This window comes from Clostridium manihotivorum, assembly GCF_004015185.1.
Classification (GTDB): domain Bacteria; phylum Bacillota; class Clostridia; order Clostridiales; family Clostridiaceae; genus Clostridium_AR; species Clostridium_AR manihotivorum.
Genome location: NZ_CP025746.1, coordinates 4036590 through 4151932, shown reverse-complemented (window position 1 = coordinate 4151932; position 115343 = coordinate 4036590). Strand labels below are relative to the sequence as shown.

General features: G+C 31.3%; 98 protein-coding genes, 2 pseudogenes, 3 CRISPR repeat arrays and 1 riboswitch (1 of these 104 only partly in view). Of the genes and pseudogenes, 72 read left to right on the top strand and 28 right to left on the bottom strand.

The window, feature by feature from the left end:
* From C1I91_RS29830 to C1I91_RS18675, 18 genes and pseudogenes are all read left to right on the top strand, one after another.
* A pseudogene (locus C1I91_RS29830) lies at window positions 1-705 on the top strand (IS1182 family transposase); it begins 823 nt to the left of the window's first position.
* Window positions 706-1233: 528 nt separating this feature from the next.
* On the top strand, window positions 1234-2727 hold the full coding sequence (locus C1I91_RS18755; protein WP_128214249.1) for a pre-toxin TG domain-containing protein: 1494 nt from the start codon (window positions 1234-1236) through the stop codon (window positions 2725-2727).
* On the top strand, window positions 2714-3061 hold the full coding sequence (locus tag C1I91_RS18750) for a hypothetical protein (RefSeq protein ID WP_128214248.1): 348 nt from the start codon (window positions 2714-2716) through the stop codon (window positions 3059-3061). Before C1I91_RS18755 ends, C1I91_RS18750 begins: the two co-directional genes overlap by 14 nt.
* Before the next feature lie 188 nt (window positions 3062-3249).
* A pseudogene (locus C1I91_RS29935) lies at window positions 3250-3464 on the top strand (IS110 family transposase); the annotation flags it as partial.
* A 319-nt stretch (window positions 3465-3783) separates the two neighbouring features.
* Window positions 3784-4338 (top strand): hypothetical protein, encoded by a 555-nt coding sequence (locus C1I91_RS18740; RefSeq protein WP_128214247.1) that lies wholly within the window; start codon window positions 3784-3786, stop codon window positions 4336-4338.
* A 343-nt stretch (window positions 4339-4681) separates the two neighbouring features.
* On the top strand, window positions 4682-5242 hold the full coding sequence (locus C1I91_RS18735; protein ID WP_128214246.1) for a 3-ketoacyl-CoA thiolase: 561 nt from the start codon (window positions 4682-4684) through the stop codon (window positions 5240-5242).
* Between the two features lie 147 nt (window positions 5243-5389).
* Window positions 5390-5731 carry a hypothetical protein gene (locus tag C1I91_RS18730; RefSeq protein ID WP_205694234.1) on the top strand — a complete coding sequence of 114 codons (342 nt, stop codon included), beginning with the start codon at window positions 5390-5392 and terminating at the stop codon, window positions 5729-5731.
* Between the two features lie 431 nt (window positions 5732-6162).
* A complete protein-coding gene (locus tag C1I91_RS18725) occupies window positions 6163-6816 on the top strand; it encodes a TetR/AcrR family transcriptional regulator (RefSeq protein ID WP_128214245.1) in 654 nt (217 codons plus the stop codon).
* Entirely contained in the window at window positions 6774-7505 is a 732-nt protein-coding gene (locus tag C1I91_RS18720) for an alpha/beta fold hydrolase (protein WP_128214244.1), read from the top strand. The genes C1I91_RS18725 and C1I91_RS18720 overlap by 43 nt, the downstream gene beginning before the upstream one ends.
* 1223 nt (window positions 7506-8728) lie before the next feature.
* Complete coding sequence (locus C1I91_RS18715; RefSeq protein ID WP_128214243.1) at window positions 8729-9532, top strand: AraC family transcriptional regulator; 804 nt, start codon at window positions 8729-8731, stop codon at window positions 9530-9532.
* A gap of 56 nt (window positions 9533-9588) precedes the next feature.
* Window positions 9589-10710: a glycoside hydrolase family 88 protein gene (locus C1I91_RS18710; protein WP_128214242.1), complete on the top strand. Its 1122-nt coding sequence runs from the start codon at window positions 9589-9591 to the stop codon at window positions 10708-10710.
* A 15-nt stretch (window positions 10711-10725) separates the two neighbouring features.
* Window positions 10726-12780, top strand: a complete 2055-nt coding sequence (locus tag C1I91_RS18705) for a DUF2264 domain-containing protein (protein WP_128214241.1) — start codon at window positions 10726-10728, stop codon at window positions 12778-12780.
* Between the two features lie 116 nt (window positions 12781-12896).
* Window positions 12897-13229 carry a divalent cation tolerance protein CutA gene (cutA, locus tag C1I91_RS18700; protein ID WP_128214240.1) on the top strand — a complete coding sequence of 111 codons (333 nt, stop codon included), beginning with the start codon at window positions 12897-12899 and terminating at the stop codon, window positions 13227-13229.
* Window positions 13230-13392: 163 nt separating this feature from the next.
* On the top strand, window positions 13393-14049 hold the full coding sequence (locus C1I91_RS18695) for a hypothetical protein (RefSeq protein ID WP_164880584.1): 657 nt from the start codon (window positions 13393-13395) through the stop codon (window positions 14047-14049).
* Window positions 14049-14912 (top strand): hypothetical protein, encoded by an 864-nt coding sequence (locus tag C1I91_RS18690; protein WP_128214238.1) that lies wholly within the window; start codon window positions 14049-14051, stop codon window positions 14910-14912. Before C1I91_RS18695 ends, C1I91_RS18690 begins: the two co-directional genes overlap by 1 nt.
* 10 nt (window positions 14913-14922) lie before the next feature.
* Window positions 14923-15978, top strand: coding sequence for a mechanosensitive ion channel family protein (locus tag C1I91_RS18685; protein ID WP_128214237.1), 1056 nt, complete (start codon window positions 14923-14925; stop codon window positions 15976-15978).
* 26 nt (window positions 15979-16004) lie between these two features.
* A complete protein-coding gene (locus C1I91_RS18680) occupies window positions 16005-16868 on the top strand; it encodes a mechanosensitive ion channel family protein (protein WP_128214236.1) in 864 nt (287 codons plus the stop codon).
* A 348-nt stretch (window positions 16869-17216) separates the two neighbouring features.
* Window positions 17217-18794 carry an AAA-like domain-containing protein gene (locus tag C1I91_RS18675; RefSeq protein ID WP_128214235.1) on the top strand — a complete coding sequence of 526 codons (1578 nt, stop codon included), beginning with the start codon at window positions 17217-17219 and terminating at the stop codon, window positions 18792-18794.
* Between the two features lie 91 nt (window positions 18795-18885).
* Here C1I91_RS18675 and C1I91_RS18670 read toward each other — a convergent pair whose 3' ends face one another.
* A complete protein-coding gene (locus C1I91_RS18670; RefSeq protein WP_238475831.1) occupies window positions 18886-19368 on the bottom strand; it encodes a hypothetical protein in 483 nt (160 codons plus the stop codon).
* 344 nt (window positions 19369-19712) lie between these two features.
* Window positions 19713-19904 carry a hypothetical protein gene (locus tag C1I91_RS18665; RefSeq protein WP_128214234.1) on the bottom strand — a complete coding sequence of 64 codons (192 nt, stop codon included), beginning with the start codon at window positions 19902-19904 and terminating at the stop codon, window positions 19713-19715.
* A 281-nt stretch (window positions 19905-20185) separates the two neighbouring features.
* On the opposite strand from C1I91_RS18665, the gene C1I91_RS18660 reads away from it, so the two are divergent.
* On the top strand, window positions 20186-21079 hold the full coding sequence (locus C1I91_RS18660) for a GNAT family N-acetyltransferase (protein ID WP_128214233.1): 894 nt from the start codon (window positions 20186-20188) through the stop codon (window positions 21077-21079).
* Between the two features lie 550 nt (window positions 21080-21629).
* On the opposite strand, the gene C1I91_RS18655 is transcribed toward C1I91_RS18660, so the two are convergent.
* The gene (locus tag C1I91_RS18655; RefSeq protein WP_128214232.1) at window positions 21630-22166 is read right to left on the bottom strand and encodes a Uma2 family endonuclease; all 537 of its coding nucleotides are present in this window, start codon (window positions 22164-22166) and stop codon (window positions 21630-21632) included.
* 982 nt (window positions 22167-23148) lie between these two features.
* Here C1I91_RS18655 and C1I91_RS18650 point away from each other — a divergent pair.
* The 4 genes from C1I91_RS18650 (at window position 23149) to C1I91_RS18635 (ending at window position 26454) form a co-directional block, all read left to right on the top strand.
* Window positions 23149-23685: a DUF4256 domain-containing protein gene (locus C1I91_RS18650; RefSeq protein ID WP_128214231.1), complete on the top strand. Its 537-nt coding sequence runs from the start codon at window positions 23149-23151 to the stop codon at window positions 23683-23685.
* Window positions 23686-24084: 399 nt separating this feature from the next.
* Window positions 24085-24408 carry a thioredoxin family protein gene (locus tag C1I91_RS18645; protein WP_128214230.1) on the top strand — a complete coding sequence of 108 codons (324 nt, stop codon included), beginning with the start codon at window positions 24085-24087 and terminating at the stop codon, window positions 24406-24408.
* A 268-nt stretch (window positions 24409-24676) separates the two neighbouring features.
* Window positions 24677-25111: a type VII toxin-antitoxin system MntA family adenylyltransferase antitoxin gene (gene mntA / locus C1I91_RS18640; RefSeq protein WP_128214229.1), complete on the top strand. Its 435-nt coding sequence runs from the start codon at window positions 24677-24679 to the stop codon at window positions 25109-25111.
* A gap of 461 nt (window positions 25112-25572) precedes the next feature.
* Complete coding sequence (locus tag C1I91_RS18635) at window positions 25573-26454, top strand: helix-turn-helix transcriptional regulator (RefSeq protein ID WP_128214228.1); 882 nt, start codon at window positions 25573-25575, stop codon at window positions 26452-26454.
* Between the two features lie 320 nt (window positions 26455-26774).
* A CRISPR array of direct repeats spans window positions 26775-30315; the repeat unit is 30 nt; unit sequence GATTAACCTTAACATGGGATGTATTTAAAT.
* An 88-nt stretch (window positions 30316-30403) separates the two neighbouring features.
* Here C1I91_RS18635 and C1I91_RS18630 read toward each other — a convergent pair.
* The 5 genes from C1I91_RS18630 to istA form a co-directional block, all read right to left on the bottom strand.
* Window positions 30404-31678, bottom strand: a complete 1275-nt coding sequence (locus C1I91_RS18630; RefSeq protein WP_128214227.1) for an ISL3 family transposase — start codon at window positions 31676-31678, stop codon at window positions 30404-30406.
* Window positions 31679-31715: 37 nt separating this feature from the next.
* Entirely contained in the window at window positions 31716-32159 is a 444-nt protein-coding gene (locus C1I91_RS18625; protein WP_128214226.1) for a transposase family protein, read from the bottom strand.
* Between the two features lie 125 nt (window positions 32160-32284).
* Window positions 32285-32731 carry a hypothetical protein gene (locus C1I91_RS18620; protein ID WP_128214225.1) on the bottom strand — a complete coding sequence of 149 codons (447 nt, stop codon included), beginning with the start codon at window positions 32729-32731 and terminating at the stop codon, window positions 32285-32287.
* 17 nt (window positions 32732-32748) lie between these two features.
* Window positions 32749-33495 carry an IS21-like element helper ATPase IstB gene (gene istB, locus C1I91_RS18615; protein ID WP_128214224.1) on the bottom strand — a complete coding sequence of 249 codons (747 nt, stop codon included), beginning with the start codon at window positions 33493-33495 and terminating at the stop codon, window positions 32749-32751.
* 2 nt (window positions 33496-33497) lie between these two features.
* Window positions 33498-34964: an IS21 family transposase gene (istA, locus tag C1I91_RS18610; protein ID WP_128214223.1), complete on the bottom strand. Its 1467-nt coding sequence runs from the start codon at window positions 34962-34964 to the stop codon at window positions 33498-33500.
* A gap of 350 nt (window positions 34965-35314) precedes the next feature.
* Between istA and C1I91_RS18605 the strand changes: the two genes are divergently transcribed.
* Complete coding sequence (locus C1I91_RS18605; protein WP_205694233.1) at window positions 35315-35641, top strand: DUF4351 domain-containing protein; 327 nt, start codon at window positions 35315-35317, stop codon at window positions 35639-35641.
* A 650-nt stretch (window positions 35642-36291) separates the two neighbouring features.
* Here the strand turns inward: C1I91_RS18605 and C1I91_RS29085 are convergent.
* Together C1I91_RS29085 and C1I91_RS29080 are read right to left on the bottom strand one after the other, a co-directional pair.
* Window positions 36292-36546, bottom strand: a complete 255-nt coding sequence (locus C1I91_RS29085) for a hypothetical protein (protein ID WP_238475830.1) — start codon at window positions 36544-36546, stop codon at window positions 36292-36294.
* 74 nt (window positions 36547-36620) lie between these two features.
* Window positions 36621-36983: a hypothetical protein gene (locus C1I91_RS29080; protein WP_238475829.1), complete on the bottom strand. Its 363-nt coding sequence runs from the start codon at window positions 36981-36983 to the stop codon at window positions 36621-36623.
* Between the two features lie 979 nt (window positions 36984-37962).
* On the opposite strand from C1I91_RS29080, the gene C1I91_RS28305 reads away from it, so the two are divergent.
* The 9 genes from C1I91_RS28305 to cas2 all read left to right on the top strand — a co-directional run bounded on the left by C1I91_RS28305 (window position 37963) and on the right by cas2 (window position 46895).
* Complete coding sequence (locus C1I91_RS28305) at window positions 37963-38100, top strand: hypothetical protein (protein WP_164880583.1); 138 nt, start codon at window positions 37963-37965, stop codon at window positions 38098-38100.
* A 246-nt stretch (window positions 38101-38346) separates the two neighbouring features.
* A complete protein-coding gene (gene cas6 / locus C1I91_RS18580; RefSeq protein WP_128214222.1) occupies window positions 38347-39039 on the top strand; it encodes a CRISPR-associated endoribonuclease Cas6 in 693 nt (230 codons plus the stop codon).
* A 14-nt stretch (window positions 39040-39053) separates the two neighbouring features.
* Entirely contained in the window at window positions 39054-40814 is a 1761-nt protein-coding gene (cas8b, locus tag C1I91_RS18575) for a type I-B CRISPR-associated protein Cas8b/Csh1 (RefSeq protein ID WP_128214221.1), read from the top strand.
* On the top strand, window positions 40807-41757 hold the full coding sequence (locus C1I91_RS18570) for a type I CRISPR-associated protein Cas7 (protein WP_128214220.1): 951 nt from the start codon (window positions 40807-40809) through the stop codon (window positions 41755-41757). Before cas8b ends, C1I91_RS18570 begins: the two co-directional genes overlap by 8 nt.
* Window positions 41758-41760: 3 nt before the next feature.
* Window positions 41761-42504, top strand: coding sequence for a type I-B CRISPR-associated protein Cas5b (gene cas5b, locus C1I91_RS18565; protein ID WP_128214219.1), 744 nt, complete (start codon window positions 41761-41763; stop codon window positions 42502-42504).
* A 43-nt stretch (window positions 42505-42547) separates the two neighbouring features.
* Window positions 42548-45103, top strand: a complete 2556-nt coding sequence (gene cas3 / locus C1I91_RS18560; RefSeq protein WP_128214218.1) for a CRISPR-associated helicase Cas3' — start codon at window positions 42548-42550, stop codon at window positions 45101-45103.
* Window positions 45103-45597: a CRISPR-associated protein Cas4 gene (gene cas4 / locus C1I91_RS18555; RefSeq protein WP_128214217.1), complete on the top strand. Its 495-nt coding sequence runs from the start codon at window positions 45103-45105 to the stop codon at window positions 45595-45597. The genes cas3 and cas4 overlap by 1 nt, the downstream gene beginning before the upstream one ends.
* Before the next feature lie 9 nt (window positions 45598-45606).
* A complete protein-coding gene (gene cas1b, locus C1I91_RS18550; protein WP_128214216.1) occupies window positions 45607-46605 on the top strand; it encodes a type I-B CRISPR-associated endonuclease Cas1b in 999 nt (332 codons plus the stop codon).
* On the top strand, window positions 46605-46895 hold the full coding sequence (gene cas2 / locus C1I91_RS18545; protein WP_128214215.1) for a CRISPR-associated endonuclease Cas2: 291 nt from the start codon (window positions 46605-46607) through the stop codon (window positions 46893-46895). Before cas1b ends, cas2 begins: the two co-directional genes overlap by 1 nt.
* A 177-nt stretch (window positions 46896-47072) precedes the next feature.
* Window positions 47073-47944: a CRISPR direct-repeat array (repeat unit 30 nt; unit sequence GATTAACCTTAACATGGGATGTATTTAAAT).
* Window positions 47945-48010: 66 nt separating this feature from the next.
* Here the strand turns inward: cas2 and C1I91_RS18540 are convergent.
* The 7 genes from C1I91_RS18540 to C1I91_RS18520 are packed head-to-tail and all read right to left on the bottom strand — an operon-like array spanning window position 48011 to window position 50690.
* Window positions 48011-48457 (bottom strand): hypothetical protein, encoded by a 447-nt coding sequence (locus tag C1I91_RS18540; protein ID WP_128214214.1) that lies wholly within the window; start codon window positions 48455-48457, stop codon window positions 48011-48013.
* Between the two features lie 17 nt (window positions 48458-48474).
* Complete coding sequence (locus C1I91_RS29430; protein ID WP_275051670.1) at window positions 48475-48681, bottom strand: ATP-binding protein; 207 nt, start codon at window positions 48679-48681, stop codon at window positions 48475-48477.
* Entirely contained in the window at window positions 48590-48961 is a 372-nt protein-coding gene (locus tag C1I91_RS29075) for an ATP-binding protein (protein ID WP_338032623.1), read from the bottom strand. Before C1I91_RS29075 ends, C1I91_RS29430 begins: the two co-directional genes overlap by 92 nt.
* 37 nt (window positions 48962-48998) lie before the next feature.
* Window positions 48999-49223, bottom strand: a complete 225-nt coding sequence (locus C1I91_RS29070) for a P-loop NTPase family protein (protein WP_238475828.1) — start codon at window positions 49221-49223, stop codon at window positions 48999-49001.
* Between the two features lie 2 nt (window positions 49224-49225).
* Window positions 49226-49663: a hypothetical protein gene (locus tag C1I91_RS18530; protein WP_128214213.1), complete on the bottom strand. Its 438-nt coding sequence runs from the start codon at window positions 49661-49663 to the stop codon at window positions 49226-49228.
* Window positions 49664-49689: 26 nt separating this feature from the next.
* Window positions 49690-50031, bottom strand: a complete 342-nt coding sequence (locus tag C1I91_RS18525) for a transposase (RefSeq protein WP_128214212.1) — start codon at window positions 50029-50031, stop codon at window positions 49690-49692.
* Window positions 50028-50690, bottom strand: a complete 663-nt coding sequence (locus C1I91_RS18520; protein ID WP_128214211.1) for a helix-turn-helix domain-containing protein — start codon at window positions 50688-50690, stop codon at window positions 50028-50030. The genes C1I91_RS18525 and C1I91_RS18520 overlap by 4 nt, the downstream gene beginning before the upstream one ends.
* 137 nt (window positions 50691-50827) lie before the next feature.
* A CRISPR array of direct repeats spans window positions 50828-53740; the repeat unit is 30 nt; unit sequence GATTAACCTTAACATGGGATGTATTTAAAT.
* Between the two features lie 189 nt (window positions 53741-53929).
* Here C1I91_RS18520 and C1I91_RS28300 point away from each other — a divergent pair.
* Window positions 53930-54070 carry a hypothetical protein gene (locus tag C1I91_RS28300; protein WP_164880582.1) on the top strand — a complete coding sequence of 47 codons (141 nt, stop codon included), beginning with the start codon at window positions 53930-53932 and terminating at the stop codon, window positions 54068-54070.
* An 850-nt stretch (window positions 54071-54920) separates the two neighbouring features.
* Here the strand turns inward: C1I91_RS28300 and C1I91_RS18515 are convergent.
* The 5 genes from C1I91_RS18515 to C1I91_RS28595 form a co-directional block, all read right to left on the bottom strand.
* Entirely contained in the window at window positions 54921-56198 is a 1278-nt protein-coding gene (locus C1I91_RS18515; RefSeq protein ID WP_128214210.1) for an AAA family ATPase, read from the bottom strand.
* Window positions 56199-56227: 29 nt separating this feature from the next.
* Window positions 56228-57109: a tetratricopeptide repeat protein gene (locus C1I91_RS18510; RefSeq protein ID WP_128214209.1), complete on the bottom strand. Its 882-nt coding sequence runs from the start codon at window positions 57107-57109 to the stop codon at window positions 56228-56230.
* A 40-nt stretch (window positions 57110-57149) separates the two neighbouring features.
* The gene (locus C1I91_RS18505; protein ID WP_128214208.1) at window positions 57150-58028 is read right to left on the bottom strand and encodes a tetratricopeptide repeat protein; all 879 of its coding nucleotides are present in this window, start codon (window positions 58026-58028) and stop codon (window positions 57150-57152) included.
* A 470-nt stretch (window positions 58029-58498) separates the two neighbouring features.
* Window positions 58499-59293, bottom strand: coding sequence for a transposase (locus C1I91_RS28600; RefSeq protein ID WP_205694232.1), 795 nt, complete (start codon window positions 59291-59293; stop codon window positions 58499-58501).
* A 53-nt stretch (window positions 59294-59346) separates the two neighbouring features.
* Entirely contained in the window at window positions 59347-59877 is a 531-nt protein-coding gene (locus tag C1I91_RS28595; RefSeq protein ID WP_205694231.1) for a transposase family protein, read from the bottom strand.
* A gap of 195 nt (window positions 59878-60072) precedes the next feature.
* On the opposite strand from C1I91_RS28595, the gene C1I91_RS18495 reads away from it, so the two are divergent.
* The 18 genes from C1I91_RS18495 to C1I91_RS18415 all read left to right on the top strand — a co-directional run bounded on the left by C1I91_RS18495 (window position 60073) and on the right by C1I91_RS18415 (window position 82871).
* Window positions 60073-60954, top strand: a complete 882-nt coding sequence (locus tag C1I91_RS18495) for a LysR family transcriptional regulator (protein ID WP_338032560.1) — start codon at window positions 60073-60075, stop codon at window positions 60952-60954.
* Window positions 60955-61062: 108 nt separating this feature from the next.
* Window positions 61063-62337: an adenylosuccinate synthase gene (locus C1I91_RS18490; RefSeq protein ID WP_128214206.1), complete on the top strand. Its 1275-nt coding sequence runs from the start codon at window positions 61063-61065 to the stop codon at window positions 62335-62337.
* A gap of 775 nt (window positions 62338-63112) precedes the next feature.
* A complete protein-coding gene (locus C1I91_RS18485) occupies window positions 63113-63718 on the top strand; it encodes a hypothetical protein (RefSeq protein ID WP_128214205.1) in 606 nt (201 codons plus the stop codon).
* 246 nt (window positions 63719-63964) lie between these two features.
* Complete coding sequence (locus C1I91_RS28295) at window positions 63965-64102, top strand: hypothetical protein (protein ID WP_164880581.1); 138 nt, start codon at window positions 63965-63967, stop codon at window positions 64100-64102.
* A 263-nt stretch (window positions 64103-64365) separates the two neighbouring features.
* Window positions 64366-64941 carry an RQC-minor-1 family DNA-binding protein gene (locus tag C1I91_RS18480; protein ID WP_128214204.1) on the top strand — a complete coding sequence of 192 codons (576 nt, stop codon included), beginning with the start codon at window positions 64366-64368 and terminating at the stop codon, window positions 64939-64941.
* 64 nt (window positions 64942-65005) lie between these two features.
* The gene (locus C1I91_RS18475) at window positions 65006-66055 is read left to right on the top strand and encodes an ATP-binding protein (RefSeq protein ID WP_128214203.1); all 1050 of its coding nucleotides are present in this window, start codon (window positions 65006-65008) and stop codon (window positions 66053-66055) included.
* Between the two features lie 392 nt (window positions 66056-66447).
* Entirely contained in the window at window positions 66448-67101 is a 654-nt protein-coding gene (locus C1I91_RS18470) for a hypothetical protein (protein ID WP_128214202.1), read from the top strand.
* Between the two features lie 589 nt (window positions 67102-67690).
* Window positions 67691-68977, top strand: a complete 1287-nt coding sequence (locus tag C1I91_RS18465; protein WP_128214201.1) for a tetratricopeptide repeat protein — start codon at window positions 67691-67693, stop codon at window positions 68975-68977.
* Between the two features lie 19 nt (window positions 68978-68996).
* Window positions 68997-69434 (top strand): aminoglycoside 6'-N-acetyltransferase, encoded by a 438-nt coding sequence (aac(6'), locus tag C1I91_RS18460; RefSeq protein WP_128214200.1) that lies wholly within the window; start codon window positions 68997-68999, stop codon window positions 69432-69434.
* A 193-nt stretch (window positions 69435-69627) separates the two neighbouring features.
* Window positions 69628-69918, top strand: a complete 291-nt coding sequence (locus C1I91_RS18455; RefSeq protein WP_128214199.1) for a hypothetical protein — start codon at window positions 69628-69630, stop codon at window positions 69916-69918.
* A 294-nt stretch (window positions 69919-70212) separates the two neighbouring features.
* Window positions 70213-70983, top strand: coding sequence for a hypothetical protein (locus C1I91_RS18450; protein ID WP_128214198.1), 771 nt, complete (start codon window positions 70213-70215; stop codon window positions 70981-70983).
* 252 nt (window positions 70984-71235) lie between these two features.
* A complete protein-coding gene (locus C1I91_RS18445; protein ID WP_128214197.1) occupies window positions 71236-71904 on the top strand; it encodes a class I SAM-dependent methyltransferase in 669 nt (222 codons plus the stop codon).
* Window positions 71905-72182: 278 nt separating this feature from the next.
* Entirely contained in the window at window positions 72183-73781 is a 1599-nt protein-coding gene (locus tag C1I91_RS18440; protein ID WP_128214196.1) for a beta-N-acetylhexosaminidase, read from the top strand.
* Window positions 73782-74466: 685 nt separating this feature from the next.
* Window positions 74467-75489 carry a Wadjet anti-phage system protein JetD domain-containing protein gene (locus tag C1I91_RS18435; RefSeq protein ID WP_128214195.1) on the top strand — a complete coding sequence of 341 codons (1023 nt, stop codon included), beginning with the start codon at window positions 74467-74469 and terminating at the stop codon, window positions 75487-75489.
* Window positions 75480-76979: a replicative DNA helicase gene (locus tag C1I91_RS18430; protein ID WP_128214194.1), complete on the top strand. Its 1500-nt coding sequence runs from the start codon at window positions 75480-75482 to the stop codon at window positions 76977-76979. Before C1I91_RS18435 ends, C1I91_RS18430 begins: the two co-directional genes overlap by 10 nt.
* On the top strand, window positions 76979-77719 hold the full coding sequence (locus tag C1I91_RS18425) for a DUF6063 family protein (protein ID WP_128214193.1): 741 nt from the start codon (window positions 76979-76981) through the stop codon (window positions 77717-77719). The genes C1I91_RS18430 and C1I91_RS18425 overlap by 1 nt, the downstream gene beginning before the upstream one ends.
* Window positions 77719-82188 (top strand): hypothetical protein, encoded by a 4470-nt coding sequence (locus C1I91_RS18420; RefSeq protein WP_128214192.1) that lies wholly within the window; start codon window positions 77719-77721, stop codon window positions 82186-82188. The genes C1I91_RS18425 and C1I91_RS18420 overlap by 1 nt, the downstream gene beginning before the upstream one ends.
* A gap of 461 nt (window positions 82189-82649) precedes the next feature.
* Complete coding sequence (locus C1I91_RS18415; protein WP_128214191.1) at window positions 82650-82871, top strand: YdbC family protein; 222 nt, start codon at window positions 82650-82652, stop codon at window positions 82869-82871.
* 643 nt (window positions 82872-83514) lie between these two features.
* On the opposite strand, the gene C1I91_RS18410 is transcribed toward C1I91_RS18415, so the two are convergent.
* Entirely contained in the window at window positions 83515-84234 is a 720-nt protein-coding gene (locus tag C1I91_RS18410; RefSeq protein WP_128214190.1) for a hypothetical protein, read from the bottom strand.
* A 612-nt stretch (window positions 84235-84846) separates the two neighbouring features.
* Between C1I91_RS18410 and C1I91_RS18405 the strand changes: the two genes are divergently transcribed.
* The 7 genes from C1I91_RS18405 (at window position 84847) to C1I91_RS18375 (ending at window position 92444) form a co-directional block, all read left to right on the top strand.
* Window positions 84847-86280 carry a tetratricopeptide repeat protein gene (locus tag C1I91_RS18405; RefSeq protein ID WP_128216039.1) on the top strand — a complete coding sequence of 478 codons (1434 nt, stop codon included), beginning with the start codon at window positions 84847-84849 and terminating at the stop codon, window positions 86278-86280.
* Window positions 86281-86898: 618 nt separating this feature from the next.
* A complete protein-coding gene (locus C1I91_RS18400; RefSeq protein ID WP_128214189.1) occupies window positions 86899-88119 on the top strand; it encodes an MFS transporter in 1221 nt (406 codons plus the stop codon).
* Between the two features lie 130 nt (window positions 88120-88249).
* Window positions 88250-89626, top strand: coding sequence for a bifunctional metallophosphatase/5'-nucleotidase (locus C1I91_RS18395; RefSeq protein WP_128214188.1), 1377 nt, complete (start codon window positions 88250-88252; stop codon window positions 89624-89626).
* A gap of 194 nt (window positions 89627-89820) precedes the next feature.
* Window positions 89821-90084 (top strand): CD3324 family protein, encoded by a 264-nt coding sequence (locus C1I91_RS18390; RefSeq protein ID WP_128214187.1) that lies wholly within the window; start codon window positions 89821-89823, stop codon window positions 90082-90084.
* Window positions 90085-90298: 214 nt separating this feature from the next.
* On the top strand, window positions 90299-91237 hold the full coding sequence (locus C1I91_RS18385; RefSeq protein WP_128214186.1) for a phosphotransferase family protein: 939 nt from the start codon (window positions 90299-90301) through the stop codon (window positions 91235-91237).
* A 108-nt stretch (window positions 91238-91345) separates the two neighbouring features.
* The gene (locus C1I91_RS18380) at window positions 91346-91780 is read left to right on the top strand and encodes a ParB/Srx family N-terminal domain-containing protein (protein ID WP_128214185.1); all 435 of its coding nucleotides are present in this window, start codon (window positions 91346-91348) and stop codon (window positions 91778-91780) included.
* A 268-nt stretch (window positions 91781-92048) separates the two neighbouring features.
* A complete protein-coding gene (locus tag C1I91_RS18375) occupies window positions 92049-92444 on the top strand; it encodes a hypothetical protein (protein ID WP_128214184.1) in 396 nt (131 codons plus the stop codon).
* A gap of 131 nt (window positions 92445-92575) precedes the next feature.
* On the opposite strand, the gene C1I91_RS18370 is transcribed toward C1I91_RS18375, so the two are convergent.
* The 3 genes from C1I91_RS18370 to C1I91_RS18360 all read right to left on the bottom strand — a co-directional run bounded on the left by C1I91_RS18370 (window position 92576) and on the right by C1I91_RS18360 (window position 95072).
* Window positions 92576-92773: a hypothetical protein gene (locus C1I91_RS18370; RefSeq protein WP_128214183.1), complete on the bottom strand. Its 198-nt coding sequence runs from the start codon at window positions 92771-92773 to the stop codon at window positions 92576-92578.
* Between the two features lie 325 nt (window positions 92774-93098).
* Window positions 93099-93761, bottom strand: coding sequence for a hypothetical protein (locus C1I91_RS18365; protein ID WP_128214182.1), 663 nt, complete (start codon window positions 93759-93761; stop codon window positions 93099-93101).
* A gap of 396 nt (window positions 93762-94157) precedes the next feature.
* Window positions 94158-95072 carry an AraC family transcriptional regulator gene (locus C1I91_RS18360; RefSeq protein WP_128214181.1) on the bottom strand — a complete coding sequence of 305 codons (915 nt, stop codon included), beginning with the start codon at window positions 95070-95072 and terminating at the stop codon, window positions 94158-94160.
* A 416-nt stretch (window positions 95073-95488) separates the two neighbouring features.
* Here C1I91_RS18360 and C1I91_RS18355 point away from each other — a divergent pair, with 416 nt between their 5' ends.
* The 12 genes from C1I91_RS18355 (at window position 95489) to C1I91_RS18300 (ending at window position 111385) form a co-directional block, all read left to right on the top strand.
* Window positions 95489-96787: an extracellular solute-binding protein gene (locus C1I91_RS18355; protein ID WP_128214180.1), complete on the top strand. Its 1299-nt coding sequence runs from the start codon at window positions 95489-95491 to the stop codon at window positions 96785-96787.
* Between the two features lie 68 nt (window positions 96788-96855).
* On the top strand, window positions 96856-97818 hold the full coding sequence (locus C1I91_RS18350) for a carbohydrate ABC transporter permease (protein WP_128214179.1): 963 nt from the start codon (window positions 96856-96858) through the stop codon (window positions 97816-97818).
* Between the two features lie 14 nt (window positions 97819-97832).
* On the top strand, window positions 97833-98666 hold the full coding sequence (locus C1I91_RS18345; protein WP_128214178.1) for a carbohydrate ABC transporter permease: 834 nt from the start codon (window positions 97833-97835) through the stop codon (window positions 98664-98666).
* Between the two features lie 267 nt (window positions 98667-98933).
* Window positions 98934-100757, top strand: a complete 1824-nt coding sequence (locus C1I91_RS18340) for a glycoside hydrolase family 66 protein (protein WP_205694230.1) — start codon at window positions 98934-98936, stop codon at window positions 100755-100757.
* A 19-nt stretch (window positions 100758-100776) separates the two neighbouring features.
* Window positions 100777-102465, top strand: a complete 1689-nt coding sequence (locus tag C1I91_RS18335) for a glycoside hydrolase family 66 protein (RefSeq protein WP_205694229.1) — start codon at window positions 100777-100779, stop codon at window positions 102463-102465.
* A 360-nt stretch (window positions 102466-102825) separates the two neighbouring features.
* Complete coding sequence (locus tag C1I91_RS18330) at window positions 102826-104496, top strand: glycoside hydrolase family 13 protein (RefSeq protein ID WP_128214176.1); 1671 nt, start codon at window positions 102826-102828, stop codon at window positions 104494-104496.
* 243 nt (window positions 104497-104739) lie between these two features.
* Window positions 104740-106176 (top strand): CBM35 domain-containing protein, encoded by a 1437-nt coding sequence (locus C1I91_RS18325; RefSeq protein WP_128214175.1) that lies wholly within the window; start codon window positions 104740-104742, stop codon window positions 106174-106176.
* Window positions 106177-106181: 5 nt separating this feature from the next.
* Window positions 106182-107801: a glycoside hydrolase family 15 protein gene (locus C1I91_RS18320; protein ID WP_128214174.1), complete on the top strand. Its 1620-nt coding sequence runs from the start codon at window positions 106182-106184 to the stop codon at window positions 107799-107801.
* 591 nt (window positions 107802-108392) lie between these two features.
* Window positions 108393-108671, top strand: a complete 279-nt coding sequence (locus C1I91_RS18315; RefSeq protein WP_164880580.1) for a DUF3784 domain-containing protein — start codon at window positions 108393-108395, stop codon at window positions 108669-108671.
* Between the two features lie 323 nt (window positions 108672-108994).
* On the top strand, window positions 108995-109441 hold the full coding sequence (gene crcB / locus C1I91_RS18310) for a fluoride efflux transporter CrcB (protein WP_128214172.1): 447 nt from the start codon (window positions 108995-108997) through the stop codon (window positions 109439-109441).
* Window positions 109442-109801: a fluoride efflux transporter CrcB gene (gene crcB / locus C1I91_RS18305; protein ID WP_128214171.1), complete on the top strand. Its 360-nt coding sequence runs from the start codon at window positions 109442-109444 to the stop codon at window positions 109799-109801. It begins immediately after the preceding gene.
* Between the two features lie 59 nt (window positions 109802-109860).
* A riboswitch (Fluoride riboswitch) is annotated at window positions 109861-109921 on the top strand.
* Window positions 109922-110020: 99 nt separating this feature from the next.
* Window positions 110021-111385 (top strand): voltage-gated chloride channel family protein, encoded by a 1365-nt coding sequence (locus C1I91_RS18300; RefSeq protein WP_128214170.1) that lies wholly within the window; start codon window positions 110021-110023, stop codon window positions 111383-111385.
* A 662-nt stretch (window positions 111386-112047) separates the two neighbouring features.
* Here the strand turns inward: C1I91_RS18300 and C1I91_RS18295 are convergent.
* Together C1I91_RS18295 and C1I91_RS18290 are read right to left on the bottom strand one after the other, a co-directional pair.
* Complete coding sequence (locus C1I91_RS18295) at window positions 112048-113145, bottom strand: YncE family protein (protein ID WP_128214169.1); 1098 nt, start codon at window positions 113143-113145, stop codon at window positions 112048-112050.
* Between the two features lie 347 nt (window positions 113146-113492).
* Window positions 113493-114245, bottom strand: coding sequence for a YiiX/YebB-like N1pC/P60 family cysteine hydrolase (locus C1I91_RS18290; RefSeq protein WP_128214168.1), 753 nt, complete (start codon window positions 114243-114245; stop codon window positions 113493-113495).
* Between the two features lie 383 nt (window positions 114246-114628).
* Between C1I91_RS18290 and C1I91_RS18285 the strand changes: the two genes are divergently transcribed.
* Window positions 114629-115003: a hypothetical protein gene (locus C1I91_RS18285; RefSeq protein WP_128214167.1), complete on the top strand. Its 375-nt coding sequence runs from the start codon at window positions 114629-114631 to the stop codon at window positions 115001-115003.
* Window positions 115004-115343 lie beyond the last annotated feature (340 nt).

Sequence of the window (115343 nt, the reverse complement as noted above, 5' to 3'; positions counted from 1 at the left end):
ACAGGTTCAGAACGTATAATCACTGCGGTAGCAGTACATGATGGAGCTTATGTTGACGGAACAGGTTTTAAAGAATTATACGAGCTAACGAAAGAAGCAGGGATTGAAGCGGAAGAAGTTTATGGTGATAAAGCATACTTTAGAAAACCCATTTTAGACTTAATTAAAGAAGATCAAGCAGAAGCTTATATACCTGTTAGTGAATCTGTATATCGTATCGATGAGAGTAAATTTAATTATAATAAAGACTCCGACCAATGGTATTGTAAATATGGAAACAATACAGTAAAAAAAGAAAGCAAAAATCAATAAAAGTGGTAAAAAAGTTTTAGATATACTTTTGACAAAGAAATATGTAAAGATTGTCCACACCGTTCTGAATGTATTAATGGTAAAGTGTCAGCAAGAACTTTAGAAGTTGGAGTAAATGCACATGAGTACTACGAGTATAGTCAACGTGCAAAGACTCAAGATTTTCTAGAAAAATATAAAAATCGTTCCTGTAATGAGTGGAAAAATGGTGAAATGAAGAGATTTCATGGGTTAGACCGTGCCAAAGGGTATGGTCTAAGAAGCATGGGCATGCAAGCCCGGTTAACGGCATTAGCGGTAAATTTGAAGAGGATAGCCAAGCTGGTATCCTCCTTTTTATTAGATATACTGAAGTTTTTTACAAATAAAGGATGTTTAATCTATTTTTATTGAAGAAGCCGTTTTTTATTGTCTAAAAGATGCTACTTTTTCAGTGGTTTCGGACGGAGCTTTTGTCCCAAAATACAAATCACTAAAACTCATATAAGACTTTAGATAAATATATGTCAGTTCAAAATAAAGTATTATCTTTATAATATATCGAATTCAAATAACTCAGGAATATCAATACACTTTACAGTGGTAATATATAGGAAGAATATCGGGATGCAACAAATATAATAGCTAATATTATATATGAAGGTTCACAGAAGAAAAGCAAGAAGATAGCGTTGAAAATTTGATAGCTCTAAATAAGGAAATGTATAAAGTAAACAGGCTAACTAATAAAAACTATTTCAGAAATAGAGTATATAGGTATAAGTTCATTATACAATATTTGAAAAAAGTAGAATAATGAGGTATTATATACATTGTAAATGTTATGCCATTAATTCCATAACAAGGTAGTTGGTTTGGCTAATATTTATAAAATTAATCTTGCTATTAAGAAAGAGTAAAATACAGTATAGGAGAATAATAATGAAAGATTTTCTGATAGACTCCAATACAGTGTATGAAAAGGGAATGCAAGGGTACACTGCATTAACTATAATAGAAGAAAACCTCAATAGGTTAGAAGAACTTTTAAAAGAAGCAAGTAACGAAATAAACAAACATGATGAATTAAATAGGATGTACTATCAATCACTGGAAAGCGATATACAATATTTAAGAGACTACAAGAATAAATATCAGAGTTTTATAGGGGGAACATATAATGTAAATGGTGATGGAGGCTTCGTTGGAGAGTATAAGGATACCGTGGATGATCCTTATTATAAGCAGAAAGAAGCTTTATTAGACAAGCTGGGTGACTTAAAACTTGAGGATATAACAGTAGACAATAAGTTAGGAATAACAACAAATGTGCAAGCTTTTGTAGGACATACAACTACGATAAAGGATAAAGTGAACATAAGAGACATTCTAGGCTTTGGAAACATATCCAACAATATAAAAAAGCAGTATGAAGACAGTAAAGCTCTTATTGAAAAATATAACGAAGGTCTAAACACATATAATGAGGCTGACTACCCCTCATTACTACCTGGTTTTGCAAAGAAATTATGGTATAATTTAACCAAGAAAAAAGAAAAAACAATAGATAATTACGACGATTATCTAGATACAATAATAAAAAGTGGAGACTTTAACTTCGAAACTGAAGGGGAGAAGAAACTTTCCATAGGTTTAGATTTTATTCCGGTATTAGGAATAGAAAAAATGACTCTAGAAGGATTACTAGGAGAAGATTTAGTTTCAGGCAGAGACTTAAATGGTTTGGAAAGAATGCTTTCAGTAGCTCCAGCTGGTATAGGAGCAATAGCAAAGGTAAAGAATGCAATAAAGCTTGGAGAAATAGGTGGAAAAGTAGAAGGATCTATCTCCTTTGGAATGAATGGTGGAGGTCAGCTAGAAGATATTCTAAATAAGCTTAAGAAAAGCAAGGCTGAAGAAGATATGGTGGCTAAGGAAGCTGTGACTATAGATAAGGGAGGAAGTAAAGCTGACATTATAATAGATGGATTAAAAGTGATTGATGGTAAAGTTAATGGGAAAATACCATTGGATGATTTTAAGAAGATAAGGGCAAAGTCTATACAAAATATTAATTCAGATACAATAACTTTAGGTAAATATAAGCCAACAGTAAACCCTGATGGCACATTAGACTGGACAATTCCAGGAAAAGATTCATATACAGTAATGGCTAATGATACAACATATTTTAGCTTAGGAAATGATTGGGATGTTATAAAGAGTAAGTATGATATTACAGATAAAGATATGTTTGATTTATTTAATGTGCCAGCATTAGATGATGCAATAAAAGCAGGAAAAGAAATAAGATTTTCACATGATCCAAGAGCATATGGAGATTGTGCATTAGCAGATGAATGGAACTATATAATGCGTATGTGTGGATATACGGACTTAATTAAGAGAGGAGATTTTTGGTATGGAGTTAAATAAAACGGAAGAGATGGCAATGAAAATTATCAGAGAATTAAGAGGTCATATGAAAAATAAAATTGGAAGTTCTGAAATAAATAATGTTGTAGATGATAATAACCATAGAGCATTTAGTATTAATTTTCAAGCGTATAATTATTTTTGTATCCTATTGAACTATGATAGAGGAAGAATAGGATGTAGTATTCAATACGGTGAGAAATCCTTTATTGGTCTTGAAAATAGTCAGAAATGGTACGAACAAGCTGACTTTGATATTTTCTGTAAAGAGCTTCAGGAGCAATTAGAGTTAAGAATACCTGATAAATTTTTAGAAGCTAATGGTTGGAAATAGAATGCATAATTTAAAGTTAAATAATTGCATAGATATATTTAAGTAGGAAATATAATAGAATCAATAAATTTAATATTATATTTAACTTCATAATTCTAACAATGCAGTTAGAAGATGAAATGAATCAGCTGAAATTTAAGTAGGCTGGTTCATTATTTTTTAGCTCAAGTAAGTAAGGAGAAAGATAAAAGGGTAAGCAAGGTAATAGAGAACTTTATGGAGTATTCTACTTACTAGCAGTGCAACAGGTTCAAGTATCAAGAAAAGGAACTCCTAAAAAACCATCTTTTCTAGAATACTATAAGAGAAAAGTCTCAGAAGGTAAGACAAGACTAAAATACAAGCGTTAGTGTGTGTAATGAGAAGGCTTAACAACATTATCTATGGAATGATGAAGAACTAGATAGGATGCATTTTATAACATATGGAATCAGAGCTAATAGCAAGAAATACTGCTCTTCTGAGGTAAGGTGAATCACGTTTAGACATTCTACTGCTTAAACAAAGTAAGGCTGAAGAGGATATTGTGGCCAAGGAAGCTGTGTCGATAGATAAGGGTGCGGATGAAGAGGATTTAACAAAGGGAACTCAATAGACTTGAATGCTGATAAATACTTATCTGGTGGAGGAAGCCAAATACAAATGTTATTTGATAGAAGTGTAAATAAAATGGATTATTTAGAGATTGTTTCAGTAGGAGCAATTAATTAGGAGGAGAAAAAATGACTATTGAAAATTTTATTTGGGATAGCCATAATCAAAGTGTAAGTTGGCTATATGACGGAAAGGTCATTAAGGAAACATTTAAGAATGCGCATTTTGCCTCAGTTAATAGACAGAAAAATTTTGTGTATGTTGAGGCAGGGAAAAATTATTCACAAGACCAAATTTATCATCTTTCGTTTGACGGAGGGCCAATATTTATATTTGATAAGGTGAATAATATAGTGAGATGGTTGAATCAAGACAAAATGGTAGAAGTGAATTGTAAAAAAATCGTAAATGCTCAACTCTACATTGGTCAAGTTGTGCTAATAATCACAGCATCAAATGGAGTTGATAGGAGATTACAAGGGTTTGCATTAGATGGGACATTGTTATTTGAAAAAGAGCCTCCACAAGGATATAAATTTGAGTACTTATCAACTTCAAAGAATAAACCTTCAGTTGTATGTGATGTAGGAAAAACTAATGTTGATGCATATGGCAGAAATAGTTGGTATTTTACTATTGATACTAAAACAGGTGATATGACTAAGGAAAATTTAGCATATTAAGAAATTTAAATTAGGAAGTGACTGTAATAAATATACTTTGCTGACTACATAATACTAAGTACAATGTACCAAAAATCAGAATTGATTATTCGTAAAGAATGTTGAAATGTTGGCAAGGTAGAATACACTGCATAATTACAATAATGCAGTGAGTCGTAACTAGAAGAAAGTTAAATATATACTATAACTATGATAAGAGTCAATGTTTCTAATGGAGAATCATTGGCTCTATCTATACGTATAGAATATTGGAATGAGAAAAGATTATGTGTCAAGAATTGAAGATTTGAAAACGAGCCTAATTGAAATTGCAAGATTGCTAAAACCATAGAAAGCTATATTGGTGAAGTTAAAGCTTTCCGAGATAGGTAGTCTTTCAGCAGCTCCAGCAGGGATAGGAGCAGTAGCAAAGGTAAAGAATGCAATAAAGCTTGGAGAAATAGGTGGAAAAGTAGAAGGCTCTATCTCCTTTGGAATGAATGGTGGAGGTCAGCTAGAAGACATTCTAAATAAGGTTAAGAAAAGCAAGGCTGAAGAGGATATGGTGGCTAAGGAAGCTGTGACTATAGATAAGGGAGGAAGTAAAGCTGACATTATAATAGATGGATTAAAAGTGATTGATGGTAAAGTTGGTGGGAAAATTCCAATAAATGAGTATAATGAATTAAGGGATTTGAGCATTCATAATAAGTCATCTGATTCGATAACACTAGGAAAATATCGACCAACAATAAATTCGGATGGAACTGAAAATTGGAAGATCCCAGGTCCGGATTCATATAATACAATTGCAAAAAATGATGGACATATGTATTTTGACATGGGTAGTGCATATGATGATGCAATGAATAAGTATGAATTAAATTATCAAGAAATGTTGATTATTTTAATGTTCCTGAGTTAGATGATGCGGCAACTACAGGTAAAATAATTAGATTTTTATATAATCTTGAATTAACTGCATATAAGGGAAGCTTTACTGAGCTTGAATGGAAGTATTTACAGGATAAATATGGCTATCTATATTTAAGAGAAGAAGGAGGATTTTGGTATGGAGAAAAATAGTGCAAAAGAGGTTGCAAGGAAGTTTATTGAAACATCAAAAAATTACTTTGAAAATAGGGTACAAGGATTTTCATTATATGATGTTACTGACGAACCATATAGGATGTTTAGTTTAAAGTTTTGTGTATATAAATATTATATAGTTATACTTAATTATGATAGAGGACACTTTGGCTGTTCTATTTTATTAGGAGCAGACGCTATTTCATTAGACAGTAATAAAGAATGGGATGATAATGAGAATTTACGTGAATTTTGGGCTGATATCGATGAGCAATTGAAGTTGAGAATACCTGATAAATTTTTAGAAGCTAATGGTTGGAAATAGAATGCATAATTTAAAGTTAAATAATTGCATAAATATATTTAAGTAGGAAATATAATAGAATCAATAAATTTAATATTATATTTAACTTCATATTTCTAACAATGCAGTTAGAAGATGAAATGAATCAGCTGAAATTTAAGTAAGCTGGTTCATTATTTTTTTAGCACTTCTACAGAAATAAGTGTCTTATGTGAGAATTCGAAATATATTGAAGAAAATATAAAAACATAATTGATTAGTTCTCAAGGTGCTGTGCATTTTGATGTAACAGGAGTATCTATAGAGAAAAAACGTCAGTGGTTACATATCGATTCAAATGATAAGTACATATAAAATAAATGCTAAATAGCCCCTTGTTGAAAACGGTCAATGGATGTAATATGACTATAGAATCCATTGACCGTTTTGGTTAATACACTCGGAGGCTATGTATGAATGACAAGTTTTTTAAACTGCCTGAAGAGAGGCAAATGCAGATTATAAATAGTGCATTGAAGGTTTTTTCTAAGTCAGGCTATTACCAGACATCAACTCTAGAAATTGCACGGGAAGCGGGAATATCCAAGGGACTCCTATTCTATTATTTTAAAAATAAGAAGGAAATGTATCTTTTCCTTTATGAACACTGCATCAATCTGGTGCTTGACCAGATTAATAGAAACAGAAATGTTGAGGAAAAGGATTTTTTTGAAATACTGCTGCGATCTCAGAGGATAAAATGCAAGCTTATGAAGAAATACAGGTATATATATGAATTTATAGTTAAGGTATATATGGAAAATGATCAGGATGTCATCGGTGACATAGCTGGATTTGCAGAACCTTTGATTAAGGAGAATTATAGACACTTTTTTGAAAGGATAGATACAACAAAGTTTAGGGAAGGAGTAGATATATCGCTTCTTTTTCAATCACTGCAATGGTGTGCTGAAGGCTTTATGAGAAGTGCCTTAAGCAGCGATAAAGACATAGACGAAATTGACTTGGAGTTTGCAAAAGTATTGGAGTTATATAAGCAAAATTTTTATAAGGAGGAGTTCTTATGTACTACGATGAATACGGAAAAAGGGAAAACCACACAATAGTATTTCTACACGGAGCAGCAGCCACTGATACTTTCTGTAATCAATATTGCTTTAAGGACAAGTATCATCTGGTTGTGCCTCATCTTTACGGAAGTGGCAAAGAGGTTGGGGAATTCTATGAACCTGAAAAGACTATCAAGGCATTAGCAGATCTTATAAAGAAGCTTGGGAAGGATAAGGTTACACTAGTTGGCCATTCCCTTGGCGGAGAGCTTGCAGTAGCAATGGTGTCTAGATATGAATATCTTTTTGACAAAGCTGTATTTTTAAGTGCCTGGGTCTGCGCTACACAAAACACCATTGATAAGTATGTAAAAATCGCAAAGTATTCAAGTTTTGCATTGAGATTTGGCTGGCTAATTAAGCTTCAAGCAAAGTACTGGCACTATACAAAGCAGCAAACGGAATTCATGGTGGAGTATTCAAAGAAGATAACTCCAGAGCAGTATGCAGCCTGGTTTAAAAATCGGATTTTGCTAGATGAAACTACCAATTATAAAAATATAAAAATACCAATGCTGGCTGTATGCGGCAAAAAAGAACTTAAGGAAATGATAAGATCCATAGAGGAGCTTGGCAGGAGAAACCTAAATTGCAAAACAATTTTTTTGGAAAATGCTAATCATGATTTTCCTCTAAGAAAAGCTGACCAGATAAATCCCATACTTCTGGACTTTTTTAAGTTATGATTAAATCATGATGATAAAAAAGCTGAAGATGCTGTATTTACTGTATTTAAAAAGTCTATGTAGATCTTAAGTTTATTGATAGAGCTTTTATTGTTAAAGTAAAGTACTAATAGCTATTTCAATCCTTTAAACTTACTAAGCATCTAATAGTTCACCCACATTTTTTAAATACAAAGGCATAGACTATAGAAATAGCATTAACTACCTAAGATATTGCAATAAAAACAGTCATAACTTCTATAATCGTAATATTTAAACATAAGATCTTTATGCTCAAGTTATTTAATTATCTAAGTGTTTAATAATAACCCACATTTTTTAAATACAAAGGCATAGACTACAGAAATAGCATTAACTACCTAAGATATTGCTATAAAAACAGTCATAACTTCCATAATCGTAATATTAGATACAAGATCTTTATGCTCAAGTTATTTAATTATCTGAGTGTTTAATAATTACCCACATTTTTTAAATACATAGACATATACAACTAAAATACTAAAAACTACCCTCAATACGGTTATTAAAAAGTTACCCTAACTTATTAAGTTATAATATTAGTTGGGTAGCTTTTTATCAGTAATTAACCAGAAATAAAACTATGATTAGTTTCTGTTTTAGCACTTCAATTAGCATCCTTAAGTTGAAGGTTGGTATTTAATTAATTTATTAAATATCGGAGCAATCCAAATCGCTTTTATTGATTAGTGGTAAGTTTTCGTACTAATAATATAGGATAATGAGAAACAGCATTTTTCGATAAAAAGCAGGATATGTTAAGTTATAGCTGGATAGGATATTGTAAAGCAGGCAGAATTTGATAAAATTAAAATGTAATTGGATCATTCACTATCTACGTAAAAACAAAGTATGCGGATATATAGACATGTGATAATTGTTATATTTTCAAATATTACTATCAGCAGTAAAGGAGTTTTAAACGTAGATTTTAGACTGAAATAGTATAACTTTAAAGAGTTACTATATAGAAACTTAATTTATACATGCTCCACGTTTTCGGGCGGTGGGGATAAGATGTCTGACTTCTGTAGAGCATCAGGCATATGTAAATTAATAGTTAATGTTGGCTCACAATATAGATATGCTTTATGAAAATTTAATTTTTATAAATCCGGCTACAGGGAAATATCGAGCCTTCATAAATTAGTAGTTGAAGTTGGATGTCTATATGAAAGAACACAATAAATTAGGAGAAATATATGATTAAGGTAAATATTGGAGGGTGTAACAATCATCATCCTCAGAATTTCGTGGTAAGACATGTTGAAGGCAGCAAGGATTATTTATTAATAATCACAAAGACTGAAACCTCTTTTTCAATTGATGGGGAGAAGTATGAGACCCCTCCGGGGACAATGGTTTTATTTGATAAAAATGTACCTTCTAATTATGGAAATAACAGCGGTGAATATATAAATGACTGGCTGCATTTTGATTTTGAAGGAGAAGAACCGCCTTTTGATAAACTAAAAATTGTTTTAAATAAACCAGTTATTTTAAATGATATTACATCATTAGCATTGATCCTAAATTTAATTATTACTGAAATGCATTCTAAAAGTACTTATAAGGAGGATGTTTTGGATCATTATGTGAAGATATTGCTCTATAGGCTTTCTGAGCAGATACATAATAAAAACGATTCCATAAAGTCGCATCCTTTGTATCAAAAATTAGTGGAATTGAGGACTAAAATTTATAATAACCCCCAGGAAAAATGGACTATAGATCGAATGTGTAGAGAACTGAAGGCCAGTGCTTCTTATGTACAGCATGTTTATAAACATACATTTCAGACAAGCTGTATGAAGGATGTAATAAATGCAAGAATAGAGCAGGCCAAATTCTATCTTTTGCAGTCTGTACTTTGTATAAGCTCAATTGCTGAAAATTGTGGGTATGATAGCGAAATTCATTTTTCAAGGCAATTTAAGCAGTTTACGGGCATGTCTCCAAGGGAATATAGGGAGAACATGATAGCGAGAAAGGAACAGAATTCGTAATAATAAAAAAGTTATTATAAATAATGCCTATAAAAGAGTTTGGAGGAAAAAGATAAATGGATAAATTACAGTGGGCAGAAGAAGTTGCAGAAAAAATCATTAAAAAGTCCGAAGTTGTAGCTAAGGAGAATAAAGAAAACATACCATATACAACTGTTGATGGCAAATTTGATGATATGGTAAAAGCTAATTTCTGTTGGTGGACCAATGGTTTTTGGGGAGGAATGATGTGGCAGTTATATAATGCCACAAAGAATGATTTGTTCCGAGAGATTGCAGAAAATAATGAAAAAATATTAGATAGAAATTTTATGGAGGCACAGGGACTAGATCATGATAATGGTTTTAAGTGGCTTCCTACAGCGGTTGCTAATTATAGATTAACAGGCAATAAAGCTTCTAAAAACAGAGGATTATTAGCTGCCAATAATCTTGCAGGGAGATTTAACCCAGCTGGCTCATTTATACGAGCTTGGAATGATGGTGGTGACGGCAACACTGCTGGCTGGGCAATTATTGATTGTATGATGAATCTACCTTTACTTTATTGGGCATCTAAGGAAACCAATGATCCTCGTTTCAAGCAAATAGCAATGCTTCATGCGGATACAGCACAAAAATATTTTATAAGACCAGATGGTTCTTCAAATCATATTGTTGAATTTAATCCCGTAACTGGTGAATATGTTACGACTTTTGGTGGCCAAGGGTATAAGGAAGGCTCTTCTTGGACTAGGGGCCAAGCTTGGGCATTATATGGATTTACTTTGAGTTATATTCATACCCAAAATAAACAGTATTTAGATACAGCTATTAGAGTAGCAAACTATTTTATATACAATATACCAGAAAGTGGCCTAATCCCAGTGGATTTCAGACAGCCAGAAGACTGTACCTATGAAGATTCAACAGCTGCTGCTATTGCTGCCTGTGGACTTTTAGAAATTGCAAAACAGGTAAATGAGAAAGATAGTAAAATTTATGAGAAGGCAGCTATTAATTTGATAAAGACTTTAGCTGAAAAAAGGTGCAATTGGGACTTGAATGTTCATAATATTCTGGAAAAGTGTACAGCTGCTTATCATGACGAGCGACATGAATTTTCAATAATATATGGTGATTACTACTTTATTGAAGCTATATGGAAATTAACCGGTAAAGAGTTATTTATCTGGTAATAAGGGAGGATAAAAATGATTTTTCAGCCAAAAACATTGGATTTTTCAATTAGCCCATACACAGGATTAACTAGAGAAAGTTGGATTGAAGCAGGTGAGTATTTATTAACTGGAGTCTTTCAAAATATTAAATCCTTTAAAGATCCTGTGGTCATGCCTAGAAAAGAAACTGAGGTAACTTATCCTCATAATAGTTCACCTTCAGATTTTTATGAATTAGAGACAAAAGCTGAGATATTTGAAGGCTTAGCAAGATCCCTCTTTATTGCAGCACCACTTATTCATAACAACCCAGAACTTAAGATCTGTAACTATAGTATAAGGGATTACTATAAGGAACATATTTTAAGGGCATGCACAAAAGGTGATGCAAATTATGTTGGTGACTTTTTCGAATTAATGAATATTGTCCAAAGTAAAGATCCTTTTAGAGCCTTTCAACAAACAGTTGAGACCTGTGCTTTAGTAGTGTGTCTTTGGACCTGTAAAAGTGAAATATGGGATACTTATAATAAAGAAGAAAAGGATAAAATTGCAGATTTTCTAAGTAGTTATGCCCATGCTAATACTGTTCCTCAAAATTGGCGTCTTTTTAACATGCTGGATTTGGCGTTTTTATACAGAGAAGGCTATGAAATTGATGAGGATATTATGTTAGACCATGCACAGGCAATCTTAAATTATTATGCCGGTGATGGTTGGTATAGGGATGGCCACTGTTTCGACTATTACTCCTGTTGGGCCTTCAATGTATATGGACCTATTTGGAATCAGTGGTATGGTTATGAAAAAGAACCTTACATCGCAAAACAAATAGAAGAAAACTCTAATAAGTTAATGGAAACCTATGGGGATTTCTTTGACAAAGATGGTTTTACTAACATGTGGGGCCGTAGTAATATTTACAGAAATGCCAGCACCAGTGCTTTTGATGGAAACTTCCTATTAAAAAATCCAAAAGCGGATCCAGGACTTTCAAGACGAATTGCGTCCGGTTCTCTTCTTCAGTTTTTTACTAGAGAGGACTTTTTGCATGAAGGAGTACCAACCTTAGGGTTCTATGGACAGTTCTCTCCTTTAGTACAGGGGTATTCCTGTGCTGGATCGCCTTTATGGCTGGGAAAAGCATTTTTGTGTCTTCATTTTCCTGCAGATCATCCTTTTTGGACTGCAAAAGAAAACAATGGTACTTGGGATACACTATCAGATCATGAGGTGAAAGAAACTGTTTTAAATGGACCAGCATTGTGCTTTACAAATCATGGTGCTAATGGAGAGACTATTCTACGTACAGGTAAGATAGTGAAAAATATAAATGATGAACATGGTATGTGGAATTACTCCAAGTTATGTTTTAATACAAAATATCCATGGGAAGCTGCACCAGCAAAGAATGTTGAGGCTCAGCAGTATGTGTTACAGGATATAACAGATGCTTCCTATGAAAAATGTAATGTAACTTTTTGGCATGGTTTAAAGGATGGAGTACTCTACCGCAGACAGTTCTTCAATTACGATTTAACAAGAGAGTCTATGTGGATGCAAGCAGTAAACTTAGCTGACTTCCCAGTGAATTACGGAATCATGAGAGTAGATAAGCTTAGGCTATATAGAAGACCTGTTGCAGTGACCTTAGGAGCTTATGGCTTCCCGGACAATGGAACAGAAGTTATCCATAGAGAAAATGGAAATGGTAAAGCAATCATATTAAAAGGCTATGATTTTACTGGAAGAGAAAAGCAGCTTGCTATGACAGTGTTTGACGGCTTTGATGAAATAGATATGCTTCACAGCCAAGGCACAAATCCAGATTCGGAGCAATCCATAATAGTATATGGTAAGCTTACCCGTAAAAAGCAATATGGCTATGAACCATATGTAATGATCTCACAGGTTATTACAAAGGAAAGTCATGAAGACTTTACAGAAGAGGAGCTATTCCCTATTGCATCAGTTGAATATACAGATGCAAAGAGATGCGGTGGATATGGGCCTGTTACTGTTAACTTAAAGAATGGCAGCAGTAAAACAATAGTGTTTGAAGGAATAGAAGAAAATTTGCAATTATAGGGACGAGGGGCATAGGGACGGAGCTACTGTCCCTAGTAATTAACAGACCTTATGACACCTTATTAAAAGTAGATTTATGAAGAAAAGTAAATAAGTTTGAAGAGGAAGGATATAGCATGGAGTTTAAACAAGTAAAAATCGAAATATATGTTCCAGAAGAATATGTAATAGAATTACGGGATGCACTTAATAAGATTAATGCATGTAAGTTTGGAAATTATGATAATGTTATTTCAATAACCAATGTTAGAGGTTATTGGAGGCCTTTAGAAGGTTCTAATCCATTCAATGGCCAAGTGGGTGAGATATGTGAAGGTACAGAATGTAAGATGGAGATAAGATGTAAGAGAGAATATGCCAAGGCTGCAAATAATATTATCAGAGAAATTCATCCTTATGAAGAACCATTAATAAATATTATCCCAATTGTAAATGAATTATTTGAATAAGCAGACAAGTTCTTCGCAGTTTTCTTAAAGTATAGAAAATGGAACTCTTAAAAAGGAGTTCCATTTTTTATGCTTTAATGTCAAAGCTAATATAACCACTAAAAAACTAACGATTTTCATTTATAATGTAGTTAAGAATATTGTGGTTGAAGATAAGGATCTTATGAATCTTATTCTTACCTTCCCATCCAGCGCGGTTTCCGTAGCTACATCAAAGGAAAATAGCTCCAAGGGAATCTCCTTTGACAAGCTTGATAAAATATTTGACTTTACAAAAGGAAATTACTTAACAGTTACAGAGCAGAAAACCCTTAGAAATGGGGGCAAGGTTGAGGTAAATGTTGATGCTAAGGATAAACAGAATATGGCACCTGAAAAAATTAAGGAAGTACAGAATTATATCAGTTCTTTAGGAAAGGTGTCTGGTGAAGTTTACAATGTAGAAATAGAAAAGCTTGTGTACGATAATTCTGGTAAGGTATCAAAGGGATATATTAGTGAAACCAATGAACCAATAACAGTTAAGATTAAACTTTCTGATAGCAGCAAGAATAAGAACAATTATCAGATTGTAAGAGAACATAATGGGAAGATGCAGGTACTTTCTAAGAAGCCAGTAAATGGTGAGTATTTTGAGCTTAATGGAGACGAAATTATCATCCATTCGAAAAAGTTTTCTACCTTTGCAGTTGCCTTTGACAAGCACTATGCACCAATGGCAAGTTGGCTATTTGTATTTATACCTTTAGGTCTACTTATTGCATTGTTCTATACAAAAAACAAAATAAAAAATTCTGCCAAAAAGGGTGGTGAGAGTTAATGGATGATTTTATTGTTAGAGGTGAAGAGAAGGAAAGTATTTTAGATAATGATCGTGTGATACATGATGAAGCCTATGCAGTGGTGTCAGAGCATAACGCTGCAGGGGTAGATGAGACCCATAGCCATCATGAAACTAGAAATGAAAGACATGATATACATAATGGCGATGAAGAACATAGGGAAAGCAGGGAAAAAGGCTCCTTAAGGGAAAATATTCAGTCCTTCACTGGAGTATTTGCATCCGTTGCTGTCACCGCAGTGGTGGCAGTGGCAGTTGCCTTTAGTGATAAACCTGTGGTCAATATATCTTCCTTTGATATTGGAAGCAACTATGTTGAATATTCCGCAGATATCAACAATGAAACAGGAAAGAACCTTGTAATTAGTGTTAGTAGTGATAGTGAAAACTATGAAAAGCAAGTGGATACAGGCATGGTTACTGATATGGTAAAGAATCTTAAGCCTGATAAAAAGTATACTTTTTCAATTAAGGCTGCAGATGGTGTAAAGCGTACTTTCTTAACTAAGAGCTTTAGAACCGCAAAGACTGAAAAAGAGTATGAACCTAAGGTGTCAGGAATTATAACAGAACGAAATAGTTCTGATAAGAATCTATACATTAGGTTTGAAGTTTCAGATATCTATTCGTACTATTCAGGGTATAAGCTTATCCTTAAGGACAATGGAAAAGTGGAAGGTGAGATTATAATAGCTGACATTAAAAAGAACACGGCTTTAAGTTTAGAACGTTATCCAAAACCACAGTATACTGTGGAACTAATAGCCAATTCTTCTATGCCAAGCGATCGTAATAAAAATATTAATCAAAAAACTGTTTACAGTGCAATCATAAAAAATTGAGGTGACTTGAATGAGTGAAAACATAAAAAATGAAAAGAAGAAAAAGAGCAAGGCTGAAATAACCGCAATTATTATCAATGTTTTACTTTATATGTCCATTATAGCTTTCATTCTTGTAGGAGTATTTGCAGAAAAGCTATTTGGACCAGACAATATATTTACACAAAACATAGGTTCAGTTTTTAATGTTAAAGGCAACTTAATGGATAAGCTTCCTAATATTTTAAAGTCTATAACTTACATAATATTAGTGTATTTCTTAAGTAAGATAGCAAGATATGTTTTAAATAAGATGTTAAGTATATTAAACAAAGGTAAAACCGTAATAAATCTTTTAGATAGCTTTATAAAGTATGGTTGTGGCATCGCTATAATATTCTTATTCTTAGGAGCTGTAGGTGTTGATACAACTACTTTACTTGCCAGCGCTGGTATACTTGGATTAGCTGTGGGACTTGGAGCACAATCAATAATTGAAGATGTTATTGCAGGGCTGTTCCTTGTTTTTGAGAAAACCTTCGTGGTTGGAGATGTAGTAATAGCAAATGGCTTTAGAGGTACCATCAAGGAAGTTGGTATTCGTACTACTAAAATAGTGGATATCGGTGGAGATACTAAGGTTATAAATAACTCTAAAATAACAGATATAATTAATATGACAAATCACCTTTCTCTAGCAGTATGTGAGGTAGAGATTGAATACGGCGAATCTCTTGAAAGAGTTGAGGCTGTTCTTGCTGAAAAGCTTGAGGAGATTGGTTCAAGAATAACAGGAATTGTTGAAGGACCATTTTACAAAGGTGTTGGTGCATTAAATACTAACGGTGTAAGTCTTAAGATTATTGCAAACTGCCACGAAAAAGACAAGTTCCAGATAAGAAGAGAACTAAACCGTGAAATAAAGCTTCTATTTGATGAATACAACATTGACATGCCTTACCCACACATAGTTGTAAATGACAACACTGTATTCTCAAAGGCAACTTCAGAAGATAAAGCTAAGGCAAGAGAGTTTATGCTTAAGCATAAGGAAATGTCAAAGCATATAGAGAATGATATACATTAAGATAATGTACAAGGAGTGTGAGAAAAATGGCTGCCAAGAAAAAAGGTAAGCAGCTGCTAGTGGCAGTGGTAATCCTTTGTCTAATAGGAGCACTTGTCTCTATGGCTTTATTCCAAAAGAAATTTGGAATGGATGCAGTAAATGTAAAGGCATTTAAGATTACATCAGAACTACTCTTTGCTTTTATTTTCACCATTGTTGTAACTAAGGTAGTGCAGATTCTTATAATGAATTTTGGCACAAATAAAATGATAACGGAGTTTGTAGGATCTGTCATCGTCTGCATTCTGTTTTTTAACATGACCTTTAATTCACTGGTAGCAATGGGCGTTAATCCGAAAGCTCTAAAGTCAATCAGTTCGGTAGCTGCCTTAATTATAGGTATAGGAAGTAAGAAGCTTATAGCTAATCTACTAGCTGGAGTATTTCTTGCAGTAGAGGATCTAATACATCCTTTTGATTTCATCGTTATTAAGAAATATGCAGGTCTTGTAGTCGATAAAAACTTATTTTATGTAACTTTGGAAGATGGAGATGAAAACAGGAAAAAGATTAAGAGCAAGGACTTTGTTAACTTCAATAATTCAGCTTATAACCTTAGCACCATTAACATAGATGCAAAGGTGTCGGTAAAGGTTCCTTTTAAGGAAATTGAAGAGATTATAAAGGCAGTTCTTGAAAACTCAGAGGAAAAATATCCTTCCTTTGTAGAGAAACCTGAGTTTCAAGGCATTGAAAAATTTATAGATGGCAAGATGCACTTAAGATTTTCCGGAAGATGTAAAGGTAAGGACAGAAAAAAATCAGTAGTCAGTCTTACGGTTGAAATAGCAAAGCAGTTTACAAAGAAGGATGTTAATATTATTCTTCCTCAGATAGAGCTTATGTAAAGATAGGATTATCTTTTACTATCTAGGAAATATATAATTTTTTGCTAGCAAAACTTAGCAATAGCAAGAGTTTTTTAGCAAAATAAAAAAATGAGCTTAACTTAGAATATGGTTAGGCTCATTTTTAATTCTTTAGGAATCCTCTTGAAAGTTAAAATCCTGAGATAAGTATAATAAATGGGTAGAATAGTTTATTAGAATATACAGTTAAAAAGATAACTTTCATTTATCAAAAATATTTGTTGGTTTATCAGTTCCTTTGCAGCATATATAAAAGATTATGAAAATCAATCTGTTTAAATAATATTAAACTATGGTAAAATAACAATATTAGGTGGTGGAGAGAGTATGAAGAAAAAATTTAATGTAACTGGTACATGTATACCAAAGATGCATTATATGGTAGATACTTCGAAAAAAATTGATGAGATAATGGAATTTATTGAAGATGGGGAATATTTCATAATAAATAGACCAAGGCAATATGGAAAAACTACTACATTATTTTTGCTAGAAAATAGGTTGAACCAGGATCAAGACTATCTTGTTATATCAATTAGCTTTGAAGGCGTAGGCGATTTGATATTTCAGGATGAAATGAAGTTTTCTAAAGCCTTCCTAAAAATAGTTAAGAGAGCTATAGAATTTAACGATGAAAAGTTTACTGATTTTATGGAAAATGAAAATCCAGAAAATCTTGATGATATATCAACTTTCATAACTAAGCTAGTTAAAAAAGCCAATAAAAAAATAATATTAATGATAGATGAAGTAGATAAAAGTAGTAATAATCAGCTGTTTTTAAGCTTTTTAGGAATGCTTAGAAATAAGTATTTGCTGAGGAACACTGGAAAAGACTATACTTTTCATAGTGTAATATTAGCTGGAGTACATGATGTAAAAACTTTGAAGATAAAGATTAGGTCAGATGAAGAACATAAATATAATAGTCCTTGGAACATAGCGGCTGATTTTGATGTGGATATGAGTTTTTCTTCAGAAGAAATAAAAACTATGCTAGATGATTACGTAGATATTAAGGGAGTTAGCCTTAATAAAGAGTATTTTTCAGATAGATTATATTATTATACATCAGGTTATCCTTTCTTAGTAAGTAAGCTTTGTAAAATTATAGATGAGAAGATAATGGAATCAGATAACCTAACCTGGGACAATGAATATATGGATTTAGCAGTCAAAGAAATTTTAAGAGAAAGTAATACTAATTTTGATAGTCTTATTAAAAATATTGAAAATAATGCGGATTTGAAGGAATTAGTAAAAAGAATCATATTGGATAACGACGATATAACATATGTAACTGACAACCCTATAATAAATTTAGGTATAATTTACGGAATTTTTAAGAATGAAAATGGGAAAGTAAAGATTAACAATAAGATATACGAGCAACGGATTTATAATTATATGAGTTCACTTGTGGAAACATCAATTAAAATAGGAGTTTATAATCAAAGAAGTGCCTATATAAAAGAAGATAATAGTTTAGATATAAGAAAAATTCTTATAAAATTCTCTGAATTTATGAAGCATGAGCGTTCAGAAAAGAGAGAAACTTTTTTAGAAGCAGATGGAAGATTATTATTCTTAGCTTTTATAAGTCCTATAATAAACGGAACAGGTTTTGCCTTTAAGGAAGTTCAAGGCGGTGAAGAAAAGCGTTTTGATATAGTTCTAACCTATAATAAAAAAATGTATATAATAGAGCTTAAATTATGGCGTGGAGAAGAGTATCATAGTAAAGGATTAACCCAATTAGGAGAATATTTAGAACAATATAGCCTAAATGAAGGATATCTTCTAGTATTTGATTTTAGAAAAGAGCAGAGCAAGAAAGGTGATATTGAAGAGGTTACTGTAGCTTCTAAAGATAGTGTAAAAAGAATAATAGAAGTTTATTGCTGATTAGATAACCTAGTATGAGATGGGATATAATATAAGAAATGGCTGTTGCATGATTTATGCAACAGCCATTTTTCACTGTATTAGCTCAAAGTTATGATATTTGGTCATAGTCTTTTAGAGACAGTAATATGAAAGGTACAGTAACACCAAATATGCTTAGAACTGTGTAAAGCGTAGCCTTCTCTGGTCTATATAGCTTGTAAAGCTTATTTAATGCAAACAATACAAGAATATAATTAGCCAAGGAAAGTAGGCCACCTAAGAAATGTACATGATTAAAGATTAATACTATAATACCTGCTACAGGAAGAATAACTTCTGCGCTTGGAATCTCCCAATCAAAGACCTGTACAGTTCTAATTAACTTACCAAGGATGTATAGCTGAGCTATAGGAATCCATGCAATCCAAGAGTTTTCTAAGCCTTGTCTTACTGCCATTTTGTATAAAGAATAGGCTAAAATAATATACAAGACTATTGAGATTACTCCAGTGAATAAAAGATAGAAGAGACCAAAAATTAAAAGAGTTTGAAACATTAAATCACCTACTATATTATTTTTAGTATATATCAAAGTACTATGTTGAAATTAAGTGGTCAGTCATCCAATGCTTAGATGAGCTTGCGCAAAGAATTAATATGATTTCTTCATAACCACTTAATTTCAAAACATAAACTATTTTTATAATACATATTCAGAATTTGTGGTAAATATTACACTAGTCTTTAGTATTGGAATGTATTTATGACATTAAAGAAAATTATAATATAAATAAAGCTGGCGCTGTAGTACCAATAGTTTTAACAGATATTGACACAGTATAGGATTCTTAATGTAAAGAAGTGTAGAGTAGGAAATTTATTTTTTATTTAAAATTAATATGTAGATCAAAAAACTTGAAATAGTAGGAGACACAATTATTTTAAACTTTTTTTATATCTAACAGTGGCTACGATACTGTTTACTATAAATATTATAACTAAAAGAAGTTGAAGAACTAAGTTTGCCTGGTCTTTTAGCTTATTATAGTTGAATATAGCAATTACGAGCATACAGATGGTGCAAATATAATAAAAGATTGGTTGCCATATTTTATTGATTTTTTTCACAGTTAAAACCTCCTATTTTCCTAATCAATATACCCAAAACTCATTGGCTAAATTAAGCATTTTCATAAGATATTCGTTTGTTAGATTATACCATATACTGAGCTAAATGTAATCATATGGGGGATTATTCTATCAATACTCTTATAACATATATATTAAAGCTTTACCAAATCACTCTAGACATATTTATAAACACCTACAATGTAAAGAATGATTCTGTATGAACTGGGAATATACAGTATAGTTGTATAAATATATAATGGTGTCAAGGGGGGATAGATATGAGCATAATATTTAGAAATTATACCGATAAACCAGGTATTACAGAGGACTATCATAAGGTTAGAGCGTTTTTTATAAAATTAGGGTATGCAGAATTTACTTATACAAGATGGGACTGGATGATAACCCACGGCTATCTAGACAGATCCGCTGTAGGTAAAATAGGAGTATGGGAAGATCAAGGTGAAATTGTTGGACTGGCAACCTTTGATTGTCAATTAGGCAAGGGATTTTGTTTAACCTTAGCTGAATATGGTTACCTGAAAAAAGAAATGCTAACCTATGCAAAAGAGAATCTTTGTAAAGACGGAAATTTTGGAGTTGTGATTTCAGATGATGATTTGAGCTTTCAAGACATTGCTGCGGAGCTAGGATTTTGTGCCACACCGGAAAAAGAAAATGATGCGATTTTTTATCTTGATAAAACAGAAACTTCATACCAGTTGCCTGAGGGATTTTATATAACTGATATGAAAGATAATTATGATCCTTACCAATACTTACGGGTTCTTTGGAAGGGGTTTAATCATGAGCTTGACGGTGAAGGAGAATTTGAGTTTTCAGAGAAAAATAGACAGTTAGTAATGGAAGAGATGATTCGTCCAAATGTGGACTTGAAGCTAAAGGTAGCAGTTGTTGCTCCAGATGGTAATTTTGCTGCTTATTGTGGAATGTGGTATGATCCTAAAGCTGGTTATGCAGTAATAGAACCTGTAGCTACGGACCCTAAATATAGAAGGATTGGACTAGGAAGAGCAGCAGTGCTAGAAGGCATTAGTCGTGTAGGAAAATTAGGAGCGAAGAAGGCCATAGTAGGATCATCACAGCAGTTCTACTACAGCATCGGATTACGTCCATTTAAAACATCAACTATTTGGAGACAAAAGATTTAGCTGCTAGATTAATGTTTAAAATAGTCACTGTCAAAGCACTGTGTTGAACATAGCCTAAAATTAAGAAGTTAAATCCTAAGATATTTTGGTTCTTACCAAGATGTTAATATATAATATTTAGTTGTTCAATATTAAAAGCTTTAAGGAAATGATTCTTTATAGCTTTTATTTTTTTACTGTTTAGAATAATATAAAGCTTTTTTCTACAAAAAAGCTCACTGGTTAAGGTTTTTTTCAGTAATTTTTTTCTGATGACATGCTTGTTATATAAGAAAGTTTTAGGCTAAAATAGTCCTTTAATGGAGGGCAATACTAATTTATACTACTATATAGGAATGTATTAAAAAAATGTGGGTGGCTATTTGTTTTATAATTGCAATGATAAAAGTCTTATGTAAAGGTGGGGCGTATTGGGCTAAGATATACTCTACTTATATCTCGAATAAAGGTCATATCAATACTTAAATTAAGAAATAAATACAAGTGTTGAAAAGGATATACAAGTGAATAGTATCCTAATAAGAACCTAGGCTGGCTAGGTCCATTATTGTTATATTTCAAATAACTCTATATCTTTTAAGCATATAGTTAAATCATCAAATATATTTACTTTAACATTATCATCAAAGGAAAAAGTGGTTTCTTTATTGTCAAAATACACCTTAATGCTATTATCTAAATAGTTTACTATCCAATATTCTTTAACTCCTTTAGATAGGTACAAATCTCTTTTTATCTCATTATCCATTTTAATAGAACTTGGACTAACTATTTCGCATATATAATCTGGGATTGAAACTATATTGTTTCCTACCAATTCAAATTTTTTGTCGCATACTACAAACAAATCTGGAACAATAGGCTTTTTTAAATCATTAATTTTAATTGGTTCATTAGGATCTGATAGGCATAGATCAGTCTTATGGGGAAACACCTTGAAGTTTTTACCTTTTAAGTAGTTATAGAAACTATTAAAAAGCTCACTATATACAATGCCATGGTTAGGATGCGGAGATGGGCTCATGTACTTTATATCATTTATCCATTCTACTGTAATATTGTCCAAAGAATAATCTAGATTAGACACTGGTAACCCTCCCTTATTTAGCTATATTATTGAGAATATCATTGTTTTTTTATTCTAAGGTATTAATTTTTACTTCATAAATTGTCTTTACATTATAACAAAATAAGTACAGTATTATAAGCCTTTTGGAATGACTGCTACATTAAATAATTCCTAATACTAAGCAATCAGAACAATAATTCGATACTTATTTTTTATAGAAAATTATTTATATCAACTATAGTGTTATCTAAAGCAACAGAGAAAGTGTTTTTGATATGTCTAATTCATGGAAAAGGTTTTATAATAAAACTTGGAATTTAAATAGGCCTTTAATGGAGGGCAATACTAATTTGAACTACTATATAGGAATGTATTAAAAAAATGTGGGTGGCAGTTTTATTTATAATTATAACAATGAAAGGCCTGCCTAAAGGTTGGATATTTGGAGATGAAAATACTTAAAAGGTTAGAGTAAAAATTCAAATTAGCTTATATGAGAAATAATAAATATGTATGGTATAACCGTAATATACTTACAAAGCACGCTTTATTATAAAGAAGAATTTAGAAATACAAAGTATATCATAAAGTAGTACCATAATAGATACCAAAAGTAGTAACAACAATTATTTAATACATACCAATAGGCATCTGAATATGTTAATGATATAGCTGGCAGTGGCTTTTGTTATACTTGAATAAGATTGGAAATCTGATAAGTATCTTCTGAGTTTTAATGCAGCTTAAAATAAAATAGTTTCTATAATTTAAAGACTCAATGGAAAATTTTAAAAAAGCTTTGTTTACGGATAGAGAGTAATATGATAAATTACTTTTAAGATAATTTTTTCGTAATTAAAAACTTATAGGAAATAATAAGTGAAGCAATATTAGTATTGTGGAACACTTCAAAATGAAAGCTGTTTTCAAAACTACAGTGGTTTCAAAGAGAAGGATTAAAAAATATATATTTGTGCACCTATATAAGGAGGATTCAGAAATGTCAAATGAAGAATTAATAAATATATTAAAAAATCGTTTTGAGAAAAACATCAGTCGTCATAAGGATATTGAATGGGCTAAAGTGCAAGCAAAGCTGGAGGCTAACACTAAAAAGCTTTCTTCACTTGATGAGATGGAAGCAACAGGTGGCGAACCAGACGTGGTTGAATATGATGAGAGTACTGATGAATACATATTTTATGATTGCTCGCCAGAAAGTCCTAAGGGGCGTAGAAGTTTATGTTATGATGGTGAAGCACTGGAAGCAAGGAAAGAAAATAAACCTAAAAGCAGTGCACTTGATATGGCAGCTGCTATGGGTATTGAGCTTTTAACAGAACATCAATATAGACATTTGCAATCAATAGGAAATTTTGATATGAAGACATCTAGCTGGTTAAAGACACCTCCTGAGATAAGAAAACTTGGAGGTTCCATATTTGGCGATTTTCGCTATGGTAACGTGTTTATTTATCACAACGGCGCAGAATCTTACTATGCTGGAAGAGGATTTCGTGGTGTCTTAAGAGTGTGATAGGACTTTGTCTTATAATTCATAAAGAATTATATAATAGTGAAAGTCATGTATAAAGGATTTATAAAAGCTTTGTTTATACATGACTTTTATTAAGAAAACTTATAAATATCAGTATTGCTAAGATCCCTTATATGATTAACCTATAGGCATGAAAATATATTGGTAGGTACATAAATATATTAATTCTAGCTTGATTGTTATTGGTGTAGAAATTATATTAATAATATATAAGAAGTTTATGCAATTCTAATATAAACATTCTACTTCACAGTAAAATATATCAAAATAGAGATTATTAGATTCAGTTAAAGCTATATTTTGAGCTTAAGAATTGAACTAGTATAGCTATAACTATCATATAGGACAGCAAATATAATTTTCAGGAGATGAGAACTAATGGTGAAAGTGGACAATGGGGAAGACATTAAAAATATACTTACTACTAATGAAATGGTGATTTTGTATTTTAGTAATACTACCTGCGGTGCATGTACAGCTATCAAAAATAAGGTTTTAAGTATATTAAGATCTTATCCAGAAGTAAAACTAATTGATATAAATGGCGAAGAAAAAAGAGAACTGGCAGCACTTAATGATGTATTTTCATTTCCATTATTAATTCTTTATGTCGCTGGTAAAGAAGTAGTAAGAGTTGGAAGAAATTTAAGCATAATAGAACTAGAAAATACTATTAAGAGATATTATGAAATGCTGTTTTAGAAAATTTAAAAATTTCATGCCTTAATACCGGCCTATTTTGATTTACTACACTGAAATTAAGTGCTTAAATCTTCTAGAGCTTGATAAGTTTTATCAAAGAATCAAGTGGAATAACATTTTCATTTTGGCTATAATATATAGTGAATCAACTACAACTATTAGTTTATATATGCCACAAAATCCTCATAAGTCGGGATTTTATAACAATTATAAATTAATTTTTTATAAAGGTTCCATATAGTTAATGTTGTAATAAGGGAGAACACATATGTTCAATCATAATAGATATGAATCTTCAAAGGATAAAACATCAATTTTAAATATTATCAATAGTGATGCTTTTAAAACATTGTTTACTGACAAAGGAATAAATAATGTTATTATATTTGGAAGCTTAGCAAATGGTGAGTTTACAGCAGAATCTGATGTAGACATTGCAATTATCTCTAAGACTCCTATTTCTTTTAATGATGAGTTAATATTAACCCAAAACTTAGAAGAATTATTAGATAGAGATATAGATTTAATAGATATAAATGATGATAATATAAATAATCTTGTAAAGATTAGTGCTCTAAATGGTAAGTTTATCGTATTAAGTGATAGTATTCTAGAGGAAACCATAGAGTTCTATGATAATCTTTTTAGGGAAAATGAAGAGTTTTGGAGGATACTAGATAGGGAGGTACTTGGAATTGAATAAAGAACGATTGAAAAAATGGACACAGATACAAGCAGCCTTCGGTGGAATCAATAATTCAATTTTTAGAAGAAAACGATAAAATTATAATTGAAATAGAAGAATTCATCAAGGGATACTTAGCTTAAGGAAAGTATTATAATGAATAGGATTTAAATGAGTCTAGGGTATAGGCTCTTATTTTTTTACTCTCTAGAATAGTATTAAATTTTAGGCAAGCTTAACCTAGAAATTTGAAAGGCTTAGAGTAGCTATTTAAGGTAAACAGTAAAAAAATTATGTGGCCTGCAGAATTTCTTAACATATTTTTAGAAAAGGCAGATGCGCAAAAAACTTACTGAATAAGGTCACTTCAGAGACTTTTTTACCGCATATAAATGGTATATATCTATTCATAAAGAAGGCAAGAATTATCAAAATTAAAAGCAACGTAATTGATATAATGATTGCAAGGGGTGATATTTATGGTACACATTGAGGAAATACAGGCTGCATTAGATTATATTGAAATGAATTTACATGAAGAACTGACTTTAGATGATATCGCTAAAGCTGTTGGATTCTCAAAATTCTATTTTCATAGAGTATTCCAAAGAGAAGTAGGAACGTCTTTATATAATTATGTAAGAAAACGAAGGCTTACTATGGCAGCTTCACTTCTTCTAAATACCAATATACCTATACTGGATATTGCCCTAACCTACCGATTTGAATCTCAAGAAGCATTTACACGGGCCTTTAAAAGTGTCTATCAATTACCGCCTGGACGATATAGAACAGCTATTAAGAATTTGATTGTAGGAGGAGTTAATATGAGTGATCAAAGTAAGGTAAAAGGTTGGATTTTTACAGGAACAGCCCCAGAAAAATACAAGTTTGAAATGGACAACAAAATATATCATATGGGGTCGAGGTCAGCTACAATTTGCTCAGTTGGAGATGAGTTTTCATATGAGGACTACAGTAGCATCATGCAGCAAATAAGTGCTAAGAATTTTATTGGAAAAAGAATGCGCTTTTCAGGTTTTGTGAAAACTGAAGAGGTTGAGCAGTGGTGTGGGCTATGGATGAGGCTAGACAGTGCACAAGGTGTTACACTAAAGCTGGATAACATGCAGAATAGGCCCATTAAAGGTACAACTGAATGGAATTATTATTATTGTGTAATGGACATCCCCCAAGATGCAGCTGTTATCAACATTGGTGTATTGTTAACTGAAAAGGGTAAGATTTGGTTTGATAATGCAGACTTTCAGGAAGTGGATAAAAGCATTCCAACAACTGAATATGTACCAGAAGAAATTTTTCCAGACAATATTGTAAATCCGTCTTTTGAGGAAGTTTAGCTAAGTAGCAATAATTATGTGTATTTGTTGAAGGCTGCATTTTAATATAATACTGAAATGTGGCCTTTTAGGTATGTATACAAAATTAACTAGGTTGAGTAAGCATTATTTTTTTATAAAAAAGCCTAAACCATTAGTGTATAATTTACCAAGTGATTTCAATAATAATATTACGTAATCCTTTGATTTTTTCAGTACTTAGATGTAATATTACGATATAGTTTGTAATATGGTAATTTACTTGGTAAAATAATTAAAAAAGAGCATATTTACTAGCCTTTTATAACGTAGTCATTAATAAGATTGGCTTTAAATCAATGGATTAACCTTAACATGGGATGTATTTAAATTGAAAGAGTTTAAAGACAATGAAGTATTACTTAATGATTAACCTTAACATGGGATGTATTTAAATCTAGATCTGAAGTAAATTCTATCGTCAACACAATAGATTAACCTTAACATGGGATGTATTTAAATAAAATTACAAGCTTGCAGGGTAGGACTTCAAAAAGATTAACCTTAACATGGGATGTATTTAAATCTTTTATTACTCCTTTTTTGAAATATAGTTCAAAGATTAACCTTAACATGGGATGTATTTAAATCTACGCTAATTTACTTACATCTTCAATTCCTAATAAGATTAACCTTAACATGGGATGTATTTAAATGCTATAGGGGAATTATCAACAATATGAAAAGGACTGATTAACCTTAACATGGGATGTATTTAAATGAAAAAGCATCTGCTACAGCAGTGGGAAAGGTTTTTGATTAACCTTAACATGGGATGTATTTAAATCTCTAGTGATATACTCTACCATAGAAAGAGTCTTAGATTAACCTTAACATGGGATGTATTTAAATCTTTATATGGTATTTAAAAACGGATATATTTAATGGGATTAACCTTAACATGGGATGTATTTAAATTTTTCAATCTGATACACAATAAAATTTCGTATCAATGATTAACCTTAACATGGGATGTATTTAAATACTTGAAACATTATATAGTTATTTTCAAACTGTCCGGATTAACCTTAACATGGGATGTATTTAAATGAAACAAGCTATTGCAATCACTGATCTAAAACCTGATTAACCTTAACATGGGATGTATTTAAATAAAGATAACTGAGATTATTAAAGGGTTTTCTTCTAGATTAACCTTAACATGGGATGTATTTAAATCTCCTTAAATTTATCCTCTTTTCCTGCTGCTTTAGATTAACCTTAACATGGGATGTATTTAAATATTAACATATTAACCCTCCGTAGTATTAGAACTAGGATTAACCTTAACATGGGATGTATTTAAATAAGCAAGCAATACAATGGAAATATTCCAGTAGGACAGATTAACCTTAACATGGGATGTATTTAAATCCAGTATTAGAAAAGTTATTAAAAGCCTCTTTAAGATTAACCTTAACATGGGATGTATTTAAATAAACATAGGAAGTTATTTCACCATCTTCTTCGTAAGATTAACCTTAACATGGGATGTATTTAAATAACACAATCACATCTTGTCCCTTATAATTATCAAAGATTAACCTTAACATGGGATGTATTTAAATTGAAGAATTTAAAAATAATAAATATGAGATAATATGATTAACCTTAACATGGGATGTATTTAAATGTCTTGGGAACCTGACGACGGTTTTTGGGGAACAATGATTAACCTTAACATGGGATGTATTTAAATCTATTTAAAAATGATTTATGTATAGGTCTGTGTTGCGATTAACCTTAACATGGGATGTATTTAAATATTTATAGTGTTTCTTTAGATGGTAAGACTATTTGATTAACCTTAACATGGGATGTATTTAAATTATTGGTGATAATATTTCTGATTTTAAGGATTCTGATTAACCTTAACATGGGATGTATTTAAATTAATCTTCTTGATCATACTGCCTAACACTTGTAAGGATTAACCTTAACATGGGATGTATTTAAATATCTCGTTCAAAACAAAGTTTATTCTGCTTATGGGATTAACCTTAACATGGGATGTATTTAAATTTATAAACCCAAAAGTTATCTCATTTGTTCTTCTAGATTAACCTTAACATGGGATGTATTTAAATTAAGTGAACTTTTCTTTATCCCATTTTAATCTTTGATTAACCTTAACATGGGATGTATTTAAATACACTATTACCCTTACTGCTTTCGGCCAATTTCTTGATTAACCTTAACATGGGATGTATTTAAATTGGATATAAGGCCAGCTAAATAATGTCAGAGTATGGGATTAACCTTAACATGGGATGTATTTAAATTAATCTTCTTGATCATACTGCCTAACACTTGTAAGCGATTAACCTTAACATGGGATGTATTTAAATATTTATCACCTTCTTTCAAAAAGAAAAGAACCTAGAGATTAACCTTAACATGGGATGTATTTAAATAAACTTTTAAAATTAAAACTGTATTCGTGATCCAACGATTAACCTTAACATGGGATGTATTTAAATGTTGTTAATCCATCTAAATTATTCTTTAGCACACTGATTAACCTTAACATGGGATGTATTTAAATGTTACTAGCACCCCCTTTTATAGCATCATATAAAGATTAACCTTAACATGGGATGTATTTAAATACTCTACCAAACACCTGACTACTAGCCACAATCTGGATTAACCTTAACATGGGATGTATTTAAATATGGTTTTGGCTTGTCGCTTTTTTGTAGCTTTAGGATTAACCTTAACATGGGATGTATTTAAATTTTAGAATCGGTTCAGAACCATTCATGTCCAATATGATTAACCTTAACATGGGATGTATTTAAATAAATATAGTAAATGTTCATGATGATTATCTTGAGTGATTAACCTTAACATGGGATGTATTTAAATCATAGCAAAAGTGCTATGATAATTTTGACTATTTCGATTAACCTTAACATGGGATGTATTTAAATACAGGATTATTTATTGTAACTTGCCATTTTCTAGACGATTAACCTTAACATGGGATGTATTTAAATCGCTGTCATTTTAGCTTTATAATTAATTTTATAAGATTAACCTTAACATGGGATGTATTTAAATTATGTAACGAAGTGTACTTCTTTTTGATCTACACTGATTAACCTTAACATGGGATGTATTTAAATGCGTTAAACATATTATTTTTAAGTTCTAGCATGGGATTAACCTTAACATGGGATGTATTTAAATCCTTGGAGTAGAATGGTATGCAAAAGGTGGTATTAGATTAACCTTAACATGGGATGTATTTAAATCTAAAAGCCAATACTACATTATTAGGCTTGCAAAAGATTAACCTTAACATGGGATGTATTTAAATTATGGCTCTATATAAGGATATACTTCTATTCCTCTTGATTAACCTTAACATGGGATGTATTTAAATTCAAAATACAGAACTCTTGAAACACACTTCATTTTGATTAACCTTAACATGGGATGTATTTAAATAACCCTTAGAAGTGAATATAAGCAAGGTTTAATAGGATTAACCTTAACATGGGATGTATTTAAATTTACATTGGCTGGAGCTAATAAGAGAGCATACAAGATTAACCTTAACATGGGATGTATTTAAATAACCATTGGTATTACTGCCTTAGAAGCCATTTTCTTGATTAACCTTAACATGGGATGTATTTAAATTATTGACCGCTCCTTCTATAGAAAATACTTCCTTTTGATTAACCTTAACATGGGATGTATTTAAATTTTGTTACAAAGAAAAATCTATCCTTAAAGCCTTGATTAACCTTAACATGGGATGTATTTAAATTCTTGTTGTTGGTCTTTATGGTCAAGGTAAGACTAGATTAACCTTAACATGGGATGTATTTAAATAATGACCATCTAAGAGCATTAAAAAGACGTTTCTGATTAACCTTAACATGGGTGTAGATTGTCAAGTACTTTTGGGTTCTTTCCAAAGTTAGTTGAAAGTACGAAGTCTTTCGTAGGAAAGAACCTTTTTACGTAGGGTCTCAAAAGTACACCTTCCATACATTATTCTCTTTATTACCTTTATCTTATTTACACTGCCTTCTGCTAATCCATTACTATATTTATACATGATAGCATTTTTGACTGCAGCTATATCTTTAGTTAATCCTTTAATAAAACTGTTGATTTCAGATATATTTAACTTCTTAGCATCTTCAAGCCAAGTGTCTAAAGCGGTTGGTTTCTTGCTAAATAAAATCTTCTTGAATGAATCTACCAATAAATATATTTTAGACAAAATAGGATATTCTTTACATATTACTTCTAATTGTTCAATTGAAATAGCCTTGACTTTATCTAGTGGCTTATATAGTAATTTTATAAGATATTTACGATCAATCAATTCATACTTCAGATAATTACAATCTATAACTTGCTTTATTAGTCTTCTTTTTCTTGTAGAATACATTCTTATTGCTGAAGCGGAGCCTGTATAACCGTTTAAACGTAAATGTTCTTCAATTATTCTAAATGTATATCCTTTTGTAAGTAAATCATCAATTATGCTATGAAATTGTGACAAAGGAGATTTTTTAGAAATTCCAAATGTGCCGTGAACTGCGCAATCATTACTATCAAGGTATCTTCTAACGGTTTGTCTTGATATTCCTGTTTCTCTTGAAATTTCTCTTATTCCGTAACCTTGCTTATGCAATTTACGAACTTGATTTAAGTTTTTCTCTTTCTTAGTAACATTTTCTTTATGATTTAAATTTGGAGAATCATTTTCCTTAAGAATTAACTCAGACTTGTCCAGAGAAAGATATTTCTTAACAGTACGTATGTCCATCTTTAATTCTAATCCTATTTCTTTAGGAGATTTACCCTTATCATATAGAATATTTGCTTGATTTATTCTATTAAGCTTTCTCGTATTACCGTAAGCTGTTTCCTGCTTAAGATTTCTGCTTGTTTGTTTTTCCAACTTTACATTAAAACTCAGTATCTTAGTTAGATATTTTTTGCAGTAGTCTGTTAAATTCTTCAATATATGAAATCTATCACTGATTTGAATTGATTTTGGATGAGCTTTCTTTATAGCAGTTGCATATGTCTGGGCCCCATCTCGTGAAATCACTTCCAAGTTAGGATATGTTTTTAACCATTCAACAACATTATCTAATTCTCTAGAATCTAATATGTCTACAATATGTTTTGTTTCAATATCAATCATAACTGTTCCATAAGTGCTACGTTTTTTCATTGCAAAATCATCTATACAAACTTTAGTTACAGAGCTCTTATCTATTATATGAGTTTCTTTTTTTTAAGAGATTGCAAATGGTACTTTTACCTATATTTGCAATCCTATTTCTTATAATCCTTTCCGCTGCTAATGAGCTAACATTAACAGATATATTAATTATCTCATTTTCTAATCTAGAACTTTTTTTAGCATTAGGAGCTAAAAATTCAAAAGTTTCTGCAAAAGTCTTTTTAGAACAGCTTTGGTTATTACAAAACATCTTTCTATTATTTAAGATAATAACTACTTTCTTATTTTGCATAGGCAGGTCTTGAAAGCTCTTTTTATACCATGAATGAGCTTTATCAGATTTTTCTCCACAGTAGGGGCAACTTACACTTTTTCGATTAGATGATACCTCAATATATATAGTATCATCAACTAATTCATGCTTAATATATTGTAAATTAGAGTCAAGTAGTTTAATAAGTTCATCCATCTATATTTGCCTCGTTATCATTTGTTAGTAAAAATAATTATGACACAATATGACAAAGTTTTCAACTAACTTTGGAAAGAACCTACTTTTGACCCACTTTTTCACACAAAATTGACCCACTACTATTAGCTTATTAATTCTATGTCGTACCCGCCTTCGCGTAGGCGAATAAGGTTTATTTCAATAGACTTGGTACTTGATTTGATTTTTATATATTTCGATAGCTCTATAAGTCTATCTTGAAGAAGATCTAAATTCAATTCATCGAGTGGATCCTTGTAGTATATAGCCTTAGGGATAGATGCTACAATACTTGTAGCATTATCCTTAGGTTTATTTAATAAATCATCAATACTAATAAATTGAGATTCAGTAGCTTTTAATAATTCAAATTTTTTTGATTCTTTATTATACTGATAACCTGTATATCTCTTAACTAGTTTTATAAAATAATCATAATTAAATGGAATATGTTCTTTAACATAATCCCTTGCGCTTTTGCGGTCTTCAGTATTAAATATTTCTATAAACTTCATATAATCTAAATCTCTATGATCGTGTTTTCGCTTCATTAGGAAGTTCCTCCTTATCATTTACCCTTTACTCTATAGCTATCTCCTGTTATACTTATTAAGTGACAATGATGAATTAATCTATCTAGAATTGCTGTTGCAGCAAGTTTACTAGAAAAGATTTTATCCCAATTACCTAATGGTACATTGGTAGTTATGATTAGAGAGCCTTTTTCGTATCGTTGGCGGATGATTTGAAAAAATATGCTCTCTTTTTCTTTATCCGTTTGGAAATGCCCCAACTCATCAATTATTAAAACTTCTATCTTTCTAATTGCTTTGAATGTAGAATCTAGAGTGCCATTCATATAACTTTTATAAAGATTATCTATGAATTCTTGCGCAGTTGTAAAAAGAACTTTAAACCCTTTCTTACAAGCCAATACTCCAAGGCTTATCCCAATATGACTTTTACCAACACCAGGAGGCCCTATTAATATTACGTTCTCTTTATTTTCAATAAAGGAAAGAGTTTCTAAATCTCTAATTTTTGATTCGTTTATTTTCTCAGGAAAAGAAAAATCAAATCCATCTAAAGTTTTAATTCCTTCGAACCTTGCTGCTTTTATATTTTTTTCAACATTTCTTTCTCTTTTACCTTCCGCCTCTATTTCTAGAAGTCTCACTAAAAATTCTCTATGTCCAATATTATTTTCGATAGCGTATGCTATTTCGCTTTCATAATTTGTTTGGATGTCAATCAATTTAAATTGTTTTAAAAGCCTAGAGATATGGTCTGGTGATGTGTTAATAGTACTTTTCATACCTAAAATTGACCCTCCTCGTAGTAAGATAATTCACGGCTAGTTTCACTAAGCGTCAAAAGCTCGTCCTTTGCAGAAATACCCTTTACTATATCTAAATATTTAGTCTTTAAAATATTCTTTATATCATTTATGTTATATATATTCTCTTTAATGCAATAGCGGAGAAGCAGCTCTAAAGAATCGTTATCATAAAGTTCCTTAAGCTTAATTATTTTACGCAAGTGATAACTAGGTTGATTTAGGTGAGCAATGCAGTTTTTATAGAATAGACTTCCACTAGGGAAGGTACTTTCGAATTGCCTAACAATTTCAGGAATAGATTTTGGAGCAATATTATTTAACGCTCCGTAATGATCATCTACGGTAACCATCTTACCTTTTTGCGTAATGATTTCGTGAGTTGCAATTACATCTAAGGCTGAGTTATAAACTTCCAATTTATAGCCTAAGGTTATTCTAAAAACTACTTTTTTCCCAACATACTCAATCGGCACGCTGTATTTTACAGCGTCAACTGATATAAATGAATCTAAACTTACTTTTCTTTCTTTCAAATCAGTTATTATAAAAGGCTTGTTTTTTACAGGCGCTAAATAAGGTATTTCTTCTGTAAAATATTCATTAGTGATACGTAAAGTTGTACCATGTTTTAGATTGTTGGAATCCTCTATAAATGCTTCAGCAGCTTTATTGAGGTGAGTCATAGAGTCAAATTTATTACCTTTAACAAACTGTTCTTCTATGTACTGAAAGGGCTTTTCAATCTTACCTTTGGTTCTTGGTCTGTAAGGATTACAGGCATTCAATGAAATTCCTAAGTGCTGAGCTAATCTCAAGGCGTTAATATTAAAATTGACTTCTTCTTCTGGATGATTTGATACAACCAAAGCCTTAGGATTATCTATTAATAACTCTTTAGTAACACCACCAATTCTTTTAAATAATAAATGTATAGATTCGTAAATGGCTTCGCCGTCGCAAGACCTTGCAAATATAATAGCTTTCTTTCTAGACGCTGCAAGAATTAATGAATAGCAGTAGACTTTAATTTTTTCTCCTCCAACCCACATTAAATATTCAGCCCAATCAAATTGAGCTTGATCTCCCAACGGCGTTTCGATACGCTTTGTTGCCTTAAGTGGAAGACTCCTTTTTTCTTCTTTTAGGCTATTTAAATATCTATATAAAGGAGATATACTACCGTTATAACCTAATCGTTTAAGTTCTCTAAATATCCTAGTCCCTATAAAGTTATACTCTGGTTCCAAATACCACATTTTAATATCTTCATGAAAATAATCAATTTTAGTTGAATATTTACGCTTTTTGTATTTAGGTTCTTCATCTAATTTTATTAATCTTTTGACAGTATTTCTTGAAACTTTTAACTCTTTAGCAATTTGTCGTATTGGAACACCTCTCTCATACATCCTTTTTATCGTTATCCAATCTTTCACATCTTTCACCTTTGTTCCTCCTAATCTCTTCTAAAAGATTAGGATAATTTATTAACTTTGGTGGGTCAAGTTTACTTGAAAAATGTGGGTCAGTTTTAAGTATAAATCAATAACATGGGATGTATTTAAATAAAAATAAATACAATGGTATGTAAAAACTATATGATGATTAACCTTAACATGGGATGTATTTAAATTCTTTAAACTTGTATCCTGGCCCCATTACAAAAAGATTAACCTTAACATGGGATGTATTTAAATAGAGTTAAGGGAAGAAATAAGAGGAACAGTAGAAAGATTAACCTTAACATGAGATGTATTCAAATAAGAAAGTTTTTTTTATATCATAAACTCCACCTATGATTAATCATAGAATGGGATGTGTTTGCTTTGATAAGCTTGGAGATAGCAGTGCAAAAAGTAGATTTAAGGAGGTTTTTAGTGTGACAGAAATAGGAAAAATGATTAGGGATGAAGGATTGAAAGAGGGGCGACAGGAAGGCTTAAAAGAAGGAATGGAGATTGGAAAAGTTGAATTACTTATTAAACAATTAATTAAGAAGTTTAAAAAGATACCTTCTGAGTATGAAGAAAAGATTAAGAAACTTCCTGTAACAACAATTGATGTTATAGCTACTGATATATTTGTGTTAGAGTTTGTTAAGGACTTAGATGAATATTTTTAAAAATACATATTCCATTTTGTTAGGAGTCTAGAGTTTGAGTTTTTATTTAAATTCAGGCTCTTATTTTTTTACTATACAAGGAGTTACACATGAGGACTAAAGGAACTACAAAGTATGATGAAAATAGCTTTTATTTTCATAGAAAGTATAAAAGTTTTATTAGTTAAGCGAAGCAGTATTAAGGATTTATAACAGCTTATTAGAATGTATAGAACTAAAATATAGTTAAAGTTTATGTCAAACTTTCCATATATTAAATGATTTTATAATTTTAGAAGATACTATAAAAATTATTATTAAAGTATAGAGTTGATTAAAAGAAGATAAACTTAAGTTTTTTAATAATAACTATAATATAGTGAATAATTTAGCTAATAATGGTAAAACTCGTTAATAATAAATAATATAATGGGTAAAATATAAAGAATGTAATAAAAATTTAAGTTCTATTTGAGGAGAAGATATTTATTTGAAAAATTATTATGTAATAGTCTCTCGGAATTATGAGTGATTATTATAGTCCTATCGGGGTAGCGTACATTAAAAAGTGAATATTATCCAAAGATTTACAGAGAATGTGGAATATTAATAAAAATGCGCATAACTAATAGACATAGCTGCCGCTATGTTTTAAAATAATTATGTATTGATTAAGCGGCTTGCAAAATCAATTTTTTGAGATCTGACTCAAAAGGCAGATCCCAGGCATTGAGATGTTGTAGCATCAAGATGTTATAGAGGCGGCAGTACCACATCTTAGTAGAGCGGTGTCTGCCGCTTTCTAATAGAAAGTCTATTTTTTGTCGTTTATTAGAACGTTCTACGGAAGTTCTTGAATTATATTCTAATTTCCATTCTTTACTATCCCTTGGTGGGATGTTTATCAATCTTGGATTATCTTTCATTGCCAGATGCACCGTTCTCCCGTATTTGGAATCAGAACAAGGGTGTTCGCAGGAACATCCATACTTTCTACTTGTTAGAGGACAATGGAATTTGATACGGTGTTTCTTTTTTCAACACCATCACGATTCATCTTACGGCCTGCTTTGCAGACGGGAATACCATCTTTACCAATGATAAAATCATCTTTATATTTAACTTTGATGCCACGTTTCTCATTCAAGTCAATAAACGGAGTTATTCCTTCTTGCTTGAAGTATTCATAAAATGGCATGGCATAATGAGCAGAGTCGAGAATAATTTTGTCTATTTTAAAGTCATGAAGTAAACTTTTCATGCGAAAAAACGCATGGAGAAATCCATGGGAGTCATGCCTTGAGGCTGGCCCAAACAAAGGGAATACTGGAAGATCACTATCAGAATCAGATGCAACAAACATGTAGAGATCATATCCATGATAAAAACAGTCTCTTGATGAATCCCAGCCGATGTCACAGTCAGGCTGAGAAAAGAATCTATCGCAAGTACAGTCAGTAATACCTTTGGAAATACAATCACATACACGGTGTTTTCGTTCTCTTGCAGAGGTAGCGACTGGTGTGCCATCACCTGCAAGAGCTAAGTTCTCTGTATTGATCAGTCCCTTTTGTATAGAAAGATTAAGAAACTCATTTTTATATAAATTAAAAAGGGAACTATAAGGTTGTTCATCACTTAAAAAGATACTCCTTGTAATTCTTTTAATAGTTGTTCTACTGTTGTCTTTTCAACTGGATCAGCTTTTAAACCTTTCTTTTTAGGTTTTTTTACAGAAGTTTTTAAAGGTTGTAACTGAGATGAAAGATTGTTATTATCAGAATCCCATAAGCGGCTAAAGAAGTCATAAAAAGTACCAACACCGAGTGTCGCCTACTTCAAATCCGCTCAATATAGCATAAAGAGGGTTGATCTTAAGTTGTGCAACCCAATCAGTTACTGAAGTAACTTTAAAATCAATAGATAAAAGATATGATCTATGCATACAAGAAGGATTTCTCGGCTTCGGACCGAAAATGGAATATTTATTTTCAGATGTATTTCAGTATATGAGAGGTCTAGGTTCCAGAAACGATCAATGATATCCCAGGTAGAACGCGCGATAGCATCCGGATTAGGATAATATTTACGAAGCATTTCAACAACAAATTTTTGATAGGCGGAATGGCCGCCAGAGTAAACAGGTAACATTAAAAATCTCCTCCAATCGAAAAATATACCTTATATTTAAGGGGCGCGTAGCGCCGCATTTTTCGATATTTTTGTCAAGTGCTTTTAACAAAAAAGTGGGGGATTTCAATAAAAAAGGAATCTTTAAGCCAGATAAATCAAGGCTTAAAGATTCCGAGAGATTATTGTAGACAATTGGAGGATAATTAATCATGAACAAACAGTATAGTGTAGAACTAAAGCTAAAAATAATAAATAAAGGTGAGATGACAGTAAAAGTAGAAAATAAATCAAAAGAACTAAAGCTTAAAACATCAATAGTTAAGGACTATGAAAATATAGATAAATAAAACTTTAATATTAACTGAGAGAGTAGGGGAAGTCAATTATTGAGCAGATTATATAAAAGTAAAGCGAAAAACTGAAATTAATAAACATTAACATATTATGTATTTAAATTTAATAATAAAAAATATTTTTGATTAACTTTAACATGAGATGTGTAATAAATAGATAAAAATAGTTGATTATTGTATGATTTATATATTTACAAAATAATACAATGGTTCTAAAATTATATAAAAAGGAGGTGCAATATGGAGGTTTTTGAAGTAAAATTAAAGCTATTTCTTTTGAAAGATGTACAATTTACAGAAATACAGAGCAAAATTAGTTCTTTCATAGATATGGGGTTAGCAAAAGATGAAAAATATCTAGAATTTCATAATGAAAATAAATTTAAAAACTATTGTTTTGATTCATTGTACCCTATTGAAAAAGATAAGATCTATAATTCAGGAAAGATATATACCTTAACGTTAAGAACAGTAGGAGAAGATCTTGCGAAGTTCTTTTTAGAAAGACTTAAGAATGAGTATGATGAAAATTTTAAAGGGCTAACGGCAGAAGTAAGGATAGTGCCTAAGAAGCATATTGAGAAAATTTACTCAATAACTCCAATGCTAATCAAAAACGATTGTGGTTACTGGAAAGGAAAAATAACTCTGGATGAATTTGAAAGAAGGTTAAAAGAGAATCTAATTAAGAAATATAACAGTATTGCAAATGAAAAGATAGACGAGGATTTTCAATTATATACATCAATAGAGTTTAAAAATAGAAAGCCCATATCCACAAGCTATAAACAAATAAAGCTTTTAGGAGACAAAATATCGATAAATATTTCTGATGATAAAAGAGCACAAGACTTAGCTTATATGAGTTTAGGAACTGGAATTGCAGAAATGAATCCAAGGGGTTACGGGTTCGTTAATTATAGATGGCTATAAGGAGGTGAAGTGTTTTGCTAAAAGAATGCCTTGAGGTCTTTAAAAATCAACTAGAAGAGAACACTGAAAAGCTCATAACAGATAGCTATATACCATCTGATGGTACATACTTATTGGTTGAGCCTATAGGTGACAGTTATGAGATAAAAGAAACAATAAACATAAAACTTGATAAAAAGACAAGAGAAGTAGATAAAAGTAATGAGTTTTTTCAATATATTTGTGAGGCTGATTATAATAGTAAATTGATAGATATGAATAAACCTATTGATGGTAAAAAGATAATCCATAGCAATAACTATTTATCATTTTTTATAAAGAAAGAAAGTTTGCTAATAGATCCTGCAACTAAGGAAAGAAAGCTGACAGAAGAAAGAATAGATGAATATTATGCTATACTTTCAAATCCATACTTGAAATATTCTAAAGGCAAAGGTAAAAGTCTTTATGAAACTGTAGAAAATGAAATAGGACAAGTAGATATAGAAAGACTAGAAAAAATTCGTGCTTGGATTAAAGAAAATATATTCAATTTAGAAATTGATATCACTGGAAAGGACTATCTTAAAATATTCTTTCGATATCCTATTGAAGATTACGTTAAAGAAGGAAAAAGATATTTAATTCCAAACATTTATAATAGTAATGACTTTAATGTGAATATAGGAAAAGTAATATATGGATTACCTAATGATAATATGGGGCTAAACGCTAAAAAACCTTATCTTGAAAACAAAAGCAGGAAAACAAAGGTTCCTTATTTGGTTGATAATGAAGAGGTTTTGCTTCAAAAGAAGTTCTTTGATTACCTAATGAACTTTGCAGCAGTTGGCAAGGTGAATATCTATATTGGTAAAGAAGTTAAGGGGTATAAAAATGGGGATTTACCTGAAGAAGACTTTCAAGGAATTTTTCTAAGAATAAAAAAGGGAAAAGAAGTTGAAGTACATGATTTTGATTCGATACCTTCTTACAAGGTTGAACTTCCGAAGAAATTTAATTTAGTAAATGTATTAGATGCAGATTTAGATAAGCTTGGGCTTGAAGGTTATAAGAGATATAGTAATAGGCTTAAGATGCAAGAGTTAGTTGATGATATACTATTTTCTAATTTTTTGAAGAATAATTACTTTACGGAGTCTAAGGACATAGGAACTAATGATAATTCATTGAAAAATAATCTTTTGATTTCAAGAGGGGGACTATTTAATTGGTTTCATAAGGGAGTCGATAGCGGGGTAGCTAAAGTTTTAGAAAGAGTAAGCCTAAGCTTAGTAAAGAACTCTGTATTAAAAGGAAGTTATATGGACAAGAAAGCCTGTCACCAATTTAATTTAAGATGGTCACTTATTAATTACTTTGAGGGAGGAGAGAACATGGCTGATATTATTAAAAATTTAAAAGAAAACTTAAAGAATAAGATTAATTCAAAAGAAACGGAGAGCATTGAGAGTGATAACGAATATTTCTTCGCAATAGGACAATTAGTAAATTTCTTTTTATCTAAGAGTAAGGGAAAGAAGAAACCTCATTCACTTGCTAATCCTTTTATCAATGCAAAAGAAAATAAATTTTTAAAAGAAAAGCTTATGGCGTTATATAAGAAATACAACTACGATATAGAAAAAAACGGAAAGAGATTCAATAATCTGTATGGAATGATCGTGTCCTATGAGACAGAGGCAAAAGTAAATCAAGATATGATTTTGGCAGGATATCTTCATAGTAGCTTAATTTATGAGAGTGATAAAAAGGAGGATAATATAAATGAATAAGAGAGTATATGGTGTTATAGGAATTTCATCAATTATGGCTAATTGGAATGCTGACTTTACTGGATATCCAAAGACAACCTCTAGCGGAGATACCTTTGGTAGTGATAAAGCTTTAAAATATCCAATGAAAAAGATGTGGGAAAATAATGGGGAAAAAGTGCTATATATAAAATCCATGAAATTCTCTAAAGATAAAAAAGGAGAAGTTCAGTTAGTACCAAGAGCATTAAAAGAAAGATATGAGTATATATTTGGAGTTGAAGATCTTAAGAAGTGCAAAAGTGCAGAAGAAGTATTGAAGAATCTATTTAGTGCAATAGATGTTAAGAACTTCGGAGCAACCTTTGCAGAAGAAGGAAACAACATTTCTATAACTGGTGCAGTCCAAATAGGACAAGGTTTTAACAAGTATGATGGAACAAATCCAGAGGAGCAGCAAATACTATCACCTTTTAGAGATGGGTCAAAAGACAGTGTAAAGCCAGACTCTGAGGAAGCTAAAAATTCAACTTTAGGTACAAAAATAGTTAGTAATGAAGCCCATTATTTTTATCCATTTACCATAAATCCATTAACTTATAAGGAATATAAGGAGTTAGGAGTAACTGAAGGATATACAGAAGAAGATTATATAAAGTTTAAAGAAACAGCAGTAGTTTCAGCAACTTCCTTTGCAACAAATTCAAAGGTTGGTTGCGAGAATGAGTTCGCATTATTTGTAGAAACAGAGGAGAACTTATACCTTCCTAATCTTTCAGAATATATAGATTTTACTAAGGGCAAGGACAAAAATACTATAGCAATAAAATGCTCAGAGCTGCTTAATTCAGTTGGGGACAGAATTAAAAATGTAGAAATATACTACAACCCATATACAACTATTATTGAGTCTGAAATAAAAGGAGCAAAGCAATTTAATATATTTACACAAAAAGAGGTGTAAATTATGAAAGTTTTAAAATTCACGTTATATGGAAATACTGCATTTTTTAAGAAACCAGAGGTAAACAGCTATCTATATTTTACCTATGGTAATATTCATAAGGTTGCTTTACTTGGAATTTTTGGAGCTATACTTGGTTATGGTGGATATAATCAGCAAAAGTCTGGAGTATATCCAGAGTTTTATGAAAAACTCAAGGATATACAGCTTTCTATAGTACCAAATAATCCAAAAGGATTTATACCTAAGAAAGTTCAGATTTTCAATAATTCAGTAGGTTATGCATCAAAGGAATTAGGAGGTAATCTAATAGTTAAGGAACAATGGTTAGAAAATCCTTCTTGGGATATCTATTTGTTAGTGCAAGATGATGAAAGCAGGAAAATATCAGAGTATATCATTAATAAGAAGGCAATATATGCACCATATCTAGGTAAAAATGACCACTATGCTAACATTACTAATGTAAAAGTTATTGATAATGTCAATGAGGTCCAAGAGATAGATAGAATAGACTCCTTGTGCTTAAAAGATTGCTTCGAATTTAACATCCCAACTGAAGATGCCTATAATTTAGAGGCTACTTATGTTGATTACTATAAATATGAAGAGCAGCTACCATATGGATTAGATAAAGATAATAATATGTATATGTTGAAGCCATTTGTATTTACAAATATGAATGCTAATTTAACTGAAGAAATTAAGGTTTATAAAGTGGAAGAAAAGAATATTGTGTTTTATTAATGAGGAGGGGCAACCCTCCTTAAAAAATAGGAGGAGTATGCAGATGTACTTTAAGAGAGAGTATAACGTAGATTTAAGCAATCTAATAAATAATAAGGTACCTTTTTATGCTCACAAGAAAACAGGAAAGCAGGAAACTTTACAGGAGCATACAAATTTATGCGCGAAATATTTTAAAAGGATTATAACATCGAGAAATTTGGAAAGTATATTCTTAAACTTTGAAAAGCTATGCTTAAAGGACATAAGTGAAGAAGGTAAGGAACTTTTCAGAGAACTTTTGATAAACACTGTATTATTTCATGATATAGGGAAAATAAACCCCATCTTTCAAAAAAAGAATATGGAAAATAATATAAGAGGTAGTGAAAAGTTTTCACAAATTGGATCTAAGCATTCAATTATATCTTCAGTCTTGTATATAGATTACTACATAAAAAGAGTAACTAACTTACCTAAAAGTGATGTTAATGAAATAATACTTTTTTTATACTTAAACGCTTATGTAATATCAAAACATCATGGAGATTTGGATGTTTTCTATAAGTTTTTAAAATTATTTGATGAGGATGAAGATGGATATAATGTTATAGAAATTTTAAAAGATAATGGCAAAACAGTTTACAATCATGACTTAAACATAAATAGAAACATGGCTAAAAAAATCTGTGAGTTAGTAAAAATATCACTTGTAAAAAATACTGAAGATAGTAATGGTATATATATTTACATCTATGAAAAATTAATATTTTCCTTATTAGTTGCTGCAGATTTTTATTCAACTACAGAATTTATGAATGATGTAGAACTTGAAGAGTTTGGAGATATAAGAGGTATAGAAGAGTTTTATGATATTTATAAGTGTACTGGAATCTATAAGGTAATAAGGCAGTATGAGCAGAAGCAGTACAATGAAAAAAAGAATCTTGGAAATGAGAAAAACATTAACATTTTAAGAACAGAAATGTTTTTGGATGCAGAAAAAGAACTTGAAAAGAATATAGAAAACAACATATTCTTTTTAGAGGCTCCTACTGGAAGTGGGAAAAGTAATGTTTCTATGAATTTGAGCTTTAAGCTATTGGAGCAGAATAATAACTTGAGAAAGATCTATTATGTATATCCTTTTAATACTTTGGTGGAGCAAAATTTGCAATCACTGAAAAAAATATTTGGTTACCACAAGGAAATATTTAATAAGATATCGGTTATAAACTCTATTTCACCAATAAAGCTTGATGAAGTTAAGAAAAAAGGAAAATACGAAGAAGATGACTATAATTATTATGCTAAAGCCTTGCTAAATAGGCAATTTTTAAATTATCCTATGATATTAACCACGCATGTAAGTATATTTAAAACTATGTTCAACGCTTCCAAGGAATCAGCCTTTGCCTTTCATCAATTAGCAAATAGTGTAATAGTTCTTGATGAAATACAGAGCTACAAAAACATAATTTGGACTGAGATAATAACTTTTTTAAAGGCTTTTGCAAAGCTGTTAAATATAAAAGTTATAATAATGTCTGCGACCTTACCTGATTTAAATCTTTTAATTGGATCTATTGAAGGCACTACCAATCTAATATTAAATAGAGATAAATATTTTAGTAATCCACTTTTTAGGGATAGAGTAAAGGTCGATTATGAGCTTATGAATAGTAGTGAAGTAATGGAAGATTTATATGAGCATGTTAAGAAAAATAGCTTTCTAGGGAAGAAAGTGCTGATTGAATTTATAAAAAAGGATAGCGCTTATAGTTTTTTTAGAAGACTAAAGTCTGATGAAGACATATCTTGCAGGATTGAGCTTATGACTGGTGACGATAACTCCATAGAAAGAGAAAGAATCCTCGATGAAGTAAAAAACGATGGAGGACTAATACTAGTTGCCACTCAAGTTATAGAAGCTGGAGTGGATATTGATATGGATATAGGCTATAAGGATATTTCTAAGCTTGATAGTGATGAACAGTTTTTAGGAAGAATTAATAGGTCTTGTACTAAAACTGGAATAGTACATTTCTTTAATTTAGATGATACAAAGAGTATATATTCAAATGATGTAAGAGTAAATAATAGCCTCAGTCTTATCGATGAAAGTATGAAGAGGGTACTTTTGAATAAAGACTTTGGTGAATACTACAAAAAGGTTTTGGAAGCGATAATTAAAATTTATAATGAATCCTTTAGTGATTCAAATATCAAAGAATTTTTCAATGAAGCTGTAGAAAAATTTAATTTCAAAAAAGTAGAAGAAAGAATGAAATTAATCGATGATAATAGCTGGAGTATGTCTGTATTCTTAAGCAGTGTAATTGAGAGGTCTGATGGAACCATAATCAATGGCAATGAGGTATGGGAAGAGTATAGAAGACTGCTACAAAATAGTTCCATGGATTATGCAGAAAACAAAGTAAAGCTTTCAGAAGTTCGAAGTAAAATGAACTATTTCATTTATGAGATAAAGAAGAATGATAACTTTATATATAATGAAAGGTTGGGAGAACTTTATTTTATTGAAAATGGTGAAGATTATTTTGAAGATGGAAAACTCAACAAGGAAAAGTTTATAAGTGGGGTAGGTGTGTTTATATAGTGAAGATAAATGGAACTTTAATAAATTACTATTTTCACTGTAAGCGGCAATGCTATCTTCATGGTAATAGGCTTAACCTTGAGGATAACAGTGAAATTGTTAAGATAGGTAAAGCAATCCATGAGGAAAGAAGTGAAGGACGAGAAAATACTGAAATTTCTATAGATAATATAAAGCTAGATAAGCTGACCTCTGAGTATCTTACAGAGGTCAAAAAGTCAGATGCAGATATTGAGGCTGCAAAATGGCAGTTAATATATTATTTGAAAGTGTTAAGAACTAAAGGAATAGATAGAAAAGGCAAACTTGAATTTGTAGAAAAAAATAAAAGTGATAAGAAAATCTTACTTTTTCAACTAGATGAAAAGCTTGAAGAAGAATTGGAGAATTATGTAAATGAGATTGAGAGGCTTATTTTAAGTGAAAATACGCCACCAGTATTGAATAGCTCAAAATGCAAGAAGTGTGCATATTATGAATACTGTTATATATAGGAGGAAGATATGGGAAGTACTAGATATATAACATCTATGGGGGAGTTGACTAGGAAAGATAATTCACTTTGTTTTAGAAAGGATGGAAAGAATGTATACATTCCCATCGAAAATACAAAAGAAATATACTGTTTAAATGAAGTAAGCGTAAATACTAAGCTGTTAGATTTTTTATCTCAAAACAACATAATTGTACATTTTTTTAACTATTATGAAGGCTATAGCGGGACATTTTATCCCAAGAATCAGTACAATAGTGGAAGACTACTTGTAGCGCAGGTAAATAAGTTTAATGATGATAGGCTTACTATTGCCAAGGCTATTGTAAAAGGAATTGGTATCAATATAAGAGAGGTTTTGTACCATTACTATAAACATAATAAAAAGGAAGTTAAGGGAACTATTGATTGGATAAAAGATGATTTTTTTACAAGAGTAGAAAGCAGCGAAAATATAAAAGAGCTCATGGCTGCTGAAGGAGAGGCTTGGCAAAGATTTTATAGTGAATTTAAAGTTTTTTTACCTGAGGACTTTATGATGAATAAGAGAGTGAAAAGGCCACCAGATAATCCTATAAATGCACTAATTTCTTTCGGTAATACACTGCTTTACACTAAAACTATATCAGCTATATATAGAACTCATCTAGATCAGAGGATAAGTTACCTTCATGAACCATCAGAAGGGAGGTTTTCTTTAAGTTTAGATGTTAGCGAAGTGTTCAAGCCTGTTATAGTCTATAAGACAATATTTGATTTGGTAAATAATAAAAAGCTGCAAGTAAATAAACATTTTGATAAAAAAGTTAACTATTGCTTATTGAATGAAGAAGGAAAAAATGTGTTTATAACAGCGTTTGAAGAAAGAATGGATTCTGTGTTTGAGCATCCAAAATTAAAGAGAAAGGTAAGTTATAGAACGGCAATAAAGCTAGATTGCTACAAGCTTATTAAGTTCATAATGGAAGATAAGCCTTTTGCTCCATTTAGTTTGAAGGAGGGGATGTAGTGAGTAAGATAAATAACTACAACTATGCCTTTGTATTTTACGATGTAAATGAAAAGAGGGTTCAGAGAGTTTTTAAGGTTTGTAAAAAGTATTTATCCCATTTCCAGAAATCTGTATTTCGTGGTGAAATGTCTCCCTCTAAACTTATAAGCTTTAAAAAAGACCTAAACAAAGTGATAGATAAAAACGAAGACTTTATTTGTATAATCAAAATGATGAACGACAATGTCTTTGGTGAAGAAGTTCTCGGAGTGTCATCAAATTCAACTGGAGAAGATTTAATAATATAATTTTACCAAGTGATTAAAATAGTAAGGTGCCGTATAATGCTGATTATTACAGGTGTTAGAAGTAATTATGCGAGTATATTTGTAAAATTAAAATTTACTTGGTAAAATAATATAAAAAGAAGCTATATAGGCGCTTTGTATAATATCCAAACTTTTAAGAATGGCTCAAAATCAATGGATTAACCTTAACATGGGATGTATTTAAATTTGATGATTTGCAACTTACATTTGATACGGAAAAATGATTAACCTTAACATGGGATGTATTTAAATGGTTTTATGGCTTATACGTGGTACTTCTCCTATAGGATTAACCTTAACATGGGATGTATTTAAATTAAAAGAATACGACACGAAAATCAAAACATAAGCGGATTAACCTTAACATGGGATGTATTTAAATCTCCTTGCCCTTTCAATATTCTCCTTATACTTTTGATTAACCTTAACATGGGATGTATTTAAATTAATTAACACCTTCTAAAAGCTCTGGATTTTCGTAGATTAACCTTAACATGGGATGTATTTAAATTTCCTAGCTTATTCTCTAAAATAAGATTGTCTAGATTAACCTTAACATGGGATGTATTTAAATCCCACAGCTAAAACTAAAAAAGAGACCAAGCATAAAGATTAACCTTAACATGGGATGTATTTAAATGCACACCAAAGAGAAATAGAAAAACAACTAAAGAGATTAACCTTAACATGGGATGTATTTAAATACATAGTCTATTGATTTAATCGGTACTCCTAAATTGATTAACCTTAACATGGGATGTATTTAAATTATTTACTGCTAAGTATGCTTGGGTTCAAGGTGTTTGATTAACCTTAACATGGGATGTATTTAAATATCAAACACTTATCACTAAAATACTTAATAGGATGATTAACCTTAACATGGGATGTATTTAAATCAAGTAAGATAGCTATATGCTATCTTTTTTTTAGATTAACCTTAACATGGGATGTATTTAAATTAAGAAAACGCCTACTAATGGCATGGTTAAGCCATTGATTAACCTTAACATGGGATGTATTTAAATTACTCGTTGTTGTAGATTGTCAAGTACTTTTGACCCACTTTCTCACACAAAATTGACCCACTACTATTAGCTTATTAATTCTATGTCGTACCCGCCTTCGCGTAGGCGAATAAGGTTTATTTCAATAGACTTGGTACTTGATTTGATTTTTATATATTTCGATAGCTCTATTAATCTATCTTGAAGAAGATCTAAATTCAATTCATCGAGTGGATCCTTGTAGTATATAGCCTTAGGGATAGATGCTACAATACTTGTAGCATTATCCTTAGGTTTATTTAATAAATCATCAATACTCATAAATTGAGATTCAGTAGCTTTTAACAATTCAAACTTTTTTGATTCTTTATTATACTGATAACCTGTATATCTCTTAACTAGTTTTATAAAATAATCATAATTAAATGGAATATGTTCTTTAACATAATCCCTAGCGCTTTTGCGGCCTTCAGTATTAAATATTTCTATAAACTTCATATAATCTAAATCTCTATGATCGTGTTTTCTCTTCATTAGGAAGTTCCTCCTTATCATTTACCCTTTACTCTATAGCTATCTCCTGTTATACTTATTAAGTGACAATGATGAATTAATCTATCTAGAATTGCTGTTGCAGCAAGTTTACTAGAAAAGATTTTATCCCAATTACCTAATGGTACATTGGTAGTTATGATTAGAGAGCCTTTTTTCGTATCGTTGGCGGATGATTTGAAAAAATATGCTCTCTTTTTCTTTATCCATCTGGAAATGCCCCAACTCATCAATTATTAAAACTTCTATCTTTCTAATTGCTTTGAATGTAGAATCTAGAGTGCCATTCATATAACTTTTATAAAGCTTATCTATGAATTCTTGTGCAGTTGTAAAAAGAACTTTAAACCCTTTCTTACAAGCTAATACCCCAAGACTTATCCCAATATGACTTTTACCAACACCAGGAGGACCTATTAATATTACGTTCTCTTTATTTTCAATAAAGGAAAGAGTTTCTAAATCTCTAATTTTTGATTCGTTTATTTTCTCAGGAAAAGAAAAATCAAATCCATCTAAAGTTTTAATTCCTTCGAACCTTGGCTGCTTTTATATTTTTTTCAACATTTCTTTCTCTTTTACCTTCCGCCTCTATTTCTAGAAGTCTCACTAAAAATTCTCTATGTCCAATATTATTTTCGATAGCGTATGCTATTTCGCTTTCATAATTTGTTTGGATGTCAATCAATTTAAATTGTTTTAAAAGCCTAGCGATATGGTCTGGTGATGTGTTAATAGTACTTTTCATACCTAAAATTGACCCTCCTCGTAGTAAGATAATTCACGGCTAGTTTCACTAAGCGTCAAAAGCTCGTCCTTTGCAGAAATACCCTTTACTATATCTAAATATTTAGTCTTTAAAATATTCTTTATATCATTTATGTTATATATATTCTCCTCAATACAATAGCGAAGAAGCGACTCTAAAGAATCGTTATCATAAAGTTCCTTAAGCTTAATTATTTTACGCAAGTGGTAACTAGGTTGATTTAGGTGAGCAATGCAGTTTTTATAGAATAGACTTCCACTAGGGAAGGTACTTTCGAATTGCCTAACAATTTCAGGAATAGATTTTGGAGCAATATTATTTAACGCTCCGTAATGATCATCTACTGTAACCATCTTACCTTTTTGCGTAATGATTTCGTGAGTTGCAATTATATCTAAGGCTGAGTTATAAACTTCCAATTTATAGCCTAAGGTTATTCTAAAAACTACTTTTTTCCAACATACTCAATCGGCACGCTGTATTTTACAGCGTCAACGGATATAAATGAATCTAAACTTACTTTTCTTTCTTTCAAATCAGTTATTATAAAAGGCTTGTCTTTAACAGGAGCTAAATAAGGTATTTCTTCTGTAAAATATTCATTAGTGATACGTAAAGTTGTACCATGTTTTAGATTGTTAGAATCCTCTATAAATGCTTCAGCAGCTTTATTGAGGTGAGTCATAGAGTCAAATTTATTACCTTTAACAAACTGTTCTTCTATGTACTGAAAAGGCTTTTCAATCTTACCTTTCGTTCTTGGTCTGTAGGGATTACAGGCATTCAATGAAATTCTAAGTGATGAGCTAATCTCAAGGCGTTAATATTGAAATTGACTTCTTCTTCTGGATGATTTGATACAACCAAAGCCTTAGGATTATCTATTAATAACTCTTTAGTAACACCACCAATTCTTTTAAATAATAAATGTATAGATTCGTAAATGGCTTCGCCGTCGCAAGACTTTGCAAATATAATAGCTTTCTTTCTAGACGCTGCAAGAATTAATGAATAGCAGTAGACTTTAATTTTTTCTCCTCCAACCCACATTAAATATTCAGCCCAATCAAATTGAGCTTGATCTCCCAACGGCGTTTCGATACGCTTTGTTGCCTTAAGTGGAAGACTCCTTTTTTCTTCTTTTAGGCTATTTAAATATCTATATAAAGGAGATATACTACCGTTATAACCTAATTGTTTAAGTTCTCTAAATATCCTAGTCCCTATAAAGTTATACTCTGGTTCCAAATACCACCTTTTAATATCTTCATGAAAATGATCAATTTTAGTTGAATATTTACGCTTTTTGTATTTAGGTTCTTCATCTAATTTTATTAACCTCTTAACAGTATTTCTTGAAACTTTTAACTCTTTAGCAATTTGTCGTATTGGAACGCCTCTCTCATACATCCTTTTTATTGTTATCCAATCTTTCACATCTTTCACCTTTGTTCCTCCTAATCTCTTCTAAAAGATTAGGATAATTTATTAACTTTGGTGGGTCAAGTTTACTTGCAAAATGTGGGTCAGTTTTAAGTATAAATCAATACTCGTTGTGCTTTTCAAATATTGTATATGTACGAGATTAACCTTAACATGGGATGTATTTAAATAGTATTATATTAGATATTTCTTGTATGTATATGTTGGATTAACCTTAACATGGGATGTATTTAAATTAACAATTGTCATTTACAGTTATAATATAGTTTAAATGATTAACCTTAACATGGGATGTATTTAAATACTAATTGACGCCAATGTTCTAACCTACCAGTTTCGATTAACCTTAACATGGGATGTATTTAAATCTTGTATTTGCCTTATAAAATGGACGATAACTATAGGATTAACCTTAACATGGGATGTATTTAAATAAACTTTGTAAGTATTCGATAAGTTCGCCAACTGTGATTAACCTTAACATGGGATGTATTTAAATTAAGAAAACGCCTACTAATGGCATGGTTAAGCCATTGATTAACCTTAACATGGGATGTATTTAAATTACTCGTTGTGCTTTTCAAATATTGTATATGTACGAGATTAACCTTAACATGGGATGTATTTAAATAGTATTATATTAGATATTTCTTGTATGTATATGTTGGATTAACCTTAACATGGGATGTATTTAAATTAACAATTGTCATTTACAGTTATAATATAGTTTAAATGATTAACCTTAACATGGGATGTATTTAAATACTAATTGACGCCAATGTTCTAACCTACCAGTTTCGATTAACCTTAACATGGGATGTATTTAAATCTTGTATTTGCCTTATAAAATGGACGATAACTATAGGATTAACCTTAACATGGGATGTATTTAAATGTATAAACAGCTTCTTTATCTGCATAATCTGTAAGATTAACCTTAACATGGGATGTATTTAAATAAAATAATAAATATGAAATAATATTAAATAATGATTGATTAACCTTAACATGGGATGTATTTAAATCACACTTCAAATATACTCTTAATATGTCCAGCTCTAGATTAACCTTAACATGGGATGTATTTAAATATAGTTTTTTAAAAAAGTTTCTTATATGTATTAAAGATTAACCTTAACATGGGATGTATTTAAATGATTAACTCTATTGGATGCAATAAAAGAATTTGGAGATTAACCTTAACATGGGATGTATTTAAATAGGTTATCAAGTAAGCTACTTTGTAATTAAAAATAGATTAACCTTAACATGGGATGTATTTAAATTAGGATATGCATGTTGCTCGCCAAAATCATTTGTGATTAACCTTAACATGGGATGTATTTAAATAGAAGCTAGATTATTTGTTAGAAGACATCAAGTTTTGATTAACCTTAACATGGGATGTATTTAAATCCGTTGGACTTAATGTTTTCTACTTTAGTTTGAAAAGATTAACCTTAACATGGGATGTATTTAAATATGGTTCAAATAATTATTATTAATTAATAGTTTCTTGATTAACCTTAACATGGGATGTATTTAAATACTAAAGGTACAGAAAACTTGATAGTAAATTTAATAGATTAACCTTAACATGGGATGTATTTAAATAGGTTATATCTATATCCTGTATTCCATTTCCTAGCTTAGATTAACCTTAACATGGGATGTATTTAAATTATTCCACCTCCTAACCATTCCAAGCCATTTCTTGGATTAACCTTAACATGGGATGTATTTAAATGAAATGCCAGGCAATAAGCCTTTCATAAAGCATGGTAGATTAACCTTAACATGGGATGTATTTAAATATTTCTTTCATATCAATTTCCTTTCTGGCAATTCAGATTAACCTTAACATGGGATGTATTTAAATAAGAAATCTCGTGCTAAAAGGTTGAGAGATTGTGGATTAACCTTAACATGGGATGTATTTAAATCACTCTTCATTACGCCTATTTAATAGACCTTGCATTGATTAACCTTAACATGGGATGTATTTAAATGGAATATAATCTCTGTACCATTCTTCTGGATGATTAGATTAACCTTAACATGGGATGTATTTAAATAATAATTGATTTAGTTTAGGTCTATCTGCTTTAGGATTAACCTTAACATGGGATGTATTTAAATATATACTCCTTTACTCCATAACTGCCTACATCGATACGATTAACCTTAACATGGGATGTATTTAAATGCAATAGAAGGACCAGAAGCACCCCACGAAATACTAGATTAACCTTAACATGGGATGTATTTAAATGATTCATTTAAAATCCAATCGTTATAGCCATGATCGGATTAACCTTAACATGGGATGTATTTAAATGTAGATAACCAAGCAGCACTATTATTTTGCTTTATGATTAACCTTAACATGGGATGTATTTAAATGATGTATTAGGTAAAATAAGAGATGGTGTTCTTTGATTAACCTTAACATGGGATGTATTTAAATATAACTTTAAAAGTTTTATCAGCCAAAATTATTACGATTAACCTTAACATGGGATGTATTTAAATTATCATTAGGCATACATTTATAACTCAAATGTCTTTGATTAACCTTAACATGGGATGTATTTAAATAACTAATGGAGTATTCTTCATTGAAGAAAATTTAGATTAACCTTAACATGGGATGTATTTAAATTCCCCCCTCATTATATTATACACTCCATTTATGAAAAGATTAACCTTAACATGGGATGTATTTAAATGAGCAAAATCGCAAATTGTAAACTGATTAGCTATGGATTAACCTTAACATGGGATGAATTTAAATTATTTGGAATCATTGGAGCGGATGGCAGTATAGGATTAACCTTAACATGGGATGTATTTAAATCCAGTCCACCAATCCTGTCCATCTGCTGCTATATCAGATTAACCTTAACATGGGATGTATTTAAATGCAATAGAAGGACCAGAAGCACCCCACGAAATACTAGATTAACCTTAACATGGGATGTATTTAAATCAGTATCAAAACCTTCTATTTGTTCATCACCATTGATTAACCTTAACATGGGATGTACTTAAATATATTTACATTTAAAACTTCGGACATTAATTTAAGGACTAAACTTAGCATAAGATGTTTTTAAGTAGAGAAGAGTATTTCTTAGAATACATATTTTTTATAAGCAATGATTTGAAACTAAATCAATATAATGTATTGAAAGTATTAAAATGGAAGCGTATTATAAGATTATATTTAGGAGGTGAAGATTATGGATATTTTGTTAGTATTTATATCAATTGTGGCATTATCGATAGTTGGAGGGAAAGCGTTTGCAGATATGCCTAATCCAGGAACAAGGTTTTATTCTGGTTTAAATAATTATGAAGCAAATAAGAAGAACAACAGATAGCTAATTTAGATTTATGTTCATTCAAGTTGATTATAAATAAAAAGAGCATGTATGGATTTGTTTTGACCAAATCTATACATACTCTTTTTACTTTTAAGTTTGACTATGTTTAATAATATTGTTTAAATTAAGTGGTCATGAAGGAGATGCTATATGAGCGAGCAATTAGAATTAAATGATTTTTTCAGATGGAATGGCCTTAAAAAATCGCTAATTGCTCTTCATTAGTGATTTTTTTGCGCATCTGCCTTTTCTGAACGTATGTGAAGAAATTCTGGAAGGCGACATATTCTCTCTCTTTACTCTTTATTTGAATAGCATTCTTAATGTACTTAAGATTAAGATACATAAGATTTATAAAGAGTGAATGACTAAATAAAGAGTAAAACTGTACTGTTCGAACGTAGTGAGTTTACAGTTTTAGCCATGGAATATGACAAAATCATATTAATTCTTTGCGCAAGCTCGTCTAAGTATCGGATGACTGACCACTTAATTTCAACACAGTAGTTTAACAGAGACTTAAGTTTAAGAAAAGTGTGAAATTTTTTGCTAGCTAAATCTAGTAATTGCAAGAGCTTAGAACAGTTATTTGGAGCAAACAGCGAAAAAATACGTTTCTTGCCAGATCTTACTCATATACAAGAAATGATAATTCGCAAAAAAATCGATAATAAAGCTTTAGCGATTTTTTATAGCAGGTAATTAGCTTGTAGTTTTCAATATATTTACTTATCGTAAAGATAGCTTCTATAGGTATCCAACTTTAACTATTAATTTATACGTGCCCAATGATCCCCAGAATCCGGAATTACCGAACATGCATAAATTAAGTTTTCGTGAAGGATACCTATAAAAGCTTCTTGTTAGCATTAATAAATTTATCTACTTCATCGTAAAGCCCTGACTGATTGGAGTATTTAATGTAGTTCTTTATGGTTCTTAGCCATTCTAATGTTGAAGGCTTTGTCATTTGGATGGCTGTATTTAAGTCATTCATACCTATAGGCCGTTCTATGCCAGTTCTCATGATTTCTTCTATTACGTTCTCTGTGGCAACCTCAACTACGTTTTCAATATCTGCGCCAGAATATAGTGGGGTTAATTTGGATAAGGTGATATAGTCTATAATTTCCATAGGTCTATCTTTTAGTTTTAGCTTGAAAATAGCTTCGCGGGCTTTTTGATCTGGTGGTGGTACAAAAACTGTTTTATCAAAACGGCCAGGACGTTTGAAGGCAGAGTCCACATCCCAAGGCATATTGGTAGCTCCAATAATTAAGAGCTTCTGAGTACTAGAGTCTATACCTTCAATCTCAGTTAGCAGCTGATCTATTACAGGTCTCATATGTTCTGAAGAAAGTTTGGACCTGTTGAAGCCTATGGTGTCTATTTCATCAAAGAACATAACGCAAGGTTTCTTAGCTCTAGCAGTTTCAAAAATATCCTTAACATTAAGAGCGCTTTGGCCAAGGTAGGGATTTAGTATATCGGTAATATGCACTGGTATGAAGTTTGCGTTACATTCTCCAGCAGTTGCTTTGGCCATAAAAGTTTTACCGCAGCCTGGAGGGCCGAAAAGCAATATTCCTCCTCCTACCTTTTTCTTAAACCTATCGAATAGGCCAGGGCTTACGAAAGGCTTTATTATTTTCATCTTAATAGTTTCTTTTAAATCATCCAGCCCACCAACATCATTGAAGGTAACCTTTATATTTTCTTCTTTTTCATCTAAAACTGCATAGTTCTTTCCGCCTTCAATTACTCTAAGTGGAATTACATTATTATATTCTTCCTCTGAAGCTATATTTTCAGTTTCATTGCTTTCTTCTATATTATCAGCAATGTTTTGAGCGGAAGGTTTAGTTTCAAAAGTTTCATCACTATTAACCTTCGTGGAAGCTTCAGGCTGAAGTTTGTTAAGATTCTCTGCATTGGAAAGTTTAGTAAGTTCATTTATTACCATACCTTTAGTTTTATCGTCGCAATATTTTAAGGCTTCTGAAAATGCTTTAAGTGCTTCACTATAATTGCCAACTTCTGAATACTCTGATCCAAGCAGATACCAGGCATTGCTGCTTTGAGGATTTTCTTTTACTAATCCTCTTAAAAGTTCAATTTTATCCATTGTGCGCCTCCTATAAATATTTCTAACTACTAAGCTTTTCTTTTTGATTTCTTAATGAGCCTATATACAAATAGCGAAAGGTAAGTGTAGAGTACAAAGGTTAGATATGTTATAATCAGTATCCAGTGTATGGTTGCACCTTTTATATTCATAGTTAGTATGAAAATTATAACAAATCCTAAATAAACTACGACAGCTCCTCCAGCTTTTTGAATTAATCTATGAGGTAGAAAGAACCAATTTGTTAGTATGTCCATTTCTTCAAGCAATCTTAATACGTTTGGATTCGTAGGATCAAGCAGGAAAGCTTGTCTAAAGTTTTCTCTTGCTAAAGGGTAATTTTTATTGTGCATATTAAATACTCCGATATGGGTAAGCTTGCTAACCTCATTATTTTCACTATTAAGATACTTTTGTAAAGAGTTGAGTTGATGTCTTTTTCTTCCTTTGCTCATATTGTAAACAAACATATGGCGAAGTACTATATCATCTGAGGGAGCTATCTGCAAGGCTTCACTGATAAGCTGTAGAGCTTTTTTATCATTACCAGTTTTAAGCATCACCGTTCCATAGGAGGATAATGCTCTAGCATTTTTAGGGTTAATTCGAAGACACTCGCTATAGTGTTCTGCTGCTTCTTTATATTTAGCCAATTCTCTATATATACATCCTAAGAGAAAATGGCAGTCTTCAGCAGAGAAGCCATTACTTAGACTTTGCTGGCAAAGTTCTATAGCTTCTTCATCTATATCAAGATTATAATAGCAGAGGGCCAAATAATATAGCATCCTACCGTTATTAGGGTCCAGGGAGATCAGAGGCTCTAATTTATTTACGGCCTGATCATATCTGCCCATATTTATATAGGTTTCCACTTCATATAAAGATTTTTTAAAATTTTCATTTTCCATTTTGTATTAGCGACCTTTCTATATAATTCATAACAAAAAACTATTTTTTACGTATGTGTTTTTCAATGAAATCTAATAGTAACCCTACGAATGCAATATATACAATATAGCTAATATATGAATAATAAAGTATAGTAAATGCTCCTTTAATAATAGGTGTGTTGGCGATTATCATCAATGCAACTAACCCCATCAGAAGTACGATACCTGGTCTTTTAGTTTTTGCTAGTGGTATAAGTGGTATCAATAACCATTGTGAAGGCCTGGAGGACTTTTCAAGAAAACCTAGCATAGTTTTATCAGTTGGATTTAGTACATAAGCTTGCCTAAAATAATCTCTTGCTTTTAAAAATCTGTTATTTGATAAATTATACACTCCTAGGGCCACCAATTTATCAAATTCGTTTTGGGAGTTTTCTAAGAATTTCTGTAAGGCCTCTTTCTGATATTTCTTATTTTTTCTTGTAGTATGGAATTCAAATATATCGCGCAATACAGTTATATCAAGCGGATCAATTTCCTCTGCTTTTTTTAAATACTTCAGTGCTTCTTTTTTATTGCCAGCTTCAAGCATAATTAAAGCTAAAGAAGATAAGGCAGATGCTTCAAGAGGATTTATTCTAAGGCATTCAAGATAATGCTCTTTAGATTTGTCTAGTTCTGATAATTTTTTGTATATTATACCTAATAAATAATGACTGTCTCCAGTAGAATCGTTTTTTAAGCTTTCATAGCAATACATAAGAGCAGCTTCATCTTTGTCTATCATGTGATGGCAGAAACCCATTAAGTATAAATATCTGCAATTGTTTGGGTTGTTTGATAACATTTCTTTTAATACATCAATTGCCTGATTATATTTCCTCATTGATATATAGATATCAACTTGGTTTTTAAGTTTTGTATCATCTGTTAACATTAAAAACAGCCTTTCATAATTGATACGCTATATAGGGAACCAACTTCAACTACTAATTTATGCATGCCCGATAATCCCCAGAAACCGGTATTATCGAACATGTATAAATTAAGTTTTCGTAAAGGATACCTATAAGTTACCATATAATCAAATAAGACGGTGCTGTTAAAGTACTGTGTTGATCATAGCCAATAAGATAAATGGTAATTGTAATTTCACAACTATATAATAACAGAAAAAGGAAACACATAAAAGAATTTAATACTATTTACAGTATCAACGATTAAATTAATTTATGTTTAGAAAATCTTCTTAAATTGATTTTTTCTTTTTCAGAAAATTAAGAAAATATCTTTATTCCGATAATTTTAAAAATAATATCTTAGGTTGCTTTGCAACCAATAAAATTTTTTCTATTTTTTTGTTCCATAGTCTTTCTTTTTATCATCACCTTTGTTAAAATTATATTGTTATAGGTCGCGTATTTTTATATGTTGATTTAATCGTGATATATCTTCAGATATTAGAGGTTCTCGTCGAAAAGATTCTAATATTCTTGAAGATATTTCTTTTATACCAACTTTTAATTCTCTTATTGCTACGCTACCTTTTTCTAACAGTTGTCTTAATATGTCTGATATCTGTATTAATAAATAGTGGTTTTTCATAGCTTGATAATTTAAACAACAAGCATGCTCTATGTCATATCTTATATTCTTCTGGTTATTAAAGCCTTCATTTTCAATTTTCCACCTACTTCTACCAGCAGATACAATTTTGAACGCATTTCTTTTGGTAATCTGTATATTCGTAACAAAAACAAAGTTTTTGGTCGTTTTTTCACGGCTGTCTTTATCTTTAGATTTCTTAAAAATTGTCTCAGTAAAATCTACGGTATTAATAAATCTATGTTTATATGAGACTTCATTAATATAAGTTGCATCCCAACTAAACTCTTGTTTTTCAAAAGCCAATGTAGAAGTAATTTCGTTGTTTTCAAAGCTTTTTATAACCTGAATTTCTTCCCAGAGAGTTTTGGCTCTTCCTTCTTTAAATCTAAAGATAAATTCCCAATTATACTCATCACATAATTCATAAATCGGTTCACAAGCATAAAGACTATCCCCTAGAAGACAGATATTTAGCTTTCTAAACTTGTATTTTAATTTTTTCATTAGCCTTTTAGCTGCATTTATTTCACAATCCTGTTTGCTGACGCTCTCGTCCTCATTTTCAACAAATTCAGTTAATATACTAAATACCATATCTCCTAAGACTAACTTTGCTTCTAAAACCGTATGATAGTATACAGTTTTTTCTACTTCTCCAGTTTCTTTATTTTTATATTCTTTTTTAAACAGTGATCACAATGCCTTTCGTTAAAAGAATATAGTTGTGAACCATCAATGGCAATACACCAGTATTTATCCATCAATCTATATTTCTCTAATGATCTTTTTCTGAAAAGTTCTCTTATCATGTAGTCTCTAATTTTTTCTAATTCACTTACTTCTAACTCTTTTAGAAAGTTATTAATTGTATCATAATGTGGTATTTCTTCTAAAGAATCATATCCTAATGACGCTGCAATATTTTCTATTACGGCGTCATTATTAAAATCTTTTGTCATTTTGTTCATGCTTACTATGCCTGAAACATTTTTCATTATTACCGTAAATAGTATTATTTCTGGTGTATAAGTAACATAATTCTGATTTCTTTTGTCTTTTACAATTGCTAATTTTTTATTTAGATCTTTAAAAAAGTGGTTTTTAATTTTCGAAAATTCTCCGAAATAATTTATTTCATTCTCTTTTTTTCTCTTTTGTTTTCTTGTCATTTTATCCATATTTCATCCCCGCAAACGTAGTAAATTAGGCACTTTCCCTTATTATATTATACCATATTTTATTACATTTTTGGGTGTTTTTAACTCGAAATATATTTACTCCTTAATGCTGTACTATTTACTGATGAAGATTTTAGTAATATATTATAACTATATCTTATATGATAAATCAGTGAAATAAGGTGTGGTTATATCATGATTAACTTTGAGTATTACAAGATATTTTACTATGTGGCAAAGCTTAAGAGTATAACTCGTGCAGCAGAGGAGCTTTATATTACTCAGCCTGCTGTTAGTCAAGTGATAAAGCAGCTAGAGAATACTCTTGGAGGGAATTTGTTTTATAGAACTTCCAAGGGAGTGAGGCTTACTCCAGAGGGAGAGGTTTTATATACATATATATCAAGAGGCTATGAGTTTATGGCTCTTGGTGAGAGCAAGTTTAAAGAACTTTTAACCCTTGAAGCAGGTGAGATAAGAATAGGGGCTAGTGATATGACCTTACAATACTATCTGCTGCCTTTTCTTGAAGAGTTTCATAAACTTTATCCAAAAGTTAAGGTTAAGGTGACTAATCTTCCTACGCCAGAGACTTTGGAGTACTTAAGACAAGGAAAGATAGATTTTGGAGTGGTAAGCCAGCCGGTAAAGGAATATGAAGGGGTAAAGATAACTTCGGTAAGTAATATTAGGGATATATTCATTGCCAATGATAGCTTTAAAGAGTTAAAGAATAGGAGCATAGAGCTTAAAGAGCTTGAGAACTATCCTATAATCTGTTTAGAAAATGGAACAAGCACCAGGAAATATGTTGATGATTTCTTAGCAGGGGAAAAAGCTACTCTTAATATTGAGTTTGAGCTTGCTAATAGTGATCTAATAGTGGAGTTTACTAGAAGAAGCTTAGGTATAGGCTGTGTTGTACAGAACTTTGCTGAGGAGCTAATTGAAAAGGGAAGTGTGTTTGAGATTAATTTAAAGAAACCTATTCCAAAGAGAAGTATATGTATTATAACTCAGGATAAAGTTCCTATTTCACCATCAGGGAAAAGGCTATTGGATTTGTTAATGTCATAAGTACAGCTTATATCATGGATAAGTAATACCAATTATATTTATATCACCTTCTATGTTACGATTGTTTGGTAAGTTAATTCCAAATTAGTTTTATAGGAGGTTTTTATTATGGTTAAAGCAATAGTTGGTGGCAATTGGGGAGATGAAGGAAAAGGTAAGATTACTGATATGCTTGCAGAGAAATCAGACATAGTTGTTAGATTTCAGGGAGGTGCTAATGCAGGGCATACTATAATAAATAATTATGGCAAGTTTGCCCTACATATATTACCTTCAGGTGTATTCAGAAAGAAAGTTACAAATGTTATCGCTCAAGGGGTAGCACTTAATATAGAAGAGTTTTTTAAAGAACTTGATAGTCTACTGGAACGAAGTGTTCCTATGCCAGAAATAAAAATATCTGACAGGGCTCAAATTGTTATGCCTTATCATATACTGCTTGATGAATTAGAAGAGGAGAGACTTGGAGCAAAAAGCTTTGGATCAACAAAGTCAGGGATTGCACCATTTTATTCTGATAAATACCTTAAGATAGGAATTCAAGTTTGTGATTTATTTGATGATGAGATTCTTATGAATAAGATAAATCTTAATTGTGATCAGAAGAATGTTCTTTTAAAAAGTCTGTATAAGGGCAAAACCCTGGATTCTAATATAATTTATAATAAATTAATTGGATATAGAGAAAGGCTAGAACCGATGGTCTGTGATGCTGCATTATTACTTAACAATGCAATAAAGCAAGGAAAAGAAATACTTTTAGAAGGGCAGCTTGGAGCATTAAAGGATCCTGATAACGGCATATATCCATTTACAACTTCATCTTCACCTTTAGCTGGCTTTGGAGCTGTGGGGGCAGGAATACCACCTTATGAGATAAAAGAGATAGTGACTGTGGTGAAAGCCTATTCTTCAGCTGTTGGAGCTGGAGCCTTTGTAAGTGAGATATTTGACAAAGAAGCTGATACCTTAAGAAATCTAGGAGGAGACTGCGGAGAATACGGAGCAACAACAGGAAGACCTAGAAGAATGGGATGGTTTGATGCGGTTGCAACAAGGTATGGCTGTATGCTTCAAGGTACCACAGAAATTGCCTTGTCTTTAATAGATGTGTTAGGTTATTTAGATAAAATTCCGGTTTGCATTGGATATGACATTAATGGAACTGAAACTAAAGATTTTCCTGTGACACCTTTACTTAATAAAGCAAGACCTATCTATACCTATTTAGATGGCTGGAAATGTGATATTACTGGTATTCGTAACTATGAAGACTTGCCTGAAAAGGCAAGACTGTACATTGAATTTATTGAAGCTCAAGTTGGTTATCCAATAAAATACATATCTAATGGACCAAGAAGAGAAGATATAATTTTTAGATAAGAACATAGAAAGTCTTCATTAGTTAATCAGAAGGTTTTAGTTATTTATAATTTAATAAACTCACTAAGATTGATGAATATGGTGAAAGGTGCTAAACAGCCCAGTGTTTAAAAAGGTCAAAGGATACAATATGACTATAGAATCCTTTGACCTTTTTGCTTAATATTCTTAAACAGAACTACAATTATTATATGATTGGATAGCATAATAGTAATTGCATCATTTACTTATATTATATACATGGCATAAAATCAAACGGAGTATATGAATAGAAAACTACAATTAGTACATTTTCCTTTTATTAATGAAAAATACTCTTCCTATAAGTTCCAAAGTAATTAAATATTCAGTGGAATAGTAAATAAAAAAATTAAATTTAACGCTTTCGTAAACCTCTGGAAAATAAAAGTTTATCAGGTTATCAAAAATACAGTTTCTACATCAATTGGTAATGGTTCTGTCGCTTATATCTGAGTAATTTTTGTTTTATTTATTTTAAAGTGAAAAATATTTATTGAATAACAATAAAAGCGTTGCTATAATCTAAGTATAGGAAGTAATTGGAGTGAATTGAAGCATGTGATTCATCATTAAACTAGCATCTTCCTGCGCAAGCTGATGCTTTTAAGGTACAATTTTTATCACATGCATCTTTTGATCTACAGTAAAAACTGTTCTTATAAGCATTAAAAGTATAACCATGATAGTAGGTAGCAATTTCTGAGATTTATTCCATGTTATATTTATGGATAAAATATATAAGGAGGATTACATTATGCCATCTGTGTCTATTATGTTTTTAATTTTTTTATTAGTATTGACAATAATTATCTGGGTACTTGTTAAAAGAAAATTACCTAGGATAAAAAATTATAAGATTGTCGCTATTATAGTCCTTATAATAAGTTTTATCCTGTCTAGTTTTTATCTATATTTAAAAGTCTCAAGCGGGATTATATATGCTAAAACAACTAATTTATCTGAAGAGTGCATAGGTGAATTAAGATTATTTGAAAATATTGATGATAAAGAATTTCAAGGTAAATATATGATAAACGCCAAAAAAATGGACAATGCATTATTTGACTATTATAAATTGGGTAATGGTTTATTAATTGCAACCAACGAAAGTAGAAAAATTATTAGAATTGAAATAGATGATAAATCTGCTGCTGGAATGAAGACAAGTAAAGGCATTGGATTGGGTAGTTCAGTAGATGAGGTTGTTAAGATTTATGGTGAAAATTATTACAAGAGGATGGATGATATGGGTATTCCAGTAATTGGATATATAGATCGGAAGAGAAAAGTAAAGCTTGAATTTTTTTATTATCAAGGTAAAGTTACAATGATTAGATACGATATTTCTTCGATGAAGTGAGATTATTAGACAATCAAGAAGTCAATGTTTCTGTAGGAAATCAACTTCACCTATTAATTTATATTTGCCCGATAATCCCCAGAAGCCGCGATTATCGAACATACATAAATTAAGTTTTCGTAAAGGATACCTATATATATAAATATGTAAGATTAACATTTTAGATATTATATAAGAAAAGTTCCTTGAAAAAACTTTGACCATAATATTATGTAAGAAAATTATTTGTTCTTCAATCTTTTTCTATTGCTGAATATTATTGAAGCAGCAGCTACAATGTATAATATTAGAATAGCAAAAAAGAATGCCTTATCTATGGTATTTCCTTTATATATAAAGGCTACATTAAAGGTAGGAAACAGAGAGGCAATTCCAATTGTATAAGAAATGAATATTTTGAGCTGATTTTATTATTTGCCATATAGAATTCCTTCTTTTATCAAAAATTAATATAATTTATTATAGTTTTAATTTGTAAAGATTTCAATAAGGTGTAATTAGATTGAGATGTAAATATTCAGCTATTAATATTAATAAGGATAAATGTTATTATAGAAAAGTGCTTAATGGTAATAATTAAAATGAATAAAAAATCAAACTTTGAAGATCACGAATAGGTGTTCTTTATAATATGGAAGGTATTAAAAATGAGTAGAAGAGCAAAAGTACATTATGAACTTAATGATGTAAGAAAAGTTAGTGAGCCAAGTGAAGAAGATATTAAAAAGATTCTTAGAGCAGCGGATGACATAATTACTTTAGCCGGAAGAAATATGCTGGCTAAAATATTAAAAGGCTCAAGAGACAAAAAGCTTTTAGAAAAGGAATTGGATAAGAGTCCTAGTTATGGATATTATAAAGAGCTTAAAATTGAGGAAATAACTACAATTATTGATTGGATGATTGTAAATGACTATCTTAATATAGATTACTTTGGTAGATTACCTATGATAATATTTTCGCCAAAAGGGTGGGATTACTTCAAACCTGTATACGTTGAGGAACTTTATTATCTTATAACTTTGGTGGATTTAGATGATTGTGAAGAACTAATAGAGCGTATGAAGAATACAAATAGACAAGTTGTTAAAATGCTTCTAGCAAAGATAGGAGAAAGTAGAAATATAAGCTTCATAAGGTTTTTAAGAAAGTGGGAAATTGAAGAGGTAAAGAAAGTGCGCATTATGATCAATGGAACTATAAATAAACTTAAATCAGTTTAACCGGTAGCAAAATAAAATTCCCTGCATATAGTAATACTATATTACTTAATAGTAGGGGAGAAAAATGGCTAATTTTAACCGAGTTATAGTTGATAAAAATTTCCTTAGAAAAAAGCTAGTAGAGGATGAAGAGATAGCAAAGTCTCTAAGTAGATTTGTCGATAACTCCATAATTGCTAGAAGAGGGGTTACAACAGGTGATAATCCTTGCAAGGTAAGTATAAAGATTTCCAGTGATGAAATAACAATAAGTGATAACAGTGGAGGTATCCAAAGCAAGATCAGTGATAAGGATATATTTAGAATCGGTATTGAGGATGGACAGGGGATTAAGGGATTAGGGATAAAAAAGTCTTTTTTTAAACTGGGAAATAAGATTGAAATATTTTCAAATAAGAAGAGATGCTCCAGGAAATTTGCTTTGGATATTAACTTGGGTAGTGAAGAACTGGCTTCTCAAAGTGAAAACATAGCTTACAATCCTAAGGAGATAGAAGGCACAACTATAATCATTACCGATCTAGAAAAGACTTTGTTAAAAGAACTGGGCAGTAACTATTTTTATGAAAAGGTTTTTAAAAACTTAGGGAGAATATATAGCAAGTTTTTATCAAAAGGCGAGCTTGTACTTTTGGTTAATGATAAGGAAGTTGAACCGGTGGAGATTGAAGCAAGAAAGATAAACTCCTGTAAGATATTAGGCCACTATGAGGTAACCTTATATAAAGGTACCAAGGAAGATGCCTCAGGTATAGATTTGTATATAAATGATTTTATTGTGTTAGATAGAATTAAAAACAAAGAAGTGAAGTGGAATCTACTTAACGAGAGTAAATATACTTATACTGACTGCATTGTAGAAATTTCTTATCAAGGAGAACGGTCTAAATATGAAAAAGAAAAAGATATTCTATTTGCAGAAGTTATAAAGTTTATAAAGGAAAATAAAGTGTATTTTTTAAACAGCACTATAATCATTCAGTACTCAATGCCTATAAGTAAGGTAGAGGAGTTAAAGGAATATTATGAGGAAGATACGGCTAAAGCTATAGGTATGAAAGGCTTTGATAAACTCTATGAAGACTATCTAAATAATAAGGCTAACAATAACTAGTGATAAGTTCATCAAAGAAGAAGTGCATTTTTATACTTAGCTAATAACTCTGTTTTATGTAATAATAACAGCTAAAAATGCTGAAACCCGCATGTTTCCAATAAATTCTTAAGAAGTTATAAATATAAGAATATAAAAATATAACAATATAAGAATATAACAATATAAGAATATAAAAATATATAAATTTTACAAGTTAAGAAGTTAAATTTTAAAATTTCTCAATACAAATCCTTGTCTTAGTATTAATTTAATAACATCTTATTGTTATTTTCTTCATAAATCAACCTATTAGATGAAAAGGTTAATTTATGATTCTATTGAATTAATTGTAAGAATTTTATTTTTGTGTTAATATAGTTAAGCTATATTAAATAATGGAAGTGATTTGAATGAAAAAATTGAGGCTTTGCCCTCTAGTGTTAGTGCTTTTTCTAACAGCATGCTCGTCAAATAGTACTGGAAGCAACACATCAAAGCAAACTCCAGATACTCAGGCGAATAATACAACAAGTGCTTCGACTAATAACTCAGATAGTAATAACAATGCAAGTTCTACTAACAATAGTTCAGAAGCGAATAAAAACAATCAAAATACTGCAAAAAATAACTCTGACAGCTCTAGTAAAAAAACAACTACGCCAAGCAGCACTGCTCAAGTAAAAAGCTATACTGATCAAGAGATTACTGAAAAGACTAAAAACTATATTCTGAATGGTCAAGGAAATAAAGCAGAAGCGGAAAAATTAAACTGGAGCAAAACTTTCTTAGAAAAAGTTAATATTCCAAGTCTATATAAGAAATATGTTACTAATGGTGGCAAAAAAGATGATGTTGCAAGCTTTGCAGCCTATATGACTAAAAATGCACCTATTCAAAATAACTGGCAAGACCTATTTAAGAAAGATTTACAGGATACCTATGGAGAAAAAGTAGCTAGAATAGAACATTTGCAAGGTGACTCTTATCAAGCTTATGTACAGAAGGAAGGAAAAGAAGTTCCTTTTGTTGTAGTTTCAGCGAGAACTGGGTATTTCCATGGTTAATTTTATTGAGGAATGTAAATAATGTTTACAAATAAAGCAAGCAGATTCTATTAATATGAGATTCTGCTTGCTTTTTTACTGTTTAGAAATCACAAATGAAATCCAAAGCCATAACAAAAGTATAATTAGAAACCTTATCTTTTTCTTAGAAGAGTATAGAATGTTTGCTAGCTAAACCTAGTAATTTTCATGGCGTAGAAAAGCTATGTGGGTAAACAGTAAAAAATACGTGGCTTGACAGGTCTCCCCAACATGTATTGGTAAAGGCAGATGCTCAAAAGAATTCACTAAAGAAGGTCTCCTTAGCATATCTTTTATTACTAGATGTATCAATTATCATAGTTATCATATTGAAAAACTAAGTATCTGTAAAAATATATTAACGTTACTATTAGCTTAATTATGCCTCTTTCAAATCTTATTCCATGACAACATTTCGCTGATTACTAAACATTTAATGATGGTAAATGAAAAATGTTGAAAATATTAACATTTATCAATAAAATATGGTGATTTTTAGAAAGTAAGCAGTTATAATATGTAATATGATTAAAAACTTAAACAGTGAAATGGAAACGGGGTGATCAGTTTGGAGTTTTACAGTCCAAGTGAAAAGATTAGATTAATGAGGAAAAAGTTTAGAGTGAACCAAGCTGAACTTGAAGGAATCAATATGACAAGGGCCTTCATAAGTATGATGGAAAGTGGAAAAAGAACCGTTAGTAAAGCAAGCTCTAAGGCTTTAGCAGAAAAGTTTAATGAAATTGCTAAGAGAATATCTGTTAACTTAAATTTAGATGATGAATACTTTTCAAGAAAGCCAGAAGAAGATGCCAGGCTTTACTGTGAAGAACAATTGGCAAATGGAGAAAGCCTTAGCTATAAGAAGCTAGATGAGCTTATGGCCATTACAAAAAAGTTTAACTTGGTAGATATATTGGCTAGAGTATATGAGGTTAATGGTAAGAAGTATGTTAAAGAGCAAAATGATGTGAATGCCTTCATAAATTTCAGTAATGCCTTAGGAAAATATAAGGAGTTAAGAGATGATAAAGCACAAGGCAGTGTTTATAATAACCTAGGTAATTGTAAATTAAGAAAAAAAGAATATGATGAGGCGATTTTTTACTATAAACAAGCTATAGAGCTTGGTGCAACTGAGAAGGACAGCGTTATATATATAAAGGCTAGCCTTAATCTGGCTCTTTGCTATAATGAAAAGAAGGATTATAAAAAAGGTCTAGATTTAATTGACAATAATGTATTACGAAATGAAGAAGAAGTTAATATTAAAATTATAAATGAAGCTAAATTAACCAGAGCTATTATACTTAATAGCCTAAATAGAGGTGAAGAGGCGGTTAAAGAATATTTTAGTTTAATAGATCGTATCAAAGATACAGATGATATACTTTTAGCTTATGTGTACAATAATTTATCTGATTATTATTATAATATAGGTGATTATAGTAAAAGTCTACATTACATAAGTCAAGCTCAAAGAATAAAGAGTTTAGTTGATAAGAGAACATTACCTAACACATTAAATACAAAGGGAAAGATATTTTTAAGACAAGGTATGTACGAAGAAAGTATCATGCTTTTTCAACTGGCCATAGACATAGCTCTTGAGCATAAACAATTCAATATGGTGCTTGAAAACTATAAAGAATTAGTTAATGTATATGAATATGAGCAAGAATGGGAAAAGATTAGGGAAATAACTAAAGCATTTTTAGAAAATATAGAAAGCAATCATGTTGAACTTGGCAAAAAATACGCTCTGTATAAGCTGACAGAGGTATCCTTGAGACTCGGAGATAATGAGGAAGCAGTAAATACACTAAAAAAATTAGATTCATTGTTAATTGATTAGTTAAAGTGAGGGATGTAGCATGATAAAAAAGGCCACTATAACTGACAGTATATCAGTAGCAGAATTAGCCAACCTATTATGGCCTCATCACGAAATTGATGAGTTAGATGAAGAGTTTAAGCAGCTTATTTGCTCGGAAAATGCTGCATGCTTCGTTTATTATGATGAAACAGTTCCAGTAGGCTTTGCCCAGTGTGAATTGAGAAGAGATTATGTTGAAGGCACAGAAAGCATTCCAGTGGGATATTTGGAGGGAATTTACGTAAGATCTGAGTATCGAATGAAAGGCATTGCTAAGGAACTTTTATTTCACTGTGAGCAATGGGCTAAAAGTTTGGGATGTAGTGAGTTTGCCAGTGACTGTGAGCTCCATAATACTGAAAGCTTCAAATTTCATCTGAATGCAGGGTTTGAGGAAGCAAATAGGATTATTTGTTTTACCAAAAAGCTATGTTAAAGTACCGTGTTGAAATTAAGTGGTCAGTTATACGATGCTTATGGAAAGAATTAATATTAGAGAGTTATTGGTAAGAGAGCTTTAATTAGGTTAGTATATATGAAGCCGTGGGTAAATAGAAAACATATTTTCTATTTACCCGCGGCTTTTCTATCAAATTTACTTCCTAAGTAAATTTGAGCTTTATATAACTATGATAAGAAAAATTAAGCAAATTTCTAACTTTGAAGGAGGAGGCCAAAGGGATAAGGCACTTTCTCTTACTGTGTTTAACACCTTGGTAAAGTTCAATAGGTATGCAGGTGGTGCTTATGACGGTGAGCAGAATAATTATGAAGATAAAGTAGCTCAACTTATAATAGACATTGATACTGGTAAGGTTATAGATGTACTATATCCTAACTTTTATTACTTATATGGATATAGAACCTATACTATAACAAAACCATATCAACAACAGTATGGTATAGATGTAAATCAATAAGCTGTACAAGCTTTATGATTATACCTATGATATAAGTTCATAGGGAAAAGGCAAGCTTATTGAGAATGCTTTTGCTATGACTTTAGACTCCACGGGGATTCTTAAAAAATAAAAAAGTTATAATCTATAAAGTAACTAAAACTATAAACGAAAGATAAAGTAAATGGTAGCTTTCTGTATATTATGTAAAATTTATGATGTGCTGTACTGTAAATAGTATATTGTACAGCGTATCATAAATTTTTAAAACTTTTTTTGAGAGGAGGACTAGAACTTTCTTAGTTCTTATATTAAATGGAGATAAGTAAAGTAAGTAGATCAATCCAAACAAGAGATTATAATGATTATACGAAAGAAAAGGATAAAAGCAAAGAGCAGGAAGATAAAACAAAGTATCTAAAGGATAGTTTGGTGCTATCTGATAAGGGCTCACTTGTTAGTGGAGACTATATTATGGAAATGTTTCGTTGGACAAGTGAAATTGGATCAACAGGAAGCAAAGATAACGAGGGTTACATAAAGGGAGCTGTTGAAAAGTATAATGATATACGTAAGCAGATAAGTGATGAGGGGACAGAGGATTCTGTAAAGCAGGAAAAACTTTCAAGACTTGATAGAGCCTTCGAAATGGATGCAGATCTTTATGCATCATCAGTAAAAATAAAAATATGGCTTATAGAAAATCATAATAACTTAGGTATAAATTATGGTGGTCACAAAGAATTTGATGACTCTATAGATAAAGAAACACAGAATAATATTTATCATGATGTAAGAGAAATGTTTTTCAATGCAAAACGGTATTATGAGAATAATGGAAGCTTAGAAGGTATAACTTCAAAACAGATAACTGGAGCTTCAAAAACTATGTCCTTTGAAGATTTGTCACTACTTAATACAATGGAAAAGAATAGTGATCAGTACTTTGGAAGTGACATCACAGAAGATAGTGATACAGATAGCTTAAAAGCTGAGCTAAAGGAAAAGATAAGTAGCATAGGTTTTAGTGAGTTTACAAAGAATATATTTTTCGATTATATAGATAAAAGGTATACTAAACAGTAAATTATTAATGAATAAAGCTTTTGATTACATACCACAGTAGTATATATATTTTTTAGTTTTAGGATATGTTAAAGTACCAGGTTGAAATTCAGCAATATTATTAAACATGGACTAGTTATAATAGAACCACATGTAATAGAGTAATAAGTTAGGGCTCGATTATGTGTGGCTTTATTAATTTTATATTATAATTACAATTATAAGAAGAGTTAAATAAAGCATGTAAGTTTAAGTTACTGAGGAGGTGCCATATTGTTTAAAGAACATAACTATACCCTATGGGGGACCTATTGCAGCTGTGGAAGTGAATGCAGTATCCTTCAAAATCTTCATCATCCTTGGAGTGATACAAAGTTTGAAGTTAAAGTAACATGTAATTGCTGTAAAAAAGAATTAGTAATTAATAAAGACATGGCTACTGAATTTTATGATGGTAAGATTCTTTCTTATTTTGATGGAATTTATGGTGATGTACTGGACTTAGGCTGTGGTGAGGGATTTTTGTCAAGAACCTTGTTAAAAGAAAGTGCAGTAGATAAAATTTATGGATTAGATATAGATGAGCAATGCACTGATGAGTTAAAGGATATAATAAACCATTCAAATAGATTCAAATTTGTTAAAGCAGATATAAGTAGTTTAAATGAGATTTTTAGTACAAGCAGTATAGATTTTTTAGTGAGTAGAGACGTATTCATGTTTATAGAGGACACGGATAAGTATTTTGAGGATGTAACTAGAATAGTTAGAAAAGAGATAAGGCACATGGGATGGTATCAAAGTTTCAATGATAGAATGAAGAATAATCTTAATCCAGATCAAATTGTTGAAGAGTATAGTAAAAGAGGCTGGAGCACAGAGATAGAATATTTGGATTGGTATAAGTCTGGGTATTTTATTAGAGCTAGTAAGAATAATTGAATAAATTTATTAATTTTGAATTAATGATTGTGGTATAACAATAGATATAAATCGTAACGTTTAAGCATAGTACAATGAAATTAACTGTTAGTATACTAGGCGAAAAAAAGTATGATTAATGATGGAATTTAAAAATTTCCAACTTATTTATAGTATTTATTATTCAAAAATAGATAATGAATAATAGTAAAGCTTTGAAGCAGATTATTACAACTATGGGTATATATCTGAAACAAAGAAAAAACTAAAAATAATATATAGATAAGGATGGTTAACAAATGAAGAAAATTAATATTAAGTATTTTAGGATGTCTATAATGCTAGCTATACTGTTAGTACCTTTGACACTTAAATTTACAAGTTTACATGAAGTAAAAGCAAGCGCTAAAATAAATTTCGCAGATGCCAGTGCCAGCAATAATATAATTCCTAAACCATTAAGTTACAAGGCTGGAAGCGGGAAGTTTATTCTTACCAATAAAGCTTCAATTTATGTAAAAGGAAAAGACGACAATGAAACTGCAGAAGTTAGGAAGGTTGGAGAGTTTTTAAGAGAAAAGCTTAGAACTGCAACAGGCTATGATTTAAATATTGTTGTTGGAGATAATGTGGTACCTGGAAGTATATATTTGACAACAATTGGGGCGGAAGCTGACAAAGGCAATGAGGGCTATAGAGTACAAACAACAGAGAGTAGTATTAAGATTACTGCTAACAAGCCTGAAGGACTTTCTAGAGGTGTTCAGACTCTAAGACAGCTTTTTCCAGCAGATATAGAAAAAAGTACTTTAGTTCCAGCTGTACAGTGGAGTGTGCCAGTTGTAACTATTGATGATAAACCTGAGTATAGTCATAGAGGGTTAATGCTTGATGTAGCTAGGCACTTTTTCACAGTTGATGATGTAAAGCGACAAATAGATCTCGCTGCTCAGTATAAGATAAATAAGCTTCATCTTCATCTAAGTGATGATCAGGGGTGGAGGTTAGAAATAAAAAAATGGCCTGACTTAACAGCTATCGGTGGAAGTACTCAAGTTGGAGGTGGACCAGGGGGATTCTACACTCAACAGCAGTTTAAAGATTTAGTAAAATTTGCAGCAGACAGATATGTCGAGATAATTCCTGAATTTGATATGCCTGGACATAGCAATGCTGCACTAGCTTCCTATGGATTTCTTAATCCAGATGGAAATAAAAAGCCTTTATACACTGGTACAAAAGTAGGCTTCAGCAGCTTTATGACTCATGATGAGAAAACCTATGGATTTATAGAAGATGTAATAAGAGAGGTTTCTCAAATATCGCCTTCAACTTATATTCATATAGGAGGAGATGAAGCTGAAAGTACAAAAAAGGCTGATTATGATTATTTTGTTGGAAGAGTTTCTAATATAGTAAAGAAATATGGAAAGACACCAATAGGCTGGGATCCGATTGACACTGCACCAACAATCGACTCTGCAGTAGTACTACAGAACTGGAAGGATTCAAATGCTGCTGCAGTTCAAAAGAAAATGAAGATTGTAGTTTCTGTAGCTAAGAAGGCCTATTTGGATATGAAGTACAACGAAACTACACCTTATGGACTGAACTGGGCTGGATATATTCCTGTTGAAACTGGTTACCGATGGGATGTTACTGATTTTGCTCCAAGGCAGTTGGCTTTAGGCGTTGAATCACCTTTATGGACTGAAACCATATCAACTGTGAAAGCTATGGACTACATGATATATCCAAGACTTTTAGGCTATGCTGAAATAGGATGGACTCCTAAAGCCTCAAGAAACTGGGAGGAATATAAGCTTAGACTAAAAAATCAAGGACAGAGAATGAGCAATCAAAATATAAACTTTTATAATGATCCTGGAATTTTTTAGATATATGTATCTATTATTCAATATAGAGTTATACCACTTCAATCTGAAATTCATCTTAAAAGGTCCTCTGGCGTCTGATAAGAGAATTTAATAATATAACTTCTAAATATGAAGTAATACATATATAGTAATTACAAGTAAGTTTAAAATGAACTTGCAGAAGCTGTAAACCAATAACTTAATAGAAGATTTTCATATAGTTAAATCAAATAGAATAAAATGTTATAGAATACTTACTAAACTAAGATCCAGCAGAAGGATGTATTAAGTCTTCTGCTGGATTTTAATTTGCTTATGTTTAAGAATATTGTTTAAATTAAACTTTTATGAAGTAGATAATATGAGCGATTCATTAGCATAAGCTCATTAAGCCATGGAATTTTGACAGTGTGATTAAATATATCAGTAAAGTGAAAAATTAGAAAAACATGATCCAGTAATATACAGAACAAATATTCTGTCGATAATTGGGTTTTTCAGCAATTTTGTGTTAAAATATATGTGTGTAATAATTGAGCTTAAGCTATGAAGTTAAAGGCGTAGAAGTAACTTATCAGAGCTTAAGTATATGGAAGATTAGCAATTCAATTTTAGTACGGTATGCTAACTGCTTTAAAAGCTAAGAGAGTATGTCTTATTGTATATGTACTATCAAAAATAGAAAAAACAAAGACAAGGTGAACAAATGTATGATTATATAATAGATTATTTAAAAAGGTGTACAGTTAAAAATAAGAAGACTGTAACAATAGATGAACTGGCAAAATTACCATTAGGAAATAATGAATATGAAGATTTGTCAAAAGTTATTCGGCAATTGTTGAGTGAGGATATCCTTAAAGCAATCAATCCTAAGAATAATGACGGAAGGAAAGATCCATTGCCTCTTAAGCTAGGAATAAATAAAGAAGAACTTATGAAAGGTTACATATTAAAGCTTGAGCAATATAGCTTAAATTTGAACAGTGAAATTGATATCCAGGCATATTTCGGACTAGGGGAAGATAAGTTTGAAAAGGATAAACCTTACATAGACAAAGTAGATAGCTATATAAAAGCCAATGGATTACCACAGGACACTGTTACGCCTCAGGAGAGATCATACCAAATTTTTGGAGATGAAAAGTGGATAGAGAAGAATAGTGGAAAGGCACTACTGGAAAGAATTAAGATTTATAACAAGCTTAAAATAGATAATGGCTCTGATCCTTTGATGCTGGCGGTGAATCCTTTAGAATATAATAAGGAGCAGCACAAACACTTAATAGTAGAAAATAAAGCAACTTTTCTTGGACTTTTAGAGGTACTGCCTGACACTGAGTTCTGCAGTTTAATCTTTGGCAGTGGTTGGAAGATAGTTGGTAATATTAATATGCTGGAAAGTCAGACAGGCCTTAGGGAGAACAATATAGTTTATTACTTTGGAGATATAGACAATGAAGGGGTAGCTATATACAATTCTTTGACTGAAAGAGCTTCCGTTAAGCTTGCCACAGAATTTTATAAGGAGCTTCTAAAGACTGATTTTAAAGAAGGAAAGAAAAATCAAAAAAAGAAGATAGCTGCTTTAAAGAATTTTGTGAAGAACTTTAGTGAAGAGGAGCAAAAACTAATACTAGATAAATTGGATACTGGTTATTACTGGCCGCAGGAAGGGCTAAGTAAGACAGAGCTTCAGCACATATGGAGGAAGGTTTCATGGACATAAACATAGGAAATGTAGTGGAGAACTACAGAGAGAGAATACAGAGATTGGCTTTGTTTGATCCTTTATATGCTTTATCAAGAAAAGGTATGAGGGACAATAGTGGCAAGGATATTGATTACTTCAGTTTTGGATTATTGACTTTACTGTTCTTTTTTGAAAATATGCTTATAAGAAATAAGAAGACAGGGGTTAAGGAACTAGCGGAATTCTTAATGGAACTTAGTAAAGAAGAGGTGGATTTAGATATTTACGGTTTTGAAAGAATAGCTAGAACAATTATTGATACCTTTAGACCTCCTACTGGAAAGAGAAATTCAAAGAGCTTTTACAATTGGGAGACAAGACAACAGGATAGTGTGCAATATTCTATACTAAAGGCAGCCAAGGCAGATTTAGAGACAAATACTCAGTATTATACTCTTGATGAACAGGGCTTAGAGCTTATCTTTGCTACAAAAGAGTATTTCAATGAGTTCCAACTCTCTATAAATCAGCTCGTACTTAGAAAACAGCTTGAAAAGGGTGAGTTTTCTGGTGCTTTAAGGCAGATAGATGAGATGAATCTGGATGTTAAAAACCTTCAAGATAGAATAGTAAGGATAAAGCATGAGGTAAATAGAAATATTGTATCTAATGAAACCTATGAGAGATATAAAAGTATAATAGAGGATATAAACAACAGACTTGAAAGAGAGAATGAGGAGTTTGAGGAATTAAAAGCCTTTGTTTCAGAAACAAGAGAGAAGATAGCCAGTGATTTGAGTAAAGCTGAGGATAGAAAAGCCTATGAGCTTATCATACAGATAGATAAGGAACTTGGAGAGGTGCATTACAATCATAGATTGCTTTTCAAGGATAGCATAATTCTTAAAACCTCTGCACTTCAAGCTGCTCAAGAGTCTTTATATTATGTAGGTATAGATTCCTTCAACTTCAATCAGGAAATCACTAGCAGGGTATTTTCATCACCTATTCCTCTTAAGGAAACTAAAACTCTTATTGAACCTTTTTTATATCTAGAGACAAATAAAACTTGGTCTCCATTAACGGTATTTTCTCATCAGAAGATAGAAAAATTAGATAAAGAAGAAAGAGTAGTGGACTTTTTAGCTGTTACCAGCGATGAGGAAATAAAGCGTGATATGAAGCTGCAAAGCAGCAATTACAAAGCTGTTGGAGCTATAACTCTTGCGGCAATGAAGGGTAACGATGAAGTAACTATAGAAGAAATTGTAGAATATATTAAGCAAAATAATTATGGGGAAATATTAAACCATAGAAGTTTTTATGACTTCTTTATTATCCTGCATCAAAAGTCTCCTATTATTATGGAGCAACAACAGGATCAAGAAGAAAGTTTACTGGGACAAGTTTATAAGCTGTTAGCTAAGCGAGGTAAGACTCTTTATGTGGAAGAGCTCGACAACATACTTAAGGTAACAGAGAGATTTGAAATCAAGAACATGAGCTTTAGATTGGAGGAATTTTAATGGCATTTTACAGCAATGAGCAGGTGATACAAAGTTTTAAGCTTTATTCTACCTTGGCTATGAAAGGATATGGAGAAAAGGAGGATTTAAGACTTTATCTATCTGATGACGTAATTAGAGGAATTGTGGATCAATTTGCTAGAGAGGTAGATTGCACCATATTCTCTTCAGGAGAGCTTATATATATGATTCCTATAGCTAAGCATTCTATTTTCCATGTGTCAAATGAAGAGCTTAGAAAAGCTTACCTTCCAAGTAAAGCGGTGAACCTAGATTTGTATCTTTTATATGTATCGGTAATAGTTTTATTTGGTGAGTTTTATGACAGCTATCAAACAAATGAGGCTACCAGAGACTTTATTACCATATCCGATTGGCTTGAAAGTCTAAATCATAGGATCTTTATGCTTACTGAGCATGAGGAAGAAAAGCTAAAGACTTTAGATCAGGAGTTTGAGTATAATTGGTCAGCTATTATTCAAAAGTGGACTGATATGGATGAGATAAAAGAAAAGGTTAAGAGCCAGGATGCTAGAACTATAAGCAGAAAGAGCTTTTTAAATACTGTTAAGAAGTTCTTAGAAGATCAAGAACTTATAAAGGATATAGGAAATGAGGAGCTAGAGCTTACGGAAAAGGCTAAGACCATCGTCCAGAGATACTATATGGAGTACGATTATAACCGTGGCATACTTGACTTTATGTACAATATGGACAAGAAGAAGGGAGATGACAACTAATGCCTGCAATTTCAAAAATTCGTTTTACTAATGTAATATATGAAAACGGTGAGAAAAGATATAACGATGAGATCTTTGAGTTTGAAAGCTACAATGGAGCTATACTTCTTGAAAACGGCGGTGGAAAGACAGTTTTTGTTCAAACAGCACTTCAAGCCATATTGCCCAATATAGAGGTGGCGGATAGAAAGGTTAAAAACACCTTGTCTCTTCAAAATACCTCAGCTCATATTGCTATAGAATGGATATTAAATGAAAGACCAAGAAGATATGGAGTAACTGCTGTAACCTTATTTATGAATAAGGATTCCATAGATTCTTATAAATATGTTTATGAGTACTTAGAAAATGATGATAATTCCATAGAAAAGCTACCTTTTGTAAGGGATAGTGTAGGTGGCACAAAGAGACCTTCTACTAAGGAAGAGATGGCTGATTATTATAATGTTATGAGTCAAAATAGAATCAGTGCAAAGAACTTTAAAACCCTAAGGGAATATCATAGCTACATTGAAGATAACTTTAAGATAATACCTTCTGAGTGGAGAAAAATAGCCTTGATCAATGGAGCTGAAGGTGGAGTTGAAGCTTTTTTTGATGCTTGCAAGACTACGGGGCAACTAGTGGATAATCTTCTTATTCCTACAGTTGAAGAAGCTTTAGCTGGAGATGGCACTAAGGATTTTGTTGAAATCTTTGAAAGACAAAGAGAACATTTTAAAAAGTATAAGCAGCTAAATGCAAGAATAGAAGAAAGTAAAAAGGTTGAGGAACAGATTGGTCTTTATTCAGCGGTTTTTAAAGAATATGATGAAGCAAAGACAGAAGAGATTGAAGCCAAGGAAGATTTAAAAGCTTTGGACAACTTTATAAAACTAGAGTCTAAGGAAATAAGAGATAAGCTTGAAAAGAATATTAAAGAGTCTATTTCCTTGACACAAGAAGAGGAGCTTTGGAAGAAGAAGTACTCCTCTTATGAATTAAAAAAGTATGAAAGTGAAATGATTAAAGAAGAAAAAGCTCATAAAGAAGTTCTTGGGGACTATGAGAAGCTTAATAATTCAAAAATAGATAAGGATAAGCGATATTCCAGCCTTCAAATATCTAAATATAAGAAGGATATAAAGGTACAGGAAGAAAATATTGAGCTTATAAATAAGCAGCTTGAAACCTTGGATAAAGATGAGGCTATTACAGACATTAAGGATAAGTTATATGAAAATAGCAGAAAACTTAGAGGCTACTATCTAGATAAGGAAGAAAAGCTAGAGAAAGAGAAAAATTTATACCAAAATCAGATTGATAATGTAAATCAACAGATTAAAGCTGGTGAAATAGAACTTAAGACCATAAGAGAAAAGGAAAAGGCTTTACTAAAGGAAAAGAATACTATAGAAGGTAATATCCAATATCTGATTAAGGATATAAACAGAATAAATAAAGGTATTCTAGACAATCCCAACGAAGCTAATATAAAAGATGAAGTTTCTAGATGGAAAAACAGAATAACTGAGCTTGAGCAAAAAGTATTTGAAGCAAATAAACAAAGGAAAATCCTAGCTGATGAGCAGCAGAACTTAAAGGAAGCTTTGGTTAAGCTAAGAAAAAGCTTAGAGGAAATCAACGAAGAAAGACATATTGTAAGTAACGATATTAGAAATATAGATCAAAATAAGACAGAGCTTTTAGTGAAAATAAAGGAATTTAGAAATAGCTGGTTAAGCTATGACATAGATGCTATATATTCAAAACAAAGTACCATAGTTACTCAGGTAGAGGAGAAGCTACAAAAGTTAAAGGAAGAAAAGGAGAAGTATCTTTTAAGTGAAAGATTGGCCCATAGGTACGCTGATGAATATAGGGATAGCGAGTATTATACAGCAGATTCAGGCCTTGAGAAAAATATAAGCCAGTGGAGAAATAGCTTTAATTATCTAGAAAGCGGTACTAGATATGTTCAGAGAGTATGCAAAAATGAAAATAAGATGGAAGAAGAACTAAACAATTATTATCCATATTGGCCACTAACCATTATAACCTCAGAGGATGAGATAGAAAAAGTTAAAGCTAAGGTAGATAAGATAATCGGCCAAATTACTCATCCAGTGTTTGTAATAAGTGAGAAGGAAGCAAAGGCAAGAGCTCTAGGAGAGAATATTTTAGAAGAAAATAATGTAGTATATCCATCTACTTGGAATAACAACCTTAAGCAAACATATTTTGAACAGTGGCAAAAGGACATGACTGCAAAAGCCGAAGAAACCACAGCACTTCGTGAAGAAAAGGAAGAGGAGCTTAGTAAGTGCCAAGAGTTACATAGAGATATAACTGTATTCTACAATAAATATCCTTATGAGCAGTATAGCGAGCTTTGTAAAGCTGAAAAGACCATAAAGGAAAGGGCTGATGAAGTTCTAGCTTCAATTAAGAATAATGAAGAGAGAATAAATGAGATAGATATAGAACTTAATAAGCTAAGCAATGATGTTCAAGAATTTTCTGGTGAGCAGAAGAGTCTTGAGGAGAAGGTTTTAAAAGGACAGGAGTCTCTAAATAAAAGCAATGAAAAAGAAGAAAATGAAGCTAAGATAATAGTTATCAATAAGGATATCGAGGATATTGGAGAAAGTATTGCAAAGGCTGAGAAGGCATTAAAGGACAATGGAGAGCTTAGAACAGACCTTTTAGCTGACTTGAATAATATAAAAAATAATATAAATTCACTAAGAGTAGATAAGTTATATGAAGAAGTAAAAGCCGCTTCCCCAGCATATTCTGACTTAACTAAGGAGACCTTGGAGGAGGAAAGGAACATTCTTCAAGATCAGCTTAATAATAAGCAGCAGAATAGAGGGCAATTAGAAGAAAGACTTAGAAGTTCTCAAACCCTTAAGAAAAGCAGTGAAAAGCAGCTGTCAGACTTTATAAAAAAATTAGAGTTTGAGGCAGAGGAAAATCTTGAATTTCCTCTAAGTGGTGATAAGGAAATCTCTAACTTACTTGAAGAGCTAACGAAGTTAAAGAAACCCTTAGAAGATACTAAGAAGCAAGAGGAACAAGCAAGAGTTAGGTATGAGAAAAGCAAGAATTTATATGAATTTAGAAAAGGTGATCATCTAAAAGCTTATGATGAAATAATAAAATTCAGTGAAGAGCTTGGGTTATTAAAGACCATATTGTCCAAGGAAAAAGATGAGCTAAAGAAGAAAAGAGTTTATCTCACTGGTGAAAAGGAAAGACTTGAAAAGGAAAATAAGAATGTTGACGATGTTCTTAGAGGGTTAGAGCTTTTCAATGTAAGTTATGCTTATTTAAGTGAAGAGATTGAGCTTCGTGAGCTTTCAGAAGACTTAGCTCAAAAGGTACCATACAATAGAGTTCAAATAATTGATTCCGCTAAGAAAAAATTAGAAACCGTAAAGAAATATTTAGATAAGAAGCTTTTAGAGTCAGAGCAGCAAAAAGCTATTTTTATAAAGTTCTGTGAAGCAGAGATACTAGATGTTAAGCTAAAGGAAATGGCTACTTCTGGGGTGAAGTTTAAAAACACTTATAAGGATATCCTAGAGTGGCAGAAGATGATGGAAGAGAGAATATCCCGTACCATAGAGATTGCTCAAAATGATATTAGGGAGCATGATAGGGAAGTACAGCAATTTATAAGTCAATTACATTCTTATCTAGTTACCATGGTTCAAGAACTAAAGGCTATTCCTAAAAAGACAAGAATAAAGGTTGATGAAGACTGGAAGGAGGTATTTATCTTCAACGTTCCTGAGTGGGAAGAAAAAGAAGGTAAGGAAGAGCTGTCAAAGCATATTGACTGGATGCTTAATCAACTAGAGGGTGACCGATTTAAAGATGAAAATGGCATAGAGCGTACGGAACTAGCTAAGAAAGAAATTGAAAAATGGCTTCAGTCAAAGCAACTACTACAGATTGTGATGAAGCAAGATACCATAAAGGTAAAATGTAGAAAAGTAACCAATGATGGAAAGATGAGAAGTGCACCATTCTCCTGGGAAGTGTCTAACTCCTGGTCAGGTGGAGAAAAGTGGAGTAAGAATATGACTTTATTTCTAGGTATACTGAACTACTTAGCTGAAAAGAGAAAGCAAATCATCCCAACTAACAGACATTACAGAACAGTAATTGTGGACAACCCGTTTGGTAAAGCTTCCAGTGACCACGTTCTAGACCCTGTTTTCTTTATAGCAGAGCAGCTAGGATTCCAAATAATAGCTCTTACAGCTCATGCAGAAGGAAAGTTCATAAGAACTTACTTCCCAATAGTATACAGCTTAAGACTTAGGAACTCTAAAGACAATAGTACTCAGATAATGACCAAGGAAAGAGAAATAAAGCATACTTATTTTAGAGACAATGACCCTGACACCTTAATAAGACTGGGAGAAGCAAAGCAGCTTGGCTTTGATTTAGATAGCTTATTTAAGAGCGGGGATGCATAAAGATGTACCACTTAATTTCAACAATATTATTAAACCTAGAACAATTTTAATATGAAATGGTATGTCTGTTCATAGAATTAGATATTCCATTTATATAATTTAAAGGAATACTAAAAATACCTTTACTTGTTAAAGGAAATTTACTGATTGATATACTTTATTTTGAACTGGTATATCTATATATTGCAAGCAATTTATATTTTATGGCAATAATAAATGTATAATGTGTTGTGAAAACATAAATTCTGTTTAGAAGTGTTACAGATCTACTAATACTTAAGAGCTAGCACTTCAATGCAAAATAAATTTCCAAAACTTCTCTGAGTTATAGGGTTCCGTTACTAAAACTTGATAGTTGAAGTTGGTTCCTTATATTAGAGGAGAGTTTGAAAATATAGGTTTTAGAATGAAGTAATACATCTATGTATTGATAAAATTATTTTTAATAGGAGTGAATTAACATGGCTGATATAAAATTTGAGATAAAAGAAACCTTAGGTGAACTTTCAGAATCTTCAAAGGGCTGGAAGAAGGAATTGAATCTTATATCTTGGAACGATAAAGAACCAAAGTTCGATATAAGAGATTGGGATGGAGAGCATAAAAAGATGGGAAAAGGTATAACCCTTTCTGTAGAAGAACTAAAAAAACTTAGAGATTTACTTAACGACATGGAGCTTTAAGTATACATTGATACAGAATGATTTTTATTGTAGGCTTCATCAAATTAAATCTAGTTTATTTATTTTTAGGCTCTGTTAAAGTACTGTGTTGAAATTAAGTGGTCAGTCATCCGATGCTTAGATGAGCTTGCGCAAATTGCTCGCTCATATAGCATCTCCTTCTTAACCACTTAATTTCAACAGTATCCTTAAACATAGCCTATTTTTAGAACTTATAAGTACAAATCTTCAATATTAATAAAATAGAATATAAAATTTCATATATAGACATAATACTTCAAAATGAAATCTATTAAAATAAAGCTTCGTAGATTCATCGAAAGCTTTATTTTGAGTCTAAGGAGTGAAGTAGTATGTCTATAAGTCACCCTCTAACTTGTACTTTGATGTTAATGGGTGACTTTTTTACTGGCTAGGAATCTCCGTGAAGGCTAAATCCCAGACAAAATATAATTAAAAAGGTGTTCTTTATCGCAGTAAATTATAAAAATTGCTAGCGAAACCTAGTAATATCAAGGCCGTATAACAGCTATTTAGGTGAATGGTAAAAAATAAAATTATGTCTCCTGACAGATTTTTATTATATGGGTATATACCTTGTAAATGAATTTTATAAATGAAACTTGAAACTTAAACTGCATATCTATACTGGTAGGATATGATAAGAACCATTATACTTATCAATAATATCTAACACTATATTTTTTAAGGTATCTATATCTTTTTCATTGTAATGCATAAAAAATACGTATTCATTATTGATTGCAAATTCATCATATTTATGTTCTTTTTTATTGTGCTTATTTAGAGCTTTTTCGACAATTGGTTCTTCTTTTGGTTCGAAGATTTTAAGAGCAGGTGGAACTTTAATGTCTTTTTGTTTTGCAGCACAGCATAAGCCAAAAGTAGATAGGCTTTCTTTAACCTTAAGTAGTTCATAGGCATATTTAAAGTTTGAAACTATCCAAAAGTGATGGTTATTGTTATTGGATTTAGAAGAAGCGGTGCTGATTAGTAGATTCAACTTATGTATAGGGGTAAGATTTACCTCTTTCACATAATCTTTCTCCTTAAGCTTGAAGCTATCTAGTATTCCCAATAGTTTCAATATCTTATTTGTAGCGTATTCACCTGCTTTACCATAGCTGCAAAATGGGTTTTTTAGCCAAAGTTCATTGTTCTTATCATCTCTGAGTATAAAGCTATAGAGTTTATTGTTATCTAAGGTTTTATATGGTGAGTCTTTTTCATTTTTAAATATTTCAAACTCTTTTATATCGCCTAGAAGAAACATTATTCCTTTAATATATTGAAGTGTTAGAGCAGAGTCGTCACTGTAGAATTGTAAGGTCTCCTTGAACATATTATCGCTCCTTAAGTAAATAATATTATATATTTATGCGACAAGTTTTATTTTTGATACCACTGTTCTTTAATATATTAAAAAAATTGTAGAATAAAATTTCCAAAAAATGTTTTTATTTTTCTCTAAATTTATGTATAATATATAATGCAAGTGTTAAGGAACTATATGATAGAATTTATAGTAAAAAAGCACTGATATTTTTCAGAAATAAAGTGCTTTTAATTTTATGCCCTTAAAGGCTGATAAATTTAGAAAGACATAAATAGGTTTATACAAAAGGCGATTTGGTAAAACCTTATATTAATTAATTTGTATAGTTTTCTTAGGATTTATATTTAATAAATGATTAGATATGTTTTTAAATAATGGTTAAACAATAGGTAGTTGCTAAATAAGTAATGGTAAAAATGATAAATTGTATAAAGTAGCTATTAATAGGTTATAAAGTCTTATGGAAGAGTTCTTGTTAAGAGATAAGTCTTTTGAAAGTGCAACCCAAGTATATAAGCAGGGGAAGTACTTAAGATTTTGAAAAGTCTATAAGGACAAGCTTGAGACTGCAAAGTAAGCTGCTTTATATAAATATATAAATTTATGTAGGTGATATAATTGAAGAATTTGTACGAAGTATTAGAAATAACTCCACAGGCTTCTAAGGAAGAAATAAAGAAAGCATATTTTAAATTGGCTGATAAATACTCTGTGGATAGGTATGAAGTAGAAGCTACGAAAATAAGAGAAGCATATGAGACTTTAATTAATGATAAAACTAGAGAACAATATGATTCAATTAGCAGCTTATCTAACTCAATAAATGATAATTATAATAAAGCGTTAGTTTTATTAGAACAAGGTGATTTGAAGTCAGCTATTAAAACTCTTGAAAGTATATTGAAGGAAGACTCAAATTTAATTTTCATTAAGTCAATATTAGGCCAATGCTATATAAAGAATAACAACAGTGGTAAGGCGATAAAACTATTTGAGGAATTGGTACAAGCAGATCAAAACAATGCAGCATTTGAAGGTTATTTAGGAGATGCGTATTTTTTAAGAGGCTGGCAGAAGAAGGCTGTAACTGCTTATACTAGAGCTGTAGAACTTGATCAAGATAATGTGTCTTTATGGCTTTCCTTAAGTGATGCTAATGTATTAGCTGGTAACTATGAAGAATCAAAAGTAATATTGGAAAAGGCTTTAAGTATTGAAAGAGATTATAGAGCTAACAGTATAATTCATTTAAGATTTATGACTCTAGAGTTAAGCTTAGGTAACGACATAGAAGCTGATTTTCATCTGAATAAGCTTATTGAGTTATCAAAAACTGACGATGAAGCTAAGAATAATTTGGCATGGGATTTGTCCAATGTTTCAACTTATTTTTTAAACTTAGGGGTTGGTAGTATTGCAGGTAAGCTAAATACAGCTGCATTATCAATTTTACCAAATGATGAGAAGTTATCAAAAGAAAAAGCTGATATTGATAAGTTCAACCAAAACTTTGACTTATTTCAAGAGCTAATGAATGATAAGAATATAAAACAGGAGATAGAGATCCTTATAGGCTTAAAGGTTCTTCCAGATAGCATGCTTGATGCTGGTGAAACTACTAAGGAAGATATGGCAAGCCTAAATGAATATCAGATTCTGTTAAATTATGAAGACTTTAAGTCTTCAATCAAGCATCTTAAAGATAAATATTCTGAGCTATATGCACTAAAGGCAGACTTCTTTGAGAAAGCTTCAAATAGTTCAGAGAAAAAGAGTCTGCTTGAACAATATGAGAAGGATCTTGCTAAGTATACAAGCTTTTTAGATGACCTTGTAGACAATGAAGTGCAAGCTGCTGACGAAGAAGTAGCTGTTGCCTTAGATGAGATTGTCGAAGAAGCAAAGACTGAAGAAAGAGAAGTTCTTTTTAGAAACTACGATGAAAAGAATGAGCCAAGCACACCTTATGTAAGAGAAGAACCTAGAATAGGAAGAAATGAACCTTGCATATGTGGAAGTGGAAAAAAATATAAGAAGTGCTGCGGAAAGTAAGGTTATAGTATAAAAGATCGCTAATGCTCTGTCACAATGGCATTAGCGATCTTTTTATTAGTTTTACATATCTATGCCATTGTATTAAAAAAATGTTGTTATAAATATGTTTAGTAATATCTATAAAAATCCGTTAATACAATTTATAATTGAAAAATCTAGCAACATTTTTTTAATACATACATATATAGTGGTGAAATCAAATATATAAAGGAGCTCTAGGAACAATAAATTAGCTTACTAATGCTTAAGACTGGTAGTGATTAAGTATAATAGAAGGGGATATTATACCGTAGATATTTATGTACTAGTTGGCAATGAAATTGATTATGTATTGCATAGGAACTCTAGGGCTACATTTATTAAAGTTAGAATCTTTGATTAGTGTAGCTTTTTTTATGGGTATAGATATAATACATTAAAATGGAATTTTTGTGGTATTTATGTTATAATATAGAACATTGTGTAGCATATGATATAGGTATTATAGAAGCTATAGATACAGCTAACTTCTATGCTATAGTAATGAGAAATGCATAGATATAGCATATATATATAATAACTGATTATTATAGAGGAAAGGCCTTCACAAAGTATAAGGAAAAAGAGGATGTTTTAATGAATATAAATAAACATATATCAGTTTATAAGGGACTTTCGAAGGATATATATTTACTTTTTGTTTCAACAATAATCAATAAAATGGGTAGTTTCATTATGCCTTTACTGACTTTGATTTTAACAGAGCAGATAGGTTTTACTAAAACTCAAGCTGGGCTGTTTACCACTATTTCAATGCTTACTCAAGCTCCATTTTTAATGCTTGGAGGTAATTTGGTAGATAAGTTTGGCAGTAAGAAAATAATAGTTATCTTTCAGGTTATGGGCTCCATGTTTTATTTGATATGCGGTTTTATGAAACCTAATTTTACAGTTGCAGTTTTGATAATAATTGCGTCAAATCTTTATGCATTGGCATCTCCTGCTTTTAATGCAATGGTACCAATAATTACTTCACCAAAGTTAATGAAGAATGCTTATTCTTTAATGTATCTAGGGCTTAATCTGGGACTAGCCGTAGGACCTATAATTGGTGGAATGCTATACTATAAAAATCTATTGAACCTTTTATTTATCTTAGATGCGGCTACTACATTAATTTCTACTGTGGTTATAGCATTTTTTATAAAAGGAACAGAGAAGAATGAGGATATAATAGTGAATTCTGAGGAGCAAGAAGTTAAAGGCGAAAATAGTAATTCAATATTTTCTTTCTTGTATAAAAATCCATCTCTTGTGGTATTTTCAGTAATTCTTTTAATATATAATTTTTGCTATATTCAGTGGAATTTTATGCTTCCTTTACAAACTATAGATTTATTCAGTGATAAAGGAAAATTATTATTTCCAATATTATTTAGTGTAAATGCTATAACTGTAATATTGGTGACTCCATTTTTAACATCTATTACACAAAAGACATCACCGCTTAAAAGTATTTTTTGGGGAGGAATTTTGTATTTTATATCCTTCATGATGTTTGGGTTAAGTAGATTTGTGTTCGTATTTGTCATAGGAATAATAGTAATGACCATGGGAGAAATACTTATTTCTATAAACTCTAACAATTATATTGCACAACGAACTCCTAAGGAATACTTAGGAAGAGCTAATTCTATCTTATTCCTTGTGAACGGTATAGGATATGCAATTGGGCCTTATATAATGGGAGTTGTAATTGCATATATAAGCTTCCAAAATGCCTGGTTTTTAGTAGCAGGACTTATGTTAATTGGAGCAGTAGCAATGTATATGGTTAAAAAGTATGACAGGGAGTAGCTATAGTTTTTATAAAAATTAAAGAGATTAGCATAACTTTTGAGTAAAAGTTTATTAGATAAAATGGATAAAGCTTTAAATAGAGTGGTAGCAATCATATAATAATTTATCAAAATAGGGAGCGGAAAGTATGAGATTAAACATATTGCATACAAATGATATACATAGCAATTTTGATAATTTCGCAAAGGCTGTAAGCAAGATTAATGAGCTTAAGGATGAAAATACTTTAGTACTTGATGCAGGTGATTATGCGGATTTTAAAAGGATGGAACTTCAAGGTACCAATGGATTAGCAGCAGTTGAACTGTTGGAGGCTGCAGGGTATGATGCTATAGCTATAGGAAATAATGAATTTTTTAATGGAGTTGACACCTTAAATTATATGGCAACAAATTCTAAGGTTCCTTTTTTAACCTGTAACTTATATACCTTAGATAATAAGGATATTTTAGGGGCAAATAAAAGTATTATATTAGAAAAAAATAATATAAAAATACTGTTAATAGGTGCGGCGCCGGACATAGCGCCTTTTAATGAGCTATGTGGTTTCAAACTTAAAAATTATATTGAAGTAATAAATGAAGAGCTTGAGATTAATAATGGAAAGTATGACATATGTATATTGTTATCTCATCTCGGTATGGATAAGGATAGAGAAGTAGCAGAAAAGATTGAAAAAGTTAATGTTATAATAGGTGGGCACTTTCACATATTAATGAATGAACCTGAGGTGGTAAATAACACTATTATATTTACCTCTGGATGTTTTGCTGAGCATTTAGGAGTATTAAAGCTTGAAGTTGATAGTAATGGTGTCAAGTTAATTGATGGGGAGAATATAGCTATTGAAAAATGTGATCAAGATGCTGAAATTAATAGGGTGTTAAAAGTAAATAAAGAAAAGGCTATTGATGTATTAGGAAAGCCACTTTATGAAATTAATGAGGATCTTTGGCATGATATTGTTGAAGAAAACCCAATGACTAACTTTTTAGCAGACGCCCTAGCAGATGTGCTTAAATGTGATCTATCACTGATAAATAGCGGAGTTTTGAACGGAGGAATTAGAAAAGGAGCTGTTTCTTTAAAGAAGCTTTTAGAAATATGCCCTTCACCATTAAATCCTACAAGCTTTGAAGTTCAAGGAAAGCACTTAAAAGAAGCTTTACAAAACTCTTTAGATACGGATTATTGCTATTTAGATGGAAAGGGGCCAGGTTTTAGAGGTAAGTATTTGGGAAGACTTCATGTATCAAGAGCATTCATCGAACACGACGGAAGAACTATAACAAATGTTTTTATTAATGGAGAAATGTTAGAAGAGGAAAGGTGGTACACTGTTGCAGCTTCAGATTACCTTCTAAGAGGTACTGGCTATACATCTTTGAGCAATAATAGAAATGAAAAGTATAACCCTGAGTATTTAAGAGATACCTTGAAAGAATATTTAACTAAAGAAGACTTCGTAAAAGGAGCCTTTGTGGATAGATGGAGAAAAAAATAAGGGGGGATAGAAATGAGAAGTTTATATTTTATTACAACTGAAAATCCTTTGTTCCATGCAGTATCTGTAAGATAACTATAGGTGACGATGCATGGAATAAAAACAGTCACAATTTCATTCTAATATAGAAGGACTTAGTTAGAGACAGGTATTGCATCCTTAAATAATAGTTGAAATTTAAGGAGCGAGTTAGAATGGATTATAAAAATGGTATAGATATATTTCCAAAGGAATTGATAGCACAAATACAAAAATATATAAGTGGTGGGCTTGTATACATTCCTCAGATAGAAGATAACCGTAAAGAATGGGGAGAACTATCAGGATATAGAGCAGAGTTAAAAATAAGAAATGATAATATAAAAGAGAAGTTTTTGAAAGGCTACACAATTGAGGAATTATCATTAGAGTACTGTCTGGCTATAGAAACAATTAAGAAAATAGTATATAGAAAATGAGTATTATATAAACTAAAGGTAAAACTGTTTTATTTAGATTATATAATAAGAAAGTTTGATATTAGGAGTAGAAATAGAAAGCTGTCTTGGAATAACAAGTTATTCTAGACAGCTTTTATGCATTAAATAAATATAATTAAACTAGATATATAAAGTATCAAGGCATCTATATAAAATAATTTATGTAGATATAAAACTTAGAGGAGGTGCTAAGATGGATAATATTAAGAAACCTGATTTAAGTATTGATGAGGTGGGAGGTCTTTTACAAATAATAGTTAGAAGCAAAATAGATAATATTAAAGAAGCATCCTCTGGTAAGATAAAAAGAGTGTATTTTTTCAACTTTCAGAATAAAGAATATGTTATATGTTTTGCTAAGGACAACACTGAATTTGAAGTTGAAAGCTACCTTCAGGATAGATTTGACAAAGCTAAAATTCCTTCTCCCAAAGTATTAAATAAAGGATGTTACAAGGATTATTATTATGCCATATCAGAAAAACTTTATGGTATTCCAATATGCGATTTAGATAAAGAAGAAGTTGAAAGTTCCTTGCCTAGTATAATGGATACTTTGAAGAATATCCATTCTATTGACATAAGTTCTACCTTAGGTTATGGGTGGTTAAACTCCAATAAGAATGGGCAGTTTAAAACTTTTGAAGAATTCTTAAGACATTTCTTTTCTAAGGAGATTCAGGGATTCTGGAAAGATTGGTATGAACTATTTGAGAAGAGCTTCTTGGATTACGAAGTGTTTATGGAGTTATATAGAAAGATGATAAAACTTGCACCATATTGTGAAGGAAAAAGATATTTAGTTCACTCAGACTTCCACTATAACAATGTATTGGTAAGTAATTCGAAAGTAACAGGGGTTATTGACTGGGGAGGGGTGAGTTATCTAGACTATTTTTTTGATATTTCTAAAATAGTTTTAGAGTTTAGTGAACATGACCTTTTTAATAGGTTTTGTGAATTTTACAAACAAAATGACTTTGATGTTTCTCATGCTAGAGAAAGATTTTTATGTGCTACAATCTGCCATAGCTTAGATGGTATGAGATTTTATGCAAAGCTTGGTAAGGAGGATGTATATAAAAACATTCTGAAGAATGTACTTGCACTTATAGATATATATCAAGAATGAAGTTCATCTTTAGATAATTATTTCTAGTAATACAATTAAAGTTTGTGGCTCTGTTAAATAATATTCTAAACATAGCCAATTTTAAAGGAAGGTATATAAAGGGTTATTATGGAAAGTATGAAGTTTAATGTAGAAGAGGCAATAGCCTATGGAAAAGAAGGAAAGATTGAGGAATGGGTTCATCTTTTCTTAAACTCAATTGGAGATAACGCTCCATTCTCTGAAGGGTTAAAGCTTGAAAAAAGACATTGGACAGGACCTATGTTAATAAGCATTGATAAGTTAAAACGCTGCTGTGGTCCAGAGCCTGGTATGGAGTACTATAATGCACCAGAAGATTGGGAACCTTGTATTAAGAAGTTTCAACAATTGATCAAAAATGGCTGGGATATGCCACCTTTAATAGTACAACATGAAGGAGATAGATTAATAGTAAGTGATGGAAATCATAGATTAGAGGCTATGAGAAGAGCAGGAATTGATAAGTTTTGGATTATTGTTTGGAATACTCATTATCAGGATATAATTGAAGATCTACAATAGTACTTTGTTTTCACTAGGGATCTTTAGCGACATAGTTCTTAATATAAAAGCAGTAAATTTATATCTCATAAGGCTTGAATCTAAATAGATACCTGTCTTAAAAGTAAATTCAGACTAATTTCGGTTATTTATCAAAAATTTAATATAGATTATAAAATTACTCAAAAAAGGTTGAAAAATAGAAAATTAAAATATATACTAAAAGTAATTATTTACTAAAATATAAAATAAAAGTATGAAATTCAGCTGTTTTGTAAGAGGAATGTTTATGAGGGATATAATAAGGAAGTATTTGAATTACTTTAGCGCAATAATATTATTTCTATTTTCTATAGCTATATTTTATTTCTATACTATTATGGTAGATGATCCCGTGATAAATATAACTTATGGAGAATTCGTATTTTTCATCTTTTTAAATCTTGTATATTTGGGGTTAGAATTAATACTAAATTATATGAATGAAGCTAAAAGTACATTTCTTCAATTGAACGCCTTAGGTGTAGCTCTGATGGCATTGCTCTGGATAAGGGAATTAGTAGATATTATAGAGTTTAATAGATTTCACATATATGCAACAACAGATGTATTAATTGCTATTGTAGTGGCTTTTGCAATACTATTAAGATATTCAATAAGATATAAGAAATTTAAGATAAGTTAATAATAACTTTAATTTATAGATGTACTACTTTGCTTTGAAGTATACTTTCAAAAATTCTCTAGTTTATGAAAGAAAAATTTGAAAATATAAGCTTCTTGCGAAGTGGTACATCTATTTATAATGGCAGTTTTTTATAATAGTTGAAGACACTTCTTATACAAAGGATCAAGCTCACAGCCGCAGCTTCCGCATTCTTTATCTGCCTGTTCTACTGATTTGACTAGTTCTTCTCTTGAACCAGTACCATCAAGATATGCCTTGGATGGTACTGCAATTAAGTCCCAGCCTGATTCTACAAACTTTCCTAAAATCACATTTAATTCTTCCATGATAAGTCTCCTTTCAATTTTTATTATATTATGACTATTGTAAATTACTGAGTTGAAACAACAGTTTTTACGTTTAAACAAGTATACAATTTTTTAACTCAGTTAAAGATGTACATACTTAATAATAGACAATATCTCCGAGTTTTAACTTATATATTTAAATAATATACTTAAATGTATAATCATTCAATTAAATTACAGATATCACCTGCCGGAATTTTTTTAAATATATTTAGGAAAGGCAGATGAACAAAAAATGACTAAAGAAGCTTTAGTCATTTTTTCATGAAGAATAGGTACTGTGTTATAAGCATTAATATGAATTCTATAGAACAAACATAAGAAAGAGTAATAAATATGCTATGAAAATATTTCGTCTACTTAGGAGATAGGTGATACCGAAAATAAGTCCGTCTGCGGCTACCAATAAGCCTACAGATAAACTACTTTTAGTAAACATATGACATAGTCCCCATGTTAAAGCTACAAATATTCCACCCCAGGGAATATACTTTTTATCAAAACATATTTCACCAGCCTTTTGAGCAAACACAATGATCAGAAGAAAAAGAGAGGTTTCAAACATATAATAGATATATTGAAATATAAACCTAATAAGGCCTTGTTTCTCAAATTCTTTTAATACCTTAAAGCCATTCCAGTCAATAGTACTTACAACTACTGTGAGAACCAAAAGTACAATACAGAATATTAAGTTTATAGGGGGCAATGAACTTCTATAAGAAAAGATATCAAAATTATATTTCTTCTTTGCTCTTGAGATTAAGCTTAAAGCAACGGTACCCCAAATAAGACAGGTTAGAATCCAATGGACTATCATTTGAAAATCACTAAACTGACCAAGTTTACTACCATATATCTTATGTTCAATTAATCCAAGCAAAAGCTCCAAAGAAATTCCTAAAAATGCATAAAAACTTAATTTTAAGAATACAGCACTACTTTTTAAATCTTTTAAGCCAAACACTATAGTTACCTCCTTAAATTTTATAGGAGTCTAATTAGATTAGAACTATGCCAAAGTAAGATTGAAATATAATTTAGATGCATCTGTAATTTTTTGTTTTAGAAGAAGAAATAGTTTTTAGGATATCTTAACTTCTTCTGTTGGCATATTTTAGCTCCTAGAATTATTTTATTTTAAAGGTATAGGAATATAAAGATAACTAAAGTACTAAGAAAGGATTACTAAAGTAATGACTTGTTAGGCCATACAGTAAAAATAAAGTTATGTGGCCTGCCAATATTTCTGCACATACCTTCAGAAAAGACAGATAGTCAAAAAGTCCACTGAAGAAAATCGCTTCAGTGGACTTTTTATGTAATACATAAGTAAAAATAGGAGCTAAATATTTGTATTATTTTAAATGGTAGGTTCACTTTTTAGTTTTATATATTTTGAAGGAGTTATTCCTGAAATCTTTTTGAAAAGCTTGCTAAAATAATAGGGATCATCGATTCCAACTAGATAACCAACCTCGGAAATCTTTAGAGGTGTAGCATCTAGTAAGTCTTTTGCTCGATTTATTCTTATGATATTCAAATAATTTATTATACTGTACCCAGTCATTTGTTGAAAAACTCTATTTAGGTAATCATAGTTGGATTCAAAGTTTTGCTCAATGTCAGCACTTGTTATCTTATTTTGGTAGTTAGAATTTAGGTAATGCTGAATATTTCTGCACTTTACAAAAGCCTTTGAAAATTGTGGTTGAGCATTTTCTATCTTAGTAGAGGTATAGTCTCTGCTTATTTTTATTAATATTTCTAGTAGTTTCAAAGAAGCTATTTTTTTATATCCTTCGTATTTATGATAAAAATCGCTATCAGCACTTACTAATAAGGACATCAATTCATTTTCATCTTCATAGTGATAGTTTTTTGGTAAATAAAAATCAGGATCTGTATCAGAAAGCTCGCTGAGATACTCGCTGTGAAGAGAAGCCTTTCTTTTATCCATTAGTGTTTGGGCTATTTCTTTATAAGAATTAGTATTTACAGCAGAAATCTTGGGATGTTTAAAGTGAATGTAATAATAGTGGCAAGTAGCTTCTTTGTATCCGCTATGTTCTATATTAGGTTCTAGTAGTAGGATATCTCCTTTGTTGAGATGGTATTCTATACTTCCTTCTTTAATATAAAGCTCTCCACTTTTAACTATATATAGAATGTACTCGTTAATGGTTCTATTAAAGTGTTTCCAGGGTTTTATATAATCTATGTGACCTATTAGCCTTACTGATGGCACAATACTTGTATCTATTGTTAGTAAATCCATGAGAAACCTCCGCTAATATGAAAAGTCGGTATAGTACAAAAAAAGTATAAATTGTACATTTAATATTATTGTATAACAGATTAGAATAAATTCATAGATATACAAGATATATAACAAAGTTACATAAAAAGCACTTATATGGTAAAATATACATAATAATTATCACAGACTTAATGATAACGTTATACATAGCAATAAATGAAGCAAAGTACTTTAAGTTGAACTAAAATAACAAGTGAAAAATAATCTGTAGCTAAGGAGTGATGTGCGTTATACCTATAATATACGCAGATAGATAATAGGTTTTAATTTATCTGCGCAAACGGTTCCTTAACAAGAAAACGTTTAATAGCAATAAAAGCTTATAAGTGCTAAATAGCACTTTAATATAAAAACAAACTATGGGGGGATAGAGTATGAAAAATAAAAAAGTAATTGCACTAATTTTAACAGGGCTTATGGCTTCTTCGCTATTTGTAGGCTGCGGTGACAAGGCTACAGATACTAGTGGACAAGGCTCAGCTACAACTACAACAGATTTGACCAAGCTAAAGGGTCAAATTGAGATGTGGAGTACCTTTACAGATGCAGAAAATAAAGTTTTGAAAGAAAAGATAGTTCCTGCATTTAACAAAACATATCCAGACATAAAGGTAAAGATCACACCAATGCCTAGTGGAGATGATTACAAAAAGCAGATTCTTCAAGGAGCTATGAGTGGTACTGTGCCAGATCTTGCTAGAACAGATATTGTAGATGTAGCACAATACGCAGAGCAGGATTACTTAGAGCCTTTAGATAGCATGCCAGGTTTTGATGATTTGAAGAAGGAAACCTATGAGGGACCAATGAGTACAAATTTCTATAATGGTCACTATTACGGTGTGCCACTTGATACAAATACAAAGATTGCTATCTATAATAAATCAATGCTAGATAAAGCAGGCTTTAAGGAAGCACCTAAGACTATGGATGAATTAGAACAATATGCAGCTAAGGCAAAAGAGGACAAGGTAGCTGCACTTGGTATAGCTGGGTTGGAATCTTGGGCTATATCTCCATATTTCTTATCACTAGGTGGTAAGTTTACTGATGAAAAGAATACGAAAGCTACTGGATACTTAAACAGTGACGCAAGTATAAAAGCTCTTACAAAGATAGTTGAATGGAATGATAAAGGATATATTGGTAAGAGCCTCCTTGGTGGAGAAGGTACTTGGGAAGGCTACAATGCAGGTCATTATGGAATGATTGATGACGGTCCATGGTGGTATCCAGCTAACAAAGACCAAAAGAATGTTAAAGATAATTTAATCTTTGCCCCTATGCCAAAGGGTGATGGAGGAAGTTTCTCAGTAGTAGGAGGAGAAGACACAATAATATTCAAGGCTTCTAAGAATAAAGAGCAAGCTTATGCATTTGCAAAATTCTTAGCTTCTGATGATGCTCAAACCATATTTACTACAGAGCTTGGTATGATGCCTGTTAATACAAATACTGCTAAGAAATCTATAGTTACCGATAATGCAATGTTGAAAACATATATGGATCAGCTTAATTCAACTTGGGCTAGAACTCCAAGTCCAAAGTGGGGAGATATATCAAATGCAATCAAAGAGGACTTTGAGCTAGCTGTAAGAAAGAAAAAGAGCCCAAAAGATGCTTTAGACGATGCAGCAAAGAAGGTAGATTCTTTACTTCAAGCAAGCAAATAGTAAAAAATACAGATTGAGGATTAAGTTAAATACCTAATCCTCAATCATAAAAAAGGAGAGTGAAGCATTTGGAAAATAATACAGTGACTGTTTCACAGCATAAAGGTAGAAATATTAAATTTAACAAAAAACAAAGAGAAGCAATAGAAGGCTGGGCTTTTGTAGGTATAGGTTTTTTACTCTTCTTAATTTTTGTAGCATATCCGTTGCTTAAGAATATAATGATGGCTTTTATGAATTATAGTGTTAACCCTAATAAGCCAAGTACATTTATAGGTCTTGCAAACTTTAAGAAGGCATTCTTTGCTGGTGGAGCTATAGATGAAAGCTCTAAGTTCTATTTATCACTTAGAAATACATTGTTGGCAGTAGTGGTTACTGTGCCTATTCAATGGTTTTTAGGAATGGTAATAGCTATATTAATTGAGTCTCTTTCAAGAGGAAAGGTTTTATATAGATTTCTATTGTATGTTCCGGTTATTTCTGACTGGATAGTAGTTGCTATATTGTTTAAATATATTTTCCAAGATACACAAGGATCTTTGGTAAACTCAATGCTGTTAAATCTACACCTCATAAGTCAACCGGTGTCGTGGCTTCAAAATGAATGGACGGGAAATATAGTAGTATGGGCACTTTGTATATGGAAGGGTATTGGCTGGGTAATGATAATGTACACTGCCGCCATTCAAGATTTGCCTAAGGATATTTATGAGGCTGCTGATGTAGATGGTGCTACTAAAAAGCAGCAAATGTGGAAGATAACCTTACCACTTTTAGCATCTAGAACTTATTTTATAATAATTAATTTGATAATAGGTGCCTTTAACATAATGCTTCAGGTAATGCTAGTTACTGCAGGCGGACCACTTGGAAAGACTGATGTACTTTTAGACTACATGTACAACAAGGCCTTCTCAAGTTTTGATTTTGGATATGCAGCAGCATTAAGTTTAATAATGTCTGTAATCCTAATAACTATATCTGTGGTACAAAGAAAACTAACTAAAGACGCAGAAATTCAGTTTTAAGGGAGGCGGAAAATATGTTTAGAAAAAAAGCTGGACAAGTGCTATTGCATTTAGTTCTTTTAGTAATGGTAGTAATCGCACTATTGCCATTCTTAAATATGATAAGTACATCCTTAATACCAAATACTTATGTTCTGCCTTCAAAGCCGCAAATAATTCCTAAGCAATTTTATCTAGGAAATTACATTACTGCTTGGACAGGTGAAAACTTTTCAAGATATTTTATAAACAGCATATTTGTAACTGTTGCGAACACGGTATTAACAATTTTTGTATCATCCTTATCTGGTTATGGCTTTGCAAGACTTAACTTTCCAGGTAAGAAGATAATATTTAACATTTATATATTCTCTCTTATGATGCCAGCAGTCCTTGCATTAATATCGCAATTTACTATTTTACAAGGACTACACCTAGTTGATACTTATACAGGTTTGTTACTTTTATATGTCAGCGGAGGAATAGCAGGGAATACCTTCTTCCTAAAAGGCTTCTTTGAAACCATTCCTAGGGAATTAGAGGAATCAGTAATAATGGATGGAGGAAACAAGTGGACCATCTATAGAAATATAATATTACCTCTTTCAAAACCAGCCTTAGCTACTATGGCAATTGGTGCATTCTCAGGAACTTGGATGGAAGTATTTACCGCATTAACTGTTATAAAAACCCAATCAAAGAGAACGCTTCCTATAGCTATAAAGCTACTTCAAAACGGAAAAGCAACTCAATGGGGGGTAATATTTGCAGCAGCTATATTGGTTTTGATACCTATAATCATTATATTTATAGTCTTTAATAAACAGTTCATAAAGTCAGGTGGAAGTGAAGGAGCTGTAAAAGGCTAGTGATAATTAATAGATAAACTACTTCATCACTTATACGTATAATAAAAAACCTAATAGGTTTGTAGATTTTTATTTTGATTAGTTTTACATGAAGTAGTTTATCAATAAATTGAGTTAAGGTAGCTTAAGTAGAAGATTTTTATAACACTTTATTATGGACATGGACTAATTACTGATGTAGGAGCTTAATAGAACGTAAGTAGTAAATTGCTGCTTAGAGTTTAGTAGTGTTAAATTGATATAACCTTGTGAGGAGGTATGTTTACCTTGAAGAAAAGATTTATTATTGCAGCAATAGCTGTGCTTTGCATAGGAGGAGGATTTTTAGCGTACAAGGTTAAAACCTTTAGTGTTGAAGCTAGCACAAAAGTTTCAGAAAGTGGAAAGCTTATAACTGATGTGTATACGGATAAAGCTAGATACAATCCTAAAGATAATGTGAGCTTAAAAGTAGAACTTGATAATAAGCTTGGTAAAGACTATAAAGGTTCTTTAGAGATATATTTTAAGTATTTAAATAATACTGTGGAAAAGAAAAAGTTAGAGGTTTCTTTAGGTAGTAAAGAAAAAAAGACTCTAGATATTCCGTGGAATGCTCCTTCAGATGATTATAAGGGGTATCTAGTAGAGGTATATGCAACCCATGGAGTCACTGTAGATGATAGTAAAAATACTGCCGTGGATGTTTCTTCAAATTGGGATAAGTTCCCGAGATATGGATATATAGCTGAGTACCCTGATCAAAGCAAAGATAAGTCTGAAAATATTATAGATAAGATAAATAAATTTCATATAGATGGTTTGCAGTTTTACGATTGGCAGAATAAGCATCAAAAGCCACTGCCAGGGGATGAAAGTAATATGCCTAAGTCTTGGAAGGATATAGCTAATAGGGATATATATTATCAAACTGTAAAGGACTATATTGACTTAGCTCATAGTAAGAATATGAAAGCTGCTAATTATAATCTGATTTACGGAACCTATTCAGATTATCAGCAAGATGGAGTGAAACCGGAATGGGGGATATACAAGGATAGCTTTCATACAGAGCAGGATGGTTACGCACTGCCAAATGGATGGGCATCTTCTTTAGAAATATTTAATCCAGCAAATAAAGATTGGCAAAACTATATTTATAACAAAGAGAAAGATGTTTTTAAAATACTAAACTTTGATATATATCATATGGATACTTTAGGAAACAGAGGTACAACCTTTGATTACAATGGTAATTTCGTAAACCTTCCAGATACGTACACTGAATTTGTTAATAATGCGAAAAGCGCTCTTGGCGTTGGAGTAGTTTTTAATACAGTAAATAGATTCGGTTTGGAACAAGTAGCAAAGTCAAATGTAGATTTCCTCTACTCAGAGCTTTGGCCTTCAGACTTCCCTAATTATTACTATTTTAAGGATACTGTTGATAAAGGATATGCGCTTACTTCAGGAAAGAAAAGCACTGTAATAGCTGCTTATATGAATTATGGATCAGCAGGCGTTCCTGGTGAGTTCAATGAGAATAGTGTTAGATTAACTGATGCAGCCATATTTGCTGCTGGTGGTTCTCATATAGAATTGGGAGATACAGGCATGCTAGGCAGGGAATACTTCCCGAATAAAAACTTAAAAATGACAGATTCGCTAGTAGCTGCTATGAGAAACTATTATGATTTCTTAGTTGCTTATGAAAACCTACTAAGAGATGGATTAAAGGATATTGACAATCCAATAAGTATTGATGGCATTAAGACAAGCACTAATGGACAAGCAAATACGGTGTGGGCTTATGCAAAAGAGAAGAAGGGATATGAAGTTGTACAGCTTATAAACCTTCTAGGCATGAATAAGGAAGCTTGGAGAGATGATGGAGCCAATTATGATGCACCTACTTCAAAGAAAGACTTAAAGCTTGATTATACAATTAAGGAGGGTAAGGTAAAAGATGTGTATCTAGCCTCTCCAGATCTTAATGGAGGAAAACCAATCAAGTTAAATTATAAAGCAACAAAAGATGGTAATGGTACAAAACTTCAAATAGATGTTCCAGAGCTTCATTATTGGGACATGGTATATGTTGAGAAAGAATAAAAAACAGGAGGTATTAACATTGATTATTAAAGATATATATCCAGCAAAAGCTCAATTTAAAAACGGAGAAAAAATAGGAATACTTGTAGAACTAGAAGGTGCACTTGAGTCAGATATATTAAGATGTAATGTATATAGGCTCCATGAACAAATTCGTACTTTAGAGATATTTTTATCTAGTGAAGAAGATAAAGTTAAATTTGAATTTAATATAGATAACAATGATAAGTTAATCTCAGGCTATGGCGTTGAAGTTGAATTATATCATATGGATGAAGTGGTGCAGACCTTTAGTACAGCTTTCGATATTTTACCTTCTTGGAAGTATGCACCTAGATATGGATTTTTAGCTGACTTTTCTAAAGAAGATTTAAATGATAAACACGATCTTAAAGAAATGAATAAATATCATTTAAATGTGGTTCAATATTACGATTGGATGTATAGGCATCACGATTTAATACCTAAATCAGACATATTTATAGATCCGCTTCAAAGAGAACTAAGCCTATCTACAGTAAAAGATAAAATTGATTTAGCACATAAGTATGGTATGGAAGCAATTGCTTATGGTGCAGTTTATGCCTCAGCTCCTGAATACTATAAGAAGAATAAAGATTTAGGTATATATAAGAATAATGGCGATATATATGGCTTTGGTGATTTCCTTTATATGATGGATATATCCAGAGAAAATAAGTGGCATGATCATATAATCAATGAGTTCTATAAGGTTATAAAGCTTGGATTTGATGGTATTCATATGGATCAATATGGTTTCCCTAAGGAAGCTATAAGCAGTGTAAATGGAAAAAGAGCAATAAGAAATCTAAGAGAGGACTTCCCTAATCTAATAGATGATACTAAAAAATATATAGAAGAAAAAGGCGAAAAAGTTAGCTTAATCTTTAATGCAGTAAATAACTGGCCTGTGGAAACTGTGGCACAGTCAGAGCAGGATGCTGTTTATATAGAGGTTTGGCCTCCAAATGACACCTATCAAGATCTATATAACTTAATCACAAATGCAAAGAAATATGCTCCAGAAAAACAAGTTATTTTAGCAGCCTATATGAAACCATTCTTAGAGGAATTAAATATACCTGTAGATCAGGCTGAAAATGCAACCTTGTTAACTATGGCTACTATTTTTGCTAGTGGAGGATTTCATCTACTGCTAGGTGAGAACAGAGGAATATTAGATGATCCATACTATCCTAAGTATAGAACTATAGAAAGTGAACAATTTAATAATAAATTAAGAAATTATTATGACTTTATTGTTAAATATGAGGAATTGCTCTTCGACTTTGATATAATAGATACTAGTATGGTAAATACTGGTGGTATTAATGGAGAATATGTCATTAAAGGAGTAGAGGCTTCACCTAAGGTAGAAGCAGATAAAGTTTGGTCTTTAGTAAAAGAAAAGCCAGATTTTAAGGTTATTAATCTAGTTAATTTTAAAGGCATTGAAGATATGAACTGGAATGAACCTAAGGAAAAGCTTCCAGCAAAGACAGAGAATATTGAAGTTTCAGTACTTACTTGCAATGAAGTTAAGGCTGTGTATCTAGCTTCTCCAGATTTTGAAGATGGAAAAGCTGTAAGGTTGAACTTCAGTTATGTAGAAGGTGACCAGGGAAATGAAATCAGATTTGTAGTGCCCGAACTTTATGTATGGGACCTTATATATATAGAATATTAGACAGCTATATATTTAACATAACAATTTTAAGGCTATAATAGTAGAGCTTGGCAAGATTAACCTAAAAAGACTTACTAAGCTTGAGAGCATAAAAATTTATTAAAGTATTAAAACACATTTGATGGGTTATCCATATACTTAGTCTAAAAAATAGAGATTATTGAATATGGATAACCTAATTATCACAATAAAATTTATAACATATTTTTTGTGTTTAAAAAGTATAGCGAAATTCTATACATGTGGTAACGAAAATATATGCTTTATGTCACTGAATAGAGTTAATTATTTTGTAATATCAATATTTGTGTAAATAACTTATAAGAATTTGTATCGTAAAATAAGTGGAGGGGTGCAGTTATGGAAAGAAAATGGTGGAAAGAAGCAGTAGTATATCAAATATACCCAAGGAGCTTTAAGGATTCAAATGGAGATGGTGTAGGTGATCTAAGAGGAATCATAGAAAAGCTTGATTACCTAAAAGAATTAGGGGTGGATGTTATATGGCTTAGTCCGGTATATAAGTCCCCTAATGATGATAATGGATATGACATAAGTGACTATAGAGATATAATGGACGAGTTTGGAACAATGGGTGACTTCGATGAACTTTTAGAGGGAATGCATAAAAGAGGTTTGAAGTTAGTAATGGATCTAGTGGTAAATCATTCCTCAGATGAGCACCAATGGTTTGTTGAAAGTAAAAAGTCAAAGGACAACCCTTATAGAGATTATTATATATGGAGAAAAGGTAAAGATGGCAACCCACCAAACAACTGGGGTTCTTTCTTTAGTGGATCTGTATGGCAATATGATGAAGCAACTGATGAGTACTTCTTACATCTTTTCTCAAAAAAGCAACCAGATTTAAATTGGGAAAATGAAAAAGTAAGAAACGAAGTTTATAATATGATGAAGTACTGGTTTGATAAAGGTATTGATGGCTTTAGGATGGATGTAATAAACCTAATATCCAAGGTTCCTGGGCTACCTGATGGAGAAAAAGGAGAACAGGATCTTTATGGTAATGGATTTCCTCTTTTTGCAAATGGACCAAGGGTACATGAATTTCTTCAAGAAATGAATAGAGAGGTTTTAAGTAAGTATGACATCATGACTGTAGGAGAAGCACCAGGTGTAGATCCTGACACAGCAAAGCTTTATGTCAATGAAGATAGAGATGAGCTTAATATGCTTTTTCAGTTTGAGCTTATGGATATAGATTCTGGTAATGGAAAGTGGGACTTAAGGCCATGGAAGCTAACAACCTTTAAGAATATAATGTTCAAATGGTATGAAGCTTTAAAAGATAAGGGCTGGAACTCTTTATTTTTAAACAACCATGACCAGCCAAGAATGGTTTCTAGGTTTGGTAATGATAAAGAATATAGGTTACAGTCAGCAAAGATGCTTGCAACTTTTCTTCACACTTGGCAAGGCACACCATATGTATACCAAGGCGAAGAAATTGGCATGACCAATGTACAGTTTGACATTTCTGAATATAAGGATATTGAAATAATAAATATGTTCAAGGAAAAGACTGCTCAAGGCGTGGAAAAAGAGGAACTTATGAAGTCAATCTATGCAAAGGGTAGGGATAATGTAAGAACACCTATGCAATGGAATGCTACAGAAAATGCAGGTTTTACAGAAGGTGAACCTTGGCTTAAGGTAAATCCAAACTATACAGATATAAATGTTGAACAAGCTTTAGAGGATAGAAATTCGATATTTTACTATTACCAAAAGCTGATTAAATTACGTAAAGAAAACCCTATTATTGTTTATGGGGATATAAACCTTTTATATAAAGATGATGAAAATATATTTTCATATATAAGAAGATTTGAGGATGAGAGGCTATTAGTGATACTTAATTTCTTTGAAAAAGAGGTTCAGTTCAAGCTACCTGCAGATGTCCAGTTCAAGGAAGCAGAGCTTCTAATAGCAAATTATGAAGTTGATACCAATAATATTGATAACTTTTTGCTAAAGCCATATGAAGCTAGAGTATATCTCTTGCATTAATTAGTTTTAGCAGGTTATAAGGAATTTCTATCTATAAAGTAAGTTGTGATTTTTAGGTAATAGAGTTCAAAGAACTTTACACCTATTTACTGGATAAAGATATACCAATTCAATACGACATATATTTTCAAAACTCTTTTGGGTTTTGAGAGAAGATTTGAAAATATAATTTTTATCACGAAGTGGCATATCTTTATAACAACTAAGGCAGCTGGTACTTTTGCCTTTATCTTGGCAGCCAGCATGTTTTCTAATGTTAGTCTAAAAGCTTCAGCACAGACCTACCCACAGTCAACCTATGAGGCAGAAAGTGCTTCACTTCATAATGTGAGTATAGATACAAATCATGCAGGATATTCAGGAACTGGATTTATCGATGGTTTCGCAGAGGTTGGCGATTATGTTGATTTTAATGTTTCAGTTGGTACAACTCAAGATTACACTTTAAGACTTAAATATAGTAACTACACTGGTGCTACAAATGTAAGAGAAGTTTATGTTGATGGAAAGTTCGTAAGCAATGCATACTGTAGCGATACAGGAAGCTGGGACAGTTGGAAGACTACTGATGTAGGAACTAACCTAACAGCAGGAACTCATACTGTAAGAGTGGCTTTAAATAACAGCAAGGATGGAGCTATAAACTTAGACAATCTTGTTGTTACACAAAAGAACGTTTTCGTTAGAAGTCTCTATATGTCTAACTGGAAGGATACAATGGCTATATGGCAAGCTAGCAAGCTTAGCGACAATGATACTACAAGTGCAAAAGGACCAAGACTTTCTGAACTAAGATATTCAGGAAATTGGAATGTAAATCAAATACAAGACTATACTGGTTTCTTTAGAGATGAAACTAACAATGCAAAATATGATCAAACTCATAACTTTGATTCAGAAGGTTATTACGACGAAAATGGAGTTTTACACAATAACTTCTTAAAATATAACGGATCTAACTTACCTAATATGGAAATCTCCAAGGACTATGTTGCAGTACCAAATCAAAACTTTATAGTATCAAGATATACCTTAAAGAATACTGGTACTTCAAGTATTACCTACAGCATATTAGATATGCTACATCCAAACAATACAACTTCAAATAATGTAGCAGCAAACTATGATTCTTCTAGAAATGCTCTAATAGTAAATATGAGTGCATCTGGACAACCTTACATGGCTTTAGGTGCTTTCACTGCTCCAACTTACTACCAAGCTGCAAATGACGGAGATTCAAATACCTCAAGTTCAACTTGCTCTTCATGGTACACTTTTGATGGAAGTGGCTCATTAAAGAACAATGCAAATGTTTCAGCACAAAATGTTTCCGTAGCCTTTGATCAAAAGGTTACAGTGCCTGCAGGAAGCTCTCAAAACGTATATTTCTATGTAGCTTTAGGTTCAAGCTTAAGCAATGTACAAAGTATCTGTGATACAGCAAGAGCACAATCAGGAGATAGCTGGTTTAACAATACTGCTTCAAGCTATTCAAGCTGGTTTAACGGAAAGACTGTACCAAGCTTCAATGATGCTGACTTGACTTCAGTATATAAGAGAAATCTAGTTATGATAAAGAACGCAATAAGACCAGGCAGCACTACAGCTGATGGTGCTATGCAGCTACTACTAATCCACTTAACTATAGCTATAAGATATGGGCAAGAGACTCAGCAGTAACCGCTATGTCTTTAGATGCAGCTGGATTTACAACAGAAGGTGAACGCTACTGGAACTGGCTTGCAGCTAGACAAAGCACAGATGGAAGCTTACATACCTGCTTCTGGCTATGGGACAACACTAATGCAAACTTTGTTGAACCAGAAAATGACTCCATAGGCTTCTTCCTAATAGGTGCATACAAACATTACAAAGCAACTGGAAACAAGGCTTTCTTAGATGGTGTATACAAGGCAGTTAAGAATTCTGCAAATTACATTATGACTAACATGGATCAAACTACTGGTTTTGGACCTGCTGATAAGAGTATCTGGGAAGAAGGAGATTCTCCAGAGTACTACGCTTATACACAAGCATCTTATGCAATGGGACTTAAATCTGCAGCTTTAATAGCTACATTAGAAGGAGACAATGCTTTAGCTGATAGCTTCAATGGTGCAGGAAGCACTATCTTAACTGCTATTAACAGAGATGATACAGCATCTCCAAAGGGACTTTGGAATTCAGCTAATGGGTATTATGATAGATGTATAAATACAGATGGTACTGTTAACACCCTAGAAGATACTTCAACAAATATACTATTTGCTTTAGGTGCTATAGATGTTAACTCTTCAAGAGCAACTTCTCATGTAAATAAAATAGAAAAGGATCTTAATGCAGACACTTATGGTTTACCAAGATACGCTAATGATACATTCTACTACACTTCACAATGGAGTCCTTCAGGAAATGAAGCTCTAGAAGCATCACCTTCTTGGCCACAAATGACAATGTGGGATTCTGTTTACCAGACTTACAAAGGAAATGGTTCGAAGTCTTATGATATGCTAGAGTGGTTTAAGCATAGAACAGGAACAGGCTTTATGGTTACAGGTGAAGCTGTAAGTAATGTTACAGAAGCACCATTGGTAAGTACAGCAGCAGAACCAGTAACTGCAGCATCCTTTATACTAGCAAGCCTTGCATACTCTAATAACTATGACATGAGAGTTTATTCTTCAGAAAATAACGCAGGCTGCTATAAAGGAATAACAGTAACTAATGGAGCAAGTGCTGATTGGAATCAATATAAATATGTTCCATACTATGTAGACCCATCTAATGATGGAGTAGTTGCAGATGGACAAACTGATATAAAGAAAGTGTATGTGTCAAATGATGACTCTAATATCTATATAAGAATAAACAATGCAGCTGGAACTTTACCTACAACTACTGATAACTCCTTCCAGGTTTCTGCTTATGTAGAAGACTTTGCAAAGACTGCACCAACAACAACTTCAACTCAATATGGAACTGCTCTAGGCAGAAATATGGCATATATGTTTACAAGAAAGAACACTGATGCAGGATATAGCAAGTACTCAGTATCAAATGGAAGCTGGACTCTAAACAAGAGTATAACTTCTGTTATAGCTCCTCAATGGGATACTACAACTGGCAGAATAGAACTTGTTATACCAAGATCAGAAATAGGTTCTCCAGCAAATGGTTCTTGGGGACATATAACAGTAGACTTAAGCAAGTATGTAAACAGCAATTGGCAAGATCAAGATACATTAAGATTAAACTACAAGATCACAGGAAGCAGTGATTCTTGGTTATATGGTAACTTTGAGTAAAAGTAAAATCAATACTCTTTAAACGTAGGCTCTGTTAAATTACTGCTTTGAAATTAAGCGGTCAGTCATCCGATGCTTAGATGAGCTTACACTAATAGCTCGCTCATATAGCATCTCCTTCATGACCACTTAATTTCAACAATATTATTAAACATAGTCTAAACTTAATAATTTGTAATAAGATGAGCTACTTAATCATCAAACAGATTTATCAGAATTCCTTAAATAAAACTTGTAGGATTTTGAAAATAGTTTTGATGATGGGTGGCTCATTTGCTTGTATTTATGAAAATATTTATATTGGGCAAAGTGGTTCCAGCTATTAGACCAGGATAAAGACATAGTAAAGGCTAAAAATTTACCAATTAAGCTAATAAAGTTAGTACAAAAATTCTTATTAAAGATTTCAAAACTAGAGAAGCGATTTTTGTATAAGTTTTTACATTATTTTGTAGATTTTGGTGGTATTTTATGTAAAATAAGTGCTATAATTTTCTTGAAGATAGCTATATTTATTAGATATAGTTGTCTTCACAAAGTTGATATTTTAAATGGTATGATTAAAGGAGTGGTAACGTGAGAGGTTCTATAGTGATAGCAAGTATAGCGATTTTACTATTTATATTATCCTACATAATCTATAAATATGAAAAGGTTGGATTGTTGGCAGGTATAGAAAAATCAAAGGTAAGAGACGTCCATGGCTTAGCAAAGTTTGCTGGGAAAATATTTTCACTTATAGCAGCTGGAACATTATTATTAGCTATTGTAGGAAGCATAACTTCAAGTGTGATTCCAGGGCGAGTATTCTTAGTATATAGTATTGCTTTATTAATTATTTATTTTTGGGGACTAGGTAAATACTTATAAGGTAGATAACACAAGGCAATTCTCACTGAGGGTTGCCTTTTACAGGTTATTAAAACCCACATGTATAAAAAACAGCTACATTTATTGGGTCTATTACTAATATTTGCTTACTTGACGGATTAAGCTCGGGAATAATGCTTAAATAACTTCTATATAATAAGTAAGTAATGTAAATTTGAAATATACAAATTCAGTGATAAATTATATGTAAATATACCGTTTTAATTCGAGCTCATAGGTTTTAAATATTTTGGTTTGGGAATAAATTGCACAATCGAAATCTATAAGATAAGCATAAGGTTAAGCGGATAGGGAGATGTTTTATGAAAAAGTATGTATATATAGGAATTGGCGGTTTTCTAGGTGCTATCCTAAGATATATTATAAAAAATGAGCCAATCTATAATTATAAAGAAAAAATTCCACTAAACACTTTTATAATTAATATAACAGGGAGTCTTATACTGGCTTTTATACTTTCAATAAGTTATGCTAGATGGAAATACAGTGAAAATCTTAAATTAGGTATTACTACTGGTTTTCTAGGGGCGTTTACCACGTTTTCCACTATGTGCAAGGAAACTGTAACTCTATTTATTGAAGGATACTATTTCTCAGCTATTTCCTATGTAGGCTTTTCAGTACTTGCAGGTATTGCCTTAGCTTATTTTGCTTCAGTTCTATCCAATAATTTTGTAAATAGAAACTATAAAGAAGATGATGATGAAGATTTAGATGAACGGATAAAAGCTCAAGGAGGTGGATTTTAGTTGTCATATTTGTTAGTAGGAATCGGAGGAACTTTTGGTAGCATAGCAAGGTATAAGCTTGGAAATATTGTCTCCACAAAGAACAAAAGTAGTTTTCCGTTAGGTACTTTCATTATAAATATTACAGGTGCAATACTTCTTGGCATAGTATCTAGTTTAAATGTAAGTAATAGTATATATTTGCTTTTAGCAGATGGATTCCTAGGTGCATATACCACTTTTTCCACCTTTATGTATGAAGGTTTTAATCTGTTCAAAAATAAAAAAGAATTAAATGGATTTGTTTATATTTTAGGAAGCGTGATTTTAGGTGTTTTAGGATATACAATAGGATTTTTCACTATAAGAGCAAGAGTATGAGACTTTTTATAAATCATGATATAGACAAGCGTGGTATTTAGTGATAATATGGTTTTAGAAAATGTATAGGTGATGGAGTTCGCCATTTAAATGCTTGAAGCTGATGACTCCTACAAGATAACTATTATTGTAGTTATCTTGTAGGAGTATTTTTACTGCTTATGAAGATTAAGTATTGATGAAGTTTATACTATAATAACAAAAGAGGGGAGATCTCAGATGAGATTTTATAAAAACTATTTTAAGGATAGGTTACTATTTATTAGAAGTAAAAATACTACGGCGGTTTTAACTATTTCTTTTATAAAATGGGTGGTGCTTGGGGCAATAGTTGGTATTTTCACAGGTACTGCAGGAGCAGCGTTTTTGAAAAGTTTAGAACTGGTAACAAATTTGCGAGTTGAAAATTCATGGTTATTATTTTTCCTGCCTATAGGTGGTGCATTTGTAAGCTTTATTTATTCAAAGTATGGTAAGAATTCTTCAAAAGGGAATAATCTCATTTTAGAAAACATCAATAACAGTGGTGGAACAGTACCTATGCGTATGGCGCCATTAGTCTTCTTAGGAACGGTTATTACTCATCTTTTTGGAGGTTCTGCTGGAAGAGAAGGAACAGGAGTTCAAATAGGTTCTACAATAGCAGAAGGTGTTGGGCGTATATTTAAACTTGACAAATATGATAGTAGAATAATTCTAATGTGTGGAATAAGCAGTGGCTTTGCATCTGTATTTGGAACTCCACTTGCTGGAACTGTGTTTGGTTTAGAAGTTGCAACTCTAGGAATAATGAGCTATGAAGCCTTGATTCCATGTTTCACAGCAGCTATAGCTGGAGATTTAGTTTCTGCAGCTTGGGGGATTCATCACACTCATTATAAGATTCTTCAAATTCCTGAAATAACAATTTTATCTGTGATGAAAGTAGTTATTGCAGCTATTATATTTGGACTTGTTAGTAAGCTTTTTAGCGAACTAACTCATAAGCTTAAGGAATTATTCACAGAGGCTTTTCCAAATGCAATATTAAAGAGCTTTGTAGGGGGTATTTTAGTAATTATTTTGGTTTATATAGTTGGAAGCAGAGATTATTTAGGCCTTAGCATTCCTCTTATATCAGATTCTTTTAACGATAAGGTTAATCCTATTGCTTTTTTAGTTAAACTTATATTTACCTCTTTAACATTAGGTACAGGCTTTCAAGGTGGAGAAGTTACACCGTTATTTGTAATAGGATCAACATTAGGAAATACGCTATCTAGCATTTTACATATGTCCCCTTCATTTTTAGCCGCACTTGGATTAATAGGAGTATTTACTGGAGCAACTAATACTCCATTGGCATCCTTACTCCTAGGAGTCGAGATGTTTGGCTCAAAAGGAGTAGAATTCATGTTTATGACCTGCATTATCAGTTATGTATTCTCAGGACATACTGGTATATATATTTCTCAAAGGATTGGAAGGAGCAAAAGTAAGATAATTAAGGTACCACAAAACGCTTCCCTATCTTATTTTAGAAATAAATTAGATAAAAATAATAAACAAGAAGATGATGAGGAGCAGGATATACATCTTGCTTAGTTATAGAAGCTTATAATTTGTATAGTGAAGTTAAAGAATTAATGTTAATAAAAGCTATATCTCTGAGAAAAACTCAAGGATATAGCTTAGTTTTATTTTATAGGAAATTGTAAAAGATATTAGATAAACTTGTTGATTTCAGTGTGTAGAATAACTATGTAGAATACATAAGTTATATAGTATATATGAATGTGTTAAAAAAATGTTGTTAGTATAACTATAGGTACTTACCTAATCTTAGAAAGTAAATAATTAATAAGGCAATAATAGTGCTGAAAATAGTGGTAGCTAGTGAACACAATGTAGTTATTAAAGATGATTGTGAAACATTATAATACTTATTTTACATAAAATTACACTGGGTATCAAGAAAATTCAGCCTTTATTTTATATCTATATTATTATCTTTAGGATACTCATAATTTTGGCACTTATAGGGAACCAACTTCAACTATTAATTTATACATGCCACAAAATCCCCAGAAGTCGGGATTTTATAACAAGTATAAATTAAGTTTTCATAAAGGTTGCCTATACATCTTTGCTTGTTGGAGTTTTGGCCATGTGAGATGACCTATTTATGCATTTTTATATCACCGGAAACCTTGACTTTAGAGAATATACTTTACGAAACTTTACTATTTATTTTAGTTTTGTAGTAATCACTGCTTTACAAAAAAGCCTCCAATATAAAAGCGAGATTGAGGGGATGAGGGTCTAGGTTTATTAATAGTAATTGATTTAATTAGGTTCATGTTATCAATGTTGTATACATAGAGCTTGTTAATATCTTGACTGTAAAGGTAATTGTTGTACCTTATTGTTTGCACTAGGGCATTTTCCATTTCTACAAGCTTCTGATCCTGAGTTTTAGGATCGAAGATAGTAATTTTATTTAGATTTGCTGCAAGAGGATTGCAGTGGGTGATGTATAGTTTATCCTTGTAGAGTAGTATTTGGTTTGGATCTATTTCACCGAGCTCTATGTTGTCAATCTTTTCGGTTTTTGTATTATACTTGCTTAATGTTTTTGAGCCTTCATTACCATTTATATCAAGATTGTTGGTGAAGTAGATATCGTCGCCTATTTTGCAGGAGTCTAATTGCTGAGTTCCACATTGGTTCAATGGAATTTGCTTTAGGAGTTTTAGATTTTTTGAGTCAAAAATTAATAGATATGGAGTATTGATATTATTTTCGCTAATTGTTCCCCAAGCATATAAAATATCGTCATAACACTTAAGTGACGCTATAACTAGCCCATTCTTTTTCCACTCTTGTAGTTGTCCAGTCTTCGTATCGCATTTAGTAATGTATCCTACGAAATTTATGGTGTTTGTAGTATATACATCATCTTTATTAACTGTGTACATTAGTATTGCAGGTTGATTAATCTTTATGGTCTTATATTTTCCAGTATTTAAATCAAATTTTATAATAGTTTTTAGATCCTTCTGATTTCCTAGGCCAAGAGGAACTGAATAAAAGCTGGTATTGCTCAAGAGAGGTACTCTGGTTTGATCACCCATATCACCAAAGGGTAATTGTTTTTCTTCAAGAAGATTAAGATTTTTATCGTAGAAGGAAACATAACCTATATTTTGATTTTGTGTGCTTTGAATAACTCCGATATGTATATAAGGAAGCTTACTTTGGGAAATAAAACGATTTTTATTGTAATTTATATAAAAATATAAGCCAGAAAAAAATAATATTAATATTACTGCTATGTCACAAATTAATTTTTTTGATTTAAGCATAAGAGCGCCTCCAATTTTGAAAATTGCAATAAAACATACAAGCTTTTATTATAAAAAAGGTTGTACATTTTATTGCTTTTGGTGTAATGTGGAATTGTAAAATTACTATATATTTTGCTAAAAATATGAACTGCTTTAATAATGAGTATTAAGATAAATATTTCTATAAAAATATAATATTTAAGTTTGATAAATTTCAGTACTAGTTAGCCTATATATAGATGGCATAGAGCTCAATAATTTAAAAAGAAATACTATTTCTAATTCTTAATAGAACAGGTGAGGAAATTTAATTTGTTTTAGAAAACTTCAGAGATTAGTTAATAAACAAACTTTTAATTAATTTACTAATTAACGCTCCAGTTATTTCTATAGGTTACAACAACGTTATCGTTTGTAAGAAGTTCAGTTGGATGAATTGCTGAAAGTGTTTTACCAAATAGACTTATATCATAGGCGCTAGTATTTAAATCTATTCCGTAGTTATCTTCAAAGCTTGCCCAAACGAGTTGTGAGCAGTAGAATTTTGATCTAGTTGACATGTTGTAATAATCATAGTTATAAGGAAGGCCGATTTTGCTCTTGCACCATTCTGCAGCAGCTGCATCTTGATCAGCAGTTGTAGAGATTACAGTACCAGCAGCGCAGGTATTTCTTGTTGTATCCCAGTTGTTCTTACCCATAACAACTCCAGAGCTTAATGATTCTACAACATCAGATGCGGAGTATACAATTGCACTATGTCCTAGTGGAATTATTCCAGAATATTTATCATCGGTTACAAGGATTACACCTTTTCTTGTAGGATAGACACCATTTGAAGTTGCTTCTAATGGATTTATTTGTCCAGTGAGGCTTCTTATTTGGTTAGATTTGGGATCATTTACGATTTTTTTGTTTACTAAGGTCCTATTGAGCACTTTTGATGTTTCGATTGGAAAAGGATTAGATTTTGCTTTTTCTAAGGCTTTATCAAAGGCAGGTTGAGTAGAATTATAAGAGGTCGAACCAGAAGTTGTAGAGGCGAATGCTTGGACAGTAACTACAGATGTCAAGAAGACTGATAGGAACATTGATAAAAATACTTTACTTTTTTTCATAGAAAGGACACCTCCATAGTATTATATAAATATTTATTATTACCATATATTTCAAGTTAATTGTAACACCTAAACATCTATAATGCAAATTATGGAAACGTTAAGATTGTAAAATATAACAAATGGGACAGGGGGACGGAGCTTTTGTCCCAGCTAGAAATTGAAAGAATACTTAATTTAGATAGAATAATCATGGGAATGAAGGATTATTTCTGTTTAGAAGAAGAGTTCTTATATCAAAACTTAATTTACATATACCGAACAATATACAAATAACAGGATTTCCGAACAGTTATAACTTAAGCTTTCGGAATATATAGAAAGGTATCCTTTATGAAAACTTAATGGTTGAAATTTGATACTTATAATGGAGGAAAGATAAAGTGAAGAAAATTTTAGCCCAGATATTTTTTTATCTAACTATTTTAATCTTGATATTTATTTTAGCAACCCAGTACATATTAAATGGCAATAACTTTGTTATTCCATTTTTTATAGCTCTAGGCTTATATCTAGTTTTTTATACGTTATATGGAGTTATTTCTGGAACATTTGCTGTATCTAAAAAAGATTATAGAAATGAAAGTTTATATGTAATTACTAGAAGTATAATCTGCATTTTAATTTTGGTGGAGCTTCTTTTGTCAGTTTGGAAAATTGAACTTGCAGGATATGTTGGTTCTTTATTGTTAATACTACTCACATCCATGATGTATGTAGATAAGAAGCAAACTCAGCAATTTAGAAAGGGCAAGTAATGTTTTTATATTGAGCTAGTATACTTCAATTAAAGAGTTAATGTATTTAAAGTTGATTTATACTAGCTGAAGTTGAATAAAGATATATAACAATAGGGAACCAACTTCAACTATTAATTTATACATGCCATAAAATCATCAAAAGCCGGGATTTTATAACAAGTATAAATTAAGTTTTCATAAAGGTTCCCTATATGTATCACTTCAACATTAAATCTATTTTTAAATCTTGTGTATATAAAAGTACGTTAATGAAATTAAGTGATCAGTCATCCGATGCTTTAATGAGCTTGCGCAAAAGATCACTAATGAAGAACGTTTTAGTAATCTTTAAAGCCGT

Coding starts and splice junctions, on each gene's coding strand:
- C1I91_RS18440 (WP_128214196.1), top strand. CDS start 72,183: ATGAAGAAAATTAATATTAAGTATTTTAGGATGTCTATAATGCTAGCT.
- C1I91_RS18495 (WP_338032560.1), top strand. CDS start 60,073: ATGATTAACTTTGAGTATTACAAGATATTTTACTATGTGGCAAAGCTT.
- istB (WP_128214224.1), bottom strand. CDS start 33,495: ATGAAAAGTACTATTAACACATCACCAGACCATATCTCTAGGCTTTTA.
- C1I91_RS18435 (WP_128214195.1), top strand. CDS start 74,467: ATGTATGATTATATAATAGATTATTTAAAAAGGTGTACAGTTAAAAAT.
- C1I91_RS18380 (WP_128214185.1), top strand. CDS start 91,346: ATGGAAAGTATGAAGTTTAATGTAGAAGAGGCAATAGCCTATGGAAAA.
- C1I91_RS28595 (WP_205694231.1), bottom strand. CDS start 59,877: ATGGATAAAATGACAAGAAAACAAAAGAGAAAAAAAGAGAATGAAATA.
- C1I91_RS18690 (WP_128214238.1), top strand. CDS start 14,049: ATGGATGATTTTATTGTTAGAGGTGAAGAGAAGGAAAGTATTTTAGAT.
- C1I91_RS18540 (WP_128214214.1), bottom strand. CDS start 48,457: ATGAAGAGAAAACACGATCATAGAGATTTAGATTATATGAAGTTTATA.
- C1I91_RS18705 (WP_128214241.1), top strand. CDS start 10,726: ATGATTTTTCAGCCAAAAACATTGGATTTTTCAATTAGCCCATACACA.
- C1I91_RS18630 (WP_128214227.1), bottom strand. CDS start 31,678: ATGAAAAAACGTAGCACTTATGGAACAGTTATGATTGATATTGAAACA.
- C1I91_RS18515 (WP_128214210.1), bottom strand. CDS start 56,198: ATGGATAAAATTGAACTTTTAAGAGGATTAGTAAAAGAAAATCCTCAA.
- C1I91_RS18675 (WP_128214235.1), top strand. CDS start 17,217: ATGAAGAAAAAATTTAATGTAACTGGTACATGTATACCAAAGATGCAT.
- C1I91_RS18290 (WP_128214168.1), bottom strand. CDS start 114,245: ATGAAAAAAAGTAAAGTATTTTTATCAATGTTCCTATCAGTCTTCTTG.
- cas6 (WP_128214222.1), top strand. CDS start 38,347: ATGGAGGTTTTTGAAGTAAAATTAAAGCTATTTCTTTTGAAAGATGTA.
- C1I91_RS18620 (WP_128214225.1), bottom strand. CDS start 32,731: ATGAAGCGAAAACACGATCATAGAGATTTAGATTATATGAAGTTTATA.
- crcB (WP_128214172.1), top strand. CDS start 108,995: ATGAAAAAGTATGTATATATAGGAATTGGCGGTTTTCTAGGTGCTATC.
- C1I91_RS18645 (WP_128214230.1), top strand. CDS start 24,085: ATGGTGAAAGTGGACAATGGGGAAGACATTAAAAATATACTTACTACT.
- C1I91_RS18355 (WP_128214180.1), top strand. CDS start 95,489: ATGAAAAATAAAAAAGTAATTGCACTAATTTTAACAGGGCTTATGGCT.
- C1I91_RS18425 (WP_128214193.1), top strand. CDS start 76,979: ATGGCATTTTACAGCAATGAGCAGGTGATACAAAGTTTTAAGCTTTAT.
- C1I91_RS18375 (WP_128214184.1), top strand. CDS start 92,049: ATGAGGGATATAATAAGGAAGTATTTGAATTACTTTAGCGCAATAATA.
- cas3 (WP_128214218.1), top strand. CDS start 42,548: ATGTACTTTAAGAGAGAGTATAACGTAGATTTAAGCAATCTAATAAAT.
- C1I91_RS18680 (WP_128214236.1), top strand. CDS start 16,005: ATGGCTGCCAAGAAAAAAGGTAAGCAGCTGCTAGTGGCAGTGGTAATC.
- C1I91_RS18400 (WP_128214189.1), top strand. CDS start 86,899: ATGAATATAAATAAACATATATCAGTTTATAAGGGACTTTCGAAGGAT.
- C1I91_RS18505 (WP_128214208.1), bottom strand. CDS start 58,028: ATGTTAACAGATGATACAAAACTTAAAAACCAAGTTGATATCTATATA.
- C1I91_RS18720 (WP_128214244.1), top strand. CDS start 6,774: ATGTACTACGATGAATACGGAAAAAGGGAAAACCACACAATAGTATTT.
- mntA (WP_128214229.1), top strand. CDS start 24,677: ATGTTCAATCATAATAGATATGAATCTTCAAAGGATAAAACATCAATT.
- C1I91_RS18370 (WP_128214183.1), bottom strand. CDS start 92,773: ATGGAAGAATTAAATGTGATTTTAGGAAAGTTTGTAGAATCAGGCTGG.
- C1I91_RS18695 (WP_164880584.1), top strand. CDS start 13,393: ATGAATCTTATTCTTACCTTCCCATCCAGCGCGGTTTCCGTAGCTACA.
- C1I91_RS18325 (WP_128214175.1), top strand. CDS start 104,740: ATGTTTTCTAATGTTAGTCTAAAAGCTTCAGCACAGACCTACCCACAG.
- C1I91_RS18490 (WP_128214206.1), top strand. CDS start 61,063: ATGGTTAAAGCAATAGTTGGTGGCAATTGGGGAGATGAAGGAAAAGGT.
- C1I91_RS18710 (WP_128214242.1), top strand. CDS start 9,589: ATGGATAAATTACAGTGGGCAGAAGAAGTTGCAGAAAAAATCATTAAA.
- C1I91_RS18330 (WP_128214176.1), top strand. CDS start 102,826: ATGGAAAGAAAATGGTGGAAAGAAGCAGTAGTATATCAAATATACCCA.
- C1I91_RS18480 (WP_128214204.1), top strand. CDS start 64,366: ATGAGTAGAAGAGCAAAAGTACATTATGAACTTAATGATGTAAGAAAA.
- C1I91_RS18360 (WP_128214181.1), bottom strand. CDS start 95,072: ATGGATTTACTAACAATAGATACAAGTATTGTGCCATCAGTAAGGCTA.
- C1I91_RS18730 (WP_205694234.1), top strand. CDS start 5,390: ATGGAGAAAAATAGTGCAAAAGAGGTTGCAAGGAAGTTTATTGAAACA.
- C1I91_RS29080 (WP_238475829.1), bottom strand. CDS start 36,983: ATGTTTGTTGCATCTGATTCTGATAGTGATCTTCCAGTATTCCCTTTG.
- C1I91_RS18475 (WP_128214203.1), top strand. CDS start 65,006: ATGGCTAATTTTAACCGAGTTATAGTTGATAAAAATTTCCTTAGAAAA.
- C1I91_RS18725 (WP_128214245.1), top strand. CDS start 6,163: ATGAATGACAAGTTTTTTAAACTGCCTGAAGAGAGGCAAATGCAGATT.
- C1I91_RS18660 (WP_128214233.1), top strand. CDS start 20,186: ATGAGCATAATATTTAGAAATTATACCGATAAACCAGGTATTACAGAG.
- C1I91_RS18390 (WP_128214187.1), top strand. CDS start 89,821: ATGGATTATAAAAATGGTATAGATATATTTCCAAAGGAATTGATAGCA.
- C1I91_RS18415 (WP_128214191.1), top strand. CDS start 82,650: ATGGCTGATATAAAATTTGAGATAAAAGAAACCTTAGGTGAACTTTCA.
- cas1b (WP_128214216.1), top strand. CDS start 45,607: ATGGGAAGTACTAGATATATAACATCTATGGGGGAGTTGACTAGGAAA.
- C1I91_RS28600 (WP_205694232.1), bottom strand. CDS start 59,293: ATGGTATTTAGTATATTAACTGAATTTGTTGAAAATGAGGACGAGAGC.
- C1I91_RS18295 (WP_128214169.1), bottom strand. CDS start 113,145: ATGCTTAAATCAAAAAAATTAATTTGTGACATAGCAGTAATATTAATA.
- C1I91_RS18320 (WP_128214174.1), top strand. CDS start 106,182: ATGTCTTTAGATGCAGCTGGATTTACAACAGAAGGTGAACGCTACTGG.
- C1I91_RS18605 (WP_205694233.1), top strand. CDS start 35,315: ATGATTAATCATAGAATGGGATGTGTTTGCTTTGATAAGCTTGGAGAT.
- C1I91_RS28300 (WP_164880582.1), top strand. CDS start 53,930: ATGGATATTTTGTTAGTATTTATATCAATTGTGGCATTATCGATAGTT.
- C1I91_RS18385 (WP_128214186.1), top strand. CDS start 90,299: ATGGATAATATTAAGAAACCTGATTTAAGTATTGATGAGGTGGGAGGT.
- C1I91_RS18300 (WP_128214170.1), top strand. CDS start 110,021: ATGAGATTTTATAAAAACTATTTTAAGGATAGGTTACTATTTATTAGA.
- C1I91_RS18635 (WP_128214228.1), top strand. CDS start 25,573: ATGGTACACATTGAGGAAATACAGGCTGCATTAGATTATATTGAAATG.
- C1I91_RS29070 (WP_238475828.1), bottom strand. CDS start 49,223: ATGAAAAGTACTATTAACACATCACCAGACCATATCGCTAGGCTTTTA.
- C1I91_RS18450 (WP_128214198.1), top strand. CDS start 70,213: ATGGAGATAAGTAAAGTAAGTAGATCAATCCAAACAAGAGATTATAAT.
- cutA (WP_128214240.1), top strand. CDS start 12,897: ATGGAGTTTAAACAAGTAAAAATCGAAATATATGTTCCAGAAGAATAT.
- C1I91_RS18570 (WP_128214220.1), top strand. CDS start 40,807: ATGAATAAGAGAGTATATGGTGTTATAGGAATTTCATCAATTATGGCT.
- C1I91_RS18755 (WP_128214249.1), top strand. CDS start 1,234: ATGAAAGATTTTCTGATAGACTCCAATACAGTGTATGAAAAGGGAATG.
- C1I91_RS18410 (WP_128214190.1), bottom strand. CDS start 84,234: ATGTTCAAGGAGACCTTACAATTCTACAGTGACGACTCTGCTCTAACA.
- C1I91_RS18430 (WP_128214194.1), top strand. CDS start 75,480: ATGGACATAAACATAGGAAATGTAGTGGAGAACTACAGAGAGAGAATA.
- C1I91_RS18455 (WP_128214199.1), top strand. CDS start 69,628: ATGATAAGAAAAATTAAGCAAATTTCTAACTTTGAAGGAGGAGGCCAA.
- C1I91_RS18715 (WP_128214243.1), top strand. CDS start 8,729: ATGATTAAGGTAAATATTGGAGGGTGTAACAATCATCATCCTCAGAAT.
- C1I91_RS18750 (WP_128214248.1), top strand. CDS start 2,714: ATGGAGTTAAATAAAACGGAAGAGATGGCAATGAAAATTATCAGAGAA.
- C1I91_RS18420 (WP_128214192.1), top strand. CDS start 77,719: ATGCCTGCAATTTCAAAAATTCGTTTTACTAATGTAATATATGAAAAC.
- C1I91_RS18650 (WP_128214231.1), top strand. CDS start 23,149: ATGTCAAATGAAGAATTAATAAATATATTAAAAAATCGTTTTGAGAAA.
- C1I91_RS18395 (WP_128214188.1), top strand. CDS start 88,250: ATGAGATTAAACATATTGCATACAAATGATATACATAGCAATTTTGAT.
- C1I91_RS29085 (WP_238475830.1), bottom strand. CDS start 36,546: ATGAAAGATAATCCAAGATTGATAAACATCCCACCAAGGGATAGTAAA.
- C1I91_RS18485 (WP_128214205.1), top strand. CDS start 63,113: ATGCCATCTGTGTCTATTATGTTTTTAATTTTTTTATTAGTATTGACA.
- C1I91_RS18470 (WP_128214202.1), top strand. CDS start 66,448: ATGAAAAAATTGAGGCTTTGCCCTCTAGTGTTAGTGCTTTTTCTAACA.
- C1I91_RS18510 (WP_128214209.1), bottom strand. CDS start 57,109: ATGGAAAATGAAAATTTTAAAAAATCTTTATATGAAGTGGAAACCTAT.
- C1I91_RS18625 (WP_128214226.1), bottom strand. CDS start 32,159: ATGGATGAACTTATTAAACTACTTGACTCTAATTTACAATATATTAAG.
- C1I91_RS28305 (WP_164880583.1), top strand. CDS start 37,963: ATGAACAAACAGTATAGTGTAGAACTAAAGCTAAAAATAATAAATAAA.
- cas5b (WP_128214219.1), top strand. CDS start 41,761: ATGAAAGTTTTAAAATTCACGTTATATGGAAATACTGCATTTTTTAAG.
- C1I91_RS18685 (WP_128214237.1), top strand. CDS start 14,923: ATGAGTGAAAACATAAAAAATGAAAAGAAGAAAAAGAGCAAGGCTGAA.
- C1I91_RS18740 (WP_128214247.1), top strand. CDS start 3,784: ATGACTATTGAAAATTTTATTTGGGATAGCCATAATCAAAGTGTAAGT.
- C1I91_RS18345 (WP_128214178.1), top strand. CDS start 97,833: ATGTTTAGAAAAAAAGCTGGACAAGTGCTATTGCATTTAGTTCTTTTA.